This window comes from Bacillus sp. A01H (assembly GCF_045277205.1).
Lineage (GTDB): Bacteria > Bacillota > Bacilli > Bacillales > Bacillaceae_G > Bacillus_A > Bacillus_A paranthracis.
Genome location: NZ_CP117702.1, coordinates 832,501 through 946,980 on the forward strand (window position 1 = coordinate 832,501; position 114,480 = coordinate 946,980).

At 36.1% G+C, this 114,480-nt stretch carries 120 protein-coding genes, 20 tRNA genes, 2 rRNA genes, 4 pseudogenes and 4 riboswitches (1 of these 150 only partly in view); of the genes and pseudogenes, 108 read left to right on the forward strand and 38 right to left on the reverse strand.

Annotated elements, in window-relative coordinates:
- The 24 genes from PSR14_RS04365 to PSR14_RS04480 form a co-directional block, all read left to right on the forward strand.
- Window positions 1-2,210: ribosomal RNA gene (locus PSR14_RS04365) — 23S ribosomal RNA — on the forward strand (it extends 713 nt beyond the left edge of the window).
- 101 nt (window positions 2,211-2,311) lie between these two features.
- Window positions 2,312-2,427: ribosomal RNA gene (gene rrf, locus PSR14_RS04370) — 5S ribosomal RNA — on the forward strand.
- A gap of 5 nt (window positions 2,428-2,432) precedes the next feature.
- Window positions 2,433-2,508, forward strand: a tRNA-Val gene (locus tag PSR14_RS04375).
- A gap of 8 nt (window positions 2,509-2,516) precedes the next feature.
- Window positions 2,517-2,600, forward strand: a tRNA-Tyr gene (locus PSR14_RS04380).
- An 11-nt stretch (window positions 2,601-2,611) separates the two neighbouring features.
- Window positions 2,612-2,686, forward strand: a tRNA-Gln gene (locus PSR14_RS04385).
- Between the two features lie 4 nt (window positions 2,687-2,690).
- Window positions 2,691-2,766 (forward strand) — tRNA-Lys (locus PSR14_RS04390).
- 14 nt (window positions 2,767-2,780) lie between these two features.
- Window positions 2,781-2,861: transfer RNA gene (locus PSR14_RS04395), tRNA-Leu, on the forward strand.
- A gap of 29 nt (window positions 2,862-2,890) precedes the next feature.
- A tRNA-Gly gene (locus tag PSR14_RS04400) sits at window positions 2,891-2,965 on the forward strand.
- A 16-nt stretch (window positions 2,966-2,981) separates the two neighbouring features.
- Window positions 2,982-3,070, forward strand: a tRNA-Leu gene (locus tag PSR14_RS04405).
- Between the two features lie 3 nt (window positions 3,071-3,073).
- A tRNA-Arg gene (locus PSR14_RS04410) sits at window positions 3,074-3,147 on the forward strand.
- A 10-nt stretch (window positions 3,148-3,157) separates the two neighbouring features.
- Window positions 3,158-3,231, forward strand: a tRNA-Pro gene (locus tag PSR14_RS04415).
- 15 nt (window positions 3,232-3,246) lie between these two features.
- A tRNA-Ala gene (locus tag PSR14_RS04420) sits at window positions 3,247-3,319 on the forward strand.
- 20 nt (window positions 3,320-3,339) lie between these two features.
- Window positions 3,340-3,432 (forward strand) — tRNA-Ser (locus PSR14_RS04425).
- A 51-nt stretch (window positions 3,433-3,483) separates the two neighbouring features.
- Window positions 3,484-3,576, forward strand: a tRNA-Ser gene (locus PSR14_RS04430).
- Window positions 3,577-3,603: 27 nt separating this feature from the next.
- A tRNA-Met gene (locus tag PSR14_RS04435) sits at window positions 3,604-3,680 on the forward strand.
- Between the two features lie 3 nt (window positions 3,681-3,683).
- A tRNA-Asp gene (locus PSR14_RS04440) sits at window positions 3,684-3,759 on the forward strand.
- 9 nt (window positions 3,760-3,768) lie between these two features.
- Window positions 3,769-3,844, forward strand: a tRNA-Phe gene (locus PSR14_RS04445).
- Window positions 3,845-3,853: 9 nt separating this feature from the next.
- A tRNA-Thr gene (locus PSR14_RS04450) sits at window positions 3,854-3,926 on the forward strand.
- A gap of 6 nt (window positions 3,927-3,932) precedes the next feature.
- Window positions 3,933-4,003 (forward strand) — tRNA-Trp (locus PSR14_RS04455).
- Window positions 4,004-4,013: 10 nt separating this feature from the next.
- Window positions 4,014-4,090: transfer RNA gene (locus PSR14_RS04460), tRNA-Ile, on the forward strand.
- A gap of 8 nt (window positions 4,091-4,098) precedes the next feature.
- Window positions 4,099-4,173 (forward strand) — tRNA-Asn (locus tag PSR14_RS04465).
- 1 nt (window position 4,174) lies between these two features.
- Window positions 4,175-4,246 (forward strand) — tRNA-Glu (locus PSR14_RS04470).
- Between the two features lie 130 nt (window positions 4,247-4,376).
- Complete coding sequence (locus PSR14_RS04475; protein ID WP_000199015.1) at window positions 4,377-4,796, forward strand: CBS domain-containing protein; 420 nt, start codon at window positions 4,377-4,379, stop codon at window positions 4,794-4,796.
- 294 nt (window positions 4,797-5,090) lie between these two features.
- Entirely contained in the window at window positions 5,091-6,242 is a 1,152-nt protein-coding gene (locus tag PSR14_RS04480) for a DUF3965 domain-containing protein (RefSeq protein WP_000648924.1), read from the forward strand.
- A 224-nt stretch (window positions 6,243-6,466) separates the two neighbouring features.
- On the opposite strand, the gene PSR14_RS04485 is transcribed toward PSR14_RS04480, so the two are convergent.
- Both PSR14_RS04485 and PSR14_RS04490 read right to left on the reverse strand, forming a co-directional pair.
- Window positions 6,467-6,805 (reverse strand): hypothetical protein, encoded by a 339-nt coding sequence (locus tag PSR14_RS04485; protein WP_001137811.1) that lies wholly within the window; start codon window positions 6,803-6,805, stop codon window positions 6,467-6,469.
- Between the two features lie 5 nt (window positions 6,806-6,810).
- The gene (locus PSR14_RS04490; protein ID WP_001056065.1) at window positions 6,811-7,971 is read right to left on the reverse strand and encodes an SH3 domain-containing protein; all 1,161 of its coding nucleotides are present in this window, start codon (window positions 7,969-7,971) and stop codon (window positions 6,811-6,813) included.
- 269 nt (window positions 7,972-8,240) lie between these two features.
- Window positions 8,241-8,353, forward strand: a riboswitch (TPP riboswitch).
- A gap of 60 nt (window positions 8,354-8,413) precedes the next feature.
- Window positions 8,414-8,516: riboswitch (TPP riboswitch) on the forward strand.
- A gap of 82 nt (window positions 8,517-8,598) precedes the next feature.
- On the opposite strand from PSR14_RS04490, the gene tenA reads away from it, so the two are divergent.
- From tenA to kdpDN, 18 genes are all read left to right on the forward strand, one after another.
- On the forward strand, window positions 8,599-9,294 hold the full coding sequence (gene tenA / locus PSR14_RS04495) for a thiaminase II (protein WP_000666826.1): 696 nt from the start codon (window positions 8,599-8,601) through the stop codon (window positions 9,292-9,294).
- On the forward strand, window positions 9,263-10,012 hold the full coding sequence (locus tag PSR14_RS04500) for an ABC transporter ATP-binding protein (RefSeq protein WP_001256816.1): 750 nt from the start codon (window positions 9,263-9,265) through the stop codon (window positions 10,010-10,012). Before tenA ends, PSR14_RS04500 begins: the two co-directional genes overlap by 32 nt.
- Complete coding sequence (locus PSR14_RS04505) at window positions 10,012-10,764, forward strand: ABC transporter permease (RefSeq protein ID WP_098487576.1); 753 nt, start codon at window positions 10,012-10,014, stop codon at window positions 10,762-10,764. Before PSR14_RS04500 ends, PSR14_RS04505 begins: the two co-directional genes overlap by 1 nt.
- A complete protein-coding gene (locus PSR14_RS04510; protein ID WP_000667763.1) occupies window positions 10,761-11,762 on the forward strand; it encodes an ABC transporter substrate-binding protein in 1,002 nt (333 codons plus the stop codon). Before PSR14_RS04505 ends, PSR14_RS04510 begins: the two co-directional genes overlap by 4 nt.
- 10 nt (window positions 11,763-11,772) lie before the next feature.
- Window positions 11,773-12,393, forward strand: coding sequence for a thiazole tautomerase TenI (gene tenI, locus PSR14_RS04515; RefSeq protein ID WP_000787181.1), 621 nt, complete (start codon window positions 11,773-11,775; stop codon window positions 12,391-12,393).
- Window positions 12,386-13,495 (forward strand): glycine oxidase ThiO, encoded by a 1,110-nt coding sequence (gene thiO / locus PSR14_RS04520; protein ID WP_098487573.1) that lies wholly within the window; start codon window positions 12,386-12,388, stop codon window positions 13,493-13,495. The genes tenI and thiO overlap by 8 nt, the downstream gene beginning before the upstream one ends.
- A gap of 15 nt (window positions 13,496-13,510) precedes the next feature.
- Complete coding sequence (thiS, locus tag PSR14_RS04525) at window positions 13,511-13,714, forward strand: sulfur carrier protein ThiS (protein WP_001049505.1); 204 nt, start codon at window positions 13,511-13,513, stop codon at window positions 13,712-13,714.
- A 2-nt stretch (window positions 13,715-13,716) separates the two neighbouring features.
- Window positions 13,717-14,487 (forward strand): thiazole synthase, encoded by a 771-nt coding sequence (gene thiG / locus PSR14_RS04530; RefSeq protein WP_000931988.1) that lies wholly within the window; start codon window positions 13,717-13,719, stop codon window positions 14,485-14,487.
- A complete protein-coding gene (thiF, locus tag PSR14_RS04535) occupies window positions 14,480-15,499 on the forward strand; it encodes a thiazole biosynthesis adenylyltransferase ThiF (protein ID WP_098487574.1) in 1,020 nt (339 codons plus the stop codon). The genes thiG and thiF overlap by 8 nt, the downstream gene beginning before the upstream one ends.
- A 15-nt stretch (window positions 15,500-15,514) precedes the next feature.
- Complete coding sequence (gene thiD / locus PSR14_RS04540; protein ID WP_000867406.1) at window positions 15,515-16,327, forward strand: bifunctional hydroxymethylpyrimidine kinase/phosphomethylpyrimidine kinase; 813 nt, start codon at window positions 15,515-15,517, stop codon at window positions 16,325-16,327.
- A gap of 85 nt (window positions 16,328-16,412) precedes the next feature.
- A riboswitch (cyclic di-AMP (ydaO/yuaA leader) is annotated at window positions 16,413-16,560 on the forward strand.
- 93 nt (window positions 16,561-16,653) lie between these two features.
- Window positions 16,654-17,040 carry a hypothetical protein gene (locus tag PSR14_RS04545; protein WP_048558009.1) on the forward strand — a complete coding sequence of 129 codons (387 nt, stop codon included), beginning with the start codon at window positions 16,654-16,656 and terminating at the stop codon, window positions 17,038-17,040.
- A gap of 16 nt (window positions 17,041-17,056) precedes the next feature.
- The gene (locus PSR14_RS04550) at window positions 17,057-17,287 is read left to right on the forward strand and encodes a hypothetical protein (protein WP_048558010.1); all 231 of its coding nucleotides are present in this window, start codon (window positions 17,057-17,059) and stop codon (window positions 17,285-17,287) included.
- Between the two features lie 260 nt (window positions 17,288-17,547).
- Window positions 17,548-17,693, forward strand: a riboswitch (cyclic di-AMP (ydaO/yuaA leader).
- Window positions 17,694-17,792: 99 nt separating this feature from the next.
- Complete coding sequence (locus tag PSR14_RS04555) at window positions 17,793-17,897, forward strand: hypothetical protein (protein ID WP_000887891.1); 105 nt, start codon at window positions 17,793-17,795, stop codon at window positions 17,895-17,897.
- Window positions 17,897-17,974: a K(+)-transporting ATPase subunit F gene (gene kdpF / locus PSR14_RS04560; RefSeq protein ID WP_223153441.1), complete on the forward strand. Its 78-nt coding sequence runs from the start codon at window positions 17,897-17,899 to the stop codon at window positions 17,972-17,974. Before PSR14_RS04555 ends, kdpF begins: the two co-directional genes overlap by 1 nt.
- A gap of 19 nt (window positions 17,975-17,993) precedes the next feature.
- Window positions 17,994-19,661: a potassium-transporting ATPase subunit KdpA gene (kdpA, locus tag PSR14_RS04565; RefSeq protein WP_048558011.1), complete on the forward strand. Its 1,668-nt coding sequence runs from the start codon at window positions 17,994-17,996 to the stop codon at window positions 19,659-19,661.
- Between the two features lie 13 nt (window positions 19,662-19,674).
- Entirely contained in the window at window positions 19,675-21,765 is a 2,091-nt protein-coding gene (gene kdpB, locus PSR14_RS04570; protein ID WP_001248035.1) for a potassium-transporting ATPase subunit KdpB, read from the forward strand.
- Between the two features lie 16 nt (window positions 21,766-21,781).
- Entirely contained in the window at window positions 21,782-22,363 is a 582-nt protein-coding gene (gene kdpC, locus PSR14_RS04575) for a K(+)-transporting ATPase subunit C (RefSeq protein WP_001085545.1), read from the forward strand.
- A 56-nt stretch (window positions 22,364-22,419) separates the two neighbouring features.
- Window positions 22,420-23,574, forward strand: a complete 1,155-nt coding sequence (gene kdpDN / locus PSR14_RS04580; RefSeq protein WP_073535891.1) for a KdpD-like non-kinase potassium sensor — start codon at window positions 22,420-22,422, stop codon at window positions 23,572-23,574.
- A 22-nt stretch (window positions 23,575-23,596) separates the two neighbouring features.
- Here kdpDN and PSR14_RS04585 read toward each other — a convergent pair whose 3' ends face one another.
- Complete coding sequence (locus tag PSR14_RS04585) at window positions 23,597-24,778, reverse strand: MFS transporter (protein ID WP_074533043.1); 1,182 nt, start codon at window positions 24,776-24,778, stop codon at window positions 23,597-23,599.
- A 139-nt stretch (window positions 24,779-24,917) separates the two neighbouring features.
- Here PSR14_RS04585 and PSR14_RS04590 point away from each other — a divergent pair, with 139 nt between their 5' ends.
- On the forward strand, window positions 24,918-25,379 hold the full coding sequence (locus tag PSR14_RS04590; RefSeq protein ID WP_000384218.1) for a MarR family transcriptional regulator: 462 nt from the start codon (window positions 24,918-24,920) through the stop codon (window positions 25,377-25,379).
- Window positions 25,380-25,507: 128 nt separating this feature from the next.
- Entirely contained in the window at window positions 25,508-26,362 is an 855-nt protein-coding gene (locus PSR14_RS04595) for a patatin family protein (RefSeq protein ID WP_000892678.1), read from the forward strand.
- Window positions 26,363-26,621: 259 nt separating this feature from the next.
- On the opposite strand, the gene PSR14_RS04600 is transcribed toward PSR14_RS04595, so the two are convergent.
- Entirely contained in the window at window positions 26,622-27,851 is a 1,230-nt protein-coding gene (locus tag PSR14_RS04600; RefSeq protein ID WP_098487274.1) for an IS110 family transposase, read from the reverse strand.
- A gap of 371 nt (window positions 27,852-28,222) precedes the next feature.
- Between PSR14_RS04600 and PSR14_RS04605 the strand changes: the two genes are divergently transcribed.
- On the forward strand, window positions 28,223-28,426 hold the full coding sequence (locus tag PSR14_RS04605) for a hypothetical protein (protein ID WP_000432811.1): 204 nt from the start codon (window positions 28,223-28,225) through the stop codon (window positions 28,424-28,426).
- A 97-nt stretch (window positions 28,427-28,523) separates the two neighbouring features.
- Here the strand turns inward: PSR14_RS04605 and PSR14_RS04610 are convergent, their stop codons facing one another.
- The gene (locus PSR14_RS04610; protein WP_000482726.1) at window positions 28,524-29,825 is read right to left on the reverse strand and encodes an NCS2 family permease; all 1,302 of its coding nucleotides are present in this window, start codon (window positions 29,823-29,825) and stop codon (window positions 28,524-28,526) included.
- Between the two features lie 201 nt (window positions 29,826-30,026).
- Here PSR14_RS04610 and PSR14_RS04615 point away from each other — a divergent pair, with 201 nt between their 5' ends.
- The 3 genes from PSR14_RS04615 to PSR14_RS04625 all read left to right on the forward strand — a co-directional run bounded on the left by PSR14_RS04615 (window position 30,027) and on the right by PSR14_RS04625 (window position 32,077).
- Window positions 30,027-30,893 carry an SDR family oxidoreductase gene (locus tag PSR14_RS04615; protein WP_001136277.1) on the forward strand — a complete coding sequence of 289 codons (867 nt, stop codon included), beginning with the start codon at window positions 30,027-30,029 and terminating at the stop codon, window positions 30,891-30,893.
- A 66-nt stretch (window positions 30,894-30,959) separates the two neighbouring features.
- A complete protein-coding gene (locus PSR14_RS04620) occupies window positions 30,960-31,721 on the forward strand; it encodes a L,D-transpeptidase (protein WP_000732025.1) in 762 nt (253 codons plus the stop codon).
- Between the two features lie 104 nt (window positions 31,722-31,825).
- Window positions 31,826-32,077, forward strand: coding sequence for a hypothetical protein (locus tag PSR14_RS04625; RefSeq protein ID WP_000834195.1), 252 nt, complete (start codon window positions 31,826-31,828; stop codon window positions 32,075-32,077).
- Between the two features lie 33 nt (window positions 32,078-32,110).
- Here the strand turns inward: PSR14_RS04625 and PSR14_RS04630 are convergent, their stop codons facing one another.
- The 9 genes from PSR14_RS04630 to PSR14_RS04670 form a co-directional block, all read right to left on the reverse strand.
- On the reverse strand, window positions 32,111-32,326 hold the full coding sequence (locus tag PSR14_RS04630; protein ID WP_001115486.1) for a DUF1540 domain-containing protein: 216 nt from the start codon (window positions 32,324-32,326) through the stop codon (window positions 32,111-32,113).
- Window positions 32,327-32,398: 72 nt separating this feature from the next.
- Window positions 32,399-32,818: a thioredoxin family protein gene (locus PSR14_RS04635; protein ID WP_000738457.1), complete on the reverse strand. Its 420-nt coding sequence runs from the start codon at window positions 32,816-32,818 to the stop codon at window positions 32,399-32,401.
- A gap of 12 nt (window positions 32,819-32,830) precedes the next feature.
- A complete protein-coding gene (locus PSR14_RS04640) occupies window positions 32,831-33,250 on the reverse strand; it encodes a disulfide oxidoreductase (protein ID WP_000532258.1) in 420 nt (139 codons plus the stop codon).
- A gap of 165 nt (window positions 33,251-33,415) precedes the next feature.
- Window positions 33,416-33,664 (reverse strand): YhdB family protein, encoded by a 249-nt coding sequence (locus PSR14_RS04645; protein ID WP_001195458.1) that lies wholly within the window; start codon window positions 33,662-33,664, stop codon window positions 33,416-33,418.
- A gap of 115 nt (window positions 33,665-33,779) precedes the next feature.
- Window positions 33,780-34,292: a PCYCGC domain-containing protein gene (locus tag PSR14_RS04650; RefSeq protein ID WP_000761036.1), complete on the reverse strand. Its 513-nt coding sequence runs from the start codon at window positions 34,290-34,292 to the stop codon at window positions 33,780-33,782.
- Between the two features lie 45 nt (window positions 34,293-34,337).
- Window positions 34,338-35,447 (reverse strand): GerAB/ArcD/ProY family transporter, encoded by a 1,110-nt coding sequence (locus PSR14_RS04655; protein WP_001095022.1) that lies wholly within the window; start codon window positions 35,445-35,447, stop codon window positions 34,338-34,340.
- Between the two features lie 16 nt (window positions 35,448-35,463).
- Window positions 35,464-36,546: a Ger(x)C family spore germination protein gene (locus tag PSR14_RS04660; protein ID WP_000732619.1), complete on the reverse strand. Its 1,083-nt coding sequence runs from the start codon at window positions 36,544-36,546 to the stop codon at window positions 35,464-35,466.
- Window positions 36,543-38,060 (reverse strand): spore germination protein, encoded by a 1,518-nt coding sequence (locus tag PSR14_RS04665; RefSeq protein WP_098487029.1) that lies wholly within the window; start codon window positions 38,058-38,060, stop codon window positions 36,543-36,545. The genes PSR14_RS04660 and PSR14_RS04665 overlap by 4 nt, the downstream gene beginning before the upstream one ends.
- A 125-nt stretch (window positions 38,061-38,185) precedes the next feature.
- Window positions 38,186-38,782 carry a hypothetical protein gene (locus PSR14_RS04670; RefSeq protein WP_048558018.1) on the reverse strand — a complete coding sequence of 199 codons (597 nt, stop codon included), beginning with the start codon at window positions 38,780-38,782 and terminating at the stop codon, window positions 38,186-38,188.
- Window positions 38,783-39,014: 232 nt separating this feature from the next.
- Here PSR14_RS04670 and PSR14_RS04675 point away from each other — a divergent pair, with 232 nt between their 5' ends.
- Window positions 39,015-39,575 carry a nitroreductase gene (locus tag PSR14_RS04675; RefSeq protein WP_000214810.1) on the forward strand — a complete coding sequence of 187 codons (561 nt, stop codon included), beginning with the start codon at window positions 39,015-39,017 and terminating at the stop codon, window positions 39,573-39,575.
- A gap of 114 nt (window positions 39,576-39,689) precedes the next feature.
- On the forward strand, window positions 39,690-41,108 hold the full coding sequence (gene spoVR / locus PSR14_RS04680) for a stage V sporulation protein SpoVR (RefSeq protein WP_001202713.1): 1,419 nt from the start codon (window positions 39,690-39,692) through the stop codon (window positions 41,106-41,108).
- A 139-nt stretch (window positions 41,109-41,247) separates the two neighbouring features.
- Here the strand turns inward: spoVR and PSR14_RS04685 are convergent, their stop codons facing one another.
- A complete protein-coding gene (locus PSR14_RS04685; RefSeq protein WP_098487030.1) occupies window positions 41,248-41,961 on the reverse strand; it encodes a DUF4652 domain-containing protein in 714 nt (237 codons plus the stop codon).
- Between the two features lie 96 nt (window positions 41,962-42,057).
- Between PSR14_RS04685 and PSR14_RS04690 the strand changes: the two are divergent.
- From PSR14_RS04690 to PSR14_RS04740, 11 genes and pseudogenes are all read left to right on the forward strand, one after another.
- A pseudogene (locus PSR14_RS04690) lies at window positions 42,058-42,387 on the forward strand (alkaline ceramidase); the annotation flags it as partial.
- 139 nt (window positions 42,388-42,526) lie between these two features.
- Complete coding sequence (cdr, locus tag PSR14_RS04695; RefSeq protein WP_098487031.1) at window positions 42,527-44,191, forward strand: CoA-disulfide reductase; 1,665 nt, start codon at window positions 42,527-42,529, stop codon at window positions 44,189-44,191.
- A 185-nt stretch (window positions 44,192-44,376) separates the two neighbouring features.
- Window positions 44,377-44,640: a metal-sensitive transcriptional regulator gene (locus PSR14_RS04700; RefSeq protein ID WP_000456206.1), complete on the forward strand. Its 264-nt coding sequence runs from the start codon at window positions 44,377-44,379 to the stop codon at window positions 44,638-44,640.
- 87 nt (window positions 44,641-44,727) lie between these two features.
- Window positions 44,728-45,288 carry a sulfurtransferase TusA family protein gene (locus PSR14_RS04705; protein WP_061131355.1) on the forward strand — a complete coding sequence of 187 codons (561 nt, stop codon included), beginning with the start codon at window positions 44,728-44,730 and terminating at the stop codon, window positions 45,286-45,288.
- A gap of 38 nt (window positions 45,289-45,326) precedes the next feature.
- Complete coding sequence (locus PSR14_RS04710; protein WP_061185564.1) at window positions 45,327-46,457, forward strand: MBL fold metallo-hydrolase; 1,131 nt, start codon at window positions 45,327-45,329, stop codon at window positions 46,455-46,457.
- Between the two features lie 38 nt (window positions 46,458-46,495).
- The gene (locus tag PSR14_RS04715; protein WP_000992269.1) at window positions 46,496-46,723 is read left to right on the forward strand and encodes a sulfurtransferase TusA family protein; all 228 of its coding nucleotides are present in this window, start codon (window positions 46,496-46,498) and stop codon (window positions 46,721-46,723) included.
- A 66-nt stretch (window positions 46,724-46,789) separates the two neighbouring features.
- On the forward strand, window positions 46,790-47,134 hold the full coding sequence (locus PSR14_RS04720; RefSeq protein WP_000499413.1) for a hypothetical protein: 345 nt from the start codon (window positions 46,790-46,792) through the stop codon (window positions 47,132-47,134).
- A 19-nt stretch (window positions 47,135-47,153) separates the two neighbouring features.
- The gene (locus PSR14_RS04725) at window positions 47,154-47,519 is read left to right on the forward strand and encodes a rhodanese-like domain-containing protein (protein WP_000382692.1); all 366 of its coding nucleotides are present in this window, start codon (window positions 47,154-47,156) and stop codon (window positions 47,517-47,519) included.
- 14 nt (window positions 47,520-47,533) lie between these two features.
- Complete coding sequence (locus PSR14_RS04730) at window positions 47,534-47,830, forward strand: rhodanese-like domain-containing protein (protein ID WP_000661803.1); 297 nt, start codon at window positions 47,534-47,536, stop codon at window positions 47,828-47,830.
- A gap of 60 nt (window positions 47,831-47,890) precedes the next feature.
- Window positions 47,891-48,370: a DsrE/DsrF/DrsH-like family protein gene (locus PSR14_RS04735; protein WP_000437719.1), complete on the forward strand. Its 480-nt coding sequence runs from the start codon at window positions 47,891-47,893 to the stop codon at window positions 48,368-48,370.
- A 33-nt stretch (window positions 48,371-48,403) separates the two neighbouring features.
- Entirely contained in the window at window positions 48,404-49,168 is a 765-nt protein-coding gene (locus PSR14_RS04740; protein WP_073541790.1) for a sulfite exporter TauE/SafE family protein, read from the forward strand.
- Between the two features lie 33 nt (window positions 49,169-49,201).
- Here the strand turns inward: PSR14_RS04740 and PSR14_RS04745 are convergent, their stop codons facing one another.
- Complete coding sequence (locus PSR14_RS04745; protein ID WP_000642365.1) at window positions 49,202-49,642, reverse strand: YbjN domain-containing protein; 441 nt, start codon at window positions 49,640-49,642, stop codon at window positions 49,202-49,204.
- A 148-nt stretch (window positions 49,643-49,790) separates the two neighbouring features.
- Window positions 49,791-50,993 (reverse strand): LCP family protein, encoded by a 1,203-nt coding sequence (locus PSR14_RS04750; protein WP_098487032.1) that lies wholly within the window; start codon window positions 50,991-50,993, stop codon window positions 49,791-49,793.
- A 314-nt stretch (window positions 50,994-51,307) separates the two neighbouring features.
- Here PSR14_RS04750 and PSR14_RS04755 point away from each other — a divergent pair, with 314 nt between their 5' ends.
- Entirely contained in the window at window positions 51,308-52,306 is a 999-nt protein-coding gene (locus tag PSR14_RS04755; RefSeq protein ID WP_001016975.1) for a YhdH/YhfP family quinone oxidoreductase, read from the forward strand.
- Between the two features lie 34 nt (window positions 52,307-52,340).
- Here PSR14_RS04755 and PSR14_RS04760 read toward each other — a convergent pair whose 3' ends face one another.
- Window positions 52,341-53,996 carry a Na/Pi cotransporter family protein gene (locus tag PSR14_RS04760; protein WP_000456257.1) on the reverse strand — a complete coding sequence of 552 codons (1,656 nt, stop codon included), beginning with the start codon at window positions 53,994-53,996 and terminating at the stop codon, window positions 52,341-52,343.
- 331 nt (window positions 53,997-54,327) lie between these two features.
- Window positions 54,328-55,530: an MFS transporter gene (locus PSR14_RS04765; RefSeq protein WP_000503266.1), complete on the reverse strand. Its 1,203-nt coding sequence runs from the start codon at window positions 55,528-55,530 to the stop codon at window positions 54,328-54,330.
- Window positions 55,531-55,849: 319 nt separating this feature from the next.
- Here PSR14_RS04765 and PSR14_RS04770 point away from each other — a divergent pair, with 319 nt between their 5' ends.
- The 8 genes and pseudogenes from PSR14_RS04770 to PSR14_RS04805 all read left to right on the forward strand — a co-directional run.
- Window positions 55,850-56,938, forward strand: coding sequence for a DUF871 domain-containing protein (locus PSR14_RS04770; protein WP_001253343.1), 1,089 nt, complete (start codon window positions 55,850-55,852; stop codon window positions 56,936-56,938).
- 74 nt (window positions 56,939-57,012) lie between these two features.
- On the forward strand, window positions 57,013-58,953 hold the full coding sequence (locus PSR14_RS04775) for a BglG family transcription antiterminator (protein ID WP_000169841.1): 1,941 nt from the start codon (window positions 57,013-57,015) through the stop codon (window positions 58,951-58,953).
- 111 nt (window positions 58,954-59,064) lie between these two features.
- A complete protein-coding gene (locus PSR14_RS04780; protein ID WP_000131335.1) occupies window positions 59,065-59,385 on the forward strand; it encodes a PTS lactose/cellobiose transporter subunit IIA in 321 nt (106 codons plus the stop codon).
- 1 nt (window position 59,386) lies between these two features.
- Window positions 59,387-59,692 (forward strand): PTS sugar transporter subunit IIB, encoded by a 306-nt coding sequence (locus tag PSR14_RS04785; protein ID WP_000275647.1) that lies wholly within the window; start codon window positions 59,387-59,389, stop codon window positions 59,690-59,692.
- A gap of 82 nt (window positions 59,693-59,774) precedes the next feature.
- Window positions 59,775-61,085 carry a PTS sugar transporter subunit IIC gene (locus PSR14_RS04790; protein WP_001013054.1) on the forward strand — a complete coding sequence of 437 codons (1,311 nt, stop codon included), beginning with the start codon at window positions 59,775-59,777 and terminating at the stop codon, window positions 61,083-61,085.
- Window positions 61,061-61,339 (forward strand): hypothetical protein, encoded by a 279-nt coding sequence (locus PSR14_RS04795; RefSeq protein WP_000900037.1) that lies wholly within the window; start codon window positions 61,061-61,063, stop codon window positions 61,337-61,339. The genes PSR14_RS04790 and PSR14_RS04795 overlap by 25 nt, the downstream gene beginning before the upstream one ends.
- Window positions 61,329-62,414, forward strand: a complete 1,086-nt coding sequence (locus PSR14_RS04800; protein WP_000440031.1) for a DUF871 domain-containing protein — start codon at window positions 61,329-61,331, stop codon at window positions 62,412-62,414. Before PSR14_RS04795 ends, PSR14_RS04800 begins: the two co-directional genes overlap by 11 nt.
- A 218-nt stretch (window positions 62,415-62,632) precedes the next feature.
- Window positions 62,633-62,866: pseudogene (locus PSR14_RS04805) on the forward strand (hypothetical protein); the annotation flags it as partial.
- 21 nt (window positions 62,867-62,887) lie between these two features.
- On the opposite strand, the gene entC reads toward PSR14_RS04805, so the two are convergent.
- Together entC and PSR14_RS04815 are read right to left on the reverse strand one after the other, a co-directional pair.
- Window positions 62,888-64,261 (reverse strand): cell wall-binding protein EntC, encoded by a 1,374-nt coding sequence (gene entC / locus PSR14_RS04810; protein WP_113732707.1) that lies wholly within the window; start codon window positions 64,259-64,261, stop codon window positions 62,888-62,890.
- 916 nt (window positions 64,262-65,177) lie between these two features.
- Window positions 65,178-65,531: a helix-turn-helix domain-containing protein gene (locus PSR14_RS04815; protein WP_000402994.1), complete on the reverse strand. Its 354-nt coding sequence runs from the start codon at window positions 65,529-65,531 to the stop codon at window positions 65,178-65,180.
- A gap of 369 nt (window positions 65,532-65,900) precedes the next feature.
- Between PSR14_RS04815 and PSR14_RS04820 the strand changes: the two genes are divergently transcribed.
- The 5 genes from PSR14_RS04820 to PSR14_RS04840 all read left to right on the forward strand — a co-directional run bounded on the left by PSR14_RS04820 (window position 65,901) and on the right by PSR14_RS04840 (window position 71,300).
- A complete protein-coding gene (locus tag PSR14_RS04820; protein WP_000437483.1) occupies window positions 65,901-66,284 on the forward strand; it encodes an ArpU family phage packaging/lysis transcriptional regulator in 384 nt (127 codons plus the stop codon).
- Between the two features lie 764 nt (window positions 66,285-67,048).
- Complete coding sequence (locus tag PSR14_RS04825; protein ID WP_000930103.1) at window positions 67,049-67,468, forward strand: holin family protein; 420 nt, start codon at window positions 67,049-67,051, stop codon at window positions 67,466-67,468.
- 4 nt (window positions 67,469-67,472) lie between these two features.
- Window positions 67,473-68,456: a glycoside hydrolase family 25 protein gene (locus tag PSR14_RS04830; RefSeq protein ID WP_000509862.1), complete on the forward strand. Its 984-nt coding sequence runs from the start codon at window positions 67,473-67,475 to the stop codon at window positions 68,454-68,456.
- Between the two features lie 115 nt (window positions 68,457-68,571).
- Window positions 68,572-69,873, forward strand: coding sequence for a C40 family peptidase (locus PSR14_RS04835; RefSeq protein WP_095842583.1), 1,302 nt, complete (start codon window positions 68,572-68,574; stop codon window positions 69,871-69,873).
- A 203-nt stretch (window positions 69,874-70,076) separates the two neighbouring features.
- A complete protein-coding gene (locus tag PSR14_RS04840; protein WP_048520129.1) occupies window positions 70,077-71,300 on the forward strand; it encodes a 3D domain-containing protein in 1,224 nt (407 codons plus the stop codon).
- Window positions 71,301-71,411: 111 nt separating this feature from the next.
- On the opposite strand, the gene PSR14_RS04845 is transcribed toward PSR14_RS04840, so the two are convergent.
- The 3 genes from PSR14_RS04845 to PSR14_RS04855 are packed head-to-tail and all read right to left on the reverse strand — an operon-like array spanning window position 71,412 to window position 74,364.
- Complete coding sequence (locus tag PSR14_RS04845) at window positions 71,412-72,563, reverse strand: ABC transporter permease (RefSeq protein WP_404841371.1); 1,152 nt, start codon at window positions 72,561-72,563, stop codon at window positions 71,412-71,414.
- 26 nt (window positions 72,564-72,589) lie between these two features.
- Window positions 72,590-73,264, reverse strand: a complete 675-nt coding sequence (locus tag PSR14_RS04850) for an ABC transporter ATP-binding protein (RefSeq protein WP_000609100.1) — start codon at window positions 73,262-73,264, stop codon at window positions 72,590-72,592.
- Window positions 73,261-74,364 (reverse strand): efflux RND transporter periplasmic adaptor subunit, encoded by a 1,104-nt coding sequence (locus PSR14_RS04855; protein ID WP_000728818.1) that lies wholly within the window; start codon window positions 74,362-74,364, stop codon window positions 73,261-73,263. The genes PSR14_RS04850 and PSR14_RS04855 overlap by 4 nt, the downstream gene beginning before the upstream one ends.
- A gap of 211 nt (window positions 74,365-74,575) precedes the next feature.
- Between PSR14_RS04855 and PSR14_RS04860 the strand changes: the two genes are divergently transcribed.
- The 3 genes from PSR14_RS04860 to PSR14_RS04870 all read left to right on the forward strand — a co-directional run bounded on the left by PSR14_RS04860 (window position 74,576) and on the right by PSR14_RS04870 (window position 77,271).
- Window positions 74,576-75,310, forward strand: coding sequence for a TIGR02206 family membrane protein (locus PSR14_RS04860; protein WP_000388673.1), 735 nt, complete (start codon window positions 74,576-74,578; stop codon window positions 75,308-75,310).
- Window positions 75,311-75,398: 88 nt separating this feature from the next.
- Window positions 75,399-76,265, forward strand: a complete 867-nt coding sequence (locus PSR14_RS04865; protein WP_000239661.1) for an ABC transporter permease subunit — start codon at window positions 75,399-75,401, stop codon at window positions 76,263-76,265.
- Window position 76,266: 1 nt separating this feature from the next.
- Entirely contained in the window at window positions 76,267-77,271 is a 1,005-nt protein-coding gene (locus PSR14_RS04870) for an ABC transporter permease (protein ID WP_000269959.1), read from the forward strand.
- Window positions 77,272-77,315: 44 nt separating this feature from the next.
- Here PSR14_RS04870 and brnQ2 read toward each other — a convergent pair whose 3' ends face one another.
- The 4 genes from brnQ2 to PSR14_RS04890 form a co-directional block, all read right to left on the reverse strand.
- A complete protein-coding gene (gene brnQ2, locus PSR14_RS04875) occupies window positions 77,316-78,632 on the reverse strand; it encodes a branched-chain amino acid transport system II carrier protein BrnQ2 (protein ID WP_001260901.1) in 1,317 nt (438 codons plus the stop codon).
- Between the two features lie 217 nt (window positions 78,633-78,849).
- Entirely contained in the window at window positions 78,850-79,419 is a 570-nt protein-coding gene (gene cotJC, locus PSR14_RS04880) for a spore coat protein CotJC (RefSeq protein WP_000265273.1), read from the reverse strand.
- A gap of 12 nt (window positions 79,420-79,431) precedes the next feature.
- Entirely contained in the window at window positions 79,432-79,695 is a 264-nt protein-coding gene (locus PSR14_RS04885) for a spore coat protein CotJB (RefSeq protein WP_000194490.1), read from the reverse strand.
- Window positions 79,696-79,703: 8 nt separating this feature from the next.
- Window positions 79,704-79,919: a spore coat associated protein CotJA gene (locus PSR14_RS04890; RefSeq protein ID WP_001046258.1), complete on the reverse strand. Its 216-nt coding sequence runs from the start codon at window positions 79,917-79,919 to the stop codon at window positions 79,704-79,706.
- A gap of 48 nt (window positions 79,920-79,967) precedes the next feature.
- On the opposite strand from PSR14_RS04890, the gene PSR14_RS04895 reads away from it, so the two are divergent.
- Both PSR14_RS04895 and PSR14_RS04900 read left to right on the forward strand, forming a co-directional pair.
- Complete coding sequence (locus PSR14_RS04895; protein WP_113732862.1) at window positions 79,968-80,381, forward strand: VOC family protein; 414 nt, start codon at window positions 79,968-79,970, stop codon at window positions 80,379-80,381.
- Between the two features lie 14 nt (window positions 80,382-80,395).
- Window positions 80,396-81,175 (forward strand): DUF2935 domain-containing protein, encoded by a 780-nt coding sequence (locus tag PSR14_RS04900; RefSeq protein ID WP_000440969.1) that lies wholly within the window; start codon window positions 80,396-80,398, stop codon window positions 81,173-81,175.
- A 17-nt stretch (window positions 81,176-81,192) separates the two neighbouring features.
- On the opposite strand, the gene PSR14_RS04905 is transcribed toward PSR14_RS04900, so the two are convergent.
- Entirely contained in the window at window positions 81,193-82,005 is an 813-nt protein-coding gene (locus tag PSR14_RS04905) for a Ku protein (protein WP_000557757.1), read from the reverse strand.
- A gap of 352 nt (window positions 82,006-82,357) precedes the next feature.
- Here PSR14_RS04905 and PSR14_RS04910 point away from each other — a divergent pair, with 352 nt between their 5' ends.
- From PSR14_RS04910 to PSR14_RS04925, 4 genes are all read left to right on the forward strand, one after another.
- Window positions 82,358-82,639: a YkvA family protein gene (locus tag PSR14_RS04910; RefSeq protein WP_000733844.1), complete on the forward strand. Its 282-nt coding sequence runs from the start codon at window positions 82,358-82,360 to the stop codon at window positions 82,637-82,639.
- A gap of 10 nt (window positions 82,640-82,649) precedes the next feature.
- Window positions 82,650-83,255 (forward strand): DedA family protein, encoded by a 606-nt coding sequence (locus PSR14_RS04915; protein ID WP_000435019.1) that lies wholly within the window; start codon window positions 82,650-82,652, stop codon window positions 83,253-83,255.
- A gap of 98 nt (window positions 83,256-83,353) precedes the next feature.
- A complete protein-coding gene (locus PSR14_RS04920) occupies window positions 83,354-83,722 on the forward strand; it encodes a DUF3992 domain-containing protein (protein WP_001277521.1) in 369 nt (122 codons plus the stop codon).
- Window positions 83,723-83,742: 20 nt separating this feature from the next.
- Window positions 83,743-84,087: a DUF3992 domain-containing protein gene (locus PSR14_RS04925; protein ID WP_000525809.1), complete on the forward strand. Its 345-nt coding sequence runs from the start codon at window positions 83,743-83,745 to the stop codon at window positions 84,085-84,087.
- A gap of 56 nt (window positions 84,088-84,143) precedes the next feature.
- Here the strand turns inward: PSR14_RS04925 and PSR14_RS04930 are convergent, their stop codons facing one another.
- Complete coding sequence (locus tag PSR14_RS04930; RefSeq protein WP_000791313.1) at window positions 84,144-84,569, reverse strand: S-Ena type endospore appendage; 426 nt, start codon at window positions 84,567-84,569, stop codon at window positions 84,144-84,146.
- Window positions 84,570-84,924: 355 nt separating this feature from the next.
- Between PSR14_RS04930 and PSR14_RS04935 the strand changes: the two genes are divergently transcribed.
- The 3 genes from PSR14_RS04935 to PSR14_RS04945 all read left to right on the forward strand — a co-directional run bounded on the left by PSR14_RS04935 (window position 84,925) and on the right by PSR14_RS04945 (window position 87,850).
- On the forward strand, window positions 84,925-87,384 hold the full coding sequence (locus PSR14_RS04935; protein ID WP_130777594.1) for a LamG-like jellyroll fold domain-containing protein: 2,460 nt from the start codon (window positions 84,925-84,927) through the stop codon (window positions 87,382-87,384).
- Window positions 87,385-87,463: 79 nt separating this feature from the next.
- Window positions 87,464-87,667, forward strand: a complete 204-nt coding sequence (locus PSR14_RS04940) for a hypothetical protein (RefSeq protein ID WP_000391504.1) — start codon at window positions 87,464-87,466, stop codon at window positions 87,665-87,667.
- A gap of 12 nt (window positions 87,668-87,679) precedes the next feature.
- Window positions 87,680-87,850, forward strand: a complete 171-nt coding sequence (locus tag PSR14_RS04945; RefSeq protein ID WP_001174836.1) for a hypothetical protein — start codon at window positions 87,680-87,682, stop codon at window positions 87,848-87,850.
- Between the two features lie 28 nt (window positions 87,851-87,878).
- Here the strand turns inward: PSR14_RS04945 and PSR14_RS04950 are convergent, their stop codons facing one another.
- Window positions 87,879-89,282 carry an amino acid permease gene (locus PSR14_RS04950; RefSeq protein ID WP_000838731.1) on the reverse strand — a complete coding sequence of 468 codons (1,404 nt, stop codon included), beginning with the start codon at window positions 89,280-89,282 and terminating at the stop codon, window positions 87,879-87,881.
- A 278-nt stretch (window positions 89,283-89,560) separates the two neighbouring features.
- On the opposite strand from PSR14_RS04950, the gene PSR14_RS04955 reads away from it, so the two are divergent.
- From PSR14_RS04955 to PSR14_RS04995, 9 genes are all read left to right on the forward strand, one after another.
- Window positions 89,561-90,688 (forward strand): cation:proton antiporter, encoded by a 1,128-nt coding sequence (locus PSR14_RS04955; RefSeq protein ID WP_073541796.1) that lies wholly within the window; start codon window positions 89,561-89,563, stop codon window positions 90,686-90,688.
- Between the two features lie 125 nt (window positions 90,689-90,813).
- Entirely contained in the window at window positions 90,814-91,128 is a 315-nt protein-coding gene (locus tag PSR14_RS04960; RefSeq protein ID WP_001223240.1) for a hypothetical protein, read from the forward strand.
- Between the two features lie 29 nt (window positions 91,129-91,157).
- Entirely contained in the window at window positions 91,158-92,021 is an 864-nt protein-coding gene (locus tag PSR14_RS04965; protein ID WP_000648157.1) for a MurR/RpiR family transcriptional regulator, read from the forward strand.
- 153 nt (window positions 92,022-92,174) lie between these two features.
- A complete protein-coding gene (murQ, locus tag PSR14_RS04970) occupies window positions 92,175-93,059 on the forward strand; it encodes an N-acetylmuramic acid 6-phosphate etherase (RefSeq protein WP_000892365.1) in 885 nt (294 codons plus the stop codon).
- Window positions 93,060-93,083: 24 nt separating this feature from the next.
- The gene (locus PSR14_RS04975) at window positions 93,084-94,448 is read left to right on the forward strand and encodes a PTS transporter subunit EIIC (RefSeq protein WP_000711318.1); all 1,365 of its coding nucleotides are present in this window, start codon (window positions 93,084-93,086) and stop codon (window positions 94,446-94,448) included.
- Window positions 94,449-94,496: 48 nt separating this feature from the next.
- Window positions 94,497-95,561, forward strand: coding sequence for a DUF871 domain-containing protein (locus PSR14_RS04980; RefSeq protein ID WP_073541797.1), 1,065 nt, complete (start codon window positions 94,497-94,499; stop codon window positions 95,559-95,561).
- A gap of 160 nt (window positions 95,562-95,721) precedes the next feature.
- Complete coding sequence (locus PSR14_RS04985) at window positions 95,722-96,126, forward strand: DoxX family protein (protein WP_001077756.1); 405 nt, start codon at window positions 95,722-95,724, stop codon at window positions 96,124-96,126.
- A 154-nt stretch (window positions 96,127-96,280) separates the two neighbouring features.
- A complete protein-coding gene (locus tag PSR14_RS04990) occupies window positions 96,281-96,682 on the forward strand; it encodes a nuclear transport factor 2 family protein (protein ID WP_046198841.1) in 402 nt (133 codons plus the stop codon).
- Between the two features lie 87 nt (window positions 96,683-96,769).
- Window positions 96,770-97,252 carry a DUF6241 domain-containing protein gene (locus PSR14_RS04995; RefSeq protein ID WP_000758765.1) on the forward strand — a complete coding sequence of 161 codons (483 nt, stop codon included), beginning with the start codon at window positions 96,770-96,772 and terminating at the stop codon, window positions 97,250-97,252.
- A gap of 33 nt (window positions 97,253-97,285) precedes the next feature.
- On the opposite strand, the gene PSR14_RS05000 is transcribed toward PSR14_RS04995, so the two are convergent.
- Complete coding sequence (locus tag PSR14_RS05000) at window positions 97,286-98,197, reverse strand: DMT family transporter (protein ID WP_001146278.1); 912 nt, start codon at window positions 98,195-98,197, stop codon at window positions 97,286-97,288.
- Window positions 98,198-98,402: 205 nt separating this feature from the next.
- Between PSR14_RS05000 and PSR14_RS05005 the strand changes: the two genes are divergently transcribed.
- The 6 genes from PSR14_RS05005 (at window position 98,403) to PSR14_RS05030 (ending at window position 102,646) form a co-directional block, all read left to right on the forward strand.
- Window positions 98,403-98,897: an Lrp/AsnC family transcriptional regulator gene (locus tag PSR14_RS05005; RefSeq protein ID WP_000446092.1), complete on the forward strand. Its 495-nt coding sequence runs from the start codon at window positions 98,403-98,405 to the stop codon at window positions 98,895-98,897.
- 128 nt (window positions 98,898-99,025) lie between these two features.
- Entirely contained in the window at window positions 99,026-99,481 is a 456-nt protein-coding gene (locus PSR14_RS05010; protein WP_000686658.1) for an N-acetyltransferase, read from the forward strand.
- Window positions 99,482-99,838: 357 nt separating this feature from the next.
- Window positions 99,839-100,183, forward strand: coding sequence for a multidrug efflux SMR transporter (locus PSR14_RS05015; protein ID WP_000790625.1), 345 nt, complete (start codon window positions 99,839-99,841; stop codon window positions 100,181-100,183).
- Between the two features lie 2 nt (window positions 100,184-100,185).
- On the forward strand, window positions 100,186-100,500 hold the full coding sequence (locus PSR14_RS05020) for a multidrug efflux SMR transporter (protein WP_000539674.1): 315 nt from the start codon (window positions 100,186-100,188) through the stop codon (window positions 100,498-100,500).
- Window positions 100,501-100,652: 152 nt separating this feature from the next.
- Complete coding sequence (locus PSR14_RS05025) at window positions 100,653-101,231, forward strand: TetR family transcriptional regulator (RefSeq protein WP_002163739.1); 579 nt, start codon at window positions 100,653-100,655, stop codon at window positions 101,229-101,231.
- Between the two features lie 212 nt (window positions 101,232-101,443).
- Complete coding sequence (locus tag PSR14_RS05030) at window positions 101,444-102,646, forward strand: MFS transporter (RefSeq protein ID WP_000742938.1); 1,203 nt, start codon at window positions 101,444-101,446, stop codon at window positions 102,644-102,646.
- A gap of 33 nt (window positions 102,647-102,679) precedes the next feature.
- Here the strand turns inward: PSR14_RS05030 and PSR14_RS05035 are convergent.
- Together PSR14_RS05035 and PSR14_RS05040 are read right to left on the reverse strand one after the other, a co-directional pair.
- Window positions 102,680-103,019: pseudogene (locus tag PSR14_RS05035) on the reverse strand (winged helix-turn-helix transcriptional regulator).
- 159 nt (window positions 103,020-103,178) lie between these two features.
- A complete protein-coding gene (locus tag PSR14_RS05040) occupies window positions 103,179-103,682 on the reverse strand; it encodes a MarR family winged helix-turn-helix transcriptional regulator (RefSeq protein ID WP_000420689.1) in 504 nt (167 codons plus the stop codon).
- 159 nt (window positions 103,683-103,841) lie between these two features.
- Here PSR14_RS05040 and PSR14_RS05045 point away from each other — a divergent pair, with 159 nt between their 5' ends.
- Window positions 103,842-104,951: an FAD-dependent oxidoreductase gene (locus PSR14_RS05045; RefSeq protein WP_098487625.1), complete on the forward strand. Its 1,110-nt coding sequence runs from the start codon at window positions 103,842-103,844 to the stop codon at window positions 104,949-104,951.
- A gap of 52 nt (window positions 104,952-105,003) precedes the next feature.
- Complete coding sequence (locus tag PSR14_RS05050) at window positions 105,004-106,446, forward strand: DHA2 family efflux MFS transporter permease subunit (protein ID WP_000528112.1); 1,443 nt, start codon at window positions 105,004-105,006, stop codon at window positions 106,444-106,446.
- A gap of 128 nt (window positions 106,447-106,574) precedes the next feature.
- On the opposite strand, the gene PSR14_RS05055 is transcribed toward PSR14_RS05050, so the two are convergent.
- From PSR14_RS05055 to PSR14_RS05065, 3 genes are all read right to left on the reverse strand, one after another.
- On the reverse strand, window positions 106,575-107,528 hold the full coding sequence (locus PSR14_RS05055; RefSeq protein WP_098487623.1) for an alpha/beta hydrolase: 954 nt from the start codon (window positions 107,526-107,528) through the stop codon (window positions 106,575-106,577).
- Window positions 107,529-107,571: 43 nt separating this feature from the next.
- Window positions 107,572-108,513: an alpha/beta hydrolase gene (locus PSR14_RS05060; protein ID WP_000797646.1), complete on the reverse strand. Its 942-nt coding sequence runs from the start codon at window positions 108,511-108,513 to the stop codon at window positions 107,572-107,574.
- Between the two features lie 493 nt (window positions 108,514-109,006).
- A complete protein-coding gene (locus PSR14_RS05065) occupies window positions 109,007-109,591 on the reverse strand; it encodes a TetR/AcrR family transcriptional regulator (RefSeq protein WP_000549137.1) in 585 nt (194 codons plus the stop codon).
- 157 nt (window positions 109,592-109,748) lie between these two features.
- Between PSR14_RS05065 and PSR14_RS05070 the strand changes: the two genes are divergently transcribed.
- The 3 genes from PSR14_RS05070 (at window position 109,749) to PSR14_RS05080 (ending at window position 112,946) form a co-directional block, all read left to right on the forward strand.
- Window positions 109,749-110,975, forward strand: a complete 1,227-nt coding sequence (locus tag PSR14_RS05070) for a cytochrome P450 (protein ID WP_098487622.1) — start codon at window positions 109,749-109,751, stop codon at window positions 110,973-110,975.
- Between the two features lie 188 nt (window positions 110,976-111,163).
- The gene (locus PSR14_RS05075; protein ID WP_000064552.1) at window positions 111,164-111,718 is read left to right on the forward strand and encodes a TetR/AcrR family transcriptional regulator; all 555 of its coding nucleotides are present in this window, start codon (window positions 111,164-111,166) and stop codon (window positions 111,716-111,718) included.
- 205 nt (window positions 111,719-111,923) lie between these two features.
- Window positions 111,924-112,946, forward strand: coding sequence for a 2,3-butanediol dehydrogenase (locus PSR14_RS05080; RefSeq protein WP_000642451.1), 1,023 nt, complete (start codon window positions 111,924-111,926; stop codon window positions 112,944-112,946).
- A gap of 509 nt (window positions 112,947-113,455) precedes the next feature.
- Here the strand turns inward: PSR14_RS05080 and PSR14_RS05085 are convergent.
- A complete protein-coding gene (locus PSR14_RS05085; protein WP_098487621.1) occupies window positions 113,456-113,794 on the reverse strand; it encodes a helix-turn-helix domain-containing protein in 339 nt (112 codons plus the stop codon).
- 167 nt (window positions 113,795-113,961) lie between these two features.
- On the opposite strand from PSR14_RS05085, the pseudogene PSR14_RS05090 reads away from it, so the two are divergent.
- A pseudogene (locus PSR14_RS05090) lies at window positions 113,962-114,476 on the forward strand (ester cyclase).
- Window positions 114,477-114,480: the final 4 nt, after the last annotated feature.

The following is a 114,480-nucleotide window of genomic DNA, read 5'->3' on the forward strand; positions in this document are numbered from 1 at the left end:
AGACCCGAAACCAGGTGATCTACCCATGTCCAGGGTGAAGTTCAGGTAACACTGAATGGAGGCCCGAACCCACGCACGTTGAAAAGTGCGGGGATGAGGTGTGGGTAGCGGAGAAATTCCAATCGAACCTGGAGATAGCTGGTTCTCCCCGAAATAGCTTTAGGGCTAGCCTTAAGTGTAAGAGTCTTGGAGGTAGAGCACTGATTGGACTAGGGGTCCTCATCGGATTACCGAATTCAGTCAAACTCCGAATGCCAATGACTTATCCTTAGGAGTCAGACTGCGAGTGATAAGATCCGTAGTCAAAAGGGAAACAGCCCAGACCGCCAGCTAAGGTCCCAAAGTGTGTATTAAGTGGAAAAGGATGTGGAGTTGCTTAGACAACTAGGATGTTGGCTTAGAAGCAGCCACCATTTAAAGAGTGCGTAATAGCTCACTAGTCGAGTGACTCTGCGCCGAAAATGTACCGGGGCTAAATACACCACCGAAGCTGCGGATTGATACCGAATGGTATCAGTGGTAGGGGAGCGTTCTAAGGACAGTGAAGTCAGACCGGAAGGACTGGTGGAGTGCTTAGAAGTGAGAATGCCGGTATGAGTAGCGAAAGACGGGTGAGAATCCCGTCCACCGAATGCCTAAGGTTTCCTGAGGAAGGCTCGTCCGCTCAGGGTTAGTCAGGACCTAAGCCGAGGCCGACAGGCGTAGGCGATGGACAACAGGTTGATATTCCTGTACCACCTCTTTATCGTTTGAGCAATGGAGGGACGCAGAAGGATAGAAGAAGCGTGCGATTGGTTGTGCACGTCCAAGCAGTTAGGCTGATAAGTAGGCAAATCCGCTTATCGTAAAGGCTGAGCTGTGATGGGGAAGCTCCTTATGGAGCGAAGTCTTTGATTCCCCGCTGCCAAGAAAAGCTTCTAGCGAGATAAAAGGTGCCTGTACCGCAAACCGACACAGGTAGGCGAGGAGAGAATCCTAAGGTGTGCGAGAGAACTCTGGTTAAGGAACTCGGCAAAATGACCCCGTAACTTCGGGAGAAGGGGTGCTTTCTTAACGGAAAGCCGCAGTGAATAGGCCCAAGCGACTGTTTAGCAAAAACACAGCTCTCTGCGAAGCCGTAAGGCGAAGTATAGGGGGTGACACCTGCCCGGTGCTGGAAGGTTAAGGAGAGGGGTTAGCGTAAGCGAAGCTCTGAACTGAAGCCCCAGTAAACGGCGGCCGTAACTATAACGGTCCTAAGGTAGCGAAATTCCTTGTCGGGTAAGTTCCGACCCGCACGAAAGGTGTAACGATTTGGGCACTGTCTCAACCAGAGACTCGGTGAAATTATAGTACCTGTGAAGATGCAGGTTACCCGCGACAGGACGGAAAGACCCCGTGGAGCTTTACTGTAGCCTGATATTGAATTTTGGTACAGTTTGTACAGGATAGGCGGGAGCCTTTGAAACCGGAGCGCTAGCTTCGGTGGAGGCGCTGGTGGGATACCGCCCTGACTGTATTGAAATTCTAACCTACGGGTCTTATCGACCCGGGAGACAGTGTCAGGTGGGCAGTTTGACTGGGGCGGTCGCCTCCTAAAGTGTAACGGAGGCGCCCAAAGGTTCCCTCAGAATGGTTGGAAATCATTCGTAGAGTGCAAAGGCATAAGGGAGCTTGACTGCGAGACCTACAAGTCGAGCAGGGACGAAAGTCGGGCTTAGTGATCCGGTGGTTCCGCATGGAAGGGCCATCGCTCAACGGATAAAAGCTACCCCGGGGATAACAGGCTTATCTCCCCCAAGAGTCCACATCGACGGGGAGGTTTGGCACCTCGATGTCGGCTCATCGCATCCTGGGGCTGTAGTCGGTCCCAAGGGTTGGGCTGTTCGCCCATTAAAGCGGTACGCGAGCTGGGTTCAGAACGTCGTGAGACAGTTCGGTCCCTATCCGTCGTGGGCGTAGGAAATTTGAGAGGAGCTGTCCTTAGTACGAGAGGACCGGGATGGACGCACCGCTGGTGTACCAGTTGTTCTGCCAAGGGCATAGCTGGGTAGCTATGTGCGGAAGGGATAAGTGCTGAAAGCATCTAAGCATGAAGCCCCCCTCAAGATGAGATTTCCCATAGCGTAAGCTAGTAAGATCCCTGAAAGATGATCAGGTTGATAGGTTCGAGGTGGAAGCATGGTGACATGTGGAGCTGACGAATACTAATAGATCGAGGACTTAACCATATAATATGAAGCAATGTTATCTAGTTTTGAAAGAATATAAAAAACTTGTTGACTTTTAAAGTTAAATAAGTTATAATGATTCTTGTCTTAAATGAATACAGTCTGGTAATGATGGCAGAGAGGTCACACCCGTTCCCATACCGAACACGGAAGTTAAGCTCTCTAGCGCCGATGGTAGTTGGGACCTTGTCCCTGTGAGAGTAGGACGTTGCCAGGCAAAATGGAGGATTAGCTCAGCTGGGAGAGCACCTGCCTTACAAGCAGGGGGTCGGCGGTTCGATCCCGTCATCCTCCACCATATATGTCGGAGGGGTAGCGAAGTGGCTAAACGCGGCGGACTGTAAATCCGCTCCTTCGGGTTCGGCAGTTCGAATCTGCCCCCCTCCACCATTCTTAATTAATGGGCTATAGCCAAGCGGTAAGGCAACGGACTTTGACTCCGTCATGCGCTGGTTCGAATCCAGCTAGCCCAGCCATTAAGAGCCATTAGCTCAGTTGGTAGAGCATCTGACTTTTAATCAGAGGGTCGAAGGTTCGAGTCCTTCATGGCTCACCATTTTAACAAAATATGCGGGTGTGGCGGAATTGGCAGACGCACTAGACTTAGGATCTAGCGCCTTTGGCGTGGGGGTTCGACTCCCTTCACCCGCACTTTTAATAAAATAACTCATACATGTCTTGCGGAAGTAGTTCAGTGGTAGAATACAACCTTGCCAAGGTTGGGGTCGCGGGTTCGAATCCCGTCTTCCGCTCCAATTTTCAATATGACATGCCGGGGTGGCGGAACAGGCAGACGCACAGGACTTAAAATCCTGCGGTGGGTGACCACCGTGCGGGTTCGACCCCCGCCCTCGGCACCATATGCGCCCGTAGCTCAATTGGATAGAGCGTTTGACTACGGATCAAGAGGTTAGGGGTTCGACTCCTCTCGGGCGCGCTTTTAATAACGGGAAGTGGCTCAGCTTGGTAGAGCACCTGGTTTGGGACCAGGGGGTCGCAGGTTCAAATCCTGTCTTCCCGATATTCCCAAAAACATGGGGCCTTAGCTCAGCTGGGAGAGCGCCTGCCTTGCACGCAGGAGGTCAGCGGTTCGATCCCGCTAGGCTCCACTTTATTTATTATATGTCTCGGAGGTATACCCAAGTTCGGCTGAAGGGATCGGTCTTGAAAACCGACAGGCGGTGAGAATCGCGCGGGGGTTCGAATCCCTCTACCTCCTCCATTTTCTTTTAAAATGGTTTAGACATAAATAATAAAATATTTTTTCCTTCATGGAGGTATACCCAAGTTCGGCTGAAGGGATCGGTCTTGAAAACCGACAGGCGGCGAGAGTCGCGCGGGGGTTCGAATCCCTCTACCTCCTCCATTTTTTATAAAGTAAATATTTTATCATCGCGGGGTGGAGCAGCACGGTAGCTCGTCGGGCTCATAACCCGAAGGTCGCAGGTTCAAATCCTGTCCCCGCAACCAAATGGTCCCGTGGTGTAGTGGTTAACATGCCTGCCTGTCACGCAGGAGATCGCCGGTTCGACCCCGGTCGGGACCGCCATTTATGTTTGGCTCGGTAGCTCAGTCGGTAGAGCAGAGGACTGAAAATCCTCGTGTCGGCGGTTCGATTCCGTCCCGAGCCACCATTTTTTTATGCCGACTTAGCTCAATTGGTAGAGCAACTGACTTGTAATCAGTAGGTTGGGGGTTCAAGTCCTCTAGTCGGCATCCTTTAGGGGCATAGTTTAAAGGTAGAACTGAGGTCTCCAAAACCTCCAGTGTGGGTTCGATTCCTACTGCCCCTGTAAAGTATATGGGCCTATAGCTCAGCTGGTTAGAGCGCACGCCTGATAAGCGTGAGGTCGATGGTTCGAGTCCATTTAGGCCCACCATATATTATTCCGCAGTAGCTCAGTGGTAGAGCTATCGGCTGTTAACCGATCGGTCGTAGGTTCGAGTCCTACCTGCGGAGCCATGGCCCGTTGGTCAAGTGGTTAAGACACCGCCCTTTCACGGCGGTAACACGGGTTCGAATCCCGTACGGGTCATAAAAAAAGAGTCAGCAATATGCTGACTCTTTTTTATTGTGCGTTCATTCTCCTTTATCAACTGATTTTCCTGAAATAAATAAAGGGATTTAGGAAAAGCTATGGTATGTATAAAAAGGAGGAGATACAAATGACACGAGTGAGAGACTTGATGAGCACTCATATTGTACAGTGTACACCGTTAGACAATGTATATGAAGCTGCTGTAAAGATGAAAGAAGAATCGATTGGATTGATCCCGGTTGTTGAAAATGAACAAGTTGTTGGTCTTGTTACGGACCGAGATTTAGTTGTTCGAGGGATTGCTGAAAAACATCCTGGATCTAATAAAATTACAAATGTAATGACAAAAAACATTGTTTCAGTTTCTCCAGATGATCCTATTGAAAAGGCTACAGAGTTAATGGCACAGTATCAAATTAGACGATTGCCAGTAGTTGAGAGTGGTCAACTCGTTGGGATGTTAGCACTAGGAGATTTAGCTATAAAAGAATCGGCAGATGATCAAGCGGGATTTGCTTTAAGTGAAATATCAGAGCATACGGAATGAAGTGAGACTTTAATTAGTGTAATACGTTACGTATAAAAATCAGATACATTATTCTAGTATATAGGGTTAAGCTAATATGTTAGCATGATGTATCTGAGCCATTATATAATAAGTATACAGTTAGTAATTTCGACAGTTTATTTAAATTTGTCATTCCTAATTATAAATAAGAGAAAAAATGATATACTGATAGATATAAGTATTATGATTGATTTCGAATATAACAATATTTATTGTTAATGATGTGATAATGGATTAATATTTCCTATGTAGATAAAAGGGAAGGGGAATTATATGAAGGCTGTACAGCGCGATCCAAATTGGAATTTGGTTACAGATACATATATAGAACCAAATAATTTCGCTGAATTATTTTCTTTGCTTGTACCTTGTCATCCAAAAGGTGAAGGGAAAGAACGAACTATATTAGTGTGGAAAGAAAAAGAATTTTATAAAGAAGAAAATTTAGCGGCATTTATCGTATATGGAATGAATAAAGCAAAGAATTTACCGCAATTTCATAAAGACGAAATTCCAACTTTAGTACGTATTCTTCGCTTATGCCAAGAAATTGGTTGGTATGAAGAAGCGAATACTTTTATGGTAACTCAAGGGCTAGCTGAGTTTGTTCATACTTCATTGGAATATGAAACGTGGGATCTTTTGACGCAGGCGGTTGCTTTAAACTATTTAATAATTAAATATCGTATTGGTGAATTAACTGATGGAGATGTAGAAATTTGGGATAGAGTTAAATTTAATGAGAAATGTATAACAGACTGTAAACATTTATTATCCCATAAAGAAGTATTAGAATTTACATTTTTTTATATGTGTAAGAGAGCTAAGTCACTATCAAAAGAGCAATTAAATAGTGATATGATGAGTTTAGCGATGTATTGTAATACTTTTGTTTATGACTTATATACATATGATTTATTACGAAAGTATCGTAAGTGTACAGACTTTCTATCATATTATGGACCTAGTCAAGCGGTGTTAGCTTGCCAAAGAGCTGTACTTTCTCAAATTTCAGATCGATTAGACCCACTCAAGACTACTCATGTAGATGATTATTTATATGTAATGAAAGATATGATGGAGCATATGACGATAGGGATAATGGATCGATATGATCATTTTATTGGAAAGTTATTATCATATGTGCCATTTTTTGAAATGATCCAAGTTCCACAACATGCATATTATTGTGAAGAATTATTGTATATTTGTAAGGGCATTAAATATAAAGAAGAAATATTACGCAATTATATATTTATACAATTACATGACTGTTTACCATCTTTCTTTAAACTGTTTCTTAAAAATAAGCGTTATGCAACGATTCATGATATTCTGTTCTATTGGTGTGATGATGAACAAAGAATGAGCTTAGAGAAAAAATATAATCTTAGCTTTATTTATGAAAAATATGCTTGTGGATAAAGGGCACTTTCTATATAAATTAAAAAGGATCTCAATTGTGAGATCCTTTTTTTATTAGTAAAGCAAGGAGAATGTAATTAAGACGAGAAATAACATTCCATAAAGGAGAAATTGTGCCGTATAGCTTCCTTGTATACCAAAAAAAGTATTTGTTTTTTTGTATAAATTCAATATATATTTTATCGGATTATCTTTGAAAGATTGGTACACAGTGTCTCCTCTTTCTAAGCTTCTTGTTCGTGTTTTTTGTTATTAGGGACATGAATGTATCTAGCTATGAATAATAAAACAGCCATAAAAAATACGGGAAATACGGTAGATAAATAAAAACCATTACTAATAATATTTGTTATTAAAGCACTTAATAGAAAAATGGCATTATAAATATGGGCAATTTTTTGTTTTAGTTGAACTTGAAAAGCTTCCATCATAATTTCTAAAGCAACAAAAGCAATGATAATAGATAAAAATACAGTATTTGTATTATAAATTACTAAGCAACAGATTAAGCCTAAAAAGGCTAAGTATTCAATTAAGAGAGGTATATTGATATTGCGTGGCATACAATTTACCTAACTAAATATGGCAGTGGGTTTACTGCATTTGTTTTTTCAAAATTCCATTCTCCATTGTGTAATTCAAAATGAAGATGTTGCCCGTATGAATGACCTGTGTTTCCCATATGACCTACTAATTGTCCAGCTTGTACTTGATCACCAGCTTGTACAGTGCGATCTTTCATGTGAGCATAGACTGTTGTATATAATTTCCCGTTTATTTGATGGGCGATGAACACAACATTGCCATAGCTAGCTGAATAATATGATTTCACGACTTTACCTGCCGCAGCAGCCTGGATAGAGACATTACCCTGAGCTGCAATATCTATACCATAATGCATTTGTTCCCAGCGTATATCAAAGGTTGAGCTAATTCTTCCTTGAGTAGGGAATTTGAAAACTGCTGGAATGGAAGTAGGTTGAGTCGTTTGAGCTTGTGATTGCGTTTGATTTTGCACCACATAATGCTTTGCCACATATCCGTATCCTGTGCCAAAACGAATTTTATACCAAGTTCCTACAGTTTCCACTACTTGTAATTGTGTACCATTTTGCAATGAACCAAGTAGTGCGCTACTTGTACTAGCGTTGCTACGTACATTAAGCTTAGGTGTTGCAACTGTGTATTTCGTATTATTTTGAACTGTGATGCCTTTTACTAAAGGCTGTGAACCATTAGATACGAATGCTTTTTGTACGTAACCTGTTTTGCCATTATGTAAAATTTTATACCACTCGCCTTGTTCTTCTTGAATGGTAACGAATTTTCCATTTGGTAATACATCTAAAATTGAAGATTCTAAATCAGGTTCAGAACGAACGTTTAATGCATTGGCATTGACGATATATTGATTATTAGATTGAAGTTTGTTTTTTAGTAGAATAGAATCTTTTTGTACATAACCTACTTTATTATCAACAGATACTTTATACCAGTCATTAGTTGTTTCAAGTATATTCACTTTCGTATTAAAGCGAATTGTATCAATTGCTGAGCTATTTGTGTTATCTTTTGTATGTAAGGCTACTTGATCGACTTTGACATATCCAGTTTTCACATTAGATAATTGTTCAGCGTTGGCTGTTTGTACATTTGTTTCTCCCATAGAAGGAAGTAAAGAAGCAATTGCGACAGTAGTTGCTGTTAAAGCAGTAGCTTTCATATTCATATAATAGAGACCTCCTCTAGTTGTATAGTTGTAATTTTATTATAGTATAAAGATATAATATAGTGGGTGTATTCACATAAATGTAATATGAAATCAATATAAAAATAAATTTTTCGAGGATAATGATTCCTTTTTATCCAATTCATTAGGATAATAATTTCTAAGATAGAATATAAGTATTATATGGTTTTGTTATTTTGTTGACAATTGGGAAAATTAAAACAGTTGATGATGTCTTATTACGGTGTTATACTGACAGTGATAATTTTATAGTTTGCTAGGAGAGCTGGTGTTGCCAGCTGAGAGTAAGACCTTAAGTCTTTGATCCTTTTTATTACCTGATCTAGATTATGCTAGCGTAGGGAAGCAATTCGGACACTAATAATGAGTCCCCGTTTCTTTGCGTATAGAAACGGGGCTTTTTTATTTGAAAATTTCATATTGAAACCACTAGGGGTGCTTGTTGTGCTGAGAGAGGAATAATCCTTAACCCTTACAGACCTGATCTAGATAATACTAGCGAAGGGAAGTGGAGCAACGAATAAATTATAATTTTATTTGCTGTAACCACTTCTTATTTAGAAGTGGTTTTTTATTTAGATATATAAATTGAAAGGGGATAGAGAAATGAAATTTTGCGATAGATTATTAGAAACTGTACAACCAGTTTGGGAGATGAGTCATAATCATCCATTTGTTGTAGGTATGGGGGATGGTACGTTAGAAAAAGATAAGTTTCAGTATTATATTATTCAAGATTATTTATACTTGTTAGATTATGCAAAGTTATATGCGATCGGTGTTGTAAAGGCAACAAATCCACAAGTTATGGGGAAATTTGCTGAACAAATTGATGGGATATTAAATGGAGAAATGACAATTCATAAACAGTATGCAAAAAGACTTGGAATTTCTATAGAGGAGATAGAGTCTGCAAAGCCATCTGCTAAAAATTTAGCTTATACAAATTACATGATGTCTGTATCTCAAAATGGCACACTTGCAGAATTAATAGCAGCACTTCTTCCGTGTATGTGGAGCTACTGGGAAATTGGAAAGCGTTTAAATGATATTCCTGGAGCAAGGGACCATGAATTTTTTGGTGAGTGGATTCAAGGATATAGTTCTGAAGAGTACGGCAACCTCTGTATTTGGTTAATCGATTTATTAAATGAAATGGCAGTTGGAAAGTCTGAAAAAGAGCTAGACCGATTAGAGGAGATTTTCCTATATTCCAGTCGATTTGAATATTTATTCTGGGATATGTCCTATCGTAAGGAGATGTGGGGATTTGAGGAGCAAGAACATACTACAGTTTCATAATGTTTCTTTTCATTATGATGAGAAGCCAATCATTAATGAATTAAATGCTTCTATACAAGATAAAGAGTTTGTAAGCATTATCGGACCGAGTGGATGCGGGAAAAGTACTTTATTTCGCCTTATTACAGGTTTAGAAGAAGCGAGTACGGGACAGATAGAACTAACAGAAACAAAGAGCCATCCTGTAGGGTATATGCCCCAAAAAGATATGCTCCTGCCATGGAGAACGATTATTGAGAATGCGGCCCTGCCGCTAGAGTGCCAAGGTGTACAGAAGAAAGAAGCACAAATAAAGGCAAAGGAACTGTTACAGAAATTTGGTTTACAGGGATATGAGACAAAATATCCAAAAGATTTATCTGGTGGTATGAGGCAACGCGTATCTTTCATTCGAACTTTATTAACAGGCGGAGAGATATTGCTCTTAGATGAACCGTTTAGCGCGTTGGATGCTTTAACGAAGGCATCTTTGCAGGAATGGTTGTTTGAACAATGGAAAGAGTGGAAAAAAACAATTTTATTTATCACTCATGATGTGGAAGAAGCATTGTTTCTTTCTAATCGAATTTTAGTGGTAGAGCAGCAACCGATAACTACTTTAACCGAGAGGATTGTACCGCTTGATCATAATCGGACAAGAAAAGATTTATATAAACCGGAAGTATTAGCGCTGAAAGATGAGCTTCTTAGTATGTTGCAAAGGCAGGTACTCGTATGATGAACCGGTTGAAGGAGCTATTACCTGCTCTTACACTTTCTAGTATTTTACTTGCTCTTTGGGAAGTAGGCGCAAGAATTGTAGATGAAATGTACATTTTACCGTCACCGTCTGCAATTGTAATGAAGATATGGAAACTAAAAGACATATTATTTACGGTTCATTTGCCAGCAACATTATATGTCGTTTTAATAGGGGTGGCTATTTCTATCGTACTTGGGGTAGGGCTAGCGATGTTAATGAATGCGAGTGATTGGATGGAGAGAGCATTTTATCCATTATTAGTTGCCTCACAAACGATTCCTATTACAGCGCTTGCTCCGCTTTTCGTTTTATGGTTTGGATATACGATCTGGAGTAAGGTTGTTGTTACGGTTTTAATTACGTTTTTCCCAATTGCGGTTAATACGTATGATGGACTGCGCAGTACGAAAAAAGAATGGGAAGAGCTTTTAGTTACGTATGGGGCAACGAAAAAAGATGTTTTTTTTAAATTAAAATTGCCGTCTGCTCTTCCTTATTTTTTCTCAGCTTTAAAAATTGCAGTACCGCTTAGTGTAATTGGGGCGGCAATTGGTGAATGGCTAGGTGCACAAGCGGGGCTAGGATATTTCAGTAAGAGAATGATGACGCAATTAGACGGGGCAGGTGTATTTGCACCCGTTGTATTGTTATCATTATTAGCTATTTTCTTCGTCATACTTATTTCGGTATTAGAAAAGAAATTCATTAGTTGGAGGAAGCATTCATGAAATTTTTTAAACGCATCTTTGTGTTTACATTATTAATTGCAATAGTTGCTGGATGTTCTAGTAATTCAGCATCGGATAAGAGTAAAAAAGAAAAAGAAATAACGGTCATGCTTGATTGGTACCCAAATGCGGTACATAGCTTTATTTATGCGGCAATTGAAAAAGGTTACTTTAAAGAAGAAGGAGTAAAGGTAAATATTAAATTCCCTTCTAATCCGACTGACCCATTAACGTTAGCAGCTGCAGGAAAAGTAACAGTTGGCTTATATTATCAGCCAGATGTTGTCATGGCAAAAGCAAATGAACAAATTCCAGTGAAATCAATTGGAGCTGTCGTACGTTCACCATTAAATCATGTTGTATCGCTGAAGTCTGCAGGCATTCAATCGCCAAAAGATTTAGAGGGTAAAACAGTTGGGTATTCTGGAACACCTTTAAGTGAGATGTATTTAAAAACGATGGTAAAAGAAGCTGGTGGTAATCCAGATACAGTGAAAGTAGTCGATGTTGGTTTTGATTTAGTACCAGCATTAATTACGAAAAAAGTGGATGCGGTAACAGGAGCATATATTAACCACGAAGTACCTGTTATGCGTCATGAAGGTCATGAACCAGCATACTTTAATCCAGCAGATTATGGTGTACCGAATTATCATGAGCTCGTATTTGTAACAGGTGATAAAACATTGAAAAAAGATAAAGAAGCTTTGCAAGCTTTCTTGCGTGGTACGAAAAAAGGCTATGATTTTATGAAGAAAAACCCAGATGAAGCATTGAATATTTTATTAAATCATCAAGAAAAAGAAAACTTCCCACTTGTGCCAGAAGTTGAAAAGGAAAGTATGAAAATTTTATTAGAGAAGATGGAAACGAAAGATGAGCCATTTTTATCAGATTCAAAAGAGTCATGGGAGAAACAAAATAAATGGTTGAAAGATAAAGGAATGACGAAAGAAATCGTTCCGGCCGATGAGTTATTCGAAAACATTTTAAAGTAGGCGAATGAATATGAAAAATGAGCTTCATGTAATCTCAAATGGTCACATGTCATTCGAAGAGTTAGTGAATGTAGCGATGCAAATTGAAAGTGAAATTGATTATTTGCATATTCGTGAGCGTGAGAAAAGTACGAAGGAATTGTATGAAGGTGTGGAAAGTCTTTTGAAGAAGGGCTTTCCAGCATCGAAAATAGTGATAAATGATCGAATTGATATTGCTATTTTATTAAATATTCCGCGCGTGCAGCTAGGATATCGAAGCGCAGATGTAAGGTCAGTGAAAGAAAAGTTTTCTTATTTGCATGTCGGTTATTCTGTGCATTCTTTAGAAGAGGCGATTGATGCATTTAAGAATGGCGCGGATTCACTCGTCTATGGTCATGTATTTCCGACAGATTGTAAAAAAGGTGTGCCAGCGAGAGGGCTTGAAGAAATTTCAGACATTGCAAGGTGTTTATCCATACCGATTACAGCAATTGGAGGAATCACTCCGGAAAACACTGGAGATGTTCTTACTAACGGCGTCAGTGGTATTGCTGTTATGTCTGGGATTATAAGTAGTAGTAACCCGTATAGCAAAGCGAAATCTTATAAGGAATCAATAAGAAAGTGGGCGGAAAAACATGTGTAAGAAGTATGATGTAGCGATAATTGGCGGTGGTGTAATTGGTAGTTCAGTTGCACATTTTCTAGCAGAAAGAGGCCATAAAGTAGCGATTGTAGAGAAGCAACAGATTGCATCTGAAGCCTCGAAAGCAGCCGCTGGTTTACTTGGGGTACAGGCAGAATGGGATGAATATGACCCGCTATTTGAACTTGCGAGAGAAAGCCGTGCTATATTTCCACAACTTGCAGAAGTTTTACGCGAAAAAACAGGCATCGATATTGGGTATGAAGAGAAAGGCATTTATCGCATTGCTCAAAATGAAGATGAGAAGGAAAGAATTCTTCACATTATGGATTGGCAGCAGAAAACCGGTGAAGATTCTTATTTCCTAGCGGGAGATCGTTTGCGAGAGAAAGAGCCGTATCTATCTGAGTCAATTATAGGGGCTGTATATTATCCGAAAGATGGTCATGTTATTGCACCAGAGCTTACGAAAGCATTCGCACATTCCGCATCATTCTCGGGTGCTGATATATATGAGCAAACAGAAGTATTTGATATCCGTATTGAAAATAAGAAAGTGACTGGAATTGTGACAAGCGAAGGTATGATCGCTTGCGAAAAAGTTGTTATTGCGGGTGGCTCATGGAGCACGAAGTTACTAGGTTATTTTCACCGCGAATGGGGTACATATCCAGTTAAAGGAGAAGTAGTAGCGGTCAGAAGTAGAAAACCACTTTTAAAGGCGCCTATTTTCCAAGAAAGATTTTACATTGCACCAAAGCGTGGCGGACGTTACGTAATTGGAGCAACGATGAAGCCCCGTACATTCAATAAAACTGTGCAACCAGAGAGTATTACTTCTATATTAGAGCGCGCGTATACAATATTGCCAGCATTAAAAGAAGCGGAATGGGAAAGCGCATGGGCAGGATTAAGACCACAGTCGAATCATGAAGCTCCTTATATGGGAGAGCATGAAGAAATAAAAGGTTTATATGCTTGCACAGGCCATTATCGAAACGGCATTTTATTAAGTCCTGTTTCTGGTCAATATATGGCTGATTTAATAGAAGGAAAGCAGGAGAATCACTTGCTAGATTCATTGCTTTCTAAAACAGTTTAGAAAGGGGATGGAAGTTTGAATTTAAAAATTAATGGTAATCAAATTGAAGTGCCAGAGAGTGTGAAAACAGTAGCTGAGCTACTTACACATTTAGAGTTAGATAACAGAATTGTTGTAGTAGAGCGTAATAAAGATATTTTACAAAAAGATGATCATACAGATACATCTGTTTTTGATGGAGACCAAATTGAGATTGTAACTTTCGTAGGAGGCGGTTGATTATGTTAAACATTGGACCATTTTCATTTCATTCTAGACTTTTATTAGGAACAGGAAAATTCCCTGATTTTGATGTGCAGCAAAAGGCAATTGATGTATCTGAGGCAGAAATTTTAACGTTCGCAGTACGTCGTATGGATATATTTGATGCAAAGCAGCCTAATTTATTAGAGAGACTTGATGTAAAAAAATATACGTTATTACCGAATACAGCCGGAGCAAAAAATGCTGAAGAAGCTGTTCGTATTGCAAAATTAGCAAAAGCTTCAGGGCTTTGCGACATGATAAAGGTAGAAGTTATTGGTGATGATAGAACGTTATTACCTGATCCGGTAGAGACGTTAAAGGCATCTGAAATGTTACTAGAAGAAGGATTTATCGTACTTCCGTACACATCTGATGATGTTGTATTAGCACGTAAATTACAAGAACTTGGCGTGCATGCGATTATGCCAGGAGCATCTCCAATTGGATCAGGACTTGGTATTGTAAATCCATTGAATTTGAGCTTTATTATTGAACAAGCGACAGTACCAGTTATCGTTGATGCTGGTATCGGTAGCCCGGCTGATGCGGCATTTGCGATGGAATTAGGAGCAGATGGTGTGTTATTAAATACAGCTGTATCAGGAGCAAAAGATCCTATTAAAATGGCACAAGCAATGAAATTAAGTATTGAGGCAGGCCGTTTAGGCTTTGAAGCAGGTCGTATTGCACGTAAACGTTGTGCAACGGCAAGTAGTCCTTTAGAAGGAATGAGCGTAGTTGAATAATCGATATTCTCGCCAAGAACTATTTTCTCCAATTGGAGAAGAAGGACAGCAAAAGATAAGGGAAAAGCATGTGCTTATTATCGGTGCAGGCGCACTAGGTAGTGCAAATGCAGAAATGTTTGTAAGAGCTGGTGTTGGTACAGTAACGATTGTTGACCGGGATTATGTCGATTGGAGTAATTTACAAAGGCAGCAATTGTATGCAGAGAGTGATGTGAAAAATAATCTTCCGAAAGCTGTAGCAGCGAAGAAGCGTCTAGAAGAGATTAATAGTGAAGTAAGAGTAGAAGCGCTCGTTCAAGATGTAACAGCTGAGGAGTTAGAAGAACTCGTTACAAACGTTAATGTAATGATTGATGCAACTGATAATTTCGAAACGCGTTTCATTGTGAATGATATGGCACAAAAATATGCTATTCCATGGATTTACGGAGCATGTGTAGGAAGTTATGGTCTTTCTTACACAATCCTTCCTAGTAAAACGCCATGTTTATCTTGTTTATTACAATCGATTCCGCTTGGCGGATCGACATGTGATACAGCGGGGATTATATCACCTGCTGTATCTCTCGTCGTTTCTCATCAAGTAACGGAAGCTCTTAAACTGTTAGTGGAAGATTACGAATCACTTCGAGATGGACTTGTATCGTTTGATGTATGGAAGAATGAATATTCATGTATGAATGTGCAAAAGCTTCGTAAACATAATTGCCCTTCGTGCGGAGAGAATGCATTATATCCTTATTTAAACAAAGAAAATACATCGAAAACAGCAGTGTTATGCGGGAGAAATACAGTTCAAATTAGACCACCTCATAAAGAGGAAATGGATTTTGAACGATACAAAGAGCTGCTGCATGATCGTGTAAATGATTTAAATGTAAATCCATATTTATTATCATTTTCTGTGGAAGAAAAGAGATTAGTTGCTTTTAAAGATGGTCGTGTACTTGTACATGGAACGAAAGATATAAGTGAAGCAAAAACAGTTTATCATCGTTATTTTGGATAGAAAAGGATGAGTGGGATGAAAGTAAATAAAGCTTTAACAATTGCAGGATCTGATAGCGGTGGCGGTGCCGGCATTCAAGCAGATTTAAAAACATTCCAAGAGCTTGGTGTGTATGGGATGACGGCTATTACGGCAATTACTGCTCAAAACACGCTTGGCGTTCAAGGGGTATATCCAGTTTCGTTAGAAGGTATTACGGAACAGTTGAATTCAATTGGTACGGATTTAACACCAGATGCTGTGAAATTAGGAATGTTATTTAGCAGCGAAATTATTCAAATTGTAGCAGAACATATTAATAAATTTGGCTGGAATAATATTGTACTAGATCCTGTTATGATTGCTAAGGGCGGTGCATCATTATTACAGCAAGAAGCAGTACAAGCGTTAAAAGAATATTTATTGCCAGTAGCAACAGTTGTAACGCCGAATGTTCCTGAGGCAGAAGTGTTAACGGGGCTAGAAATTCATAACGTTGAAGATAGTAAAGAGGCTGCAAAAGTATTGCATGAATTAGGGGCGAAATATGTACTTATGAAGGGCGGACATGCAGAATATCAAGGTAATGAAGTAATTGATTTACTTTTTGATGGAGAAAAGTTTATTGAATTTAGAAGTGAACGAATTCCTTCAAAGCAAACGCATGGAAGCGGGTGTACATTTGCTTCAGCGGTTACAGCTGGACTTGCGAAAGGATACTCAATTGAAGAGGCAGTTCAAGAAGCAAAACAATTTATTAGTATAGCAATTGAAGAGCCGCTACATATTGGAAGTGGTCATGGACCGACGAATCATTTTGCATATAAATTGAATAAAGCACATGTATAAGTAGACAAAAGTCAGTTGTATAACTGGCTTTTTTTTCTGTTTACTTTTTCTAGATACAAGAGTAATATATCAGCCAGAATATATTTTTTGTAATACGCTGAGTCCAATTATATGGAGCGGAGGAACCAATTTGTGCAGTGTCACTAGGGGTGAATCTTTCAATTTTGAAATTAGGGCTACTCTCAAAGTCCGAATCCGACAGCTAACTTCGTAAGCGTCTTGAGAGAGGACGGTGCCATGATGGATACATCACTTCATCGATCTGATTAGTATAGGGGAATATCAATCTATGTTTGAGTTCTTTTATGCTAAGGAGGATGAGGTATATGGAACTAACACTTATTTGTGTTGGAGAAGAAAGCAAGGTAAATAGTTTAATAGATTTAGTAGCGTTTCAACATGAGTTAATTATTTTTACCGCAAATGAAGAGATAGCGGCTGAAGTGAGGAATTGTGGGTTTGATTGGACGTATAGCTGTAGTAAGGAGCAGGATTTTGCTAGTGTTTGTGAGTGTATTAAGAAGGTGATTTTACTAGGAGATGAGCTTCCAATTATTAGCTTCTTTACAGAACACATTCGCTTTTCTTTTCAAGCACCTATTACTGTTGTTACAAGGAATAAACGATACCCAGCGAGGCTCTATGAAACAATTGGAGCTACATTTGTCATGTTTACGAATTGTGATAATATTTCTTTTTTATTTTTTGAATAGGGCGGGGGAGAAGAAGATGAAGGTGTTGTTACTAGGAGATATAGCGAATCGTTGGGCGGTATCGATAGAGCGAGTTCAAGAATTGGTGGTGCTCGATCCTATTTTTCCAAGGCCTTATATCATATTGCCATCGAAAGACGCTTTATACTTAAAAACAGATGTGATCGAATATGAGCAACTACATGCAGAATTGTCACAAGTTTATATTCGCGGGAGAAATTTACGTACTTTTTTACGAGGAGAATAAATAGTGAATAAAAAAGAGCGAATGCTAAGTGCAACAAGCTATGCACTTCATGTCATTCGCTCTTTTTATTTCGTATTTAAAAGATCATTTATGTGAAAAAGAAAGAAAAGACGAGAAAACAGATGAAAAAATATTAATAACACTTAATGTAAGCGTTTAAATAGATGGATATTTTCTTATTTTCAGTAATTTAGCTCTTTACAAGTGAAAAATAGAGGAGTATATTTACTCTCATAAATCATTCATAAAATTTCCAAAAAAACCTAAAATCGCTGAGTTCCAGAAATGGAGCGGGGGAACCAATTTTGTGCATCGTCACTTGGGGTGAATCTTTCAGTTTTGAAAGTAGGGCTACTCTTTAGGCCCGAATCCGACAGCTAACCTCGTAAGCGTTTAGAGAGGAGGTTTACTTTTTGTTGTTCATTTTTTGAACACTGAGTAGAGCTCAGTGTTCTTTTTTAATATTTTAATGGTAAATTTTAACAATTAGAAATGAGGAATAGCCATGTTAGATGTTGTAATGATCGGGATTTTTGTTGTGTTAGTTGCATCGATGATAAGCCTTGCAAGTTGGTCAGATAAAGTTGTGAAAGAAGGGAAGCAATCATGATGATTGTTTTATCAGTTATTGTTGCAGCAATTACGGTGTACTTAGTGTATGCATTATTAAATCCGGAAAAGTTTTAATTAGGGGGAGTTATTCATTATGATCTGGGTTGCAGTCGTTATTACAATGCTATTGTTTATTCTTGTGGCAAAGCCAACGGGAATTTATTTAGAGAAAGCCTTTCAAGGTAGTAAAAAGCTAGATAAAGTATTCGGGCCTTTTGAAAAATTTATTTTTAAAATTACGGGTGTAAAAGCATACAATCAAACGTGGAAACAGTACGCATTATCATTAGTTTTATTAAATGGATTTATGATTGTTGTCGTATATTTCATTTTCAGACTACAAGGAGTATTGCCATTAAATCCAGCACACATTGAAGGAATGGAGCCTACGCTCGCTTTTAATACAGCAATTAGTTTTATGGCTGATACGAACTTACAGCATTATAGCGGTGAAAATGGTTTATCTTATTTATCACAATTAATCGGAATTACATTCTTAATGTTTGCAGCACCGGCAACGACGTTAGCGCTCGTTATGGCATTTATAAGAGGGCTTGCTGGAAAAGAACTCGGTAACTTTTTCGTTGATTTTACGAGAGCATTAACGAGAGTGTTTCTTCCTATCGCATTTATGGCGGCACTAGTCTTTGTCGCACTTGGTGTACCACAAACGTTAGACGGGGCAGTTACGGCGCAAACGATTGATGGCGCGAAACAAAGTATTTTACGCGGGCCACTTGCATCATTCGTGTCCATTAAGGAACTTGGAAATAACGGCGGTGGATTTTTCGGAGCTAACTCTACACATCCTTTCGAAAATCCAGGGCAAATGAGTAATATTTTGCAAATGATGCTTATGATGTTATTGCCAACAGCACTTCCATTTACGTACGGACGAATGGTAGGAAATAAAAAACAAGGTCGCATCCTTTTCGTTTCACTATTCATGGTGTTTTTACTAGGGTTTATAACAATTACGACATCTGAACTAAACGGGAATCCAGCACTAAATGAAATGGGTATTGAACATGTACAAGGAAGTACAGAAGGAAAAGAAGTAAGGTTCGGAACAGTATTTTCTTCACTATACGCAACAGTAACGACAGCTGCTGAAACCGGAGCGGTGAATACGATGCATGATACGTTAACACCAATTGGCGGTCTAGTCCCGCTCGTAAATATGATGTTAAATACAGTATACGGCGGCGTTGGAGCAGGCTTTGTGAACATTATTATGTATGCGATTATCGCAGTCTTTATATCTGGATTAATGGTCGGACGGACACCAGAGTTTTTAGGTAAGAAAATTGAAGGTAAGGAAATGAAATTAATTGCGGTAACGATACTATTTCATCCATTGCTCATTTTAGGATTTTCGGCATTAGCTCTTTCTACACATTTAGGAACAGAAGCGATTTCTAACTCGGGCTTCCACGGTTTAACACAAGTTGTTTATGAGTATACGTCATCAGCTGCGAATAACGGATCTGGATTTGAAGGGTTAGCAGATAATACACCGTTTTGGAATATTACAACTGGTTTAGTTATGTTTTTAGGACGCTATTTCAGTTTAATTACGATGCTAGCTGTTGCAGCTTCATTGAAAGAGAAGACGGTTGTGCCAGAAACAGTCGGAACGTTCCGTACGGATAATAGTTTATTTGGCGGCATTTTCATCGGAACAATTGTAATTGTCGGTGCATTAACATTCTTCCCAATGTTGGTACTCGGTCCAATTGCAGAATTTCTTACATTGAAGTAATGGAGGGTAAATGATGAGACCGGTAGTAGTAAAAGAAAAAAGAGTAAATGAGTCACAAATGCATGTTGTAGAAGATGAAGTTAGACAAGCGAAAACGATGGATCGTGATATCGTAACAAATGCGATGAAACAATCCTTTGCGAAATTGAATCCAAAAGTCATGATAAAGAATCCGATTATGTTTGTTGTAGAAATTGGATTTATCATTACGTTCATTTTATCGTTTCTTCCAAGTCATTCTAGTAGTGTACCAGGATGGTTTAATATAACAGTTTCTTTCATTCTCTTATTTACAGTTTTATTTGCTAATTTTGCAGAAGCATTAGCGGAAGGACGGGGGAAAGCGCAAGCCGATTCTTTAAAACAGTCGAAGAAAGATGTGTTTGCCAATGTTGTAAAAGAAAATGGGAACATTGTTCAAGTTTCAGCAACGGATCTAAGAAAAGGTGATGTTGTTATTGTAAAACAAGGAGAAATGATTCCAAGTGATGGGGAAGTCATAAAAGGATTAGCATCTGTTGATGAATCTGCGATTACAGGGGAATCAGCTCCTGTAATAAAAGAAGCTGGCGGTGATTTTTGTTCCGTAACAGGCGGTACGATGGTTGTAAGTGATGAGATTACGATTATCATTACGAGTAATCCTGGTGAATCATTTATTGATAAAATGATCTCTTTAGTAGAAGGGGCTGCTCGTCAAAAAACACCGAATGAAATTGCTTTAAATACAGTATTAACGAGTTTAACGCTTATTTTCTTAATCGTTGTTGTGACGCTGCCGATTTTCACAAATTATTTAGGGTTTCAAATTGATACAGCTGTACTTGTAGCATTGTTAGTTTGTTTAATTCCAACGACAATTGGTGGATTATTATCAGCGATTGGTATTGCCGGGATGGACCGTGTGACAAAGTTTAATGTGTTAGCAATGTCGGGTAAAGCAGTAGAAGCTGCGGGCGATATTAATACAATTATTTTAGATAAAACGGGTACGATTACTTTTGGGAACCGAATGGCTCATACATTATTACCTGTAGGAAATGAAACGATTGAGCAAGTTGGAAAGTGGGCTGCGATTAGCTCAGTTTTAGATGAAACACCAGAAGGTCGATCTGTTATCGAGTATGTGCAAGCGAAATCTATATCATATAATAGAGAACTTGCGGAACAAGGTGAGTTTGTTCCATTTAAAGCAGAAACGAGAATGAGTGGTGTTGATTTACAGGACGGAACGAAAGTGAGAAAAGGTGCTGTCGGTAGCGTGATTGAATGGGTTCAGTCACAAGGTGGAACAATTCCGAAAGATGTAAATCAAAAAGCAGATTTCATTTCAAAAGAGGGTGGAACACCACTTGTAGTTGCAGTGAATAATCGTATTTACGGTTTAATCTATTTAAAAGATACAGTAAAACCTGGTATGCGTGAACGTTTTGAACAGTTACGTCAAATGGGGATTAAAACGGTTATGTGTACAGGGGATAACCCATTAACAGCAGCAACCATTGCAAAAGAAGCAGGAGTAGATGAGTTTGTTGCTGAGTGCAAACCAGAAGATAAAATTGCAGTTATTAAAGCAGAGCAGGATAAAGGGAAACTTGTAGCGATGACAGGTGATGGTACAAATGATGCACCGGCATTAGCGCAGGCTGACGTTGGATTGGCGATGAATAGTGGTACGACAGCTGCGAAAGAAGCAGCGAATATGATTGATTTAGATTCGAATCCAACGAAGATTATTGAGGTAGTAGGAATCGGTAAGCAATTGTTAATGACACGCGGTGCGTTAACGACATTTAGTATTGCAAATGATATCGCAAAATATTTTGCAATCATTCCAGCAATGTTTACACTTGCGATTCCGCAAATGGAAGCATTGAACATTATGAAACTAACATCACCACTGTCAGCGATTTTATCAGCATTACTATTTAATGCAGTTATTATTCCATTACTCATTCCATTGGCGATGAAAGGTATCGCATATAAACCGATGAGTTCGAATGCACTACTGGGCCGAAACCTACTTATTTATGGGCTTGGTGGAGTGATTGTACCGTTCATTGGAATTAAAGTAATTGATATGATTGTCGGCTTGTTCATATAAGGAAGAGGGGAAAGAGATGGCGAAGAAACAAAGTATACTATCACCAATCATCCGGATTACTTTTACATTTTTAGTGTTGTGTGGACTTGTATATCCGCTTATTATTACTGGTATTGCACAAGCAGTAATGAAGGATAATGCGGATGGAAGTCTAATATATAATGATAAAAATGAAGTGATTGGTTCTAAATTAATCGGTCAAAATTTCACAGATCCACGTTATTTTCATGGGCGTGTTTCTAGTATTGAATATAAAGCAGAAGCGTCTGGTTCAAATAACTATGCACCGTCTAATCCAGATTTAGAGAAACGAGTAGAGAAAAGTATTGAAGAGTGGAAGAAACAAAATCCGAGCGTTCCAGTTACAGAAGTACCAATCGATTTAGTGACAAATTCAGGTTCAGGGCTTGATCCTGATATTAGTCCGAAGGCAGCTTCCGTACAGGTAGAGCGTATCTCAAAATTAACGAAAATTCCGAAAGAAACGCTAGAGCAATTGATTAAAGATCAAACAGAAGGTGCGGCACTTGGTTTATTTGGAGAGACCCGCGTAAACGTCTTAAAGTTAAATTTAGAATTACAGAAACTACTGAAATAGTAACAGTGCTACCTCAATCTAACGGATTGAGGTAGTGTTGTTTCGAAAGAAAGGTTGTGTGTGTTTTGTATGCAGATGACTATAAACCGACGTTTCAAAGGCGAACGCCAGAGGAATATTTAGAATATATTCGTCAGCAAAATCGTGGGAAGTTAAAGCTATATGTAGGGGCTGCTCCAGGAGTAGGGAAAAGTTATAAAATGCTCTATGATGCTAGAGAGATGAAAAAGGACGGTACGGATATTGTAATTGGTTTAATTGAAACGCACGGGAGAAAAGAGACGGAAGAAGCAATTGCTGATTTAGAAAAAGTTCCTTTGAAAGAAATACAGTATAAAGGAAAAGTATTTTATGAGCTTGATGTGGAAGGCATTATAAAACGTGCGCCGCAAGTAGTTGTAGTGGATGAACTTGCGCATAGTAATATTCCCAGCTCTAAAAATAAGAAGCGTTATATGGATGTACAAGAATTGTTAGAGGCTGGTATATCCGTATTGTCAGCGTTTAACATCCAACATTTAGAAAGCGTTCATGACATTGTAGCTCAAATTACAAATGTAAAAGTAAGAGAACGTATCCCAGATTTTATTTTGCAAAAGGCGAATGAAATTCAGCTAGTTGATGCAACGCCGGAAGTGTTAAGGAAAAGACTAATAGATGGAAAGATATATAAGGAAGAAAAAATACAGCAAAGCTTACAAAATTTCTTTACGCTTAATAATTTAGGAGCACTAAGAGAATTATCACTTCGGGAAGTCGCTGACGATATGGACGAAAAGATTAGTCAAACAGTGATAGAACCAATCGGAGTGAAAGAAAAAATTCTCGTTTGTGTACAGTACAGTTCAACAGCAGAGAAATTAATAAGACGGGGCTGGCGCATGGCTGATCGCTTAAACGCTGAATTGTATGTATTCAATGTTGAAAGAGAAAATATAGACTCTCTTTCAGCTAGTAAAAAACAAACAATTGAAGAGTGGAAGGCGCTCACGAATCAATTTGATGCAAGTTTTGTATTAGAAGAAGCAAAAGGAAGAAAGCCAGCGGATGTTATTATTGAAGTCGCGAAAAGATTGCAAGTAACACAAATTTTACTTGGGCAATCAGCGAGAACGCGGTGGGAAGAAATTCGAAAAGGTTCTATTGTAAATGAAATTATGAGACAGACGAAACATATTGATATTCATATTGTTGCGGATCAAAGAGTTTAAAATAGAGACCATCTGTAGGTCTCTATTTTGCTTTTTGTGTGGCAGGGAAGCGTAGCATTTTCATTGCATATAAGATTACAAGTAAAAATATAATTGCGCCTAGGAAGAAAATCCAAAAGTAATTTTGGTTAAATAAAAGAAATCCACCTATAAGTGGGCCTGTGCCCATACCAAGATAGCGGATGAAGTTGTACATACCGATAGCTGTTGCGCGTTCTTGTACGAATTCTTCCGTTAACAAAGTAGTGTGAGTTGGCATAGAAAGTCCCATACTAAAACCGTACAAAGATGTAACGATAATGATGAATGGGATATTAATGCTATATGTGAAAGAGAATAAAACGACACATATAATATTGAAGAAACTCGTAATAAATAAAGTTTGCTTTGTTGTGAGGCGTTTTTGCAAAAACTTGTAGCAAAAACTTCCCAGCATGATAGAAAGAGACATTGGTACAAACATAAGACCAATTTCCTTTACAGTTAAATGAAATGAATTTGTTAAAATACTCGGTAAAAAAACGAGAAAGCAAAAGTAAATACAAAATTGAATGAAGCCAATAAGAGTAATAGAAAATCCAGTTTTATTTTTTAAGATAAACCAGTAATTCTTTTTTGCTTGCGGTTGCTTCATTACAGTAGGTTTTGTTTCTGGAAGTAGTGAAAGGTTTATCATTAATAAAAGAATGCCAAGTATAGATAAAAATAGAAATACAGATAAGTGGCCATTTATACTGCCGAGATAACCACCAATGAGAGGACCAATCGCAGGTGCGAGGGCAAGTAACATTTGGTATAGGCTCATCGCTTCTCCGCGTTCTTTTCCTTCAAATAAATCGCCGATAATCGTTGCTGAAACTACAGGTATAGCCGCTATTCCTATGGCTTGAACAGCTCTAAAAAAGAGAAATAAATAAATGTTTGCCGAAAAAGCACATCCGATTGAACCAATTGTACTAATGACTAAACTAGGGATAAGGACAGATTTTCTCCCTTTTGTATCAATGAAAGGTCCATATACGAGCTGCATAATTGCAAGAATGAACGTGAAAAGTGAAACTGTTACATTTACAAGATAAAGAGAAGTATGAAAAGAACCTTGAATCATGGGCAAGATAGGTGTGTAAATATTTTGAGCGAAGGAACCAAGTAAGGCACTAATACAGACAACATATAAACTGAAATGTAGTTTGGATTTTTTCATTATGTTAACCTCCCCTTTTTTAGTTTCCTTGGAAACTAAATTTAGTTTAACATGTTTTTCTCACTTGTAAATATGAAAAAATGATTTTAAAATGGTATATAGCTAAATTGTTTCTTTGGAAACTTAGGGGGTGAACAGATTGGATTATGCAACGAAACAAATGGAAATACTTTCGGACATTCGTACACTTTTGCATAAAAGAGAAGAACATTTGAAAGGACAAAATGAGAAGTTTCTTCGTGAGACAGGTGTAAGTGGTATGTCTTTATCTGAGTTACATGTAATCGAGTGTATCGGGAAAAATGGTCTGATGAATGTAACGGCAATTACGATAGAAATGGGAATGACGAAGGGTGCGATTTCTAAAGTTTGTACAAAGTTGTTCCAAAAGAAATTCGTTGAGAAGATGCAAATGTTAGACAATCAAAAAGAAATTTTCTTTCGCTTAACGGAAAGCGGAAATGAAATATATAAAGCTCATGATAAATTGCATAAACAAGCTGAAGAAAAGTGGCTGTTACTCTTAGATAGATATACGAAAGAAGAACAAGATTTTATTCAGAGGTTTATAAAGGATGTCTCTGATCATTTGGAAATATAATTGGAAGAAAAAATTCCGTTTTCTCAAGTCTTTTAAATATAATTTCTGAAAGAACTCATATATAATAGAAACAGATACTTAACATGGTGAATAATTAAAGAGTCAATATATATAGAGGAGAGAGTAACATGCTTGAAAATACAGGGTTAGTATTAGAAGGCGGCGGTATGCGTGGTGTATATACGGGCGGGATATTAGAATACTTTATGGAACAAGATTTATATTTTCCATATGTAATCGGTGTATCAGCTGGTGCTTGTCATGCAGCGTCGTATCTTTCCAGACAAAGAAATAGAAATAAAACAGTAAATATTGATTATGCATCACATCCGAAATATTTATCGTATAAAAACTTATGGAGAAAACGTCAGCTATTTGATATGGATTTTATTTTTCATGAAATCCCAGAAAAGCATGTGCCGTTTGATTTTGAAACATACTTTAATAGCCCAGAGCGTTTCCTTGTAGGAACGACGGATTGTGAAACAGGACAGTCTGTTTATTTTGAAAAAGAGGGAACGAATGACGATGCACTAAATTTATTACAAGCTTCTAGTTCATTACCTTTCATTGCACCAGTAGTAAATTATCGTGGTAAGCAATTATTAGATGGCGGGATTTCAGATCCAATTCCAGTTCGTAAAGCACAGGAAGATGGATTTAAAAAATCAGTCGTAATTTTAACAAGAAATCACGGTTACGCAAAGAAAAAATCAAGATTTGGGTGGATTGCTGCGAAAGCTTATAAAAAATATCCGAATCTTGTTAACACGATGCTAAATCGCTATGAAGTGTATAATGAAACACTTCACTACATTGAAAAAGAAGAACAAGCGGGTAATTTATTTGTTATTCGTCCAGAAGTACCGCTTCAAGTAGATCGTATGGAAAAAGATACAGCAAAACTACAAAATCTATATGAGCAAGGCTATGAAGATGCAAAGAGACAGTTTGCAGATTTAAAAGCGTTCTTGCAAAAATAATAATTAGGCTGTGGAGATGGGATTCTCTGCAGTCTTTTTTATTATTGGTTTCGATACCGAATGTTGGTTATACACGTTTTTAGATTATGGTATAATATGGATAAAAGTATGTAGACCTGCGGTAGTATGTCAACTTAGAAATAACAAAGTTTAAAGTTGTCAAAGGTCAATTTGTTTAAAAAAGGCATCACAAAACTAAACCAGTAACGAATGTAATTTACTGGAAAATAATGAAAGGTAGCGATGACAAAATTTTATGTCATTCTTTCACACACCTTCCAGGCGTAAAAAGTTGGTGGCTACGTAGTAGCGCATCCACCAATCGCACAAATTTTCTTGCGGTTAGAACGAGTGCACGTTTGTGTTGATGTTTTGGTACTTCATTATATTTTTTCACGTAATACTCTTGATAATCTGATACATGCTTTCTTACTGAATTGGCGGCTTCAACTAAGTAATAACGCAAGTAATGATTACCTGTACGGGATAATGAAGTATCTTCGGCTGTAAAACGACCGGATTGGTGCTTTCGCCAGTATAATCCAGCGTATTTGGCTATTTTTGTTTCATCGTCAAATCTTTCGATTTGGCCAATTTCAGCAATGATACCGGCAGCGAAAACAGGGCCTACTCCAGGAATAGATTCAAGTGTTTGGGTCAAACCAGCCATGATTTTTTTAATAGACTTTTCTAATTCCTTGATTTGCTGTTGAAACGTACGAATGACTGCGATGGATGTACCTAAGATGACATCTATTGAATCTTCTACAACCTTATCCAAGCGATAAGAAACTTTCACAGCTTTGTGAATGGATGCTGCTACGCATTTTGGATCACCAAAACGGTTTCGACTTTTTTTCTGTAGGAACTCAGCGAGTTCTTCTAAAGGCATATTAGCGAGTTCCTCTAAGCTGAATTTTTCAAGAAATAGTTCTGTCATGGCGCTACCGAATACGGAAGTATCCACCTCTTGTGAAAATGTATTACATTTAAAACTTAGGTGTTGAAGAAAGTGTTGTTTTTCTTTCGTTAACATTTTGACAAGTTGGTATCGTGATCGAGTTAATTGCTGCAGTGCCACGTACTGGCTTTCTTTTACGATAGACATTTGATTACGGCCAAATCGTAAGTAATCAGCAATGACAAAGGCATCAATCTCATCGGTTTTATTCATGTCAGAATAACTTTTCTTAAAATTTGCGACTTGCTTTGGGTTTAGGAGAAATACTTTTGCTCCAAAACGCTGTAAATCTATATCATGGTGAAGAAACATAGAAGGATGAAAGCTGTAAACAGAGGTGGATTCTAGACCAATCTTAAGGATGTCGACCTCTTTACCTGCAACACACTGTAATAATTTTTCTTTGAGTGTAGTAGCTCCCGGTAGGTCATTACTGACCGAAAAAGAATCCAGTTTTTCTCCATCACCATTTAAAAAGCAAACTTTCATATCAAACGAACTTACATCTAAACCAACAAATAATCTCATGTAAGAGACCTCCCTTCTATATTAGAATCATTTCTTGGACGTCTCGAGATATCTCTAGTGTGTACGCCGACCAACAACCTCGTGTATGAGAGCTAGTCCTGAATCGAAAGCCGCCCTAGAGCTACTATCATCTAGGTTCGAGGGTCAGGCTGCTCAGCCTGCGAGTAGGGAGTCCCGCACGTTCACTGAGAAACACTCTTCAAATGTGGTAAATCCACAGGAGGTGAAAGAATTGTCCCAAATGATCCTAAAATCATTATCTAGAAATATCTTGGGACGTCCAAGTATTTTTATTTATAGGGCTCTTATTAAGAAGAAAATCTAAGCCTGTAATAGGGCTTAAATATTAATATACGAGAGAGGTGATACATATGGAAAATGTATATAAAGGGCTTAGACATACTGGATTTATTATGATGCTTATTTTTGGTGGGGTATTTTTACTGCGCTGGTTCATTCATGATGAAATGCTACTGGATCAGCTTATTGGATTTAGTGTAGGAATGGTAATGGTTGTTTCGTCAGTTTTCATTCAAAAGTATAGTAAAGAATTACAGGTAGAAGAGAAATATTAAAAGATTATAAGCTCCTTCATATTTTGGAGGGACCGTTATAGTTTGAATGATTGTTATAAAAGAAAAGTAGAGCATCGAAATCCGATGCTCTACTTTTTTAATGTGGTAAGAATATCAATTGATAAGCAAACAAAATTCCAAATACATATACAAGTGGGTGAACAGCACGGAATTTACCTTTTGCCACTTTCATAAGTGGATATGAAATAAATCCAAGTGCAATACCTGTTGCGATACTTGATGTAAGTGGCATGCTTAAGATTACTAAGAATGCTGGGAATGCTTCATCAAATGCGTCCCAATCGATGTGGCGAACTGAACCCATCATAAGACTACCAACGATAATTAATGATGGTGCAGTAATAGCTGATACACCAGAAACGGCACTTACTAATGGTCCGAAGAATGCTGCTAGTGCGAATAGAACAGCTACTGTAACAGTTGTTAAACCAGTACGACCACCAGCTGCAACACCAGCAGAAGATTCAATGTAAGCTGTTGATGGTGTTGTTCCGAACATAGAACCGATTGTTGCTGAGAATGAGTCAGATAGAAGAGCTCGTCCAGCTTTTGGAAGTTTTCCATCTTTCATAAATCCACCTTGTTGAGCAACGCCAAGTAATGTACCTGTTGTATCGAATAATGTAACAAGGAAGAATGAGAATACAACGCCGTATAATCCGTAGTTAATTACGTCAGATACAGCAGTAATTGGATTTGAAACGATAATTCCTTCTGGTAATCCAGGCATTGATGTAACACCGTTTGAGAATGATAATTGTCCCGTGAAGAAAGCGATAATACCAGTTAATAACATACCGATAAATAGTGCGCCATTTACATTTAAAGACATAAGAACAATCGTAATTCCAAGTCCAGCTAATGCTAGTAGTACTGGAGCAGAGTGAAGATCACCAAGTCCAACTAAGTTTGCTTCATTTTTTGTAACGATACCTGTTAAACGTAAACCGATAAAGGCGATGAAAAGACCGATACCAGCAGTAATTGCATGTTTTAAGTTTTCAGGAATTGCTTCCATTAATTTTGTACGGAAAGATGTGAATGATAACAAAATTAAAATCATACCTGCTACGAATACAGCAGAGAATGCAATTGCGAAAGTCATGCCTTCATGAGCCTTTACAACAGAGTAAGAGAAGTAAGCATTTAATCCCATACCTGGTGCAATTGCGATTGGTAAGTTTGTAAAGATCGCCATAAATAATGTTCCGACAACAGCAGCGATAATGGTTGCTGTAAATGCTTGTTCAAATGGAACACCTGCATCCCCAAGGATAACTGGGTTTACGACAATGATATATGCCATTGTTAAGAAGGTAATAATACCTGCCATAATTTCAGTTTTAATAGAAGTTTTATGTTTTGAAAGGTTAAACATATAAACATCCTTTCTGTTTACGAATAATTTTCACAACAGTTATATATAATATTCGTTTTTTATCTATTTTGCAATAGTTTTGCATAAAAAGTTTACAACAATTCATATTTTGTGTCTTAAATTCGAATATTAATCGTAATATGATGTGCGAATTTCAGTTTTTATTATGCACATTATAAGAAAAAGGAGTTGAAAGAAATTATGCCGCAGCAAAAAAACTTTGTAACAATGCCGGCGCAACATCAAAATAAACAGCCTGGCATTGAATCATTAATGAATCCTCTACCGCAGTTTGAAGATCCAAATTATAAAGGAAGCGAAAAGTTAAAAGGAAAGAATGTATTAATTACAGGTGGAGATAGCGGAATTGGACGAGCTGTTTCTATCGCTTTTGCGAAAGAGGGAGCAAATATTGCGATTGCGTATTTAGATGAGGAGGGGGATGCAAATGAGACGAAACAATATGTTGAGAAAGAAGGCGTAAAGTGCGTATTGTTGCCAGGTGATTTAAGTGATGAACAGCATTGTAAAGATATTGTACAAGAGACTGTCCGGCAGCTAGGTAGTTTGAATATTTTAGTAAATAATGTCGCACAGCAATATCCGCAGCAAGGACTAGAGTATATTACAGCAGAACAGCTAGAAAAGACTTTTCGTATTAATATTTTTTCTTATTTTCACGTTGCGAAAGCCGCACTTTCTCATTTAAAGCAAGGGGATGTCATTATAAATACCGCGTCTATCGTTGCATACGAAGGAAATGAAACGTTAATTGATTATTCTGCAACGAAAGGGGCAATCGTTGCTTTCACAAGATCACTTTCTCAGTCATTAGTGCAAAAAGGGATTCGTGTAAATGGTGTTGCGCCAGGACCAATTTGGACACCACTTATTCCATCGAGCTTTGATGAGAAAAAAGTATCACAGTTTGGAAGCAATGTTCCAATGCAAAGACCTGGACAACCATATGAATTAGCGCCAGCATATGTATATTTAGCGTCTGGTGATTCATCCTATATTACCGGGCAAATGATACATGTAAATGGGGGCGTTATTGTAAATGGATAGTTTTCATTTATAAGAGCAAAGTAAAGTTAATTCCACTTATTATAGTGAGCGCTAGGGGGGGTATAGATGAAAAAGCTATGTTTCGTCATACTATTATTTTTCATTCTACCGGTTAGTGCTTTTGCTAGTACAGATCATTTAATATTAGTGAATCTTACGACAAACCAGTTGTCTTTTTTTGAAAATGGAAATTATACAAAAACATTCCCCGTAACAACTGGAAGAGATCGTACACCTACGCCTGAAGGTAATTTTTGTATTATAACTAAATATAAAAATAAAGAATACCATCGAAAAAAAATAGCTGGTGGTGCACCAAATAACCCTCTTGGTACGAGATGGCTTGGACTAGATAAAAATGAATATGCGATTCATGGGACAAATCGGGAATGGACAATTGGAAGTAGGGAATCAAATGGCTGTATTCGTATGCATGACAGGGATATACAGTGGTTATATGACCGAGTTCAATTACAGACGAAAGTAATCATTTCTCGGTTTCATACGAGCCCGGAATATGAAGCGAATAAGCTTGGTTATCGTGTTGTGAGCTGGAATGGTCGTAAAGTAGAAGAAGAGCAAATTGGTATGCTTACGTTAGTAGATCGCGTGGATATATATTGGCAAGAACCGAATGGACAGCTAACGAAAGTGAAAATGGTATTGCCAAACGAAAGATATGCAGTGTACTCAAAACGAAAAGATGGAATATATTATATAGGAAACAATTTGTATATTGTGGATGAAACAGGAGAAAAAATTCGTTATGAGCAAATTCCTTCTTCGATTTTAAGTAATATATATAAACGAAAATATAATGTTCCGTAATAGGCTACCGTATTATAGACGGTAGCTTATTTCTACTTCCAGTTTAACTGCAACTATTGTACTTTGCTGAATATAATACAGTACAGATAGGGGGCGGTTACATTATGAAAAGTGAATTTGCGTTTAAAGTTTTCTTAGTAACGACCTGTTTATTTATCGTGTATTTGTATGCTTTTCTCGTCTTTTCGTTTTATGTTCCATACGTTGATTTAATATTGTTCTTCGGATTTATTTGGGCATTTGTTAAGGCAAGGGAAGGGGAGAAAAGTATATATCGGCGTATTACGTTATGCGGGACAGCCGTTCTCGTTATTTTGTACTTTTTTATTATGCATGATTTTTGGAGGGGAATGTAAAAAAGCATACGATTAGTCGTATGCTTTTTATGTTTAATATTTTGGCTTAAATGTATGACAACAAGTCTCTACACTTGTTGCTACAGAACTTTCTAGCGTCTCGTTCGTTAAAACTGCACTTGTATACGATTCATTTTCAGTTTGACCAGTTTCATCCGCATCTGGCTGAACGATAATCGCACTTGCTTGACAAAAGTTACCTTGTCCCCAAAATGAACAATTGGAAACAGAGCATCTTACTTCTGGCATAAAACCCCCTCCTTATACATTAGTTTGGAATTTTACGTCCATTTCATGTGTAGAAGGAGTTTCCTTTTCTCGTTATTTTTTCGTTTGTTCAAACCATTCTTTAAACTTTTCTTTTGATTGTTCTCCGCTAATACGGCTTACTTCTTTACCATCTTTAAAATGAATAATCGTTGGCGTTCCTTTAATATCGTACTTATCCCAAGGCTCGTTTAAATTTTCAATATCAATTACTTTCATATCAACATTTAAATCTTTCGCTAAAGGTACAACAATAGGAGAGACCTTTTGACAATGAACGCAAGAGGTTTGATAAAAGTAAATCGTTTGTTCTTTTTTATCTTCTATATTTTTATTGAGATCTTCAAGAGAAATTTTATTTGAGTAGTAACCTTTTTCATCTGTCGATGCGTTTTTCTTTTCCATTTGAGTTACAGCAAAGATTGCCGCAAATAAGACGATAATAATACCGCCAAATATAAGCATTTTTTTCATTCTTTCATCTCCTTATTTGTTTTTGATGACAATAAAGCTACAAACAGCGATTGTAATAAAGCCGATAAGTGCTAAAAACGGGATTGTCACAAAGCCGAACCAGTTTATGTATTCTCCCGTACATGGTACACGGCCGCAAGCTGCCCCTGCAGCCGAAAATGCTGCGACTTTTTGAATTGCATAGTGATATAAAGAAATACAAGCACCAATACTTGCGATCGGTAAAGAATAACTTGCGATGCGATAATCTTTTTTTACTACAGCGATACCGAGCCATAAAACGAATGGATACATGAAAATGCGTTGATACCAACAAAGGACACAAGGCTCAAATTTCATGATTTCGGAAAAGTATAGACTTCCTAGTGTAGCAATAAACGAAGCTCCCCACGCGGTAAATAAAGCATATTCTTGCTTTTTTTCTCGTCCCATATTTTATACCTCTCTTATAATAGTTACATACTAAATTATAGTATGAAGTGGTACAGAAAAGAAAGAAAAAATATGTTTATCAATAAAAGTTTTATACGGGGAAACTTTTATTGATATGAACATTTTAAAAAAGCGCTATTCTCCAGAAGAGAATAGCGCTATAGTTTACATTTGAATTTGCTCTACTTCTTCTATATGTGACTTTTGGGATGCATGGTCAATATATTGAAATAGGAGCTGCAATTGTTTATCAACTTCTGGCAGTTCTTTACTGTATTGATAAGCGTGTAAAAAATGCTCAATACGCTTAGAAAATAATTGATCGTTCGTTTGAACCATGAGAACGAGTAATTTATCCCAATTACAGCAATACGTGTAATAGAGAGCTTTATCATAGTCGTTATATGTTTGCACTGTGTACCCTCCTTACCGAGAGTTATATATAGTGTGTGATAAGTAAGGAGAAATACACTTGAAAGAATTTGTTAAGAAAAAAAGTGAATGAAAAAACGAGGTATGTCCTCGTTTTTTAAGCTTTTGGCATTGGCGTAGGTGTTGGTTTTCCGTATCCTTCTTTGTATTTATTATCGATATAGTTACGAATTTCAAGCGTTGATTTTCCTTTTTGTTTCATCGAAGCAGATTCAACTGCGATTTCTAGGCAATTGACGCAAGTCGTTGCATGAGAATCCCAAACAACTTCACCATTCTTTTTAATTTCACGAATAAAACAATTTTTATTATTTTTATGTCCTACACTTTCACCGCAACCGCAGTAACATGGAATCCAATCTAATAGTTCTGCATTTTGTCCAGCGACAGTATAGATATCTTTCATTTGTGGATCAAGCTTGTCTAGGAAGGTAGGAAGTGTGTCGACTCCTTTTGTTTTCTCTTGAATGTCAGCTTGCTGAGTGTGCGATGCGTGGTCATGTTCTTCTTTTTTTGATTCAGAAGATTTTTGGTCATTTGTACTAGTACTTCCGCATCCAGCAAGAATTAAACTCAGTACTGCAAGTAAAGAAAATACATACTTTTTCATTCGCTTGTCCCCTTTACAAATGTATTAATCAAATTGTATCAGAGATTACGGTGTGTCGGGTGAAGATTTTTTTGACCGATTTTTGAAATGCCATCGTAGTGAATGGAATAGAAATAAAATCGGGATATAAGCGTATACAATATATAAGCCAGCTTGAGATAGTACTGTATTTAATGTGTTGATACTTTCACGGTTTTTAAAAAATAAAGAAGCTGTAAAAACGATGAAAATAAAAAACGGTAATGTAAATTTAAATGAAATATGAAATGAACGCTTCATCGTTTGGCATGATGACCAAATAGTTAAACAAAGGTTTGGCAAAATAATCAGAAACCAAACAAAAATAATAATATATTCAAACCGTTGAATGAAAGGAACTTTAATTATTTTTAACATCGTTAAAGTAGGCCAAATAGTATGATTTAATTGTCCTTCACTATAATACATAAAAGATACAATAGCTAAAACTACATAAATCAAAGTGCTAAAAAAAATTCCTGCATGAGCCCATCTTTTTAAAGACTTACCTTTTTCAATAAATGGATAGAAGATAAGGATTGTTTCAAAGCCGAGAAACTCTAATGCAGATTGCTTTGCAGATATAAGCATGTCAAAAGGTGAATGTGTAAAAATAGGTAAAATATTACGGAAATGAGCGTATTTCATTGGATAAATTAAAAAGAATACAACGAAAATAGGAAGAACGACTCCCCAAAAACATATTCCGGTTACAGAGCGAAATCCACCCTTTATAATATAGCAAGTCACTAATAAAAACATAAAGGTTAGTTTCCATAATTTAATGGTAGGGAAAATCCAAACTTGTATCACTTCCATATATGTACGAAGAACAGTAAGGCAAAATAATAAGCAATAAAGAGTGAAAATCACGGAAAATATAGAACCAATCCATTTTCCAAAAGTTGTTGTATGAATGCTAATTAAATCTCCGTCTTTTTCTAACATTTTTAACATACAAAACAGCACAATATGGGTTGCAATCCCCGCAATAATAAGAGAAATCCAGGCATCATAACCAGCGTTTTTTAAAATTACACGTTGATACCCAAGAACTCCTATTCCAATTTGAAGCGAATGTAATAATATAAAGGCAAAGTATGGAGAGACTGTCTTTGCTTTATTCATTGTATTCATTGCTTATTTCACCTCACTATTCCCCGATTCCAGATTGTACAATATTAAGATCTAAATTTATATCTACGGCTACGTTTTTATACATATTTCGAATTTGTTTTATATTCCATTTTCTCGTATGACTTCTAATTTCATCGCGTATGCCTAAAGGATCAATTTCCTTTTTTTGAAATTGTTTTATTAAATCTTCACAGTCTTTTTCAACATTTCGTTCAATTTGTTTCTTTATATAGTTGATATTTGTTTCTTTTCTTAAATCAATCCAATTAGGAGAGTTTTTAATTAAACCATTTAATTTTAAATGGATTTTTACTTTTGGTATGTCGCCAGTTTGATCTATATCATATTTATTTTTCCCAGCTAAGTTTTGTATGACCACTATACCTTTATTTTTATTCTTTTTTATTGCTGCTTCGTAACGCCCATTTTTTGTAGGATTAATTAGTAATTTTGCTAAAACAGAATGTCTTTTATCCGTATACATGACGACTTTATCGCCTCTTAAAAAAGCAAGCCCTTTAACAGCGACGGAATGATTATCACCCATTTTTATATAAGGAACATAGGCATCACATACAGAAGAGTAGTAATTATATAAAAAGACGTTTAATTCAGTTTGTGGAATGTTCTCATTTCTTATATTTTGCTCGAGTAAATCAGCGATATATAACGAACCATTTTTTTTTCCGTAATTTAAAAGCTCTTCGGCCGTTCCATCTACAATTGCTAGTTGAACATCACGTCCGATATTTGGATCACGTTGTAAGTTAGTAATAATTTCTCCCATTCCGCGTTCTCCTAGAGCCTTTCCAAATAGGACGACACGCATTTGACCTACAACAACATTGTGAGGAGATTTAGCGTTCAATCGTGAAGCGATTGTTTCAAGTGAACGAGCAGATGTTGATTGCGTCTCTGGCTTAGACTTTACACCATGTGTGTATTCTGGGAATAAGATAGTTCCTTGGAATTGTTTATTTTTTGTGATGTCAAATCCAGCAATATGAATAATACGCTGTGTATCCACTATATACGTTTGTGTACAACCAGTTTGTAGAACAAAAAAGATTATAATAAGGAACAAGAAAAGTTTTTTCATTGATTATCACCATCACGTTTTTGCTTCACTTTGTTCGGGTTATAGCGCCATTTTGATGTGGGTCTAAGGAAGGAAGGCCTTTGTGCTGTTTGACTAAATGGTAGTCGAAGAAAACCTTCTGCTGTACCTAAACCACGAAATGGATATAAAGGTAATAAATAAGGTGATCCAAGTGATTTTAATTTAATTAAATGAGCTAAAATAAATACAAACCCGACAATAAGACCTAATCCACCAAATGCGCCGGCTAAAAGAATAAGTGGAAAGCGTAACAACCGGATAGTAGAAGACATCTTTACAGTCGGTGTTGTGAAAGATGCAAGAGCGGATAAAGCAACTGCAATTAATAAAATTGTACTTGTTAAAGCAGCTTCAACAGATGCTTGCCCAATTACAATCCCGCCAACAATACCAATTGTTTGTCCTACTTTCGTAGGTAAACGTGCTCCTGCTTCACGAAGCAATTCGATTGTAATTTCTAAAAAGAGTGCTTCTAAAATAGGTGGGAAAGGTACGTTCGCTCTTGAGAAAATAATAGGTCCTAGTAAATCAGCAGGAATCATTTGATAGTGATACGTTAAAGCCGCTGTATAAATAGCGGATGAAAAAAGAGAAAATATAGCTCCGAAAAAACGAATAATGCGAAAGAACGATCCAATCATCCACGGTAAATAATAATCTTCTGGAGAAATGAAAAAATCTAGTAACGTTGTCGGTCCTGATAAAGCATATGGAGAGCCATCTGTTAAAATTAAAACTTGTCCGTTAACCAATGCATATACAGCTCGATCTAATCGTTCTGTAGGCAATAAAACAGGAAACGGTGAATTGCTATTATCACTAATAAATTGCTCAATCATAGTTGCGTCAAATGGGACATCAAAGTCAATGTCTTCTAGCCGTTGTATGGCGGTGTTGATAAATTGTTCATTTGTAACGCCTTCTATATAAGCAACTGCTACTTTCGTTTTTGACATAGTTCCGACGGTCATTTCTTTAAATATGAGTTGCTCTGTTACAATATTTCGGCGTAATAAGTGTATATTTGTATCAAGGTTTTCAACGAAACCGATTTTAGGCCCGATTACGCTATATTCATTTTCTGTATCGTTATTTAATCGTATTCCTAAAACAGTACTTTCGGCACGAATTAAAGCATATTGATCGGGATTCGAATTGTTTTTTAAGCGTAATAAAATATATCCCCCTAATAATTTCTCACGAATATCATCAATAGAAGGGGAGGTAATAATATCTTCAATAGAGACGATATTACATAAATCAGAGATGTTTTGAATTCGATCCGATTCCTTTTTTAGAGGAGTTAAAATAAATTGTTTAATAATAAGTGCTTCCACGACAGATTTATAATAAAACAAACATAATGTTTCATTTTCAAGTACGTTATAAGAGACAAAATCGCTAGATTCTGTCATGCTTTTTATAAATTCTGGAATAGAACAAAGTGTTTTTGGATTAGTATTTTTGGATTTCTTAGATGATAAACCGAACATTTTCTCACCCCTAACATATATCATTTTCTTGTGTTAGTTTTTGGGAAATACGGGAATTTATACTTAAAAATTGAAAGTTCATAAAGAAAAGGAAGAGTATTGAAAAACTCTTCCTTTTTGGCATATTAATTTGTTTTCTTTTCCTTAATAGACTTCACTAATTTAATCATTTCTGCTCGTATATCTTCTTTTTTTACATTTAATTTTTCTGCAATTTGTTTCATATCCATTCCGTCTTTTTTCATTTTTAGTACATCATCAAGGGGAGTATTACTTTTTTGAGAGATGATTGTTAATACCGTGAGCTGACGTAATCCGATATTATATTCTTTCATTTTTTGTTTTAGCCCGTCTGGTGTAGATTTTTGCATATTTGCTAATTCTTGCAGTAGTGCCTTTTTCGTTTCTTTATTCATATGATGCTTTTTTAACTTACTTGGGTCTACCCCGAAATGCTCTGCTGTTTTCTCCCAAGAATTATTTTGCTTATAGTAAGCTAAAACGTCTTTAATTTCTTTTTTACTCATTTTTGCAATGTGGGCAGCTTTCCAAATTTCATGTTTGTTATAGCCGAGTTTTTCGAGCGACTGCATTTCTTCTTCTGAAATTGGTTTATGATGATGCAATGTGACTTCTTTTGGCGTAGCAGCGAAAGTGGGGAAGACGGTTGCACCGAATAATAATGCTGCCATAGTCATACTTACTGCGATTTTTTTGTACATGTAAACTCCTCCTAGATGGATAATGTGAAAAACTGTACACATATCATTTCCATAAAATGTGAAATACTTGTGAACAAATCAAGTTTTTTTATTCACAGTATGAACTGAAGTTTTTGGAAGTTTTCCAACATAAAACATTGATTAATAGTAAAAAACTAAGGTATAATCGAAATTGAAAATCAATATCAACAATAAACGTATACATATAGATAAAAATAAGGGAGAGAAAAATATGACTACATATACTTCCATCGCAAATGTGATTAAAGAAAGACGTTCTGTTCGTACATTTACAGATAAAGCAGTAGACAAAGAGTTATTAATTGAACTATTAAACGACGCAACGTGGGCACCGAATCATAAACATCGTGAACCATGGAATTGTAAATTATACATTGGAGAAGGTCGTCAGAAATTAGTAGACGCAGTATTAAACTCTTTCACAGAAGAAGAAAGAGCGAAACGCGGTAAAATTTTATCGGATCGTTTCTTAAGCACGCCAGCACAAATTGTTGTTTACATAAATGAAGATCCACGTCAAATTCAACGTGACGAAGATTACGCTGCAACATGTGCATTTATGCAAAACTTCCAACTTCTTGCTTGGGAACGCGGTTTAGGTTGTGTTTGGAAATCAGGTGGATTAAACTACAATCCATTATTTATAGAAGGACTTGGTTTAACTAGAGGTCAACGCATCGTTGGAATTCTTCACCTTGGCTATTTCGATAAAGCACCAGAAGGAAAAGCTCGTACACCGATTACGGAGAAGATGGAGATTATTGAAGGTTAATAGATGAGACATTCTCGTTTTTATGAGGGTGTCTTTTTATTATGCAATCAATCCTCATGAAAGCTTGTTCTCAATCATACACTTTCTTAAGGGAAAGTGTAAGGAGGGAAAATAATGAGAGCAAGTGACGATAAAGCACTGCAATATGCAATTGCGGAAATTACGGAAATTGCGACTGGATTTGGGCTTGATTTTTATCCGATGCGTTATGAAATATGTCCAGCGGAAATTATTTATACATTTGGTGCATATGGGATGCCGACGCGGTTTTCACATTGGAGTTTTGGAAAACAGTTTTTCAGAATGAAATTACAATACGATTTAGGTCTTAGTAAAATATACGAACTCGTTATTAACTCTGATCCATGTTATGCCTTTTTATTAGATACGAACTCGTTAATTCAAAATAAATTAATCGTAGCGCATGTGTTAGCGCACTGTGATTTCTTTAAAAATAATATTCGTTTTTCAAATACGAAGCGGGATATGGTAGAAAGTATGTCAGCGACAGCTGAACGGGTGAAAGCATATGAGCATAAGTACGGAAAAGAAGAGGTAGAAACATTTTTAGATGCCGTACTTGCCATTCAAGAGCATATTGATCCGTCGCTTATGCGTCCAAAACTTGCGTGGAGTATTGATGATTTAGAAGAGGAAGAAGTAGAAAAGAAAAAGGTATCGCAATACGATGATTTATGGAATTTAGATGATCGCAATAAAAAGAGGGAACGCTCCAATGTACGTAAAAAGAAGAAAATCCCACCACAACCAGAGAAAGACTTACTCCTCTTTATTGAAGAATATAGCCGTGAGCTAGAAGATTGGCAGCGGGACATATTAACGATGATGCGTGAGGAAATGTTATATTTCTGGCCACAGCTTGAAACGAAAATTATGAACGAAGGCTGGGCATCCTTCTGGCATCAACGCATACTTCGCGAAATGGACTTAACATCTGATGAAGCAATCGAATTTGCAAAATTAAATGCGGGCGTCGTTCAGCCATCAAAAACGAGTATTAACCCATACTACCTCGGTATTAAAATGTTTGAAGATATAGAGGAGCGCTACAATAACCCTACTGAAGAAATGAAACGACGCGGCGTAAAACCAGGATCTGGTCGAGATAAAATCTTTGAAGTACGCGAAATCGAATGGGACGTATCGTTTTTAAGAAACTACTTAAATAAAGATCTCGTAATGAGAGAAGATATGTATTTATTCCAGCGCCAAGGAAAAGAATATAAAGTAATAGATAAAGAGTGGGAACATGTACGTGATCAACTCGTAAATATGCGTACAAATGGCGGCTTCCCGTACTTAGTAGTAGAAGACGGAGACTACTTAAAAAACGGAGAATTGTACATTAAACATAGTTACGAAGGAATCGAGCTCGATTTAAAATACTTAGAAAAGGTATTACCATATCTTCATCAGCTGTGGGGAAGAACGGTGCATATGGAGTCGATTGTGGAGAGTAAGGGTGTTGTGTTTTCTTATGATGGGAAGATGGTGCATCGGAAGTATGTGTGATAAGGAAAGCCACTATGTATATAGTGGCTTTTTTTGATCTGTTTTTCATTATGTGTTTTTTATACCAATAACTAGAGTACTAGTAAATCTATAAACTTAAAAATCCTTACTCACACATTCAAGTTGTTGCACACATTTACTATAAAGAATTTTTGATTTCGTTTGTAGAAACGGTTTCAACATAACCAGTATATTTATTGTAATTGTCATCTGTGTATTGAATACCGATAAAATAGAAAGATTCCATATCCCCAACTACTTTTGTATAACTAATGTTTTTAGGACGTTTTTTAAAGAGTTTGAATTCCTTTGTTTGTACGTTATAAGTGTATAAATCCCCACCGTGGTTAGCACTTCCTGCAGCTCCACCTATTACAAGCAATAAGTGATTATTATCAATCCATGTAACGCTCTTACAAGTCTGTGAGTTATTTAATTTGGAATCTATTTTCACTACTGTCTGTTTGTCTGCCTTAAAATCATACAAGGATAACTTACCTGGCTCATCAGCCAATACGCGGCTATTCAAAATTATTTTATCTCCGCTAGGCGAAATTTCGTAGTCAAGTGTTGTGCCTAAATCTGATTTTCCTAGTGGTATAGTTTCTCCTTTTCCATTCTTAGTTAGTAAAGAAACCTTTGTTTCATCTATATCCAACTCATTGTTCTTTTTGGATTCTTGCTTTTCCTTGTTGGAATTTTGTTGATTCGTTTCTTTTGTTGTATTAATTTGTTTTGCAACAACAGACTTCTTTTGGGGTAAAGAAATGATATTAAAATAGCCTAAAACAAATATTGCGATGAGTACAGCAATAATCCCCAATAATAAAGTATTTAAATAGCGATTTTTCATAGTATCCTCCCGTTAATTTCAATAATATGGATTCATAATATCACAATGAAAATGCTTTCTCTATCTAAAATTGTAATATTTTGATGTTGAGTGAAACGAAAAGCTACATTTGATTTAGAAGTGCAACTGTTTCAAGTGAATGATGGTATGTTTTCAGGTATACCGATGGAACCTTTTTCGGAAACGGCATTAGAAGTGAAAGAGAATCTTCAAAATGAATTGGCTTTCTTTGGTGGATATATGAACGGATATATTGGTTACTTGCCGACAAAGGAAGAAATTTCATATGGTGGTTATGAAGTGGAATTAAGTCCTGTTGTGTATGGGCCGGTTACAAATTTATTGATGCCACCGGAGGAAAATACAGCAGATGTAATCGTACAGAAAGTTATAGAACTATACGTAAAAGAACTTGGAGATATCTAAGTTCTTTTTTATTTGTTTCAAATTTGTGAAAGAAAGACATATTGATTGAAATTAACTTTTTTATAATTTATTATATACCCATACAGGTATAGGTTTTGTGTGAAGTTTGAGAAAATTAAATACTATGGAGGTTTAAAATATGTCCAGAAAAATAGTTGTAGTAGGCGGAGTTGCTGGCGGGGCCTCAGTAGCTGCAAGGCTTCGTCGATTAAGTGAGGAAGATGAAATTATTATGGTTGAACGTGGTGAATACATTTCATTCGCAAACTGTGGATTGCCATATTATATTGGCGGTGTCATTACAGAAAGACAAAAATTATTAGTACAAACTGTTGAAAGAATGTCGAAGCGTTTTAATTTAGATATACGTGTATTGAGTGAAGTAGTACAGATTAATAAAGAAGAGAAAACAATTACGATAAAGAATGTAACGACAAATGAAACATATAACGAGAAATATGATGTGTTAATTCTTTCATCAGGGGCGAAACCAATTGTTCCATCTATCCCGGGTATTGAAGAAGCGAAGGCGTTGTTTACGTTACGGAATGTACCGGATACTGATCGTATTAAAGCGTATATTGATGAGAAGAAACCACGTCATGCGACGGTGATTGGTGGCGGATTTATTGGAGTGGAAATGGTTGAAAACTTAAGAGAACGAGGGATTGATGTTACTCTTGTAGAGATGGCAAATCAAGTGATGCCACCAATCGATTATGAAATGGCGGCATATGTGCATGAGCATTTGAACAAGCACAATGTTGAGCTTGTTTTTGAAGATGGTGTAGATGCATTAGAAGAGAACGGGACTGTTGTACGTTTAAAAAGTGGCTCAGTTATAAAAACAGATATGATTATTTTAGCAATTGGTGTACAACCAGAGAGTAGTTTAGCGAAGGATGCAGGATTAGCATTAGGAGTTAGAGGGACGATAAAAGTAAATGAGAAATTTCAAACGTCTGACCCACATATATATGCAATTGGTGATGCGATAGAAGTGAAAGATTTTGTTACAGAAATAGAAACGATGATTCCTTTAGCGTGGCCAGCTAATCGTCAAGGTCGTATGTTAGCAGATATTATTCATGGTCATACAGATTCTGTATATAAAGGTACACTCGGAACTTCTGTAGCTAAAGTTTTTGATTTAACAGTTGCTTCGACTGGAGTAAATGAGAAAATATTAAAACGATTAAATATACCCTATGAGGTAGTGCATGTACAGGCAAATTCGCATGCGGGATACTACCCGAATGCTACGCCAGTGCTAATAAAATTAATTTTTAATAAAGATAGTGGGAAAATTTACGGAGCACAGGCTCTAGGACGTGACGGTGTAGATAAGCGTATGGATGTTATCGCAACGGCAATAAAAGCAAATTTAACTGTACTTGATTTGCCAGATTTAGAATTATCATATGCCCCGCCATATTCTTCTGCAAAAGACCCTGTAAACATGGTAGGGTATGCAGCAAGTAATATAGTAGATGGTTTTGTGGAAACAGTCCAATGGCATGAAATAGATCATATTGTTGAAAATGGTGGATATCTTATTGATGTTCGAGAGCCTAATGAACTAAAACAAGGAATGATTAAAGGCTCTGTTAATATTCCGTTAGATGAATTACGTGATCGTTTGAATGAAGTGCCAGTGGATAAAGATATATATATTACGTGTCAACTCGGTATGAGAGGATATGTTGCAGCGCGCATGTTAATGGAAAAAGGATATAAGGTAAAGAATGTAGATGGTGGTTTTAAATTGTATGGAACAGTATTACCAGAACGTATTGTATATTGATATTTTTTCATCTTCCACTTCAAAATTTGGTGGAAGATGAAAGCCTATAGATGAAGGTTTCGCTTTGTATTTTGTGAATGTATAAGGTAAAAGTTTAAAATAGGGGTTTACAAAATACCCTACAGGGTATAATATATTGTCATAAGCTATAAATGGTGACATAATGGTAATGAGGTGATTATACAATGGAATATAATCAAGACATGAAAAATAGATTAAAACGTATTGAAGGGCAAGTTCGTGGTGTGCTTCGTATGATGGAAGAAGGAAAAGATTGCCGAGAGGTTATTACACAGTTAACGGCATCTCGTTCTGCACTTGATCGTACAATTGGACTTGTTGTTGGAACGAATTTAGAGCAATGCTTGCGTGAACAGTTTGAAAGTGGTAATGGTTCAAATGAAGAGTTAATTAAAGAAGCTGTTCAATTACTTGTAAAAAGCCGATAATCTGTCAAACGTAAGTGTTGACAGATTTTCAAAAACATTTTAATATACCCCTACAGGTATATGCATATAAGTTATGGAGGAATCACTATGAGTATAAAAGTGGATATGAGTTTAGATTGTAAAGGGTTAGCTTGTCCGATGCCGATTGTGAAAACGAAGAAGGCGATAGAAGGATTGGCATCAGGACAAGTGATTGAAATTAAGGCAACAGATAAAGGATCTACAGTAGATATACAAAGCTGGGCAAATAAAGTAGGGCATCAATATATCGGGACGAAACAAGAGGACGATGTTTTGATGCATTACATTAGGAAAGCACATGAGCATGAAGTGAACGAAGTAGCAAAGTATCCTCATACAATTACGAATACGGAGTTGGAAGAGATATTATTAAGCGATGAAGAGTGTATTGTATTAGATGTTCGAGAAGCAGCGGAATTCGCTTTTGGTCATATTCCATCGGCCATTTCGGTGCCGTTAGGAGAGTTAGACAGTGCAGTTTTAGATCAGACGAAACAAATTTATGTTGTTTGCCGAACTGGTAACCGTAGTGATGTAGCTTGCCATATGTTGAAAGAGAAAGGTTATGAAAATGTGAAAAATGTCATTCCAGGTATGTTAGAGTGGCAAGGGAATATAAAGAATTAAATTTTTTTAAATGTAAATATACCATAGGGGGTAAAAAGATGAGTGTTAAATCATTACAAGCAAAAGATGTTGCAGAGAAAGTTTTATTCGGAGAGTTGTTTATTTTAGATGTTCGTAATGAGACGGATTATGAAGATTGGAAAATTGAAGGGAAACAAATCTCATCTATAAATAAACCGTATTTTGATTTGTTAGATGGTGTAGATCATATTGTAAGTGAATTACCTAAAGATAAAGATGTTTTAGTAGTATGCGCAAAAGAAGGGTCTTCTATATTTGTGGCAGAGCAATTAACAGAGGCTGGATTAGAAAATATTTATTATTTAGCTGGTGGTATGAAGGCATGGAGTGAATATATAAAGCCTGTAAAAGTTGGAGATTTAAAAAATGGCGGAAGTATGTATCAGTTTAACCGTCTTGGAAAAGGCTGTTTATCTTATATGGTCGTTTCAAACGGTGAAGCAGCAGTTATTGATGCAGTAAGAACAGTTGAAGCGTATGAAGAATTTGCGAAAGAGCATGCTGTTACGATTACGAATGTAATGGATACACATTTACATGCAGACCATATTTCTGGAGGACGTAAGTTAGCGGAAAAAGTAGGTGGTACGTATTGGTTACCGCCAAAAGATGCGGAGGAAGTTGTTTTCTCATACGAACCGCTTGTTGAAGGATCTGTTATTACGGTGGGAGGTACTAAAATTGAAATTGACGCATTATACTCACCAGGGCATACGATTGGAAGTACGTCATTTATTGTAGATGATTCCTATTTATTATCAGGCGATATTTTATTTGTAGATTCAATCGGGCGTCCAGATCTTGCTGGGAAAGCTGAAGATTGGGTAAGTGATTTACGTAATACTTTGTATAGCCGATATAAAGAACTATCTCAAAGTTTAATTGTGTTACCGGCTCATTATTCAAAAATAAGTGAAATGGACGAAAGTGGTATTGTTAGTGCAAAATTAAAAGATTTATTTGAGCATAATGCAGGTTTAAATATTGAGGATGAGGGAGAGTTCCGTAAAGTTGTAACAGAGAATTTACCACCTCAACCGAATGCATATCAAGAAATTCGTCAAACAAATATGGGACAATTAAATCCAAATGAAGACGAAGAGCGTGAAATGGAGATTGGTCCAAACCGTTGTGCTGTTCATAATTAATTCGGTTTCAAATGAAATAAACACAGGAGGTATATGAAATGAATGCCAAGCAAGTATTAGATGTAAAAGGATTAGCGTGTCCAATGCCAATTGTAAAAACAAAGAAGGCAATGGAAGCATTACAATCAGGAGAAGTGTTAGAAGTACACGTAACAGATAAAGGTGCGATTAAAGATATTCCAGCATGGTCACAAACAGGCGGTCATGAAGTGTTAAAACACACGGAAGAAGATGGTGAATTAAAGTTCTGGATCAAGAAAGCATAGCATTTCAATAATAGGCGGAGGAGCAAATCATCTGCTTATTATTGAAAGTAAAGAGGATAATCATATATGTTCTATATAGTTATACCCCTAATAGTATTGGTGCTGGGAAGTTTAGTAAAACGTTACATTCCCGTTTTAAATGTTGCATATATTTCGTTAGAACAAGTAAGGAAAATTGAAAGTGTTATTGTAGATGTACGAAATTATACAGAGAGCGACAGTGATAACAATTCTAGAATTATGTGTATACCATATGCGTATTTAAAACGGTATTATCATGAAATACCAAATAAGCCTTTGCATCTTATTGTTCATAATAAAGTGGATCGGAATTTAAGTATACGCTTTTTAAGAAAGAAGGGGTTCCATATTCAAAGTTATAGTATGTATTTGGATAGGAAAAAAGTATAGAAGGAGTTTGAATAGCTTTATGGATGTGAAGACAATATTGAATATAATCTTAATTGTACTTGTATCGTGGTTTATTATTTCTCGATTCTTACCAGCTAGAGGAGTAAAAAACATTTCAGGAAAAGAATTAAAACGTATGATGGGACAAAATAATAAACAATTTATTGATGTGCGAACAGCTGGTGAGTATAGAGGGAACAATATTAAAGGGTTTCGGAATATTCCATTAAATGAACTAGCTAATAAGGCGCAACAATTAGATAAACAGAAAGAAGTTATTGTTCTTTGTCAAAGTGGAATGAGAAGTAAGCAGGCTGCAAAAGTATTAAAAAAATTAGGATTTCAGCACGTTATCAATGTTTCAGGCGGTATGAATGGTTTGTGAGGAGGAAATGTAAAATGAAAGAAATGACAGCAAAAGAATTAGAAGAAAAATTGGTACGTAAAGAAGCAGTAAATATCGTAGATGTACGTGAAGTAGAAGAAGTAGCTGAAGGGAAAATTCCAGAAGCGTGTAACATTCCACTAGGATTATTGGAGTTTCGTATGCATGAGTTGGATAAAAAGAAAGAGTATATTATCGTTTGTCGTTCTGGCGGAAGAAGTGCACGAGCTGTTCAATTTTTAGAGAGCTACGGTTTTCAAGCAATCAATATGGTAGGTGGTATGTTAGCGTGGGAAGGTAAAGTAGAATAGGGCGAAACAATTTTTTATAAAAATAAAAATACCCCTATAGGTAATTGGAGGGAAAACAACATGGAACAACAGAAGAAAACAACAATCGTTTTATTTAGCGGAGATTATGATAAAGCGATGGCTGCTTATATTATTGCAAATGGTGCAGCGGCGTATGATCAAGAGGTAACTATTTTTCATACTTTCTGGGGATTAAATGCTTTAAGGAAAGATGAACATGTAGAGGTAAAGAAAACTTTCATAGAAAAAATGTTTGGAAAGATGATGCCACGCGGCGCTGATAAGATGGGATTATCTAAAATGAATTTTGCTGGTATGGGACCAAAGATGATTAAAGGTATTATGAAAAAACATAATGCGATGCCGTTACCAGATTTAATTGATTTGGCGAAAGAACAGGGGATTAAACTTGTAGCTTGTCAAATGACAGTAGATTTATTAGGGTTAAAAGAGGAAGAGATTATGGAAGGGGTAGAGTTTGCAGGAGTAGGAGCTTATTTAGCAGATGCTTCGGATGGGAATGTAAACTTATTCATTTAAATCACCTTCTTTTTAGAAGGCGGGGGATATAAGGTGAGTTTAGTCGTATTACTTTTTATAATTGGGTTTATAGGATCGTTTATATCAGGAATGGTTGGAATTGGCGGTGCGATTATTAATTATCCGATGATCTTATACATTCCGGTATTGCTAGGATTTACTGGCTATACTGCACATGAAGTGAGTGGTATTACAGCGGTGCAAGTATTCTTTGCAACTTTTGCAGGGGCATGGGCTTATCGGAAAAGTAATGATATGGATAAAACGCTCGTTGTGTATATGGGAGCTAGTATATTAATAGGAAGTTTCATAGGTAGTTTTGGTGCTAATGCATTAGAGGAACATACGGTCAATGTTGTTTATGCAGCGTTAGCAACAATTGCTGCTATTATGATGTTCGTACCGAAACGAAATAATGGTGATGAACTGAAATATAATAAATGGTTAGCAAGCTTGTTAGCGTTTAGTGTAGGCGGAGCATCAGGCATTATAGGTGCTGGAGGCTCGTTCCTTTTAGTTCCGATTATGCTAGTTATTTTAAAATTGCCGATACGTACAACGATAGCAACATCTATCGCTATTACGTTTATTTCTTCAGTAGGGATTACAACTGGAAAAGTAATAACTGGACAAGTAGTTGTAATTCCAGCTCTTATTATTGCGATTGCAAGTATCTTTGCAGCGCCGCTTGGAGCGCGAGTAGGGAAAAAGATCAATCAAAAAGCACTGCAATATATGTTATCGATTTTGATTGTAGGTACAGCTATTAAGATGTGGATTGATATGATATTGAAATAAAAGGATGGCGCTGCTTGCAGCCCATCCTTTTATTTATGCCCAAATCACTTTCATTAAGTTTTTATATTCGTCATTTGCTAATTTATATAGCATTCTCGTATGTTCAAAGACAAGTGCTGGATTAAAGTTTGGCTCTGAGAATGCAAGAGATGTTGAAATATCAATTGCATTTTGCTTGTTTAATGTGAATTTTGCAAATCGATAAGATGTATTTAATTCATTAATGGTATGTAAAACATCATTTGTTGCTGCTTCATTAGGTACGTGAGCAACATTGAAGCAGTATATATCTACAGTAGGATGTTCGTTTTGGAAAGCAGCGATAAGTTGAATTTTTGCGCCAGCTTCTGTCTCTAATCCTACTGAAAAATGAACAGAACCATCATTTTCATCTATATTTTCTTCCATGTATATATCGTTTGACTTTAAGTAGTCTTTAAAATCTGAGATGTTATGTTTTACTGCAGCTTTCATATGTATGAGCCCCCTGATAATTGGAATAGATTGCTACTATTTATTATAATTTAAAAATATTAAAAAAGATAGTTAGAAAGTTCTGATTTTTAATTGTGACGGAATAAAAAGAAGCAGTACTCTACCTCCATAGAGAACTGCTTCTTTATTATTCATTGTCGTTAGACGATGTTTCTGTATCTTCATTGCTATTTTTATTTTTCATTTCATTGTTACTTGATTCGCGTTCACTTGTATTTTCAGACTTAGATTCTTTTGTTTTCTCTGTACTTGTTTTTTTCGAATCAGAGTCTGTTTTTGTATATGCAGGTAATCCAAGATGAGTACGAAGATCGTTTGTAACCTTTGCTAATTCTTTTTTATCTGGATTGTAGTAATACGTTCGGCCGCCACCAGCGGATTTGCTACATGTATCGTCTCCTTTTTCCATATAGCAGTCGTCACCTTGAATTTGTAATTTCTCGATTTCTGAATCCGATCCGTACTTATAGAATGAAAGCATATCATCAAATGTTAAGTTTGTAACGAATTGTCCGTTAATATCATCAATGATGTTGCCAACTTTTGTTACAGAACCAACACTTGTTAGTTTCTTTAAAATAGCCTCGATAACGAGTTGTTGACGTTGTCCACGCATTGCATCACTATCGATGTGTCTTGTCCTAGCAAGAGCAAGAGCTTCTTCGCCATTTAACTTTTGAACACCTTTTTCTAGGTGAATTGCCTCTGCATTATCATTGCTATCTTGCTCAGTAAATTCAACTGGTACATCAACTTCAATACCGCCCAAGTCATCGACGATTTTTATAAATGATTTAAAGTTAAATTTCACAAAATAATCGACAGGAACATTCATTAATTTTTCAACTGCATCAATGCTTGCTTGTGGTCCACCATTTTTTCTATTTTTAGCAGAACCGAATGCATGAGCGTGTGTAATTTTATCTTTTTTCTTTTCTATTGGAATATAAGTATATGTGTCACGTGGGATACTTAATAGTTTTACAGTTTTGCTATCTTTATTAAACGTTGCAAGCAACAGCGCATCTGTTCTAATAGCTTCACCATATTCTTTTCCTCGGACATCGCTTTCATCAACACCCATTACTAAGACAGAGACATTGTTTGTAATAGGTTTTACAGCTCTATCACGTAAATCAGATTTATCACCGCGTGCTAAATCATGTGCGGCATTTCGAACAGCAGAAGATGCTTTATTTACTAAAAACCAAGTATAACCGCCGCCTATTAATAAAACGAATAGTATAGCGCTTATAATAACTTTTATTTTTTTCTTATTTTTTTTCGGGTTACTGCGTGTATTTTCTTGCAAAGATGGGTTTTGCTCCATTTCCTGTACTCCTTCATTTGGATTGAAATACGACACTCATATCCACTTATTATAATGAAATTTAGCGAAAAAAAACATTACAAATCATTTACATTTCGTAAAAATTCAATTTATTTATAAAAAGTCAGATATTCTATATTTTATTTTTCAGATGTAGAATAAGTATAAGGTTTTTTAGTAGAAATGAAAATATGTATTGTGAGAAAGTAATAGAGAAGTAAGATTTGTTGAAATATAGCCAAGAAGAAATGAATAGGTCTACTTGTTTCTTCTATATAATAAAGAAGAATTTGACGGATAAAGGAGAGAACATAATGAATCATACATCATTCCGAGCAATCGTTGTGAACGAAACAGAAAATAAGCAGTTTGTAAGAAACGTTGTCGAGAGAGAAGTAAGTAGTTTACCTGAAGGGGACGTATTCATACAGGTTCATTATTCTTCACTAAATTATAAAGACGCTCTTTCAGCTACTGGTAATAAAGGTGTTACGAGAACATATCCTCATACGCCAGGAATTGATGCAGCAGGAGTGGTTGTGAGTAGTAAAGATGCTACCATTAAGGCAGGAGATCAAGTCATTGTAACGGGATATGATTTAGGGATGAATACTTCTGGTGGTTTCGGAGAATATATTCGCGTGCCAGCGTCTTGGGTTGTCCCTTTACCAGAGGGAATGTCATTAAAGGAAAGTATGATGTACGGGACAGCCGGTTTTACCGCCGCTTTATCAGTATATAAACTTATTAGAGCAGGAGTAATGCCTAGTATGGGAGATGTACTAGTAACGGGTGCTACAGGTGGCGTAGGAAGTGTAGCTGTTAGTATTTTAAGTAAGTTAGGGTTTAGCGTAGTAGGAGCGACAGGAAAAATGGAAGAGGAAGAGATGCTACTACGTCTAGGAGCGAAAAAGGTGATTCATCGCGCAGAATTGAATGATGAATCAGGAAGACCAATGCTTAAAGGAATATACGCCGGGGTTATCGATACTGTAGGTGGACATATGTTAGAAACAGCTTTAAAAACGGTAAAGTATGGCGGGTGCGTAACGACATGCGGTAATGTGGCAGGACAGGAATTACAAACAACGGTATATCCGTTTATTTTGCGAGGCATAAGCCTGTTAGGAGTAGATTCTGTACAGTGCCCAGTAGATGTGAGAAGAGATGTATGGACGCTCCTAGCAAATGAATGGGAAAACAAAGAGTTACTATCTTATACAGAAGAATGTACATTAGAAGAATTAGATGAGAAGTTTACACTTATATTGCAAGGAAAGTTAAAAGGTAGAACGGTTGTAAATATGAAATGAAAAAAGAGACGCTCATGTTAGCGTCTCTTTCCTATTATAATGATTGTTTTAAATGGACTTTACCTTGTTCACCTAAAACACCATCAGCGATATTTACAGCGTGATCGCCAATGCGCTCTAAGTTACTTACCATATCAACGAAGATGATACTTGCATCACCTGAACAGCTACGTTCATTCAGACGTAATACGTGACGTTTACGAAGAACACGTTCCATTTGATCGATTTTACGTTCTTTTGCAATAACTGTTTGAGCTAGTTCAGTATCGAAGTTTGTTAAAGCTTCAACTGCGTCTTGTAATGTTGAAATCGTTAACTCAAGCATTTCATTTAATTCAGCTAGTGCTTCGTTTGATAGGGAAACACGGTTTGAAATTTGGAAATCAACAAGTTCTACAAGGTTTTCTACATGATCACCGACACGTTCAATATCGCCAACGACACCTGCTAAAACGGAATGTTTTTCAGAATCTGTAGGTGAAAGCGGCTTTTCTGATAGTAAAACTAAATACTCGGTAATTTTTTTATCTAAGTTGTTAATAGCTCCTTCTAATTGAGTAGCCATGTCAGCGTGTTTTTTATCTTGTGTGTTTAAAAATTGGTTTGCTTCTTTTAATCCATGTAATGAAAACTCAGCCATACGAATAATCTCTTTTTGTGCTTCAGTTAAAGCAATAGCTGGAGATTGTTCAATAAAGATTGGATTTAAATGTTGCGGTTTGAAATCAATAGCAGCATCTTCCCCGCGAATAATTTTCGTTACAATCCATGCTAATACAGCGATGAATGGGAACTGAATAATTGTATTCGTTACGTTAAATGTTCCGTGTGCAAATGCAATTGTCATCTCTGGATTTAAGTTTAATGACGTTTGGAAGTATTGAATTAAATTTGTAAAAGGTATTAATAAAATTGTAAAGATGATTGTACCGACAATATTAAAGATAACGTGAACTAATGCTGCGCGTCTTGCAGCAATTGAAGTACCGATTGCTGCTAATACAGCTGTAATTGTTGTACCGATGTTATCACCAAACAATACAGGAAGGGCAGCTTGTAAATCGATTGCACCTTGACCGAATAGTTCTTGTAAAATACCGATTGTTGCACTTGAACTTTGTACAATTAAAGTGAAGACTGTACCAACAACAATACCTAAAATTGGATTATCACTCATGCTAACCGTTAATTCTTGGAATGATTCTAAAGAGCGAAGAGGCTTCATACCTGTGCTCATTAGTTCTAAACCGAAGAATAACATACCAAAACCGAATATAACTTGACCTAAAGAATGTACTTTTTTATTTTTAAAGAAGAATAGTAAGATAGCTCCAACTGCCATAATTGGAAGAGCATATTCTCCGATTTTAATTCCAATAATAAATGCAGTAACTGTCGTGCCGATGTTCGCACCCATAATAACACCGATTGCTTGTCTTAATGTCATAAACCCAGCACTTACAAGTCCGACTGTTAAAGCGGTTGTTCCTGAACTTGATTGGATTAATACGGTAACTAACATACCTGCTAGTACACCCATCAGTGGGTTTGTTGTAAAGCGATCTAGAATATCACGAAGACGATCTCCAGCAGCTTGTTGCAGTCCATCGCCCATGTATTTAATTCCGAATAAGAAAATACCTAATCCACCAATGAACTGGAAGATCATATCTTGAACATTATATTCCACGCATTCCACTCCTTAAATTTCATGTACGATGTAATTATTAACTGAACCGTGAGGCAGTGTAAACGGTTTGCTAGTAAAATTTACACTAAATTTACAAAGAGAAGAAAAGTTTACAATTACTTAAAGAAACAGCTGTATTTTATTGGTTTTCATCTTATATAAATCTTAATTTTGTAAAGAAATCACACTTTTTAGAATAGTATTGTTCGGTTGAATATCAAGGAAAGCGTCTGCGAGTTCATCGTATATTTTTTGATGAAAATTTAAAAAATATGTAGGAAAATGCATGTAGTTTTATAACATCAAAAATAAGATAAAAAAGCCACTGGAATTATCCAGCAGCTTTTTCTGTGTTTTTATTTCCATGCTTTTGTCTTCTTACACTTGTAATGTAAATGAACAGGAAAGCAATAAGTAGTAGAGAGGAATAACGATATACAGTTGCGTAGTTTGTAAAATGTGCAATGAATCCAAAAATAATCGCGCCAGCACCAATTCCAAGGTCAAATGCTGAGAAGAATGTAGCTGTTGCGACTCCTCGTCGGTGCGGTGCTACTCGGTCAATCATCCACGCTTGTAGTGCAGGTTGAATCGCTCCGAAACCACTTCCGTAGCATGCTGCTGCAATAATTAAGCTTGGAATGGTAGTTGTATACGACAATAAAATAATCCCTGTAAACGTAATAATAACTCCTGGAATAATTACGAAAGAATGACCTTTCGCATCATATAACTTTCCGGAAAATGGACGAGTAACAGCGATTGCAAGTGCATTAAATAAGAAGAAGAGGCTTATATCAGCAATGCCGACTTCCGTAGCAAATAACGTAATAAAGCTTCCGATTCCCCCGTACATTAATGTAATACATAATATTAATAATGAAGGAAGTAAAGCTTTGCGCTCAATAAATCCATCGAGAAAGGTACCAGATGTTTGCTGTGGTGATTGCGGCGATTTTTTGATTTGAAGTAGTTTCGTTAATATTAATGAAACAATTGTACAGGAAAGTGCACATAAAAAAAGAATCGTGAAGTTATATGTTTGCATAAGCCAAAGTCCGATAAGTGGACCGAGCGCCATTGCAATCGTTCCAGAAAGACCGAAATATCCCATGCCTTCACCGCGGCGAGCTTGCGGAATTAAATCGGAAACGACAGTTCCATATGTAGTCGTTGTAATACCAAAACCAGCTCCGTGTAAAATTCGAACGGCAAGCAATAGGAAAACAGTTGAAGCGAAAAGATAACTACCCATAGCGAGTAAACAAATAGCAGTACCGATCATTAAAATGATTTTTTTGCTGAATTTTTGCAAGGCATTTCCAGTTAGTGGTCTAACAAAAAGTGCCGCAACAGTAAACATACCGACAACAAATCCAATATTGGAACTTGTACCTCCAATTTCTTTCACATAAACAGGTAAAGTCGGAATTAACATTTGAAATCCTAAAAACATACATAAGTTTGCTAGAATTAGCGCGACAAATTCTTTCGTCCATAACGGTTCTCGTTTTACGAGTATTGCTTCTCCCATATATTCATCCCCTATATAAAAAATTTCTCTTTTCTTTCGAGTATATGTATTGGCCAATGTAACAGTCAAGGAAGGTGCCTTGAAAACGTACAACAATTTTCGAGGTAAAAAACTGACAAATTTGTGGAAAGACTACACAACTATGAAAAAAAGATGTAAAGTATAGATGTATAGACTGGTAGTTGTTATGAATGATAGAAATTGTTTTTTCTTTAAAGAAAGCGGATTCAAAAAGTAGTGAATGAGAAGGGGATATATACTTTTTCGCTACATATATTTGAAAAGGTTTACAATATGATGAAGAAAGAGGCGTGTACATATGAGACGATTAGGTATTTCTATTTATCCAGAACATTCAACAGTAGAGAAAGATAAAGAGTATTTAACATTAGCAAGTAAATACGGATTTACTCGTGTATTTACATGTTTATTATCTGTAGATGGTGAAAAAGAGAAAATTATAGAAGAGTTTAAAGAAACGATTTCTCATGCAAATGCATTAGGATTCCAAGTGTTAGTTGATATTAGTCCAGCTGTTTTTGAGCAATTAGGTATTTCATATAACGATTTATCGTTTTTCCATGAACTAGGTGCGTACGGTATTCGTTTAGATGTTGGTTTCTCAGGATTAGAAGAATCAATTATGACGTACAATCCGTATGGCTTAAAAATTGAGATCAATATGAGTAACGGTACGAAGTATGTAGATAACATTATGAGTCATAGACCAAATCGCGAAAATTTAATTGGTTGCCATAATTTTTATCCGCATCGTTATTCTGGATTATCATATGATCATTTTATGAAATGCTCGAAACAATTTAAAGATTACGGTATGAGAACGGCTGCTTTTATTTCATCATTTGATGCAACATATGGACCTTGGCCAGTAACAGAAGGATTATGTACGTTAGAGCAGCATCGTGAATTACCAATGACAACACAAGCGAAGCATTTATTTGCAACAGAATTAATTGATGATGTTATTATTGCGAATGCTTATGCATCAGAAGTAGAATTACAAGCACTAGGTGCATTAAATAAAGAGAAACAAACATTTGATATAGAGTTATATGATACAACGACAGAACTAGAAAAAATTATCGTATTAGACGAACCTCATTTTTATCGCGGGGATGTATCTGAATATATGATTCGCTCTACACAAAGCCGTGTGAAATATAAAAAGGAAGAGTTTAAACCTCATCATACACGTGAAATTAAGCGCGGCGATCTTCTAATTGATAATGAGCAATATGGCCAATATAAAGGTGAATTGCAAATTGCATTAAAAGATATGGTGAATACAGGAAAAACAAATGTAGTTGGTCGAATTGTAGAAGAAGAGATTTTCTTATTAGATTATTTGCAAGCATGGGATAAATTCGGATTTACATTAAAGAAATAGATAAAATAAAAGGGAAAAACTACTGATTTCAGCAGCTTTTTCCTTTTTATATATAAATTGCGAGAGGAAGAGCTATGACAAAGGTGCATCAGCGATTAGTTTCTATTTTAGAGGAGTTTTTAGAAGAGAAATCGATGTTAAATCGAGCTTTTTTAGCGAGCCGTTTACATGTATCAACGAAGACGATTCAAAAAGATATAAAATTATTAAATGATATATTGGAAGAAAATGGAGCGAAAATTGAATCGCAAAGAGGGACTGGATACGAACTAGAAATTATACAAGCGAAGAAGTTTGAAGAGTTTTGCGTGAGTCTATTTCAAAAACAGACGGAAAAGATCCCAACTTCTTACGAAGAAAGGATAGCTTACATTCTACAACGTATTTTAACGACAGATGGGTATGTGAAGCTTTCACAGTTAGCAGAGGAGATTTATGTAAGTAAATCGACTGTAAATTTAATTATGAAAGATGTGACAGATATATGTGGTCGCTATCAATTACAAATTGAAAAGAGACCGTATTATGGTATACGTATTGTCGGAGAGGAGTTTCATATTCGTTCTTGTTTATCACAATATGGTTTACCGCGTTATGACCATACTCCGTTTCATGAGCAATTTGAGCAGAATGATACATACTTATCGCTACCTCATATACCGCTTATCCGTTCGATTATATTAAAGTATATCGAAGGAGGAACGATATACTTATCAGATATAGAAATTGATAATTTAGTCATTCATATTGCAATTGCATTAAAGCGTTGTGAAGATCAACATTATATGAAAGGACTACATGTAGAGCAAGCTGAACTTATAATAAAGAAAGAATATACAATTGCGAAAGAGATTTTAGGGGATTTAGAGAAAGAGTTGCATCTTTCATTTCCAGAAGAAGAAGTTTTATATGTGACGATGCATTTATTAAGTACTGCTGTTACAGCGAAAGATCGTTATGAAAATGTGGAAGAACTATTAGGAAAAGATCTATATGCATTCATGCAACATATTCTTTTTAAAGTAGCGGAAGAACGGAATCTTATTTTTTATTATGATGAAGAATTATTATTTGGGTTTGGTGTTCATTTAAAAACGTTATTAAATCGTTTGAAGTATAAGTTAAATACGAGAAATCCTCTTTTGGCAGAAGTGAAAAAGAATTATCCGTATGCTTTTGAAATTGCGGTTCTCGTTGGAGATATAATTGGTGAATATACGGGAGAATCGATTCCGGAAAGTGAAATTGGTTATATTGCGATTCACTTCGGCGGAGCGATGAGCCGTTTACAGGAACAGAATCAAAAGAAAAGATGTTTATTAGTTTGTGCAACTGGTCAAGGAAGTGCCCAACTATTGAAATATAAAATTCTATCACAGTTCCGAGATAAATTAGAGATTGTGGGAATTACCGGTTATTATCAATTGAAAGTAGAAGATCTCTACAAAGAAAAGATAGATTGTATTATTAGTACGATTCATATACCAAGTGGTTTACCTGTGCCTGTTATAAAAGTAAACTCAATATTTGATGATAAAGAGATTAAGTCAATTGGTCAGCAGTTATTTACGCATGTGAATACTAGTGTACAGCAATATATGAAGGAAGATTTAATCTTTTTAAATCACAATGCTTCTACGAAGGAAGAGGTTATCCGATTTTTATGTGAGAAAGCTGCTGAGAAAAACTATGTACCAGAACACTTTTATGACTCTGTTATGGAAAGAGAGAATACATCTCCTACAGCGGTTGGAAATTTAGTTGCGATTCCACATCCGATGCAGTTATTAAGTGAGAAAACATTTTTGATGTTTTGTACACTTGAAAAAGCTGTTGATTGGGGAGATAAGAAAGTACAAGTTATTATTTTATTTAGTGTAAAGCGCAATAATAATGAAGATTTACAAAAGCTTTATGATTTTTTATATGATATTATGTCTAATCAAAATACGATAGAGAAATTAGCTCAGGCTGAAGTGGTTGAAGATTTTCAAGAGATATTATTAACGTTATAAGAAAAGTATATAAAAACTTCCGTTACACAACGGAAGTTTTTTATGTTTAATTGTATGCGTTTTCATAATAAGATAACAATATAGAAAAAAGATGGCTTGGGGGAATTTAAAATGACTGATATGCAAACTCCATTTGCGTTAATTTTACACGGTGGCAACGCGAGAAGCGCGTCACTTGAAGCAATTGCTTTTGCAAGACAGGGAGATTTTGAGAATGCGAGTGAAAAGATGAAACTTGCTAGGGAAGAAATTTCAGCAGCTCATCGTATTCAAACAGACTTAATTCAAGAAGAAGCAAGAGGAAATCATGCGGAAATCAGTTTACTGTTAGTGCATGCACAAGATCATTTAATGAATGCCATTACAGTGAAAGAACTTGCTGAAGAATTTATCACTCTTCATAAACGAATAGAAGAGAAAGTGACAGTATAAGATGTACATTTTATTATGTTGTGCAGCAGGCATGTCAACGAGTATGGTTGTAAGAAAAATGCAAGAAGAGGCAATGAAACAAGGGAAGGATTATAAAATTAAAGCAGTTGATTCAGAACTTGTGAAACTGGAAATAAAAAATGCTGATGTTGTTTTAATTGGTCCGCAAGTGAAATATTTATTTCCAGCCGTAGAGTTTCTTGCAAATTCATACAATATACCAGTTGCGATTATAGACCAACGAGATTATGGCATGTGTGATGGTTTGAAAGTATTGAAACAAGCAGAACAATTAGTTTTAGCATAATTATATTTTTTTAAATATAAACATTATAATGTTATAACTTTATTTCATTCTTTCATAGAAAAGAGAAAGAGGAGGGGTTTTGATGAATGGCTTTATGAGTTTTATGGAACAAAAGATTATGCCAACAACACAAAAGATTGCCGGACAGCGACATTTATTAGCAATTCGAAACGGGGTTATTTCTACATTACCGTTAACGATTGTCGGATCATTTTTCGTTATCTTTTTAAACTTACCAATTGATGCATATATGGAATGGATTGCACCGTTTCGCCATATTTTAGATATTCCATTCCGATTTACAGTAGGACTAATGGCGTTATACGCAGCATTTGGGGTAGGCGCTTCGCTCGCGAATTTTTATCAGCTCAATCAGTTAAGTGCAGGGTTATTATCTGTACTCGCCTTTTTACTAGCATCAGTTGAACCCATTCAAATTACGAAAGCCGTACCAGGTGTTATTGATGCAGGTAGATATATTTCAGTAGGAACATTAAGTGCAACATCTTTATTCGGCGCAATTGTTACAGCTTTAATTGCAGTAGAAATTTATCACTTTATGATTAAGCATAATATCTCAATTAAATTACCAGATAGTGTACCACCAGCAGTTTCAAATTCGTTTGCAGCATTAATTCCAACGTTAGCAGTTATTCTTTTATTCTGGGGCATTCGCTACGGTTTGAAATTTGATGTAAATACAACAATCACATATTTAATCGCACCACTAAAATCAGTATTAGTAGGAAATAATTTATTCGGCGGTTTATTAACAGTATTCTTAATCGTATTCTTCTGGTCATTCGGTATACATGGCCCTGCGATTTTAGGACCGATCATTCGTCCAATGTGGGATTCTGCAATTCTTGAAAATATGGAAGTATTCACAGCTACAGGAAATGCACATCAATTACCAAACTTATTTACAGAGCAATTTATTCAATGGTTCGTATGGATTGGTGGATCAGGCTCAACGTTAGCTTTAGTAATTATGTTTATGTTCTCTAAATCTAAGTTCTTAAAAGAGTTAGGTAGATTATCATTCGTGCCAGGCTTATTCAATATTAATGAACCAATTATTTTCGGGGCACCAATTGTAATGAACCCAATCTTAATTATCCCGTTCGTAATTACACCGTTAGTTACAACGACAGTATCATATTTCGCAGTTGTTTCAGGTATGATTCCGATGATGATGGCGAAATTGCCATTTACGATGTTAGCGCCAATTGCAGCGATTATTAGTACGGACTGGACAATTATGGCTGGTGTACTTGTACTTGTTAACTTTGTTATCTCATTCGTTATTTACTATCCGTTCTTCAAAATGTATGAGAAACAACAATTAGCAGGAGAGGAGAAAACAGAATGCTCGGAGCAATTATCATCTTAATTACATTTGTAGCGGGGCAGTGTATTGCACATTATTCAAAATGGGTACAAAGTAAATCTTTATTAGTTTTACTACTAGTATCAATTGTATTTATCGGTAGTTCAATGGGTGCCTATGTAATGCTAAGCTTACAATCACCGTACGTAATTATTGTACCAACGATTTTATGTGCAACATGTTTATCTGCAAAATATAGATTTACGAGCATGGCATTAATACAACGTGTGAAGGAGATGCAAAAGCATGGAGCGTAAATTAGGAATTTCACTTTATCCAGAGCATTCAACGAAAGAAAAAGATATGGCATACATTTCGGCAGCGGCACGCCACGGTTTTTCAAGAATATTCACATGTCTATTGTCTGTGAATCGTCCGAAAGAAGAAATTGTAGCTGAATTTAAAGAAATTATTCATCACGCAAAAGATAACAATATGGAAGTTATTTTAGATGTAGCTCCAGCTGTCTTTGATCAGCTCGGTATTAGTTATAGTGATCTATCATTCTTCGCAGAGTTAGGTGCAGACGGTATTCGATTAGATTTAGGGTTTGACGGATTAACTGAAGCGAAAATGACGAATAATCCGTACGGCTTAAAAATTGAGCTGAACGTAAGTAACGATATTGCTTACTTAGAAAATATTCTTTCGCATCAGGCAAATAAGTCAGCTTTAATCGGTTGTCATAACTTCTATCCGCAAAAATTTACTGGACTTCCGTACGACTATTTCATTCGCTGTAGTGAACGCTTTAAAAAACATGGTATTCGCACGGCAGCGTTTATTACGTCACATGCAGCTAACATCGGCCCATGGGATATTAACGACGGATTATGTACATTAGAACAGCATCGTAACTTACCGATTGAAGTACAAGCGAAACATTTATGGGCGACAGGGCTTATTGATGACGTTATTATCGGAAATGCTTATGCGAGTGAAGAAGAGTTAGAGAAACTAGGAAACTTAAATCGTTACATGTTACAGCTGAAAGTAAACTTTGTAGACGAGGCGACTGAAGTAGAGAAGAGAGCCACGCTGCAAGAATTACACGTAAGACGCGGTGACATAACAGAATATATGGTACGTTCTACAGAAGTACGTAAAAAGTACAAAGACTATGACTTCCCGGTGCGCGAAAGTGTACGACAGGAAAGAGGCCAAGTTGTAATTGGTAACAACTCATTTGGTAAGTATAAAGGCGAATTACAAATCATTCTAAAAGAAATGCCGATAGATGAACGAAAAAATATTGTCGGTACAATTGCAGAAGAAGAGTTATTCTTACTAGATTATGTAGGAGCTTGGACGCAGTTTACTTGTGTGGAATAGGGAAGTACAAGGAGAGGATGCCGTGGCATCCTCTTTTTTCTGGTGAAATAGTGGTTTATCGTATATAGAATGCAAAGAGATAGACTTAATTTGGACGGGAGAGAAGGAGATGGAAGAGTATATAGATGATTTATTAAGACGGATGGCTGACGAAGAAGCAGGAGTTCGGCAATGTGCGTATGAAGAAGCGAGGCAGTTAAATGATTTATCGCTTTGTTCTTGTTTCTAGGAGACGTAAAAATGAAGTAGAGTCTACAGATGAATCAGAGGTTATCATTGCACTTCATTTTTTACATAAGTTTGCTAATCATGAAGAAGTTTTACAGACGTTTGACAAAGTGCACAAAAAACGTGGGAACTTGTTTATGTTAGAGAGGAAGTGGCTTCGAGATAATATTGCTTACTTCCAAGAGAAAGAATGTAAGCATCAAAAAAAGAGTCAGCCTCAATGAGACTGACTCTTTTTTTACAAACTAGTTTAATACTTTAACTGTAACTGTTTTACGTCCCCAGTTACTAGATGTGCCTTTATCTGGCATTAAAACGTCGATTTTATTTCCTTTAATAGCTCCACCAGTATCACCAGCGATTGCTACTCCGTAACCTTCAACCCATACTTTTGAACCTAATGGAATGACACTTGGGTCAACTGCAATAAGTTTCATATTTGGATTAGCTGTTAAGTTGTGACCTAAAGCTGATTTTACTTGGTCGCCTGCTTTATAACCATTTTCAAGTGGATCTGCTGTGTAAGCTGTTGCTACAACGCGTAACTCACGAGAAGATGATGGTGCACTTGTTTCAGTTTCTTTTGCAACAGGTTGTTGTGTAGCTGGTTTTTGAGCTTTAGCTGCTTCTTGAGCCTCAGCTGCTTCACGAGCTTTAGTTGCTTCACGAGCTTCAGCTGCTGCTTGAGCTTTAGCTGCTTCACGAGCTTTAGCTGCCTCTTGAGCTTTAGCCGCTGCTTGAGCTTCAGCTGCTGCTTGAGCTTTAGCTGCTTCACGAGCTTTAGCTGCTTCTTGAGCCTTAGCTTCTGCTTGAGCTTCAGCTGCTGCTTGAGCTTTAGCTTCTGCCTGAGCTTTAGCTGTCTCTTGAGCCTTAGCTGCTTCACGAGCTTTAGCCGCTGCTTGAGCTTCAGCTGCTTCGCGAGCTTTAGTTGCTTCCTCCGCTTTAGCTTTTGCTTGCGTTTCAGCTACTTCACGAGCTTTAGTTGTTGCCACGGCTTTAGCTGTATCTTGAACTGTAATTGTTTTTTCAGCTTTAACTACTGGTTGAACTTTAACTGGAGCTTTACCTGTTAAGTAAGGAACGTGAACGTAAGCTGTTTTTCCGTTATATTCAAATTGGATCCAACCATTTTCAACTTGGTGTGTTGTTTCGATTACGTCATCTTGTTTCAATTTCCCAAGAATCTCTGAGTCTGTGTTTGCACCAGCACGTACGTTTAATACGTTAGCTGTTACGTAGTAAGTGTCTTTTGTGTAGTCAGCGCTAATGAAAGCCTCCTTACCGCTATTCAATTTCACTTTTGACCATCCGTTTTCTGTATGTAAAACGTTAACTTTATATCCATCTAATAATTTTCCTACAACTTTTGATTCAGTAGTTGGGTTTTCTCGTACATTTAGTACATCAGTCGTTACGATTGTTTCTGCTTTAGCAGATGTTGTGAAAATCCCAAGACCAAAAACCGCTGCTGTTGCTATACCCATAAATTTTTTCATAATAGCCTCCATTGCATTTGTTTTCGTTGACCTCATTATAGCAACCATTATTTTCTTATTTGCGAAAAACATAAAATTACAAAGCTTTCGTAACGGGTCATTAATATTTTGTAATAATTCCAGTAATATCCTAAAAGCGCTTTCTTATAGTTTTTAGGGGAGGTTAGAGCACATGATGCATAAAAAAGGTAGTATTTCAATTTCTGATAGGTTAATAGTATTTCTATAGTATTACGTAATTATTTCGTAATCATTACAAAAATGGCGTATTTTGCTGTCGGAACAGAAAATTAGTTATGTAAAAATAACTATTTTAGTTGTGGAGAAATAAAAATGAGGTGAAATTTAATAAAATATCGCTATAATTGTTACAAAATAAGTCGAGGTATGGAAAAAATTACGCCTTGATTTTAGGGTGTCACATATTATTTTTGCAATAATAGGATTGTAGGATAGTGGTAATGCGAAATGAAAGTTGCAAGGATAAAAAGATAATCGCAACATGAAACATATATAATAGAAGAAACATGATTTAAAGGGACGATATTGTTATGAATTGGTTCGTGAATTCCTGTAGATTCATATTTTTAATAAAACGTTGATAAAATTGAATTATTCTTCAATACAATAAAAAATAGTGGAGATTTGCTTCGAATTACAAATAATAGAATGATTATACGCTGTTTTTTAAAGAATTATAAACTAAATATAGAACAAAAGTTCGATTGGTGGTAAAATATTCATAAAGATATTTTGTAGTATTTTTTGGGAATTAGGTGCGTGGTTTAACATATACAAATAGTTATGAAAATGAGTATATATAGGAGGGAGATTAAATAAAGAAAATTTAGTAATGATAAGTTGGAAAGTAGTTCAGTAAGAAATCATTATCCTGTTAAAGGTGATGGAGGATTTTGGAGATGACAAAAGAGGAAATCGTTAAGCTATTTATAAATACGATAGTAAAGATAGCCCCAGAGAAATTAGATGAATACATAGAAAAAATTAAAAGAAATAGCCATTCTTCTAAATAAATAGGCTATTTCTTCTCAGGTTTCGTATGATTTTTATTTAGCGCCTGAGCGATAGAAAGCATTTGTTCTAATGCTATATCTTTTTCATCTTTTGGTAACGGTTCTAGCCATTCCATGATTTCTTTAAACTTTTTATATTTGTGTGCATTTAAATCTATTTCTTTACTTTCTCCATATAAGTAGTCAATAGTAACATTAAATCTTTTTGAAACTTTTTCTAATGTTTCTCGTCCAGGAAAGGCTTTCCCATTTTCAAATTTAGAAACAGTTCCTTTTGTTAAGCCAACCTCTTTCCCGAATTGTTCTTGGCTTAGCTTATTATGTATTCTAATTTGTTTTAATCTATCTTTTATTTCCATTATATATTGTCTCCCCTTTAAACGAGTTTCCAAAAATAACTCTTATTTTTATTATAAAGTTTTCAGATAGAAAACGTAAAGAGGAAAGGGTTGATATAATTTGAAGCTATGTAAAGAACTGTTTGATCCTTCAATTTGTGAAATACGTAAGGTTAAAGAAAGGGAATACAAAACTTTTCATAGCATAAAAAAATTTTTAAGTATTTGGTTTCACTGTATGAAACTAAGCTAGGAGAAATAGATTCTCATTAGAAAAATGCTTTTGTTTTAATAAGCAGATTGAATTATGTTCTCCAATAAATATAGATTGTTTTTTTAGTAAGAAGAATTTTATACAAAAATAAATTATATTCTTAGGAGGTTTTTAATTTGGAACAACCAATTTTATTATCAATTATGGATAAAGAAACAGAAAAGAAAATACAAAAAGTAGTTATAAGTATTTTGAAGGAACATCGTGCATTAAAGGTGCGTTTTGGAGATGATGTTGTGCAACAGCAGGGGGAAATTGATTTGTTTCCTGAAATTTGTAATACTAAGCAGATTAATCAAATGAAGTATAGACAGGTTGAAAAAGCTTTAAAGTATAGCTTAGATGAGGACGAGAGAAACATTATTGAGATGAAGTATTTAAGCGATCAAAAATTAAGAGATGATTATATTTATAATGAATTGTTAATAAAGAAAGACTCTTATTATGAAAAGAAGAAGAATGCTCTTCGCTTAATTGCTACGGCTTTAGGGGTGATTTGAGCATCATAAGTAAAGGTTTACTATATCCGAATGGGAAAATAGTGAGATATTTTCAATAGATTTACATAATCAATAAAGATAGTAGAAGGAGAAATTTCCGATGAAGAGAGGGATAATTAAGGGGAATTTATAAATATGGATGAATGATAATCTTAGTATCAGAAGGGGAAAACAAAATCCCTTCTGGTGAATAAGCGTTCCACCAGAATAGGACGCACTCGGGTTATCGTACAGTGATGCTTTCATAGGTCACCATGCACTTTGTTCGCGTAGATAACCAGCGGGGCCTTGGAGGTAAGAGTACTCCTGTGTGGTGTGTGTATTACTCAACTTTGTAGATATTATCTGAGCTAAATATACAAATGAATATTTTTTATTTCATGTATGTTTAACCTCCTACATTTAAGCAAGTTTAGGAATGAGAAGATAGTATTTTTAAGGGTTGAATAAGTTTATATACTCTCAAACTTAATACATTTAAAGTAGCGAAATAGCTTTTGGTGTATTAGGTAAAAGAGTAGTACAAGGAGGTATGATAAAGGAAGAAAATATGTATACACTTCTCCTGAATTAACAAATTTGGAAAAATATAGAATTAAGTAACTATAAAGGTGCAAAGCGTAGCCTAATTAAAAATTAATTAGTATGGAAAAGGTTATTAAAGATAAAAACTATCCCTCCTATACAAATAAATCTTAGTGATTTAATAAAAAGCGAAGAGAGACATTTGTCTTTCTTTTTTATTTGAAAAAAGAGAAAGGAACGTGGCTCATATTGCTAGTTTAATAAAGATATTTGGAGCGACATTCGGAGCTTTTTGTGGGTATTTTTTTGGAGGGTTTGATGTTGCATTGAAAGTATTGGTAATAATAGCAGTTATTGATTATCTGTCTGGAATGATTGCAGCAGGGTATAGCGGAGAATTGAAAAGTAAAGTTGGCTTTAAGGGCATTGCTAAAAAGGTGATGTTATTTTTATTAATTGGAGTTGCAGCACAGCTAGATTCATTATTTGGTAGTAATAGTGGAATTCGAGAAGCAACAATCTTTTTCTTTATAGGAAATGAAGCATTATCAGTTTTAGAAAATGCTGGTCGTATAGGGATTAAGATTCCGAAAATATTAATCAGTGCTGTTGAAGTTTTAAATAATGAACAAAAACAAGAACATAAAAAGGAGAAATGAAGGAATGGGACACATTGTAGATATTTCAAAATGGAACGGTAATATAGATTGGAGTGTAGCGGCTCCACAGCTTGATTTAGTTATTGCTAGGGTGCAAGATGGCTCAAATTACGTAGATCCTATGTATAAAGAATACGTTCAAGCTATGAAAAGTTATAAAGTACCGTATGGAAATTACGCATTTTGCCGCTTTACGTCTGTTGCGGATGCTAAGAAAGAAGCGCAAGATTTTTGGGCGCGAGGTGACAAAGGTGCATTATTTTGGGTTGCAGACGTTGAGGTTAAGACAATGGGTGATATGCAAAGTGGGACGCAAGCATTTATCGATGAATTACGCCGTTTAGGAGCAAAAAAAGTTGGTTTATACGTAGGGCATCATACTTATGAAGCGTTTGGTGCAGCAAATATTAAAGCTGATTTTACATGGATTCCACGTTATGGCGGGAATAAACCAGCTTATCCTTGTGACATTTGGCAGTATACTGAGACAGGAAATGTATCTGGTATTGGTAAATGTGATTTGAATTATTTAATTGGTAACAAGTCATTATCTTGGTTTCTTGATGGAAATGGTGATAACAATGGGCAACAAAGTCGACCGGTAGGTATTGGGATCGCTATCTCAAAATATCCTGTTGGATATGAGGTGAACTTAAATACAAATCCAACTGATTTTATATTTTCAGGTAATTCTATTAAAGATAAAAACCCATATTTAATTTATAAAGCTTGGTGGATCCCAGAATATATGATTAATTTCGGCGGGGATCAACAATGGGCAAAATTAGAGCATTTCGATGTTCAATGGTTTTATGCTTATTCAAAATATCCTTCTGGTTATCAAATTAGACATTACGATGGACCGAATGGAAAAGATACTGGTTTTGTCGATGGTAGCGAGCCGTATCGATTATTTGGGCGTCAAGATGGACATGTTGATATTGGTGGGAATCGTTGGATTCGTGAAGAACATGTAGTAATTAGATAATACAAAAGGCCAACTTATTTAAGTGGCCTTTTGTATTTTTTATTAAGTATTATTTGAAATTAATGGGATCGTTACTTTATATAAATTAAGTAGAAGAAAAGGAAAGGTGATATATATGTTAAAACATAGTGTAATGATGGATGTATTAGCGAATGCGGATACGAAGGAAAATGTAGAAAAGTCATTTTATGCATATAATGAAGCTTCTTTTACATCAGCTAAATCAAATGGAGGCGTGGAATATCCGCCTCAAACAATTCTTATAAGAGAAAAACGAAACAATGGTTGGTGGAAAATTCAAACTTGGGAAGGCGAGAAGTGGATCAATTTAAATGGTGAGAAAAAGTATGTAGAGAAACCATTCTATACGTATAATGAGCCATCATTTGTGTCTGCAAAAGGAGGAGGAGGCCAATCCTTTTTAGCACAAGAGGTACCTGTTATCGATGGGACGACAAGTGGCTGGTTAAAAATTATTTCTTATGAAGGAGAAAAATGGATCAATCCAAACGGTGAGAAAAAGTATGTAGAAAAATCATTCTATACGTACAATGAGCCATCTTTCGTATCTCCAAAAGGAGGAGGAGGTCAAGTCTTTACAGCGCAAGAGGTACCTGTTATTGATGGTACAACAAGTGGTTGGTTAAAGATTATTTCTTATGAAGGAGAAAAATGGATTAATCCAAATGGTGAGAAAAAGTATGTAGAAAAATCATTCTACACGTATAATGAGCCATCTTTCGTATCCCCAAAAGGAGGAGAAGGCCAAGTCTTTACAGCGCAAGAGGTACCTGTTATTGATGGTACAACAAGTGGTTGGTTAAAGATTATTTCTTACGAAGGAGAGAAATGGATCAATCCAAATGGTGAGAAAAAGTATATAGAAAAATCATTCTATACGTACAATGAACCATCATTTGTATCTGCAAAAGGAAATGGAGGCCAAGCTTTTTCAGCACAAGAGGTACTTGTTATTGATGGTACAACAAGTGGCTGGTTAAAGATTATTTCTTATGAAGGAGAAAAATGGATTAATCCAAATGCTTCTGAGGTCTCAGGAGTAATTGAATTAGCTCTAAAACAATTAGGGAAGCCATACGTCTTTGGAGCATCGGGGCCTAATTCCTTTGATTGTAGTGGTTTCATATACTATGTATATAAAAATAATGGGTATAGTATTTCAAGGAATAGTGTAGCAGGATATTGGCCGATGGTAATTAAAATTAATGATCCGCAGCCTGGAGATTTAGTCTTTTTACAAAACACATATACACCTGGCCCATCACATATGGGGATTTATCTTGGAAACGGTGAGTTCATTCATGCAGGAAGTGAACAGACGGGTGTTGTAAGAGGAAATGTGTTTAGTTCATATAATCAAAAACATTTCCTTGGTTATGGTAGATTTCAAAAATAAGTTAGCAACGTTAGCATATAAACATCTTTTAAGATGTTTATAAGGGTAATTAAATAAAGTGATTTAATAGATTATAAAACAGCTATCAATTTTGATAGCTGTTTTTGATAGTTATGAAAAACCACAATGAATTTTCTAAAATGAAATATTCATTGTTTCAGAGATTATTAATTGAAATATACGAAAGGATATAGGTGATATATATGTTAAAACATAGTGTAATGACGGGTGTATTAGCGAATGCGGATACGAAGGAAAATGTAGAAAAGTCATTTTATGCATATAATGAAGCTTCTTTTACATCAGTTAAATCAAATGGAGGCGTGGAATATCCGCCTCAAACCATTCTTATAAGGGAAAAACGAAACAATGGTTGGTGGAAAATTCAAACTTGGGAAGGCGAGAAGTGGATTAATTTAAATGGTGAGAAAAAGTATGTAGAAAAATCATTCTATACGTACAATGAGCCATCTTTCGTATCTCCAAAAGGAGGAGGAGGTCAAGTCTTTACAGCGCAAGAGGTACCTGTGATTGATGGTACAACAAGTGGTTGGTTAAAGATTATTTCTTATGAAGGAGAAAAATGGATCAATCCAAATGGTGAGAAAAAGTATGTAGAAAAATCATTCTACACGTACAATGAGCCATCTTTCGTATCTGCGAAAGGAGGAGGAGGCCAAGTCTTTACAGCGCAAGAGGTACCTGTGATTGATGGTACAACAAGTGGTTGGTTAAAGATTATTTCTTATGAAGGAGAAAAATGGATCAATCCAAATGGTGAGAAAAAGTATGTAGAAAAATCATTCTACACGTATAATGAGCCATCTTTCGTATCCCCAAAAGGAGGAGGAGGCCAAGTCTTTACAGCGCAAGAGGTACCTGTGATTGATGGCACAACAAGTGGTTGGTTAAAGATTATTTCTTATGAAGGAGAAAAATGGATCAATCCAAATGGTGAGAAAAAGTATGTAGAAAAATCATTCTACACGTACAATGAACCATCATTTGTATCCACAAAAGGAAATGGAGGCCAAGCTTTTTCAGCACAAGAGGTGCTTGTTATTGATGGTACAACAAGTGGCTGGTTAAAGATTATTTCTTATGAAGGGGAAAAATGGATTAATCCAAACGGTGGCATTGAAATGGTTTTCGAGTCTACAGCGTATAGTGTAGAGAACAGTCCTCCACATGAACGCATTACTGCATATGGTATTGATATAGGGAAAAACCCAAATATCAAGTTAATTGCTGTTGATCCTAAAGTAATTCCATTAGGAACGCAAGTAGATGTTGAGGGTTATGGTGTAGCCATTGCCGGTGATACGGGTGGTGCTATTAAAGGGAAAATAATTGATGTACTTTTCCCGACTGAAAGAGAAGCTATTAAGTGGGGACGCAAAAAGGTGAAAATAAGAATTCTTAATTAATCTTTTAATACACGAATATTGTTATTTGAGATTTGCTTAGATGATGCACATAATAAAGTTGTTCATTTCTTTTGGTATAGAAAAAGAGGTTGCACGTAGGCAACCTCTTTTTTACTCATATCGTAAACATTCAATTGGATCCAGTTTTGCAGCTTTGTTAGCTGGCAGTAAACCGAATATAATACCGATTAACATTGAGATACCTACTGCAAGAAGTCCAAGTTCTTTTGAGACAACGAGTGGCCATCCGGCAAAGATTGAGACAATCCAAGCGAAGAAGATACCGAGCATGAAACCGATGAAACCACCGAGTCCTGTTAAAATACAAGATTCAATTAAGAATTGTGTTAATACTTTACCACGGGTTGCACCAAGAGCTTTACGAATACCAATCTCACGTGTACGCTCTGTTACAGATACAAGCATAATGTTCATTACACCGATACCACCAACAAGTAAGGAAATAGCGGCAATACCACCGAATACCATTTTCATCATACCGATTGATTCATCTAATTGCTTCGTAAATTCACCTAAGTCTTGTGCTTCGAATTTGTGCTCAAATTTAGGAGCTTTCATTTCGTTTAAAACAGAAACGGCTTGTTTTTCTACACTTTTACGTTCGGCCGGAGAGGTCATTGTTAATCTTACAGAGTCATACTCAGTTACTCCTGAAATGACAGGGGCGTTTTCAAGTGATGTATAACCTTCTGACATAGCCATTCCAAATTCGTTTTTCGTTTCGTACACACCCACTACTTTATACGGCTTTCCTTTTATATCTGTGTATAAATTTGGTTCCCAACCATTAAACAATTTATTGAAAGCTTCTTCATTTAATATAACAGCAGGGATTGCTTGATTTAATTCGCTGTCATTTAATTCACGACCGTGAACTAATTTTATTTTCGAATCTGTCATAAAAGCGCCTGTTCCACCTTTTAAATCAAGATTTACATCTTTTGAACCGGCAGATGCTTTCACTTTCATACTTACATCTGGATACACATCTTTAACGCCTGACACAGTTTGAAGACGGTTTAGCATATCAGGTGTGATTTTTGCACTATCTGTTCCGTAATCAGGATTGTTGTAGTAAATCGTTACTTCATTATCTTTTCCTTGGCCTAACTCTTTTTTAAACTTTGCATTTGTACCATCACCCATTGAAATGATAGTAATAATGGCACTAATACCGATAATAATTCCTAGCATCGTTAAGATAGAACGCATCTTATGGGCAAAGATAGAGGAAAGGGCCATGCGTATATTTTCACTCGTGTTCAAAATTAACCTCTCCAATCTTGGACGATATTTCCGTCACGAATTACAATTTGACGTGCTGCAGCTTCCCCGATTTCACGATCATGGGTAATCATAATGATTGTTGAGCCTTGTTTGTTTAATTCGTAAAAGAGGTCCATAATTTGTGTACTTGTTTTCGTATCAAGTGCCCCCGTCGGTTCATCGGCTAAAATGAACTTTGGATTATTTACGATTGCACGTGCAACAGCGACACGCTGTTTTTGTCCACCTGATAATTCGTTCGGTAAGTGAGTAGCACGATCAGCTAGACCTACTTTTGTTAAAGCAGCTAATGAGCGCTCACGTCTTTCTTTTTTATCAACTCCAGCGTAAATAAGAGGTAGCTCTACATTTTGAAGTGCTGTAAGTCTCGGTAATAACATAAAGTTTTGGAATACGAATCCGATTTCTTTATTACGTACGTGTGCAAGTTCTGTTTCAGACATGTTTGAAATGTTTTGACCAGCTAGTTCGTACGTACCTGTCGTCGGTTTATCTAAACAACCAATAATGTTCATTAATGTTGATTTACCAGAACCAGAAGGTCCCATAATCGAAGTGAATTCTCCTTGGTTCAGTGTTACGTCAATTCCGTGTAATATTTGAACGGACTCTGCACCATTTTGGAAGGATTTCGTGATGCCTTTTAAGTTAATCACTGGGCGACAACCTCCATACCATCTTTTAAGTCTTTTTCAGGTTTAGAAATAATTTCCTCTCCTTTTTTCACTCCAGAAACTTTTGCTTCGCTATCAGTCTCGAATTCAACAGTAACTGTTTGTTCTTTCGCTTTACCGTCTTTTACAACAAACACAACATTTTTATCACCTTTTTTCACGATGCTGCTTTTCGGAACAATTGTACCAGTTGCTTCGCCAGATTTACTTGTTACGTAAACGTGGAAGCCGTTTTGTAATTCTTCACTATTATCTAAAGTGACAGTGAATTGATAGTTAGAAACTGTTTTGTTTTCGTCCATACTCTTTAATGGAGTAGAACCGATTTCTGTTACTTTTCCTGTCCAAGTCTTACCAGCAACGGTTTTTGATGAAACAGTAACTTCTTGCCCAACTTTCATACTAGCAAGCTCATATTCAGAAAGTTGACCTTTTACTTTAAATGGACCAGCATGACGAAGTGTAATACCGCTCATACCTGTTTTTTCGTCAGCGACTTTTACGATATCATCAATTACGCCATCAGCAGGACTCGTTACAGAAAGTGTGTTTACTTTCTCTTTTGCTGCTTTAATCATTTCATCAGCTTTTTCAACTTCAAACTTTTTCATTTCAAGCTGTGATTCTAATTGTTGTACCTCGATTTCTGATGCTTTTAATGCTTCAGCAGGAAGACCTGCATTTTTATCTTTTTGTAATTTTTGTTTCGCTGCATCAATTTGTTTTTGGAATAATGTTACTTCTTTTTGGGCGATTTTCTTTTGCATTTCTGCTTCAGTTACACCTTGTTTCGCAGTTGGGTCATTGTATTTAAATAGAAGCTGCCCTTTTTTTACTTCATCACCTTTTTTTACAGCTAATTCATACGTACCTTTTGTTGGATCAAATGAAATTGTTTCAATTCCGTTTGGAATGACTTCACCGCCAAATTTTTGCGCGTTTTCAATCTGTTTTTCTGTTACTTTATATCCGCTATATGCCATTGCTACTTCTGAACCGCCGCCAGCAAATGCAAAGTATGATCCAGCTGCAATTCCGATTGCTACTACACTAGTAATTAACACTTTATTTTTCTTCTTCATCTATTTATCACCTTTTCGTTCGTTTTAGTATCTACATTAAGTATAGAAGAGGGAAAGAATCTGACAAATCGTTTTAGCTTACAATAACCTTACAGTTTTGTAAGGTATGAATATGTAAATGTAAGGTAGAGCTTGTCCCAGTGTAAGCAAATGAATTGACGCGTGTTTTTTTTCTTACAATAATATTGTATGAAGGAGAGGAGGAAGGAAGATGGAAGCTTATTTTAGTGCGCATCCATTAAAACCGTTTATTCCCTACTCAAGGCAACATGCCATTATATTATTTATTCTGTTGGTGGGAATCGTTTTTTTATATCAATACCAAGATGTATTACGTCAAAATGAGTGGAATATAACGGTTCGATATGCGATTGCATTTCTATTTATAGGGAGTGAAATTGGACTTCATATGTGGGAGTGGAAAGCAGGGATTTTTGAGCTAGCCACTTCATTACCGTTTGAGTTATGTACGATTAGTTTGTTGTTAGCGTCAATTATGATCATAACGAAAAGTTACCGTATATATGAGATTGTATTTTTTACAGGAATTATTGGTGCATCACAAGCCATTTTAACGCCAAACTTGCAGTATGCTTTTCCGCATTTTCGGTTCATTGAATATTTTATCGCGCATATATTGCTCATTTGGGCACCGCTCTTTATGACTTGGGTGGAAGGATATCGTCCGACAGTACAATCTATTAAACGCACAATGATATTTTTAAACATATTGATTCCGATTGTTTCGTTTGTAAATTACAAAACAGGTGGTAATTATATGTTTTTAGCTCATAAGCCAGAAACAGCTTCATTACTTGATATGTTAGGACCACATCCTTACTATATTATTTCATTAGAAATAGCTGCGCTTATTGGATGTTTTATTTTGTATATGCCGTTTGCGAAAAGAGAAAAACAGTTACACAAAGAATCGTTAGGGTCATAACCTAGCGATTTTTTATATATTAAATATTTACAATTCAGAAAATTAAGAATAAAATTAAGAGGTAAATTATAGAGAGAGAAGGGCGAAAATGGTCAAAAAAGTATTTTTGAATGGGATGGAAGTGACGTTTCAATTTCTTATTTCGATTTTGGGTATTATTTGTTTAGGGACATTGCCGAAACTATTTTATGGATTTGAGCTGCATGCATCACAGTACATAAAGAGTTTACAAGAAGTGTTTGTGAATTTAATGGACATCTCCAATTTTAAATATGTGGGAGATAAATTTTTATTTCCACAGTTGTTTGTCCATTATAAAGAAACAATTATTATATTTTTAGCTGCTTTTTTCATTTCATTATTTGTAGCATTTTGTATTGTTTATGTAATTATGAGTAGTTCACCGCGTATACAACATCGAATTAAATCATTTCTTATCTTCCTAGAATCCATTCCAGATATCCTTCTTATTTTAGTATCACAAATTTTAGTTGTATGGTTTTTTAAACAAACAGGTTTTTTACCTTTTCAAATTGCTTCAATTGGAGGCGAGTCGATTAGGGGGTTGCCAATATTGTGTTTGAGCATCCCGACTACGATTATGTTTGTAAAAATGATCGTGCTTCGTTTTGAAAATGAACTAGAAAAAGATTATGTACTATTTGCTAAGGCGAAAGGGCTGGGGCGCTTTCATATTTTAAATCGCCATATTTTACGAAATGTGTTGCTTAGTACATTATTCTTTGCGAAAACGAATATCTTTTTTATGTTATCTAATTTATATATTATAGAATGGATTTTTAATACGAGTGGTATTTTTATGTTTTTGAAATCGTATTTCGGTATTAGAGTTGAGGTTTTCATTGTTAGTGTACTTCTTATATATATTCCGATTTTTATTTTATTTAAATTGTTTCATTATCTCATTCCGGCTGCGATGAAGGAGAGATTATAATATGTGGACGTATATAAAACGTGATAAAAGATTTTGGATAAGTATTGGGTTTCTTCTCCTATTAGTTCTTTTGAGCATCGGAAATACGTTATGGAATGATGGACATATTAGACAAGTTACATTGCAATATGATGCGGATGAAAATCCACAAGTGCCACCGTTTCCACCTTCATTACAATTTTTACTCGGGACAGACCGGAAAGGGTATGACCTGTTACATTTAGTCATTGAGGGCGCGAAGTGGACGATTGGTATATCTATTTTAATTGCGGCACTTAGAATGGTAATAGGTGTGTTTTTCGGTGTCGTACTCGGAACGTACATAAAAAGAGGATTTTCAAAAATTGAGGCTTTCTTTGATAGTTTTACAGTTATTCCGACAGTTATGATTGCGTATTTTTTTCTTCAATCTGCAAATACATTTGGAAGCGGAGAGGAGACAACAACCTTTTTTGAAAGGGCTTCGTTTCAAGTGGTATTACTTGTACTGCTTGTAATGCCAGTTATTGCACTGTATGTTGCGAAGGAAGTTCGTAAATTGCGAACGGAAGAATTTGTTGATGCCGCACGCATATTAGGTGGATCGAGAAGACATATTGTTATAAAACATCTTTTTCCGCACCTCTATATGACGTTTATACTCGTATTTCTTCAGCAGTTTACGCAGACTCTTACTATTTTACTGCACTTAGGATTACTTGAAGTGTTCTTTGGTGGGACTGTAATGTTTGGTGGACAAATAAAAGAGGTGGAATCTTATACGCATGAATGGTCAGGTTTAATTGGAGTATACTTTAGGTCATTAACAGTGAATCCGTGGATCCCTCTCGTTCCGATTACATTTTTTGGACTTACTATTTTTTCAGGAAATATGATTGTAAAAAGTATCGAAGAGGCGATGATGAAAGTAAGGTTGGGAGGAGAGATAAAGAAGGACGTTGCAGAAGAGGAACAATCTGCTGTGCAGTCGAAAGAAGAGTTATTTACTTTTAAGCATACGATGTGAAAATAAAAAGAAGCAAGCATGTATTTCATGCTTGCTTCTTTTCTTTATTTTGTAGAAACTTCGCCTTCAGCTTCTGTTTGCGGAATAAAGTATCCGATTATACCACCAATTATTGCTGGAACGATCCAACCGATTCCTAAGTTATAAAAAGGAATCGTGTGTACGATATTAGCGATAAAACTTGGTATCATTCCCACATTATCAAGTGCATGAATACAGCTAATAATGAATGCTGCGATCATTGCTCCGATGTAAACAGAAGGTTTACGTTTCGTATATTTATCGATAAATGATACGAAAATTAAAATGATTGTAATTGGATATAGAATAATTAATACAGGCAAAGTAATTTTAATTAGTAAACTTAATCCTAAGTTTGAAATAATGAAGCTAAAAATACAAACGTATAGTACGAGCTTTTTGTAAGAAACATTTGTTAATACTGTTGCGAAATAGTTTGCAAATGCACTTACAACACCAATTGCTGTCGTTAAACAAGCGAAGATAATGGCGATGCTTAATAAAACATTACCGCTTGTCCCAAAGAAGTGATACATAACAGTTGCTAATAGTTGACCACCGTTCTCGAATTGTCCTAAGTTGCCGTTTGAAGCACCGATATAACCGAGTAAGAAGTACACAATTGTTAAAAATAGAGCGGCAATGCTTCCGCAAATAATTGTATATTTCGCAATTGATTTCTTCTCTTGTATACCGTTTTGGCGAATTGCATTTACAACAATCGTTGATAATACAAGTGCACCGATTGCATCTAACGTTAAAAATCCTTCAAGAAATCCTTTGAAAAATGGAATTTCTTTATAGTCACCAACAGGTTCTGCAAACGTTCCTGGTGAAAGAATTGCTTTTGTTGCCATAATCGCAATAATTCCAAGTAAAATTGGTGTTAATATTTTTCCGATATGATCTACTAATTTTGATGGATTTAATGATAAGAAGTAGACGACTGTAAAGAAAATCGCACTAAAAACTAACATAGAGTACCATTGGTCTGGGAAAAGTGGTGCAATCCCAATTTCGTAAGATACAGATCCAGTTCGTGGAATAACAAATAGTGGGCCGATTGAAAGATAAATAATGATAGCAAATATTGCTGCGAATTTTGGGTGAACACGGCTTGCTAAAGTGTTAAAACTACCACCGGCAAGGGCAACAGCGACGATAGCTAGTAAAGATAAACCGACGTCTGTAATAATAAATCCTGTAATGGAAATCCACATATTTTCTCCGGAAGAAAGGCCGAGAAGGGGCGGGAAAATCATATTACCAGCACCGAAGAAAACTGCGAATAGTAGTAAACTAATCGAAAGTATTTGCGCTGGTTTTAAAGTTGTACGCATATAAAGAAAATCCTCCTAATGAGTGTTTTTGTCGAAAATTCAAATAATTTGTCGAGTAACTGTTATTATTTTAAAGGTCTGATGACTAGAAAGCAATAGGGAATTTTGAAAAAATTAAAAAATAATGCATTAAATCGAATAAATATACTATTTATATGTTTAATAGGAAGGATTTAACTTATAGCGTAAAAAAACACATATCACTAGGATACGTGTTTTAAAAAAATATTTTTTTATCACGTTCTTCTTTTAAAATTTCAACCGCTTCTCGGAAACGTTGTGAATGGACGATTTCTCGTTCACGTAAGAAGCGTAGGCTGTCATTTATATCTGGATCATCTGATAAGTTAATAAGCCATTGATATGTTGCGCGTGCTTTTTCTTCAGCCGCAATATCCTCGTATAGGTCGGCAATTGGATCACCTTTAGCTTGTATATAGGTTGCAGTAAATGGAACACCGGCAGCGTTATGGTAGTGGAGTGCACTATCATGATCAGCGTAATGAGGGTCAAGACCAGCAGCTTTCATTTGTTCAGGAGTCGCATCTTTCGTCAGCTTATAAACCATTGTAGCAATCATTTCAAGATGAGCAAATTCTTCTGTACCAATATCAGTAAGTAGGCCAATGACTTTGTCAGGAATTGTATAACGTTGATTTAAGTAACGGAGTGCAGCAGCTAATTCTCCATCTGCACCGCCGTATTGTTCAATTAATAATTTTGCAAGTGCTGGATTGCAAGTTCCTACTTTAACAGGGTATTGTAATTTTTTTTCATAAATCCACATAGTTTCTCTCCTTTATATTTGCCATGGCCAAGGACCTTTGCTCCATTCCCAAGGGGCATTAGAATAGCTGTTTCCAAACTGTTGGAGTGGCCCGTATTTTTCTTCCATCTTTTGTTTTAATACTCTTCGTTTATAGGAAAAGTCATTAAATTGATTAATCGCGGCAGTGTCATCTGGATGTGTATCTAAATAAAGAGTGAGTTCGACTAGTACAAAGTCTAGTTCTTGAAGCTCCAGTAACAGCTCATAATATTCTTCTGGTAGAGATTGAGTCACGTCAGTAGTCACCGCCCTTTTTTATAAGGATTTTCATAATAGTCATAAAAAACAGGCCATAAAGTCCCTTTTTGTAGCGCTTCTTTTGGCGTGAATTGTGGTAAGTTTGGCGGTTGAAAGCCTAAAAATAAATTAGGAGGAGTAGAGTAAAATTTTTTTCCGATAGGAGGGCAAGGATCTTGAGGACTATGATAGGGCACGAATGATCTCATATATTTATTCACGAATAAACCTCCTTACATGTTCATTACTACGTATTGTATTCAGACATAATGAGCATTTATGACACATATAAAAAAGTAATAGGTACGGGGGGAATGAATGTGGAGACTGTGAAACAATTCATTGTATTGGAAGTGAAAAACTTAAAGGAAACGTTATATTTTTACGAAGGGATTTTAGGAATTAAACCTAGTTTAGAAAGACCACAATTAGATGTAACGGGGGTTTGGTATGATGCCGATTCAACGAGAATTAGTTTTGTTATGAATCGCATGTTAGGCGGGCGGGAAAAAAGTGTTACAGATTCATGTGAGGATTTAACATTTACGATTTCTGACATAGAGAAATTGAAAAAGAAGCTAGCGTTTTATGAAATTTTATATACAGAAAATGAATATGCAAAGAGTATTGTAGTACAAGACCCAGATGGATATAAACTTCAAGTGGTAGAGAAGGATGAATAGACGGAGGGGATTTGGTGGAGAGAAATTATGAAGAAAGTGCGTTGTTTGAGCATCAATTTTGGCTAAAAGTGCTGAGTGATCATGCGCAATTTTTACTTGATGCGTTAGCTCCAAAGGAAAAAGAAGATATAAAGAAAGCTACTTATTTTGTTGAAACATTTACGAATCTGTTAAATAAAGTTCGTAATGTGAATCTCGTGGCATTTTCCAAAGAGGCGGAACAAGCAGCTAAGGAGATTCGGACGTTTAAATTAAATATTATACAGAAACAGTTGGAAGGGAAAATTACTATTCATTTTACGCCGACTTTTATTAATCATATGGTAAACGAAGTGGAAGAGTATATAACGGTTTTAGAGTTTTTGAAGAAGGGGGAAATTCCACCTGTTTTTCATGAACTTCATTATCATCTCGTTTGGTTAACAGATGCAGCTGGTCATGCAGGCTCTATTTCTGGTGGGTTAGATCTTGTTGAAAAAAGATTAAAAGAGAAAAGCGAAGAATTTACGAAGCATTTTGAACAATTTTACTTAAAGGCGGTTGAGATGACTGGATATTTACGAACGGAGCTTCATCATTTTCCAGCATTAAAGAAGTTTACAAAAGATGTTTCACTTGAATTGAAATTATTTTCACATTTTTTACATGAAGTGGAAGAACTCGAGTTGTCCAATGAAGTATTAAGTGTATTATCAGCGAGAATGGCAGATCATATGGCAAGGGAAGAATGTTATTATTTATTAAAATTAGCTCAATCATCTGGACTTGAAATGCCGAAATGTAATCCGCTTTAAAGAAAAAGAGGTCAATTTTATTTGGCCTCTTTTTCTGTTTTATTGTCTCTTTTTATTTTTGCTTGTTCAATACTTGCCTGTAATGTCTCCATAATATTGATGATGTTTGGAGCAGGAGAGATGGTTTCCGTTTTTTCCTGTTCTTCAATTTTATTTTCTATTAATTCGGTAAGGGCTTCTTTATATTCATCTGTATATAACTCTTGTTCGAAAGGGTTTGTAAGGTGGTGAATTAAGTTGATTGCTGCGGTGAGTTCTTGTTTTTGAATCGGATAATTTTCGTTACTTGGTAAGTTAGGTATATTTGTTATATCGCGAATTTCATTAGGGTAGTGAATGGTTTGCAACATAAGTCCATCTTCAAAGTTACGGATAATAGCTAAATGTTGTTTTTTTCTAATGGAAATATGGATAAGACCAAGTTTATTCGTACGTTCAAGAGCTTCTTTTAATAATAGATACGATTTTTCGTGTCCTGGAGTAGGGCCTATAAAATAAGAACGATCATAGAGAACAGAATCAATTTCGTTATTTTGGATAAAAGATATAATACGAATAGATCGTGGTTCGTGAGCTTTTTGCAACGCAGATAATTCTTTTTCATCCATAATAATGTACTTATGAGGTGCGTATTCATAGGCTTTTACAATATCTTTATCATCGACTTCTTCATCTGTACAATCGGGAGCGAATTTTTTATATTTAATAGGTGTTAAGCATTCTTTATGGAGGCTTAAAAATTTTATGTCGTTTTCTTCTACGGCGCTATATAGTTTAATTCCTATATTTAATAGTCCAAGTGAAAGTGCACCTTTCCATACGGTATGCAAATGAAATCTCTCCTTTCATTCAAAAATGATTATGTATATTATGAGATAGTAAGAAATTTCCTATACGTTTTTTGTTTTTTATGGAAGGGTAAGCAAAAGGGATTGGAATATAAAATATATTGACAAGCCCTCTAAAATATTTTAATGTGATTGTATAAAATTGTGTATATAAAGGGGAGTAACTTATTACAGTAAAGTCGTCATTACAGGGAGAAACCCTCGGCTTTATTGGCAACGTTTCGTTGTTAGTGAGACCTTTACCAGCAATGGTAAAGGCCCCTTATTGTCTTTTTTAGGACCCTTACCATATTTGGTAGGGGCCTTTTTGTATACAAGGAGAGGAGATATAAAAATGAAAAAACTTATTAGTAGATTAAGAGTTGTATTTCATGTTCGCCGATTTGTTCCATTCCTATTTGACTTTTTTACTTCAAAAGAGGTTTCAATAAAGAAGAAAATCTTATCCATTGCTTTTTTAGTTGGTTATGTAGCGATGCCGCTCGATTTAATTCCAGACTTCTTACCGTTCATCGGTATTTTAGATGATATTGGAATTGTGTTATTTATTTTGAACCGAATTGTAAAAATGGCTCCAGTTCAATTACAAGAAAAGCATAACGTAAACGTAGGATAGGAGTTAAAATATGGAGCAAATTATTTTAGATATAATTGAGTTTTTAAAGCAGTTTTCTTATTTTGGAGTTGTATTGGCTTTAACGTTTGAATTTATTCCGGCAGAAGTCGTTTTGCCTATGGTTGGGTATTGGGTATACGAGGGTGATATGAATTTTTGGCTAGCTGTATTAGCTGGAACACTTGGCGGAACGACAGGACCGTTAACGTTATACGCACTCGGTTATTACGGTGGTCGTCCTCTATTAATAAAGTACGGGAAATACTTCTTTATTAAAGAAGAACAAATTCAAAAAGCAGATGATTTCTTTGAGAAATATGGACCAGTTGTAGCATTTGTTGGACGCTTTGTACCTGGCGTTCGAACGCTTATTTCTGTTCCATGTGGTATGGCGAAAATGAACATATGGAAATTTAGTATATATACATTTGTAGCAATGTTCCCGTTAACGACTTTATATGTCTATTTTGGAATGAAATTAGGTCCACATTGGGAAAAGGCTGCGGATGTTGTGGGGCAATATATGCTACCGATATTACTAGTCGTAGTTATCGTTGTCGGTGGTATTTTAATCTATAAATTTATGAAGAAAAGGAACAGAACGGAATCTATTTAGTCATTTGAATATTTTTTGAAAATAAATGAATAGTACAGGCAAAAGACTCTGAGGGACATACACATATAGGGAATATAAAAGAGAGAGGGGAAACAACTATGTCTTGTGATTGCTCAGGGTCAGCTTTAACTTGTTGTCCAGATAAAAATTATGTGCAAGATAAAGTGTGTAGTCCGTGGTCTGCTACTGTAGTTGCAACAGCAATTGATAATGTTCTCTATACAAATAATATTAACCAAAACGTAGTGGGGACTGGTTTTGTTAAATATGATGTTGGACCAGGACCAATTACTGTAGAGGCGCTTGATTCTGCTGGTACTGTAATAGATACACAAACATTAAACCCAGGAACGAGTATCGGGTTTACGTATCGGCGTTTTGACATTATACAAGTTGTGTTACCTGCAACACCTGCTGGAACGTATCAGGGAGAATTTTGTATTACAACACGTTATCCACTTTCATAGCAGAATAGGAGAGGATTAAAATGGGAATGAGAAGTTCCAGTTTGTCTTGTTGTTCTAATAAAACGCTTGTACAAGATCAAGTATGTACAGACTGGTCTATTACAGGTGCTGGTACTCAAATTGTATATACAAATAATATCACGCAAGAAGTATATGGTTCAGGTTACGTGAAATATGATGTAGGTGCGGCTCCAATTACAGTTGATTTTTTAGTAGGTGCTACAGTAATTGATACAATTACCGTACAACCACAAAGTAGTGGTACTTTCACTGTACGATATTTTACGACTGTTCGAATTACTACAACAGGAACAACTGTTAATCAAGGTGAGTTTTGTATTACAGTACGTTATCCGATTTCATAAAAAGCATACCGCAAATGGTATGCTTTTTTAATTGAGGAAGTAATAAGATTGGTATTTTATAAACAACATGTAAATTGGCAACAGTACTTGCCTTCTAAATATAGTGAAGGATTATGTTGGATATTAGCAATATTAACTGACTGTAAGTCTTTTCCTGTGTACGATATTGTATTACCAGGAAACACAGTGAAAATATTGGTTACTGCTCCAACGATTTCAATGGTAATTGCTTCTGTGCTGCTAGTACTATTGTAAACCGAGACAGTGCCTGATATAGGCAGCATTCCATCACTTTGCCACAGTATCATCGATTGTGATTCATCTTTGGCGGAGGGAATGTTGTTATTCGTTATAAGGAAATTTCCTGCAAATTCATTTGTTACTCGCTCGCAATCTGGATCTGGAGGAGGGGGAGGTGGACAAGGATCTGGGCAAATGATAGACAAAGGAGCAAAACAGCCAATGTTTTTTTTATTCTTCAATACAACCCCCTCCTTTTTAAGTAGTCTTTTACTACTATTAAATGTGGAAGCATGGCCGATGTGTTAAAAAAAAGAAGAAATTGTTAAAAATTAAGATTGTCTAATAGGCTGAAACCTTAAATTATTATTCATGTTATAGAAAAGATTATATGTGGATAGACATGGGAAAAGAATGCTCAGACTCTTTTAGACAAAAAGTGGTTGTATACAATAGTAAGAAGAAAGTTGAACTTAACCTTTAATTAACTGTATATTTACAAAAATCTAATAAAATTCATTTGTTATTTAAACGACATTAATATGCTTTAGATAAAATATCCCTTGTAATGAATCGATTATTATGAGGAGGATTCACGTGGACAGAATGGTTTTGCGAAAAGTAAAAGGTCTTATTGGATTATTAATGGTTTTTGTATTAGCATTTGTATCATTTCCGTGGAGTACATCAGTTAAAGCGGAAGAGAAGAAGCAAGAAAAGGCACCGAGTGAGAAGAAGATCGTTTTTCCGGTTGTAAGTGATGTACATATTAAGAATAGTGGAACAGATGATACGTTTCGCTGGAAACGAGCAATCGAGCAACTGAATACACTTGCACCTAAACAAGATGCGTTTGTAATTGTGGGAGATTTTACTGATTCAGGATCACTGCAACAATATGATCGTTTCATGCAAGTGTATAATGAAAATGCAAATAAAGATGCAGTGCGAATGAATTCTCTAGGAAATCATGATTATTGGAACGGTTTATCTGTAGAGGGCGCACAGAAGCGTTTCTTAGAAAAGACAGGAATGGAATCAATTTATTATCATAAAGTGGTAAAAGGGTATCACTTCCTTGTTATGTCTCCAGAGGACGGGACAACTCATGGATATTATTCGGACAAGCAAATTAATTGGTTAAAAGAAGAAATGGCAAAGGCACAAAAAGATGATCCAGAAAAACCAATTTTCGTATTTTTACACCAACACATTAAAGAGACAGTTTACGGTAGTCATGAATGGGGAACAAAAGATAGCGCAAAAATTAATACGGTATTAAAAGAATATCCGCAGGCTATTACGTTTTCAGGTCATTCACATTATCCGTTAGATGATCCAAGATCGATTCATCAAAAAGACTTTACATCAGTTGGTACATCTTCTATAAGTTACATGGAAGTTGAAGGTGGTAAAGTACAAGGGAATATCCCGCCAGGAGCTAGCACATTAAGCCAAGGCTTATTAGTAGAAGTAGACGATAAAGAAGTAACGATCAATCGCCGTGATTTCCATACAAATTCTTGGACAGGCGAGCCTTGGAAAATTAAATTACCAGCAAAGAAAGACACATTTACACATATAGAAGATCGTGATAAAGAAAAGCCATACTTTGCTAAGGATGCAAAGCTTGCGGTATCAAATGTAACAGAAAATGCGGCAACAGTAACATTTCCACAAGCATTGGACAACCTTCTTGTACATTCTTATCGTGTACAAGCTAGAGATAAGCAAACGGGAGAAATAAAGAATAAATTGTTAGCATTCTCAGAGTTTTATCGTGATCCAGTGCCGAAAGATCTTACGTTTACGCTTGCAGGGTTAGATGGTGGAAAAACATATATGCTTGAAGTAGTTGCAATCGATTCGTTCGGTAATGAAAGTGCGCAGCCGTTAACGGCAGAAGTTACTACGAAAAAAGATAATATTGATCCGAATGTAAAAGTGCCAAAGGCTGATGTTTTCGATGTGAACTTTGCAGATGGTACATTTAAAGACAATTCACCATTTGCTACAAAAGGTGATGTGAAGGGCAATGTGACTATTGAATATGATAAAGCATTGAAAAAGAATGTTATGAAATTAAACGGAAAAGCAAACACATTTGGATACCTTCCATTTTCAGCAGCACAAAAAGAGAAAGTAGCAAATACGTTCACGCTAGAAACTGTATTTTCAATGAATGAAATTCGCGGACAAGGTATTTTGCAAAATACAGAGAGTGGCGGAATTGGTTTTGAATCTACAGGAAGTGGATATGTTGAATTATGGGCTCACATTGGCGGCAGTTATAAACGCGTTGGCGTTCAATTAGAAGCAAACAAAACATATCACTTAACAGGAACGTATAACGGAAGCGAAGTAGCTATTTATGTCGATGGTAAAAAAGTAAATAGCCAACCAGCTACAGGGAAAGTGTCTCATCCGAACGTACCATTTGCATTTGGAGCTGACCCTGATAGCAAAGGAAATGGTGGTATTCCGTTGAACGGACAAATTGCGCTTGCGAGATTATATAGTAAAGCGTTAAGTTCTTCAGAAGTATTAGCGGCGTACAATGAGTTTTCTAACCGCACAAAGTTAGAGCAAGTGAACGCGTTATATGAAGAGCTTGGAAAAGTGAAAGAAGTGTTAGCTGGTACGTATGAATTTGGTGATAAGCCAGGTCAATATTCAAAGGAAGCATTTCAAGAATTAGAGAAAAGCTATAATAATGCAAAGCAAGCATTTGAAAATGTAGGGAGTACGGGAGAGCAAATCGTTCAAACGTATAACGAATTAAAAACAGCTAATGTAACATTTGTACAATCTAAAGTAGTAGAACAACCGAAAACACCGAAAGAAAAATTACAAATCAATATTGAATCTGCAAAAGCAGTAGTGAAAAAAGCGCAAGATGCAAATGTAACGGACGGTTCAGTGAAAGCACTGAGTCAAAAAATTACAGTGGCCGAAGCTGTAGTGAAAGATGTAAAAGTAAAAGATACACAGGTAGAAACGATGAATCGTACATTAGAGTATACGATTTCACTTGTTGAAAAAAGCATAAACAAATAAGAGAGAAGAAAAGAAGCTTATCATGATAGGCTTCTTTTTTGTTATACTAAAAATAGCATAGAATGAAGGAGCGAATAATTTGGAAGAGAAAAAGCTAAAAAGAATTCTTGAATATGTATGGATCGCGGTTGTGCTCCTTGTAGGATATTATTTCTTAAAAGAAAAAAGTATATGGGTTCTATTTTTAATGACGTTTTTATTAGCGGGTTTAGGCACGTTATTTATTAATTTCTTCTTTGATAGTTTAAATGCATGGAAGAAGAAAAAGAAGGGAACGAAGTAAAGGAGGGAATATATGCAAAAGTGGAAGCTCATATATCAGGTGATTATTTTCCTATTACTTGTAGGTATTGGAATTGTGAAATACGCAACGCCAATAGGAAATTGGGCATCGTTTACAGCTTGCATCGGCATATTTTTCATTTTACAATCGTTAACGAAAAAATATAATAGTACAGAAAAATAGCTCGCCGCTAAAACGGCGAGCTATTTTGTTATGCTTTTTTCTTTTCATCATTCGTTTTTTCGGTAGCTAAGTGACTATGCTTTCTAGAGTAGAAGAAATAGAAGCATAAGCCGACTATAAGCCAAACGGCAAAGCTAATCCATGTCGTTTTAGACAAATTGATCATTAAATATAAGCAGCAAAGAATTGCGACAACTGGTAGTACAGGTACGAAAGGTGTGCGGAATCCGCGTTTTAAGTCAGGGTGTGTTTTTCGTAAAATAAGTACTGCGCAGCAAACGAATGTGAAGGCTGTTAATGTCCCGATGTTTACTAAATTCGCTAATACGTGCAGATCTAAAAGTCCTGCTAATAAAGCGGCAACAACACCAGTAATCCACGTGTTTAATAAAGGGATTTTCACTCTTTTATTTACACGTGCTAACGCTTTTGGAAGTAAACCGTCACGGCTCATCGCATACGAAACGCGAACTTGTCCATACATAACGACTAAGAGAACGGTCGTCATTCCAGTCATCGCTCCAACAGCGAGTAGTCCTGCAATTGTATCCTCGCCAACGAAATGTAAGGCAAATGCAACTGGATCAGAAACATCTAATTGTGTATAAGGAACCATACCTGTTAAAACGAAAGATACAATCATATATAAAACAGTACAAATAAGAAGGGAACCGATAATGCCAATTGGTAAATCGCGCTGTGGTTTTTTCGTTTCTTCCGCAGCGGTTGCGATTGCATCAAAGCCTAAGAAGGCGAAGAATACAGTAGCAGCTCCAGTAATAATACCGTCGTACCCGAATGGAATGAACGGCGTCCAATTTTCAGGCTTTACATATTTTGCACCTGCTACGATAAAGGCGATAATAACGGCTAACTTAATAAGAACCATAATATTATTAATGCGTGCGCTTTCGCGTATACCAAAACTTAAAAGCCCCGTAATGATGAGTAAAATACAAACAGCTGGTAAATCGATGAGACCACCTTTTCCTACGCCAGGTGCTGAGGCGACTATGGCGGGCAGATGGACGTTAAATCCTTGTAGTAAAGATTGTAAATAACCAGACCAACCGACAGCTACTGCTGCGACTGCAAGTAAATATTCGAGCATTAAACACCATCCGACGATGAAGGCGACGACTTCACCGACTGTCATGTATGCGTAAGTATACACACTTCCTGAGACAGGAATAGAAGAAGCAAATTCAGCATAACAAAAGGCTACACAAGCACAAGTAAATGCAGCAATAAGAAATGATAGCATAATACCAGGACCAGAATGTTTCGCTGCAACAATACCTGTTAATACAAATATACCTGTCCCAATTACGGCGCCAATTCCTAAAAACGTTAAATCAAGTGCGGTTAATGTTCTCTCTAACTGCCGTGGTGATTCAGTACTAAGCGCTTTTTTTCGTAATAATGACTTCACTTTGGACTCTCCCCCCGTTTTTTCATTTCCATAACTGTGAATGTAGTATGAGCCCACTAGAAAAGAGTATGTAAGGAAATGGAGGTACAGTTATGGTGCATAGTTTTTTAAAATTGCTGGATTAATCTTAATATAATTCAGAATATTTTGTCAAATAAAAATATGACAAATAAAATGCAGATGAATAGGAGAAACTACTTGCAGGAATGGACGAGGGTTATAAATTTACTTTGGATGGAGAAAACCCACTGATCAAAGTTAAAGTAGGAGAAGATGTTATGTTATTTTATTTTGAACTTGTCGTCATTTTACTTTGTACGAAATTAGCTGGTGATATTAGCGTGAGGCTTGGCCAGCCTTCTGTACTTGGTAAATTAATTATCGGTATTATTATCGGTCCAGCTGTACTTGGTATTATAAATAGTTCTGAATTAATCGATGAATTGAGTGAGATTGGTGTTTTACTACTTATGTTTATGGCTGGACTTGAAACAGATTTAGAAGAGTTAAATCGGAATTTGAAATCGTCATTTGCAGTAGCAGCTGGTGGAATTATTTTTCCTTTCATCGGTGGTTATATAACAGGATTGCTGTTTGGATTAATACAATCTCATGCCATTTTTTTAGGATTATTACTTTGCGCAACATCGGTTAGTATTACAGTGCAGACGCTAAGAGATTTAGGGAAAATGAATACGAGAGAAAGTACAACGATTTTAGGTGCTGCCGTATTTGATGACGTCATCGTCGTTATTTTATTAGCGTTTGTTATGAGCTTTTTAGGAACGCAAGATGTGAATATAACACTTGTTATCGTAAAGAAAATTATCTTCTTTGTTAGCATTGTTTTTATTGCATGGAAAGTTGTTCCTTGGATTATGAAAATGCTCGTGCCGCTTCGTGTAACAGAAGCGTTAATTAGCGCGGCTCTTATTATTTGCTTCTCTTTTTCTTATTACAGTGAAATGATGGGAATTGCAGGCATTATTGGAGCATTTGCAGCCGGAATTGCCATTTCTCAAACAGAGTATAAGCACGAAGTAGAACATAAAATTGAACCGATTGCGTATGCAATATTTGTACCGGTGTTCTTCGTAAGTATCGGAATGGAAATTACATTTCAAGGTATCGGAAGCCAACTTTGGTTCATTATCATCATGACGCTTATTGCGATTTTCACAAAGTTAATTGGATCCGGTTTAGGAGCAAGACTAACAGGATTCAATCTTCAATCTTCTATTAGTATTGGTGCGGGAATGGTATCGCGTGGTGAAGTAGCACTTATCATCGCAGCGAATGGACTTACGGCGAATTTATTAGCGAAAGAAAATTTCACAGCGATTGTTATTGTTGTTATATTGACAACGATTATTACCCCGCCGCTTTTGAAGAAGTATTTTGTATAGAGAGGAAGAGCTTATCTGATGTGGGTAAGCTCTTTTTTTATTGGAAAAGCAATAGTCATGTGGCATGAAAGGTTTGTAATTATGGTAAAATCTATGTATGTGATATGACAAGGAGAGGGATGTGTTTGAGGATTACGAAGGAAAAGATTATAGGTGTAATTATACTTCTTTTATTGTGCATACCATTTACTGCATGGAAAGAATCAAAAGTGAAAGATTTTCCGGTTTCTATTTTCTCGGAAGAAGCAGATGGTGAGTACGATCAGAAGCTGAAATATACTGCTTTTTTACCTGATGTTGCGATTTGGATGAACGGTTGGGAAAAGAAGTGGACAGAAGGGGAAAGAACTGTTTATCAAAAAGGGAATCGCATTGTAAATGTGTTTCATCCTCCTGGCGATGATGGTTTTTACCTTCTTGAAGCAAGAGAAAATAAGTGAACGCAACCGTAAGAAGTGGAGGTTAAATAGTGAAAGCTTCAACATTACTATTTAAAATTGAAAGTAATATGGATCAATTTTCACCAGCTGAAAAAAAGGTTGCCATGTACATAATGGAGAATGCAGAGATTGTTCCGAACTTAACGACGAAAGAAGTGTCAACGAATGCAGGTGCAAGTGAAGCGAGTGTTGTTCGTTTTTGTAAGTCGATTGGGATTGGGAGCTTTAAAGCATTTAAAATCGCGCTCGTTCGTGAATTAACGATTGCTGATTATAATATTAATGATTTTTCAGTGATGAATACGGAAGATGGCCCGTACGACTTGTTTAATAAAGTTACGTATGTGAATAAAGCTGCAATTGAGGCGAGCGTGACGGCGATAGATAAAAAAGAACTTGAAAAAGCTGCAGATCATATTGTAAATGCCGATAAAATTATCTTTTACGGAGTAGGCGGATCAGCTACTCCGGCGATGGACGGAGCTTATAAATTTACAAGGCTCGGATTTACAGCGATGATGCTATCTGATTTTCATATGATGTTGCCGCTTGTGACGAATTTAAAAGAAGGCGATATCTTTGTGGCGATTTCAACATCTGGTCGTACGAAAGATGTACTTGAAATGGCGCAATATGCGAAGAGACAGGGTGCAACAGTTATTGCGATTACAAAGCTTGATCAATCATCACCGTTATATAAAGAGGCGGATATTCGCCTTTGTATGCCAGATGTAGAACAAGATCATCGTATTGCAAGTATTGCTTCAAGAATGACGCAATTGAACATGATAGATGCTCTATATGTGATTACCTTTAATCGCATTGGTAATAAAGTGCTAGATCAATTTATGGAAACAAGAGAAGAAGCTTTGCGATTACGGAAGCTGAAATGAGAAGATGGGGAAACCCATCTTTTTTGCATACGGACGGACATAAATTCGTCATGAAAAGAAATTAAATTTCATAAAATAATAAAGTGATATTGATTTTAAATTTCTTAAAGTTATAATGAAAGTATGAAATTAAATTTCAAAGTAGGTGGGAATATGTTAGAAAATTTATCGACAGAACATCGCAATGAGAAGACGATGAATTTAGATGAGATGAGCATAAAAGAAGTTTTGCAAAGTATGAATGAAGAAGATCGAACTGTTGCATTAGCAGTTGAAAATGAAATAGAGCAGATTGAAAAAGTTGTGCAGACTGTTATTAAATCTTTCGAAGAAGAGGGCCGATTAATTTACATTGGGGCTGGTACGAGTGGCCGTTTAGGTATTTTGGACGCAGTGGAATGTCCGCCGACATTTGGCACAGACGATAAAATGGTGCAAGGATTTATAGCAGGTGGATTGAAAGCGTTTACTAAAGCGGTAGAAGGTGCAGAAGATCGCGAAGAATTAGCAGAAGAAGATTTGAAAAGTATTGGATTAAATGAGAAAGATACAGTGATTGGAATTGCAGCAAGTGGTCGAACTCCTTATGTTATTGGTGGCTTGAAGTACGCGAATAGCGTAGGAGCGAGTACAGCTAGTATCTCCTGTAATAAAAATGCTGAAATAAGTAAATATGCAAAACTAAACGTGGAAGTAGAAACAGGCGCAGAAATTTTAACAGGATCAACGCGTTTGAAAGCTGGTACAGCGCAAAAACTAGTGCTCAATATGATTTCAACAGCATCTATGATTGGTGTAGGGAAAGTATATAAAAACTTGATGGTAGATGTTCAATCTACAAATGAAAAGTTAATAGAACGATCAAAACGAATTATTGTGGAAGCAACAGGTGTTAGTTATGAAGTAGCAGCAGAGCATTATGAAAAAGCAGAACGTAACGTGAAAGCTGCGATTGTTATGGTGTTATTGCAGTGTGAGTATGGGGAAGCACTGGAGAAACTAAAAGAAGCGAAAGGGTTTGTGAAGAAGGCACTATAAAATAATAGGGAGGGGGATTCTATTATGAAGAAAGAAGAGAGAATGGCCAGAGAAATTTCAGAGCAACTTGGGGGAGTAAAAAATATTCGTGGCATTGCTCATTGTATGACGAGACTACGATTAACGCTTCATGATGAAAGTAAAGTGAACATGGACCTTTTGAAAAAGGTTGAAGGGGTTATGGGCGTTATTGAAGATGAGACGCTTCAAGTTGTCGTTGGTCCGGGAACGGTAAATAAAGTAGCAGCAGAGATGGAAGGTTTAACGGGACTGCGAATTGGTGAGGTGGCAGATCATCACCTTGAAGATCTTGGGCAAGAGATGAAGTCAGAGATTAAAAAGAAAAATAATACACCGGTGAAAAACTTTTTAAGAAAAATAGGAAGTATTTTCATTCCGTTAATTCCGGGTCTTGTTGCGTCAGGTATTATAAACGGGGTTGCTAACTTTGCGAAAAACGCAGGCGCTGATCCGAATGCAACATGGCTACAAATGTTACTACTTATTGGCGGCGGTATCTTTACATTCTTAGGCATTTTAGTCGGCTGGAATACAGCGAAAGAGTTTGGCGGGACACCAGTTCTTGGGGCAATTGCTGGTATTTTAATTTTCAATCCGGCGATGGCGAACGTAAAGTTATTTGGTGAAGCGCTCGTACCCGGACGGGGCGGATTGTTTGCAGTTATTTTTGCAGCGTGGCTTATGGTTGTAGTGGAAAGACAAGTTCGAAAAGCTGTACCAAATGCAGTTGATATTATCATAACGCCACTTATTACTGTGTTAGTCGTAAGTATCGTAACGATGTTAGCAATTCAGCCAGTAGCAGGTTTCTTATCTGAAGGAATTACGAGCGGAATTAATGGTATTTTAAGTATTGGCGGAGCGTTTGCTGGGGCAGTACTTGCTGGAACATTTTTACCGCTCGTTATGGTCGGATTACATCACGGTTTAACACCGATTCACATGGAGTTTATTAATCAAACGCACGTAACGCCTTTATTACCGGTACTTGCAATGGCTGGCGCTGGGCAAGTAGGAGCAGCGATTGCTATTTTTGTAAAAACAAAAAACAAACGACTGCGTAACGTAATTAAAGGGGCATTACCAGTTGGATTTTTAGGAATTGGTGAACCGTTATTATACGGGGTTACATTACCACTGGGAAAACCGTTTCTTACAGCTTGTTTAGGAGCAGCAGTTGGCGGTGCGTTCCAAGCAGTTATGAAAACAGCTGCACTCGGAATTGGTGTATCAGGATTATCATTAATTCCGTTAATTGCTGATAATAAATATTTATTATATTTCCTTGGATTAGTAGTGGCATATACGTTCGGATTCATCTTTACGTACTTCTTCGGATTTAAAGAAGAAATGGCAGAAAACATATAGAGAAAGGGATTCCTTTCTCTTTTTCTATTTATAGAAAGGGAGATTCATATGATTGGAGTTTCAATTTACCTTGCAAAAGAACGAGTAAAGAAGCAAGAAGAGTGGCTAAAAGTAGCGAAGGAAAACGGGTTTTCATCTATTTTTACATCATTGCACATTCCTGAAGATGACCCTGGTACGTATAAAGAGCTAATTCAAATACTTGGGAAACAAGCTCTTGAAAATAACATGGAATTAATGGTCGATGTTTCTCCAAAATCGTTACACCATTTAGGGATGACATATGAAAATGTGGAGGATCTACTGGACTGGGGCATTACAGGCTTAAGAATGGACTACGGCATTGCGCCAAAAGAAATCGCACGCGTATCTCATAAGATGAAAGTAGCTTTAAATGCGAGCACGATTACAGATTCATTTTGGAAAGAGTTAATTACTGAAAAGATACGGGTCGAGAATGTAGAAGCGTGGCATAATTTTTACCCGCGTCCAGAAACAGGACTAGCAAAGTCCTTTTTACAAAAACAAAACCAATACTTGCATGAGTGCGGAATAAAAACGATGGCATTTATTCCGGGAGATGGTGAAAAGCGTGGTCCACTATATGAAGGCTTACCGACGCTAGAAAAGCATCGTTATATGAGACCGCTCGAAGCGTACTTAGAACTTGTACAACATTGTGGTGTTGATAAAGTGTTAATCGGGGATATAAGCGGAAGTGTAGAAAGTGTACAAGAGATAGCGAGTGCGAGTAGAGGGATTATTCCGCTGCGGTACAAATCGTTTATAACTGATAAAGAAGTATTAAAAATAGTGGAACAAGTGCATACAAATAGACTAGATCCAGCTCGTGATGTCATTCGCTCAGTAGAATCGCGAGAAGAACATAAAGTGATTTTACAGCCAATGAATGCAATTGTAAGAAAGAAAGGCAGCATTACAATTGATAATGAATTGTACGGTAGATATGCAGGAGAGATGCAAGTTGCTATACATGATTTGCCTGTAGATGAGAAAGTGAACGTTGTTGGCATGGTTGTAGAAGAGGATATTTCTTTATTGCCGTATGTTGGCGCTGGAAAAATGTTTCAACTTTTTTGTGCGATAGAGTAAAAGCTTGAATTAACGCTACTTTGTAGGAAAACATTATCCGTAAAAGGGATAATGTTTTTTGTTTTCTTTAAAAAAGTATTTGACGAATGAAATGAAATACCGTATTGTTTTGACTTGTAAATAAAAGTTCACCATAACAAAACAAAAAGGAGAGAAAAAAATGAATCAATATATTGGGAATTTAATTATTCGTATCGTGTTAGGAGTAACGTTCTTTACACATGGTTTAGCGAAGTTTCAATCAGGTATCGATAACGTAGCAGGCTGGTTTACAAGCATTGGCTTACCGGGTGGTCTAGCGTATGGCGTAGCAACAGTTGAATTAGTTGGTGGTATATTATTAATTATCGGTTTAGGCGTAAAGTATGTAGGATTGTTATTCGCTCTTATTTTAGCTGGAGCTATCGTAAAGGTAAATGGAGCAGCAGGTTTATTAGGAGATGGAAAGAATCCAGGATATGAATTAGACCTTGCATTATTATCAATGGGTGCGTATTTATTCGTTGTAAAAGCAGAAGGATATGTAGACCGTTTCATAAAAGAGAAAGTAATGAAAACGAAGTAGATTTTATTTATAAATTGTTGACTTGAATAACGATTGTAACTATAATGATTACAACTTATAGATTAAGAATAAAACAATTTAATATTTTTTTACACAAGATGTAACTGCATGTGTTACATCTTGTGTAAAAATAAATAAAACGGGAGGAAGTAACATGTCTAAATCAAATTTAGAAATTATTCGAAGTACATATGAAGGATCAGCTTCTTCGAATGCAAAACATTTAGCAGAAGCCCTCTCTGAAAAAGTAGAATGGACAGAGGCAGAAGGATTCCCGTACGGGGGAACTTATATCGGTGTAGAAGCTATAATGGAAAATGTATTTAGCCAATTAGGATCAGAATGGGATGATTATAAAGCAAGTGTAAATACGTATCATGAAGTAAGTGAAAAAGATGTAATTATTGCTGAAGGTATGTATTCAGGAGTTTATAAAGAAACGGGAAAATCATTTGAAGCAGAATTTGTTCATATATGGCAACTTGAAAATGGAAAAATCATAAAATTCAAGCAATGTGTGGATAGTTATATTGTGCGAGAAGCGCTTAAGGTTTAAAATAAAATAAGGAAACAAATGGAATCGACTGTGTGCAGGCGATTCCATTTGTTTATGTGATTATTAGGGGAATGGGGAATACATAATATGAAAAAATGGATTATAGGGACAATTACAGTGATCGTAATTGCGATAGGAGCTGTATTCGGTGTTACTAAAGGTATTAATTATATAGAAGAAGAGGAGAAGAGTCTTAAAGCGCAAAAAGTAATGGGACAACAAGGAAAGAAAGCAGAGGAAGAGAAGCAACAAGTTAGTGAAGCTGAAATTATTTCTACAATGCATAGGATGGTACATCAAAAAGTGAAATCCTCTGAAAAATGGGGATTTATTGAAATGACAAATAAGGAAATTCGTGGTGCGAAGAACGCAGTAGAAAGCGGTACGAATTTTAAATATAAGTCAGAGTTACTTTCTACTTTGGAGCGCTGGGAGAAAGGGGATTTTTCACAAACGGTTGAGGAGCATAACTTTTTGTGGGAAATTCAAGGTGGTGATACTGGAAAGGCGACAGAACGTTTATCGCCAGAAGAAGAAAAGCAGTATGTGAAAGAAATGAAACGTAAATAAAAACATCGCCACTTCGCTGGCGATGTTTTTGGATTAAGAATGTTTTCGCATTAAAGCTCTAGTTGGCTGAACAGCAACTGTTTTGAAATGGGAAAATAAATAACATCCTGTCACAACGATCATTGTCCCTAAAATTTGAATCCACGTTAATTCTTCTCCGAGGAAAAGGAATGCTAAAATAGCTGTGAAAATGGGATTGAAGTTTAGAAAAATGCCGGATGTAGTTGCTCCTAATTTTTGTACGCCAACATTCCAAAATACCATACAAAGAACTGTGGAAATGAGTCCAGTATATAAAAGTGATGTTATAAAAGAAGTGTTGATATTTGTAACAGTGAAGCTTCCTATGTTAAATGGCAGTAATAAAATAACGCCGAAAATACCAGAGTAAAGCGTCGCCATAAGCGGTGTCGTTGTTTTTGTTGCCCATTTACTACAAACAGAATACATTCCCCAAATGCAAACAGCGGCAATCATCCATAAGTCACCACTATTAAAATGTAGTGAAAATAAAAGTGCAAAGTTACCTTTTAATAGGACAAGAATAACTCCAAAGAATGAAAGAATCATGGATAGAATTTGAAGTGTATTTACTTTTTCTTTTAGAAATAAGACAGAAAATAGTGCAATAGAAATCGCGTTTAATGTAGAAATAAGCCCTACATTTGTTGCGGATGTTTTTTCTAATGCTAAAAATTGAAAGATGTTAAAAAGAGCAACCCCTGAAATTCCCATCAATATTAACGGAAGTATCGCAGCGCGTGGTGGAATGATTTTCTTTTCTTTAAACCATACCATTGGTAATAAACAAACAATCGCAATCATCCATCTTAAACTTGTAAGTGTCATTGGAGATGCGTGATCAACAAGTGATTTTCCAACGACAAAGTTTCCTCCCCATAATAAGCTCGTTAGTAATAGTAAAAAGACATAAAAATAAGGCATATTAAAATCCCCTTTGTTGTAATCAATGTGAATTGTAAATAATTTTAGCATTTTTCTTTATTGTGTAATATATTCTTTTGTATAATGGATAAAAATCGATAAAATGTTTTGCTGTGAATGATATTTAAAGAAGGATGTTCAGTTTTATATAAGTTATAAGGTGTTTTTTCGAATAATCATCGGTAAGAAAAAAGGGGGAATTATAATGGAGTCGTCTGTTATTAAAGTGTTGGATGATCTAGATGTCCAAATTTTAGATATATTGCAGAAGGAGTCACAAGTAAGTAATGCAGAGCTTGCACGACGTGTTAATTTATCACCAGCTGCAATGCATGCAAGAATAAAAAGATTAGATGGAGAAGGATTCATTGATAAGCAAGTAGCTATTTTAAATCAAGAGAAGCTTGGTTTTGACTTGTTATGCTTCATTTTTATGAGTACGAATATTCATCAATTTGACAAGTTGGAAGTGTTGGAAAAAGAATTAGAAGCGATGCCTGAAGTGTTAGAATGTCACTGCTTAACAGGAGAATATGATTATTTATTAAAGGTCGCAAATCGTGATCGTAAAGAATTAGAGCAGTTTATTAGAAAGCTGAATAAGCTTGGTATTACAAAGATACAGACGAGTTTAGCACTTCGTGAAATTAAATATTCGACGGTATTACCGATACGAAATGAGGAACCGAGCATCGATTAGATTGCTTGGTTTTTTGTTTGTATAAAGTGATTGACGAGAAGAAAAGAGAGATGTATTATTATATAAAATTATGTATTAAAATTCATTTCGAGTTATAAATATTAATATCGGGGGCAAGGGGATAGCATATGAAAATCTGTAATGCGGTTACGAGTGATGTGAAAGAAATTTATAGTCTTATTGAGATTTATGCAAAAGAGGGAGTGGTTTTACCGCGTTCTCTTTTGTCTCTCTATCAATATTTACAATGTTTATATGTTATGAAAGAAGAGGGAGAAATCGTCGGAGTTGCTGGTTTACATGTGTTAGGAGAGGATCTTGCAGAAGTACGATCTTTAGTCGTTTCGCATACATATGCAGGAAAAGGGATCGGACGTATGTTAGTAAACCATGTAATAAATGAGGCGGCGAAAATAAAAGTGAGTAGAGTTATTTCTTTAACATATGAAACGGAATTTTTTCAAAAGTGCGGGTTTGTTTTTGTGAATAGAGATGCATTACCAGAAAAAGTATGGATTGATTGTAGACATTGTCCAAAGGTTGATTATTGTGATGAGGTGGCGATGATTCGGTATGTTAGGTGAAATAAATGTAAAGAAGAGCAGCTAGCAAAAGCTAACTGCTCTATTCAAGGGATCTCTCCAAGGGGGAGTGGAGAAAATATTATGTTACTAGCAGTATTGACAGATTATTAGGAAATATACAAATCGGATGAAAGAAATTTTAAATAAACTTTCGGCATTGACAGTTTTTAAAATATTCATGTACAATATATATGAATGACATTCAGTCATTTCTTCTTTGGAAGGATGTAGTTAGTTTGAAAACGGAATAAATATAAAAGTAAATGAGGATGATAGTTGTTTATATATAGTAGGGATGAAAGAGCATATTTTTTTAAAATAAAAATGACTGATAGTCAGTCATAAGAGGTGAGAGGTATGAAAAATAAAGCTTGGTTATATGTCATATTAACATGTATCTTTGAAATTTTTTGGGTGTTTGGTTTTAATACAGCGAATACTTGGTGGCATTGGATTATTATTTTAGGAGTTATCGCTGTTGATTTTCACTTCCTTTCTAAAGCGTGTGAACATCTTGCAACAGGGACTGTATATGCTGTTTTCGCCGGAGCTGGTACGGTAGGTACTTTCTTAATGGATGTATTCCTTTTCGGCGGGAGTTTCAGTGTAGGAAAATTATTCTTTATCGTGATGGTTGTAGCTGGCGTTATCGGTTTAAAGCTAGCTGATAATAAAGAAGATACTATGGAAGGAGCTGCTTAAAGATGGGTTGGTTTTTCGTATTTTGTGCTGCAATTAGTGAAATAGTCGGTGTAATCGGTCTTAAAATGTATAGTAAAGATAAAACATTAGCAAATGGGGCTCTTTATATAGGCGGGTTTGCTACATCCTTTGCATTCTTGTATACATCTTTCTTATTTTTACAAGTAAGTGTCGCGTATGCGGTTTGGATTGGTATTGGAACAGCAGGTGCCGTTTTATTAAACATGTTCCTGTTTGGTGAGTCGAAAAGTAAAGCACGTATCATTAGTGTAGCTCTTATTGTATGCGGCGTGACAGGGTTAAAGGCTCTTTCTTAAAGGTATTTGGCATTTTTATCTCCTAATTTTTTGTTAGGAGATTTTATTATGAAAAAAATGATTTCCTCGCAAAGTTCACTATCATTGACAGTACAATCGATTATCTTATAAAATGAGTGACAGTCATTCAATACGCGTGTGAAAGGGTTTAGATGATGAATAAAAAAGAGAAAATTGTCTATGCAGCGATTGAAGTGTTTCAGGAAAAGGGCGTTGAAAAAACGAAGATTTCTGATATCGTGAAATTAGCTGGCATTGCACAAGGAACTTTCTATTTATATTTTCCTTCTAAGTTATCTGTTATGCCTGCAATAGCAGAAGTGATGGTTGAAAAGATGATACTTGCAGTAAAAGAAAAAGTGCAAAACGATGCGCCTTTCTCAAGTAAAGTAACGCAAGTAATAGATGCGGTGTTTCACTTCATAGAGGAATATCGTGAAATACAAGCTTTAATGTATGCGGGTCTTGCATCTACAGAACATATAAAAGAATGGGAAGCTGTGTATGAGCCTCTTTATATGTGGCTAAGTGAATTTTTAAATGAGGCGAAAGAAGCGGGTGAAATTCGTGATTCGGTTCACGCAGAGCGAACAGCGAAGTTATTTATCGCTCTAGTTGAATCAGCAGCGGAGCAAGTGTATTTATATGATCATAAAGATGATGAGCAAGTCGAGTTACAAAAGGCAGAAGTACTAGATTTTTTAACACATGCATTACATATAAAGAAATAGTGAGATGAACCTGTCTGAGAAGGTAGGTTCATTTTTGAGGAAAACTGAATGATAGTCATTCACCTAATGCGTATGTATGTGTGGAAGGATACAGCGAAATTCTAACGAGTAGGGGCATCTCTACTCATGATTAGCCCACAAATAGCAGGATAAAGAAAAAGCTTCTTGGGCATTATTTTTTTGAGGGGAGCTTACGGGAAGAGGTGTTGAAAGTGAAGAAACCGATAAAAGAACAAAAGATGGTATTGGTCATTCTTTTGAGTAATATATTTATCGCTTTTTTAGGGATTGGATTAATCATTCCGGTTATGCCGTCCTTTATGAATGATATGGGTTTAACAGGTAAGACGATGGGATATCTCGTTGCAGTGTTTGCAATGGCTCAGCTTATTGCTTCACCTATTACAGGCCGGTGGGTCGACCTTTATGGTAGGAAGAAAATGATAATCATTGGATTATTTATTTTTGGTGTTTCAGAGCTTCTTTTTGGATTAGGAACAGATGTATGGATGCTCTATGCAGCGAGGGTGTTAGGCGGAATTAGTGCTGCGTTTATTATGCCTGGTGTTACGGCATATGTTGCGGATATTACATCTATACAGGAACGTCCAAAGGCGATGGGATATTTATCTGCTGCTATTAGTACCGGCTTTATTATAGGACCTGGAATCGGCGGATTTATTGCAGAATACGGTATACGTGTACCGTTTTTCGTTGCAGCTGCAATTGCTTTTATAGCATGTGTCATTTCGATCTTTATTTTAAAAGAACCGTTAACGAAAGAAGAGCTTGCAGAGATTTCTTCTAATACGAAAGAATCAAGCTTTATTGGTGATTTAAAGAAATCATTACATCCAATGTATGCAATTGCATTTATTATCGTATTTGTACTTGCGTTCGGTTTATCGGCGTATGAAACGGTGTTCAGTCTGTTTTCTGATCATAAGTTTGGATTCACACCGAAAGATATCGCGGCAATTATTACAATTAGTTCAATCTTTGGGGTAGTTGTGCAAGTATTTATGTTTGGAAAATTAGTTGATATGTTCGGTGAAAAAGTGTTAATTCAAATCTGTTTAATTGTAGGTGCAGTATTAGCGTTCATTTCAACTGTAGTCTTTAATTATTGGATTGTACTTCTCGTTACGTGCTTCATTTTCCTTGCATTTGATTTGCTTCGCCCAGCTTTAACGACGTTTTTATCAAAAGCAGCTGGAAAAGAGCAAGGATTCGTTGCTGGTATGAACTCGACTTATACGAGTTTAGGAAATATAGCAGGACCAGCGATGGGCGGAATATTATTTGATATGAATATTCATTATCCATATGCATTTTCAGGAGTTGTCTTAATAGTTGGTCTCGCTATTACATTTATGTGGAGAGAGAAACAGTTAGCTGAAAGTTTTGCGAAGTAATCAAACCCCTTACAACGGTAAGGGGTTTTTGTTTTATAAACTTAATCTAAATCGTTTTAATTCAATAAAAATCCTCTCTAATTGCTTTCCTTTATCCGTTAATGTGTACTCTACACGAGGCGGAACTTCTGGATATACTTTTCTCGTTATAATGTCTTGAGCTTCTAATTCTTTTAGTTGAAGCAATAATGTTTTCGGACTAATGCCGTCCATTGATTTTGTAAATCACTAAAGTGTAATGTTCCTTCGATAAGAAGGTCACGGATGATTAAAAACGTCCATTTTGTACGAATTACATCAATCGTTTTAGCGATAGGGCACAAGGTATGCCAGGTAAACCTTTCGTTAATTCAACTGGATTTATATCGTTCATGGAACTAGCCTCACCGCCATCAACCTAAGCAATACAAATACCCTCAAAATGAAAAAATGAATATTTTATTACAAGTTAGTACAAAATTTCGTTCTAGGGGTACTATATACTATAAAATTTCAGCTGAATAACGATGTGGCGGGACCAAAAAAATGCGTTTTAGTCTTTAAACACGCTCAGTTTTTCAAATAGATCTCCCAGGATATTGATAAACATTTCTTTTTCCTCATCGCTGTAGTTTTCCATTACCGCAGAGATTTTACTGAAATGACCGGGTAGAAATTGTTTCAGTTGTTCTTTTCCCTCTTTTGTCAGTTCAATGCTGATTTTTCGTTTATCCTTATTTTGATGCGTGCGGCTGACAAAACCGTCCCTCACCAGCCCGTCCAGCAAACCTGTAATCGTTGCTTTCGTAACGTTTGATTGCTTTGCAAGTTCTGTCGGACTTAACGAGTGGTCTTTTGCGTCGAAGAGTAGCATCAGGATTTTGAATTTTCCTTCAGACAGTCCTCTGCCTGCAAAGTAACGCTCCATCACATGATTCATTTTTTTTGATATATCAAATAGAGATAAAAACAATTCAAGAGAACTGGCATCTATATTGGAATACGTCTCGGTGTGTTCTGTTAAATATTTATATTTAGGTAAATGTTTTAATTCCATTAAAATAAGCTCCCGTTCGTTAGTTATGACACGATTATAAAGGAGTTAATATCATAATACAACCTGACTTAAAGATGATTGACAATTTTTCTGAGGATGTAGTAAAGTAATGTAGTTAGGCGCCTAACTATTTTCGAAGAACTAAAAGGGGTTATTTATATGAAACATATTTTGATAGCTGGTGGGGGAATTGGCGGATTGTCAGCGTCTATTTCCCTTAGTAAAGTAGGGTTTTCTGTTACCTTGTGCGAGGTGGCTTTAGAAAATCGCAAAACCGGTGCGGGGATTCTTATGCCGCAAAACGCACTGGCTGTCTTGAAAGAATTGGATGTATTTGAAGAGTGTTGTGAACATGGCTTTCAAACAAAATGGCTGAAAACATTTGATGCACAGGGGAATCTGCAGTTTCAAGTCAGTGAATCCTTTTTAGACGACACACTTCCAGGGCGCAATAATATCCCGCGAAAAACATTAAGTGATATTCTCATCAAGCATGCTGATGCAGCGGGTGTAGATATCAAGTGGGGGAAAAAGGTTGTTGCTTATGAAGAAAGGGCTGAATCGGTCTCTGCCATATTTGACGACGGAGAAAAGATAAAGGCTGATATTTTAGTAGGTTTTGACGGCATTCATTCAACTGTAAGGAATATGATGCTGCAAAAGGAAATAGAAAAAGAGCATCTCGGTATGGGAGCGTGGCGATTTTATTTCGAGCTTCCTGATTACAAATTTGAGGATTCGTCATTGATGTATATAAGCGGAGAAACGCAAATCGGCGTCGTACCATTAGCTGAACGCGCCGGCTATGTCTTTGTGCTCCAGCCTTGCGCCAGCGATTACTGGGATGAGGAAGATACCCGGTTTAATAGAGTCAAAGAGATTCTCTTAGGCTTTCCGGGACTTGATTTTATTACAAAGCATATGTCAAAAGATTACCCTGTTATTTTTAACAAATTGGAACAAGTCGCAGTGCAAGAGCCATGGTACAAAGGCCGCGTCGTCATTGGAGGAGACGCCGCCCACGTCGGAGCTCCGACTCTTGCGCAAGGAGGAGCCATGGCTATTGAGGATGCAATCGTTCTCGCCGAAGAGCTCAAAAACAATAATGACATTGAAGCAGCCTTTCAGGCATACTTCGAAAGAAGAGCACCAAGAGCGCTCAAAGTCCAGAATCTATCCTCAGAAATCGTTCGCCGTAGGCTGAAAGGCCAGACGGGAATAGAAGAGCTGATTTGGGAGTGCCACGAGGTGTTAAGGAAAGGTTATTAAAATCGAAAATTCAAATAAAAGAATTAGGTAAGAGAGAGGAAGACAATTTAATATGGGGAATCAACAAACAACAGCAGAGAACTCTAACATCAGAGCTCTGCCGATTATTACGTCATTTCTTATTGCTGGATTTATCGGCTTGTTTAGTGAAACAGCCTTAAATATGGCGTTAAAAGATTTAATTACAGGTTTTGATATTCTAGAGACAACAGCACAGTGGCTGACAACCGGCTACTTATTAACATTAGGAATTCTTGTGCCAATTTCAGGTTTAATTCTTCAATGGTTTACAACAAGACAGCTTTTTATCGCATCTCTTGTATTCTCCATTATCGGAACATTAATTGGAGCTATTGCACCAACATTTAGCGTATTAATGATTGCCCGCATTGTACAAGCAGTAGGAACAGCTTTACTTTTACCACTTATGTTTAACACCATTCTTGTTATTATTCCACCACATAAGCGTGGAAGAGCTATGGGAATTATCGGGCTTGTCATTATGTTTGCTCCAGCTGTTGGACCAACCGTCTCAGGGTTGATTCTAAAAACGTTAACGTGGCACTGGATTTTTTGGATTTCACTCCCATTATTAATTATCGCATTAGTATTTGGTACATTCTTCATGCAAAACGTAACAAAACTAACAAAGCCAAGAATCGATATTTTCTCAATCATTCTTTCAACAATTGGTTTTGGCGGTATCGTATTTGGTTTCAGTAGCGCTGGAGAAAGTGGAGGCTGGGGAAGCTCACACGTTATTCTTTCTCTTGTTATTGGAGTCGTTGGATTAATCGCATTTTCCCTTCGTCAAATGAAGATGGATGAGCCAATGTTAGACCTTAAGGCTTTTAAATATCCAATGTTCGTTATTGGACTTCTCTTAATTTTAGTATGCATGATGGTGCTGCTTTGTACGATGATGATTTTACCATTATACTTACAAACATCATTAGCGTTATCAACGTTTGCAGCGGGTCTTATGCTTCTACCGGGAGGAATTATTAATGGAATTCTTTCGCCTGTTATGGGGGGATTATTTGACCGTTTTGGTCCTAAATGGCTAGTTATTCCTGGACTTGTCATTGTAGCATGTGCACTGTATGGTTTCTCAACTTTAACATTGGAAACATCTACAGGATTTATTGTTGCACTACACATTGCACTTATGGTTGGAATTTCAATGATTATGATGCCAGCTCAAACAAACGGATTAAATCAGCTGCCACCTGAACTATACCCGCATGGAACAGCGATTATGAACACCTTACAACAAGTTGCTGGTGCTATTGGAACAGCTGTTGGAATTTCAATTCTTTCCTCAGGTTCAAGAAGCTTCCTTCAGACAGTATCTGATAAAGAAAATCCATTAAACCAAGTTCTGGCCTTTACAAACGGTGTTCAAAATACCTTTATTTTTGCTATCATTGTAGTAATTGTTGGATTAATAATCTCGTTCTTTATTAAAAGAGTCAATGTTGAACAGCGAGCATAATAATAAAAAAGTACTGGCATTGCCAGTACTTTTTTATCTCTATAAGACTTAGTGACAGAGGAGCTGCTCTCTTCATAGACTCTTTCTCTTATTTTTTACTATATGCTATATAAAATCCTCATATATATTTAAACTTCTGTTTTTTGTAATGCTCGCTTTAATGCACCGATATATTCTTCCTCAGCTCTTTGGCTAATTTCAGCATTGGGCACTATTAATTCGAATCCATGGTAGCCACCAGGATAAACATGAAATTCTGTTGGTACTCCAGCTTGCATTAATCTATTCGCATATTCAATTGTCTCGTCTCGGAATAAGTCTATTTCACCCACCATTGTATAAGTTGGTGGAAGTCCTGTAAGGTCAGTTGCACGAGCTGGAGCAGCGTATGGGGATACCTCTTCACCGTAAACTGAACCTAAATACATTTTCCACCCAGAGATATTAGCCTTTCTGTTCCATAATTTTGAATCCGTTATCTCAAAAGCAGAAGGTTTTATATTACGATCATCAATCATAGGGCATAGTGGCATTTGGAATATAATTGAAGGTCCCTTTCTATCCCTTGCTAAAAGGGCAAGGGCTGCTGTTAGTCCACCTCCCGCACTCATTCCGGCAATTGCAATTCGAGAAGAATCGACACCAAGATCTTCCGAATTATTAGAAACCCACTGTAAAGCTGCATAGCAGTCCTCAAGTGGTGCAGGGAATGGATTTTCCGGTGCTAATCGATAGTCAACCGAAACCACTATACAGTTGGCTTCCAATACGAACTTTTCACAAAGTTTGTCATCCATTTCGGGTGATCCCACTTGATATCCACCACCGTGTATCCAAAGGACCCCAGGTAAAGCTTTTGTTTTTTTAGTTGGCTCATAAATGCGAACTCTAACTTCAGGCGCTCTTTCAGGCCCAGGTATAAATCGATTAGATACAGTAACTTCATCATTCGATGATAGAACTGTTGCAGTAAAAGATTCTTTAGCCCATTTCCTATATTGTTGGAAATTTTCCGGACTATTATCTACTTCAGGTAATACAGAAAACATTTCTCTTAATTCTGGATGAACTCTATTCTTCATTAAAAATTCTCCTTTATTATGAAATTTTTTGTAGCTACCTTAGTTACTTTCTTGCGAAACCAGTTTTAACTGCTCGCACATAATCATTCCAAGCGTGAATAGATATATCAGTATCCGGATGCATCATTTCGAACCCATGATAAGCTCCAGGATATAAATGGAACTCGACATCAACACCAGCTTCTGCAAGTTTGGTTACATAGGTTAATGTTTCACTACGGAATGGGTCCAATTGACCAACGCATGTGTAGGTACGTGGTAAATTACGATAATCTTCTGCTCGAGCAGCGGCTGCATAAGCGGGAATATGATCCGTTCCATGTAATTCTCCTAAATACATTTTCCAGCCAGCTTCATTTGATTTTTGATTCCAAACAAACCCTTCTTTAATTTCATTGGCAGAAGGTGTGTTATTACGATCATCAATCATTGGATAAAGCGGCATTTGGAAACAAATAGAAGGATATTGGCGATCACGGGCTAATAATGTTAATGCAGCTGTTAGTCCGCCACCAGCGCTCACTCCTGCAACACCAATTCGATTCGAATCAATGTTCAATGTCTCCGCGTTATCAGCAATCCATTTTAATGCTGCATAACAATCTTCAATTGGAGCTGGATAAGGATGTTCAGGAGCTAAACGGTAATCTACAGAAACGACCATACAGTTAGCCTCTTTTGCAATTTTTACAGCAAGATCATCGTTATCATTTATAGATCCCAAGATATATCCGCCACCATGTATCCACAACAGAGCAGGTAAGGATTCATTATTTGATTTTGGACGATAAATTTTTAATCGTAATGGATTTGCATCAGGTCCCTCAATGACTTCATTTGTTACAGAAAGAGTTTCATCAACAATGGTAGGAGGGAAGACTTTTGATGCTTCTTCTCTCATTACTGGCAAACACTCTGGGCGTAAATCTTGATCTGGATACATTTCTAAGCCTGGTAATAATGCTGGGTTTACTCGGTTCTTCATTTTAAAAACTCCTTTTTATTTTTTATGAAAGGTGAAATGTTATTTTTAGAAATATAATTGTAAGCTAGCTATGTATAGCAATTTATCATAGGCATTAGAGGAAAACGATAATCAAAAATGTTTATGTGTTTCAAAATGCGACATATATCTCAAAGTGGTTCATTTTTTAATGGATTTTTAACGATATAAAGTATACCCAGTGCTAAAACTAGCCTGTATGAAATATTCATTTTCTTGATTTTTCATATGTATTTTGACTGTTATTCTCCTTTTCCGAGGGGATAGGAAAAATATCTAATGGGGAATTAACTATCTTGAAATGGATTGATGTGGGATTTATAAGTTGTATTGTAAAAAAAGAAAAAGCATGCCCTTCTCGCAGTATAAAGAAGGCATGCTTTTTCTTTTATTTCAGCTGCTTTAACACCTAGAAAAAATAAAACTGAATGAAATGTACAAAATGAAGCAACAAAGCGTAGGGCTTGATTAAAATTTAAGGCTTTAAAGATTTCAATGCTAAATTCATATAAGTATTCATTCTCTGTTCTAGTGAGTATTTTCCATCTAAAAGACACCAATCTAATATAAGTCCTCTAGCAATTGTAAAAAGATACGTTGTTATTTCTTCTACACTCATATCATTTGTTAATTCTTTTTCAAGTTGTCCTTTGTAAACAAAGCCATTTAGAGCTTCGTAAATGAGTGAAGGCTCATATATAAATGACCTTTTGTTGAAATCGTTAAGAAGATTTATATGTAACTCCAATTTAGTTGTATATTCAGCTATGCATTGGAAGAAAGTTAAAATAGTTGTTTGCATTGTTGTATGTTGATCTATATTTTCTAATTCAACATGTAGATTTTCTTCAATTTGTTGAAATAATTTTTTATAAATATCCTCTTTGGAAGTGAAATAATGATAAAAAGTTCCTACTGATACATTTGCTTTTTTACAAATATCTTCAATTGTTATATTTTCAAATTTCTTTTCTCTCATTAAATTTAAAAACACATGAAATATATTGTTCTGTGTTAGTAAAGCTTGTTGTTTTCTATTTGTCAGAGTTTTTTTGTGCAATGTCTATTCCCCCTTATTTATATATTAACGGATATTTTAAAACCGAAAAAGTAGTTTGAATATTTTGGTTCTTGTTGTATAATCCTCATTACACCGAATGACATTCGGTGAATATTATTCGGTGTAATGAAATTTTTTTGAGAGGAGATTGTTGTATATGAAAACACCTTATCAATCAGTTGTTATGATTCCTACAAATAAGTTGATGGGAAAAAAGGCTTTAGAAGATCCGTATAAACCATTTGCATGGTATAAAGAGATGCGAGAAAAGGAGCCTATTTGTTTTAATCATCAGGCAGACATGTGGAATGTTTTTTTGTACGAAGATGTAAAAACTGTCTTAGAGGATAAAGAGTACTTTTCTAGTATTATGCCTGAGAAGAAAAAGTCTCCATTTCCACAAAGTATTCTTGGGATGGATCCGCCAAAGCATACGCAAATTCGGTCTATTGTAAATCGGTCTTTCACTCCTAAAGCATTAAGGGAATGGGAACCTAGAATCCAGCAAATCACAAACGATATACTCAATCAATTATCTAATCGTGAAACTTTTGATATTGTTAGAGAGTTATTTTATCCGTTACCAGTTATAGTAATTGCTGAAATGTTAGGTGTTTCTGCTAAGGATATGGAAAGGTTTAAGAGATGGTCTGATATTATCGTAAGTTCACCGAGTCATGATGATTCGGATTATTTGGAGGAATTTTTTAATACACGTTTACAAGCAGAAAATGAATTAGGAGAGTTTTTTGAAGAAATTATACAATCCAATCGAGGGAAATCCAAAAAAGATTCAAATAACATTATTTCTTTATTAGTTCAAAGTGAAGCGGACAAAAATATTTCAGGAAAAGAAATAGTACCGTTTTGTAAACTACTTTTAGTAGCGGGAAATGAAACAACAACCAATTTGCTTGGAAACGCTTTATATTGCTTCATAGAACATCCAAATGTTTATGATCAATTACAACAGGATGCATCTCTTGTTCCGAAAGCAATTGAAGAAGTATTGCGGTATCGTTCACCAGTTCAAAGAATTGTACGCAGAGTAAAAAAAGAGATTCAATTAAAAGGACAAACTTTACAAGTAGACCAAATCATTTCAGCTTGGGTTGGATCAGCTAACCGTGACTCGCATCAATTCAAAGATGCCGATAGTTTTAACATATATCGTAGACGTAATCCTCATCTTACATTTGGACATGGCATCCATTTTTGTTTAGGTGCTCCTCTAGCTAGATTAGAAGCGAAAATTGTATTAACGGAATTAATAAAAAGATATAAATCATTTTCATTTATTGACCAGGATCTTCCTGTTCCTATCTCAAATAGTAGTTCTATATATGGATTACATTCTTTCCCTGTAAAAAGTGAACTAAATTAAATATTTTGGCTCTGGTATATTCGCTCCAGAGCCAAATTTATATGATCCATCTCAGTTTCATAAAAGGATTATATTCGTGGGGAAATGCCAGATTATCACTAATTTAGGCATACTAAAAGGAGATAAGGATTAGGAAAACAATTAAAAATTCATGCAGTACTTAGATTCAATATAGGAGGATACTAAAATTGAGTAATTTCACACGTTTACGCACACAAAACATAATAAAAGATGCGTTTATGGATTTATTAAAAGAAAAAACATTTTCATCCATCACAATCAATCATATTTGTGAAAAAGCAATGATTCATAGAAGCACATTTTACCGTCATTATGAGGATAAATATGAATTATTTAGCGATGTATCAAATTCCATCGCAATCAATCTTTTTGAACAAACAAAAGAAGGATTGGATTTAGAACATACATTGTTTGAGGAAATAATTGAATACATAGATGTTAATCGTGCATTGTTTTTTAATATTACTAGTAAAAATAATAGCCTTGAGTTATACGAAAAATTGATTCGATTTGGTGCAGAAAATTTATATGAAAACTCAATGGAATATAATGATCCGCTTTCGAAAAAAATCCAAAACTCAGATTATCCAATGGTACTGTGTGATTTTTACTGTAGTGGCTTTTTTGAGATTATAAAAAAATGGTTAAGCAATGAATATTCCTATACAAAAGAAGAGTTGATTCAGATTTCTAAGAACTTATTGATAAATGAACCAAATTAAAACAAATGTCTCAATTCGAGACGTATATTATTTTTTGCTCATCGTCTTCCTCAAAAACCTATGGTAGATTATTGAACATAGCAAAGGAGGAATGAGTAAGGTTAAAGAGCAAAAGAATTACCGTTATGCTTTAAAAAACGAATTACGATCTAATATTAAATGAAAATTATATATAATATTCCAATTATTTGAGGGAGGATTTTTTATGAAAGCCGCAGTGTGGTATGGTGAAAAAGATATTCGTATCGAGGAAAGAGAAACAAAAGAGTTACAACCCAATGATGTAAAAGTTAAAGTGGCATGGGCTGGTATTTGTGGTTCTGATTTACATGCATACTTGCATCCAGATTCAGTACCAATGAATAAGAATATGATAATCGGACATGAATTTTCTGGTGAAATTGCAGAGGTTGGTGCTCATGTAACAAAATTTAAAGAAGGGGACAGAGTATGTATTTATCCAATGATGCTTAAAGATCCTTCAAATGCTGAAACTGAACGTTTTATCACTTTAGACGCAGTAGGTGCACAAATCGACGGAGGGTTTGCTGAATACGTGATACTTCCACAAAAAACGATTTTTAAAATTCCAGATACTTTACCACTAGAAGTAGCAGCAATGGTAGAACCAGCAGCTGTATCATTCCAATCAATTAAGGATTCAAATGTAGGAGAAGGAGATACTGTTGTTGTTTATGGCGCAGGCCCTATTGGGCTATTTGCTGTTTTAGGTGCAAAAGCTGCAGGTGCTTCTAATATTATTGTTGTTGATTTATTTGATAGTCGGCTTGCCAAAGCAACCGAAGTGGGTGCGACGCATGTCTTTAATGCTAAAGAAGTAAACCCTGTAGAAGAAATTCGTAAATTATTCCCAGATGGAGCAGATGTGACAATTGAAGCTGCAGGTGTTGAGTCAACATTTAATCAAGCCATTCAATCAACTAAAGTTCGTGGCACAATGATGGTTATTAGCTTCCATACTCAAGATATCCAATTTAATGCTCCTGCTTCCTTACTCTTTAGTGGCGTAAAATTAATGGGATCTGTGGGATACAGTAATGAAACTTATAATGAGGTCATTCAATTACTCGCTAATGGAAGATTACCTGCACAATCCATTATTACAAGTAAAGTTGATATAGATAATATTGCTGAACAAGGTTTTGAAGCGTTAATTCATGATAAAGCGCAAGCAAAAATTTTAGTTAAATTAAGTGGCGCACATTAATCATATTTTAGATAAAATAACTTGAGAAGATTGAAAAAGAAATAATTAAAAATATAGAGAACTCTTAACTATTTACTCAAGAAATTCAATTCTTTTATCCTCTAATATTTTACGAGATCCTGCTAGAAATGTAGGGTTTGTGCAACGAACTAGTAAATAACAAGTCAAAGATTTAGTTGCTTTGCGTGTATACCCCTCACAAGAAAAAAATATAGATTTTATCTTGTGGGGGCATTATAAAATTTTTAAGTTGATGCACACATATGGAGACGTTTAATAGTGTGAAGATAAACTAATAAAATATAAATTTATACGCTACTTAGTGACAGAATAAAGGTGGACAAAGTTCCCCTCATATTCTAAATTCTTTTTGTATATATCTGCATAAGCAATCTTCAATTGCTCACGTAATTGTTTCTTCTCTTCTGCTAACTTCTTAATCTTACGTTTCAATGAGGCTATAATTACTTCTAATTATAGCCTGTTTAACAATGGTAAGTTTTTTTGGTTTATAAGCTTAATCCAAACCGTTTTAATTCAATAAATATCCCCTCTAATTGCTTTCCTTTATCCGTTAATGTGTACTCTACACGGGGCGGAACTTCTGGATATACGTTTCTCGTTATAATGCCTTGAGACTCTAATTCTTTTAGTCGAAGCGATAATGTTTTCGGGCTAATCCCGTCCATTGATTTTTGTAAATCACTAAAGCGTAATGTTCCTTCGATAAGAAGGTCGCGAATGATTAAAAACGTCCATTTCGTACGAATTACATCAAGCGTTTTAGCGATAGGACAAGGTATGCCAGGTAAACCTTTCGTTAATTCAACTGGATCTATATTGTTCATGGAACTAGCCTCCATAAAATTTTTTGAATGAATTTGCTTTATAGTATCACAAAACTATACTTTTGGTAACTATATGAAAAAAATATCACTACTTCCATAAAGGAAGTTAGTGTATATACAATAGCAATACGAAATATAAAGTTTTTTATGAGGGGGAGGTGATTTTCATGGGGGTAAAAAAGTTGTTTGGATTTCTTAGTTTGTTTGTTATTTGTATTGTGCTTGTAGCATGTGGCGTGGAGGGAAAAACTGAAGTACAGTTATTAAAAGAAATGCCAAAGGCAAAAAAAATGACAATCGATCCTTCACTAAGTAAAATGGAAGCGACCGAAATGGTTCATGCAGCGCAGCGTTTTTATGCATTTTGGGATACAGGTAAAGAGGAGCTTCTTTCGATAATACGTTGCCAAAAGAGCGACCACAAGGTGTTGAAGGGTTAAAGTTTGCAGCACAAAACTTTCGTAAAGTCGTTCCTAATATACATTGCGAGATTGAAGATTTATTAGTCGTCGGTGATAAAGTAACAGCTCGTCTTTCTTTTACAGGAACGCATAACGGTAAAAATATTAGCTTTTCTGCAATAGATATTTTGCATGTGAAAGACGGAAAGATTACGGAAGACTGGCATTTAGAAGATAATCTTACGTTGAAACAGCAACTTGGGTTAATAAGCGAGGAATAGAGTA

Excerpts from the sequence above, each read along its gene's own strand:
- PSR14_RS04490 (WP_001056065.1), bottom strand. The coding sequence starts at position 7,971 with ATGAATATGAAAGCTACTGCTTTAACAGCAACTACTGTCGCAATTGCT.
- PSR14_RS05000 (WP_001146278.1), bottom strand. The coding sequence starts at position 98,197 with ATGCCTTATTTTTATGTCTTTTTACTATTACTAACGAGCTTATTATGG.
- PSR14_RS04925 (WP_000525809.1), top strand. The coding sequence starts at position 83,743 with ATGGGAATGAGAAGTTCCAGTTTGTCTTGTTGTTCTAATAAAACGCTT.
- PSR14_RS04955 (WP_073541796.1), top strand. The coding sequence starts at position 89,561 with ATGTTATTTTATTTTGAACTTGTCGTCATTTTACTTTGTACGAAATTA.
- PSR14_RS04675 (WP_000214810.1), top strand. The coding sequence starts at position 39,015 with ATGACTACATATACTTCCATCGCAAATGTGATTAAAGAAAGACGTTCT.
- PSR14_RS04785 (WP_000275647.1), top strand. The coding sequence starts at position 59,387 with ATGTACATTTTATTATGTTGTGCAGCAGGCATGTCAACGAGTATGGTT.
- PSR14_RS04655 (WP_001095022.1), bottom strand. The coding sequence starts at position 35,447 with ATGAATACAATGAATAAAGCAAAGACAGTCTCTCCATACTTTGCCTTT.
- PSR14_RS04485 (WP_001137811.1), bottom strand. The coding sequence starts at position 6,805 with ATGCCACGCAATATCAATATACCTCTCTTAATTGAATACTTAGCCTTT.
- PSR14_RS04615 (WP_001136277.1), top strand. The coding sequence starts at position 30,027 with ATGCCGCAGCAAAAAAACTTTGTAACAATGCCGGCGCAACATCAAAAT.
- PSR14_RS05070 (WP_098487622.1), top strand. The coding sequence starts at position 109,749 with ATGAAAACACCTTATCAATCAGTTGTTATGATTCCTACAAATAAGTTG.
- PSR14_RS04700 (WP_000456206.1), top strand. The coding sequence starts at position 44,377 with ATGGAATATAATCAAGACATGAAAAATAGATTAAAACGTATTGAAGGG.
- PSR14_RS04735 (WP_000437719.1), top strand. The coding sequence starts at position 47,891 with ATGGAACAACAGAAGAAAACAACAATCGTTTTATTTAGCGGAGATTAT.
- PSR14_RS04830 (WP_000509862.1), top strand. The coding sequence starts at position 67,473 with ATGGGACACATTGTAGATATTTCAAAATGGAACGGTAATATAGATTGG.
- PSR14_RS05050 (WP_000528112.1), top strand. The coding sequence starts at position 105,004 with ATGGGGAATCAACAAACAACAGCAGAGAACTCTAACATCAGAGCTCTG.
- PSR14_RS04730 (WP_000661803.1), top strand. The coding sequence starts at position 47,534 with ATGAAAGAAATGACAGCAAAAGAATTAGAAGAAAAATTGGTACGTAAA.
- PSR14_RS04995 (WP_000758765.1), top strand. The coding sequence starts at position 96,770 with ATGAAAAAATGGATTATAGGGACAATTACAGTGATCGTAATTGCGATA.
- PSR14_RS04605 (WP_000432811.1), top strand. The coding sequence starts at position 28,223 with ATGGAAAATGTATATAAAGGGCTTAGACATACTGGATTTATTATGATG.
- PSR14_RS05060 (WP_000797646.1), bottom strand. The coding sequence starts at position 108,513 with ATGAAGAACCGAGTAAACCCAGCATTATTACCAGGCTTAGAAATGTAT.
- PSR14_RS05015 (WP_000790625.1), top strand. The coding sequence starts at position 99,839 with ATGAAAAATAAAGCTTGGTTATATGTCATATTAACATGTATCTTTGAA.
- PSR14_RS04640 (WP_000532258.1), bottom strand. The coding sequence starts at position 33,250 with ATGGGACGAGAAAAAAAGCAAGAATATGCTTTATTTACCGCGTGGGGA.
- brnQ2 (WP_001260901.1), bottom strand. The coding sequence starts at position 78,632 with ATGCGTACAACTTTAAAACCAGCGCAAATACTTTCGATTAGTTTACTA.
- kdpB (WP_001248035.1), top strand. The coding sequence starts at position 19,675 with ATGAGACCGGTAGTAGTAAAAGAAAAAAGAGTAAATGAGTCACAAATG.
- PSR14_RS04475 (WP_000199015.1), top strand. The coding sequence starts at position 4,377 with ATGACACGAGTGAGAGACTTGATGAGCACTCATATTGTACAGTGTACA.
- PSR14_RS04710 (WP_061185564.1), top strand. The coding sequence starts at position 45,327 with ATGAGTGTTAAATCATTACAAGCAAAAGATGTTGCAGAGAAAGTTTTA.
- PSR14_RS05005 (WP_000446092.1), top strand. The coding sequence starts at position 98,403 with ATGGAGTCGTCTGTTATTAAAGTGTTGGATGATCTAGATGTCCAAATT.
- PSR14_RS04855 (WP_000728818.1), bottom strand. The coding sequence starts at position 74,364 with ATGAAGAAGAAAAATAAAGTGTTAATTACTAGTGTAGTAGCAATCGGA.
- PSR14_RS04770 (WP_001253343.1), top strand. The coding sequence starts at position 55,850 with ATGAGACGATTAGGTATTTCTATTTATCCAGAACATTCAACAGTAGAG.
- PSR14_RS04670 (WP_048558018.1), bottom strand. The coding sequence starts at position 38,782 with ATGTACAAAAAAATCGCAGTAAGTATGACTATGGCAGCATTATTATTC.
- PSR14_RS04895 (WP_113732862.1), top strand. The coding sequence starts at position 79,968 with ATGAGCATTTATGACACATATAAAAAAGTAATAGGTACGGGGGGAATG.
- PSR14_RS04510 (WP_000667763.1), top strand. The coding sequence starts at position 10,761 with ATGAAATTTTTTAAACGCATCTTTGTGTTTACATTATTAATTGCAATA.
- PSR14_RS05040 (WP_000420689.1), bottom strand. The coding sequence starts at position 103,682 with ATGGAATTAAAACATTTACCTAAATATAAATATTTAACAGAACACACC.
- PSR14_RS04985 (WP_001077756.1), top strand. The coding sequence starts at position 95,722 with ATGAATCAATATATTGGGAATTTAATTATTCGTATCGTGTTAGGAGTA.
- PSR14_RS04765 (WP_000503266.1), bottom strand. The coding sequence starts at position 55,530 with ATGGGAGAAGCAATACTCGTAAAACGAGAACCGTTATGGACGAAAGAA.
- PSR14_RS04610 (WP_000482726.1), bottom strand. The coding sequence starts at position 29,825 with ATGTTTAACCTTTCAAAACATAAAACTTCTATTAAAACTGAAATTATG.
- thiO (WP_098487573.1), top strand. The coding sequence starts at position 12,386 with ATGTGTAAGAAGTATGATGTAGCGATAATTGGCGGTGGTGTAATTGGT.
- thiG (WP_000931988.1), top strand. The coding sequence starts at position 13,717 with ATGTTAAACATTGGACCATTTTCATTTCATTCTAGACTTTTATTAGGA.
- PSR14_RS04990 (WP_046198841.1), top strand. The coding sequence starts at position 96,281 with ATGTCTAAATCAAATTTAGAAATTATTCGAAGTACATATGAAGGATCA.
- PSR14_RS05045 (WP_098487625.1), top strand. The coding sequence starts at position 103,842 with ATGAAACATATTTTGATAGCTGGTGGGGGAATTGGCGGATTGTCAGCG.
- PSR14_RS05085 (WP_098487621.1), bottom strand. The coding sequence starts at position 113,794 with ATGAACAATATAGATCCAGTTGAATTAACGAAAGGTTTACCTGGCATA.
- PSR14_RS04755 (WP_001016975.1), top strand. The coding sequence starts at position 51,308 with ATGAATCATACATCATTCCGAGCAATCGTTGTGAACGAAACAGAAAAT.
- kdpF (WP_223153441.1), top strand. The coding sequence starts at position 17,897 with ATGATTGTTTTATCAGTTATTGTTGCAGCAATTACGGTGTACTTAGTG.
- PSR14_RS04920 (WP_001277521.1), top strand. The coding sequence starts at position 83,354 with ATGTCTTGTGATTGCTCAGGGTCAGCTTTAACTTGTTGTCCAGATAAA.
- PSR14_RS04625 (WP_000834195.1), top strand. The coding sequence starts at position 31,826 with ATGAAAAGTGAATTTGCGTTTAAAGTTTTCTTAGTAACGACCTGTTTA.
- PSR14_RS04550 (WP_048558010.1), top strand. The coding sequence starts at position 17,057 with ATGAAGGTGTTGTTACTAGGAGATATAGCGAATCGTTGGGCGGTATCG.
- PSR14_RS04975 (WP_000711318.1), top strand. The coding sequence starts at position 93,084 with ATGAAGAAAGAAGAGAGAATGGCCAGAGAAATTTCAGAGCAACTTGGG.
- PSR14_RS04585 (WP_074533043.1), bottom strand. The coding sequence starts at position 24,778 with ATGAAAAAATCCAAACTACATTTCAGTTTATATGTTGTCTGTATTAGT.
- PSR14_RS04725 (WP_000382692.1), top strand. The coding sequence starts at position 47,154 with ATGGATGTGAAGACAATATTGAATATAATCTTAATTGTACTTGTATCG.
- cotJC (WP_000265273.1), bottom strand. The coding sequence starts at position 79,419 with ATGTGGATTTATGAAAAAAAATTACAATACCCTGTTAAAGTAGGAACT.
- PSR14_RS04665 (WP_098487029.1), bottom strand. The coding sequence starts at position 38,060 with ATGTTCGGTTTATCATCTAAGAAATCCAAAAATACTAATCCAAAAACA.
- PSR14_RS04480 (WP_000648924.1), top strand. The coding sequence starts at position 5,091 with ATGAAGGCTGTACAGCGCGATCCAAATTGGAATTTGGTTACAGATACA.
- PSR14_RS04800 (WP_000440031.1), top strand. The coding sequence starts at position 61,329 with ATGGAGCGTAAATTAGGAATTTCACTTTATCCAGAGCATTCAACGAAA.
- PSR14_RS04815 (WP_000402994.1), bottom strand. The coding sequence starts at position 65,531 with ATGGAAATAAAAGATAGATTAAAACAAATTAGAATACATAATAAGCTA.
- PSR14_RS05055 (WP_098487623.1), bottom strand. The coding sequence starts at position 107,528 with ATGAAGAATAGAGTTCATCCAGAATTAAGAGAAATGTTTTCTGTATTA.
- cdr (WP_098487031.1), top strand. The coding sequence starts at position 42,527 with ATGTCCAGAAAAATAGTTGTAGTAGGCGGAGTTGCTGGCGGGGCCTCA.
- PSR14_RS04685 (WP_098487030.1), bottom strand. The coding sequence starts at position 41,961 with ATGAAAAATCGCTATTTAAATACTTTATTATTGGGGATTATTGCTGTA.
- PSR14_RS04860 (WP_000388673.1), top strand. The coding sequence starts at position 74,576 with ATGGAAGCTTATTTTAGTGCGCATCCATTAAAACCGTTTATTCCCTAC.
- PSR14_RS04845 (WP_404841371.1), bottom strand. The coding sequence starts at position 72,563 with ATGGCCCTTTCCTCTATCTTTGCCCATAAGATGCGTTCTATCTTAACG.
- PSR14_RS04745 (WP_000642365.1), bottom strand. The coding sequence starts at position 49,642 with ATGAAAGCTGCAGTAAAACATAACATCTCAGATTTTAAAGACTACTTA.
- spoVR (WP_001202713.1), top strand. The coding sequence starts at position 39,690 with ATGAGAGCAAGTGACGATAAAGCACTGCAATATGCAATTGCGGAAATT.
- PSR14_RS04750 (WP_098487032.1), bottom strand. The coding sequence starts at position 50,993 with ATGGAGCAAAACCCATCTTTGCAAGAAAATACACGCAGTAACCCGAAA.
- PSR14_RS04945 (WP_001174836.1), top strand. The coding sequence starts at position 87,680 with ATGCAAAAGTGGAAGCTCATATATCAGGTGATTATTTTCCTATTACTT.
- PSR14_RS04555 (WP_000887891.1), top strand. The coding sequence starts at position 17,793 with ATGTTAGATGTTGTAATGATCGGGATTTTTGTTGTGTTAGTTGCATCG.
- PSR14_RS04720 (WP_000499413.1), top strand. The coding sequence starts at position 46,790 with ATGTTCTATATAGTTATACCCCTAATAGTATTGGTGCTGGGAAGTTTA.
- PSR14_RS04980 (WP_073541797.1), top strand. The coding sequence starts at position 94,497 with ATGATTGGAGTTTCAATTTACCTTGCAAAAGAACGAGTAAAGAAGCAA.
- PSR14_RS04910 (WP_000733844.1), top strand. The coding sequence starts at position 82,358 with ATGAAAAAACTTATTAGTAGATTAAGAGTTGTATTTCATGTTCGCCGA.
- thiD (WP_000867406.1), top strand. The coding sequence starts at position 15,515 with ATGAAAGTAAATAAAGCTTTAACAATTGCAGGATCTGATAGCGGTGGC.
- PSR14_RS05025 (WP_002163739.1), top strand. The coding sequence starts at position 100,653 with ATGATGAATAAAAAAGAGAAAATTGTCTATGCAGCGATTGAAGTGTTT.
- PSR14_RS04795 (WP_000900037.1), top strand. The coding sequence starts at position 61,061 with ATGCTCGGAGCAATTATCATCTTAATTACATTTGTAGCGGGGCAGTGT.
- PSR14_RS04595 (WP_000892678.1), top strand. The coding sequence starts at position 25,508 with ATGCTTGAAAATACAGGGTTAGTATTAGAAGGCGGCGGTATGCGTGGT.
- PSR14_RS05020 (WP_000539674.1), top strand. The coding sequence starts at position 100,186 with ATGGGTTGGTTTTTCGTATTTTGTGCTGCAATTAGTGAAATAGTCGGT.
- PSR14_RS04780 (WP_000131335.1), top strand. The coding sequence starts at position 59,065 with ATGACTGATATGCAAACTCCATTTGCGTTAATTTTACACGGTGGCAAC.
- PSR14_RS04790 (WP_001013054.1), top strand. The coding sequence starts at position 59,775 with ATGAATGGCTTTATGAGTTTTATGGAACAAAAGATTATGCCAACAACA.
- PSR14_RS04600 (WP_098487274.1), bottom strand. The coding sequence starts at position 27,851 with ATGAGATTATTTGTTGGTTTAGATGTAAGTTCGTTTGATATGAAAGTT.
- tenI (WP_000787181.1), top strand. The coding sequence starts at position 11,773 with ATGAAAAATGAGCTTCATGTAATCTCAAATGGTCACATGTCATTCGAA.
- PSR14_RS04840 (WP_048520129.1), top strand. The coding sequence starts at position 70,077 with ATGTTAAAACATAGTGTAATGACGGGTGTATTAGCGAATGCGGATACG.
- PSR14_RS04620 (WP_000732025.1), top strand. The coding sequence starts at position 30,960 with ATGAAAAAGCTATGTTTCGTCATACTATTATTTTTCATTCTACCGGTT.
- tenA (WP_000666826.1), top strand. The coding sequence starts at position 8,599 with ATGAAATTTTGCGATAGATTATTAGAAACTGTACAACCAGTTTGGGAG.
- PSR14_RS04630 (WP_001115486.1), bottom strand. The coding sequence starts at position 32,326 with ATGCCAGAAGTAAGATGCTCTGTTTCCAATTGTTCATTTTGGGGACAA.
- PSR14_RS04715 (WP_000992269.1), top strand. The coding sequence starts at position 46,496 with ATGAATGCCAAGCAAGTATTAGATGTAAAAGGATTAGCGTGTCCAATG.
- PSR14_RS04775 (WP_000169841.1), top strand. The coding sequence starts at position 57,013 with ATGACAAAGGTGCATCAGCGATTAGTTTCTATTTTAGAGGAGTTTTTA.
- PSR14_RS05010 (WP_000686658.1), top strand. The coding sequence starts at position 99,026 with ATGAAAATCTGTAATGCGGTTACGAGTGATGTGAAAGAAATTTATAGT.
- PSR14_RS04650 (WP_000761036.1), bottom strand. The coding sequence starts at position 34,292 with ATGAAAAAGTATGTATTTTCTTTACTTGCAGTACTGAGTTTAATTCTT.
- PSR14_RS04865 (WP_000239661.1), top strand. The coding sequence starts at position 75,399 with ATGGTCAAAAAAGTATTTTTGAATGGGATGGAAGTGACGTTTCAATTT.
- murQ (WP_000892365.1), top strand. The coding sequence starts at position 92,175 with ATGTTAGAAAATTTATCGACAGAACATCGCAATGAGAAGACGATGAAT.
- PSR14_RS04915 (WP_000435019.1), top strand. The coding sequence starts at position 82,650 with ATGGAGCAAATTATTTTAGATATAATTGAGTTTTTAAAGCAGTTTTCT.
- PSR14_RS04505 (WP_098487576.1), top strand. The coding sequence starts at position 10,012 with ATGAACCGGTTGAAGGAGCTATTACCTGCTCTTACACTTTCTAGTATT.
- PSR14_RS04705 (WP_061131355.1), top strand. The coding sequence starts at position 44,728 with ATGAGTATAAAAGTGGATATGAGTTTAGATTGTAAAGGGTTAGCTTGT.
- PSR14_RS04835 (WP_095842583.1), top strand. The coding sequence starts at position 68,572 with ATGTTAAAACATAGTGTAATGATGGATGTATTAGCGAATGCGGATACG.
- kdpA (WP_048558011.1), top strand. The coding sequence starts at position 17,994 with ATGATCTGGGTTGCAGTCGTTATTACAATGCTATTGTTTATTCTTGTG.
- kdpC (WP_001085545.1), top strand. The coding sequence starts at position 21,782 with ATGGCGAAGAAACAAAGTATACTATCACCAATCATCCGGATTACTTTT.
- PSR14_RS04635 (WP_000738457.1), bottom strand. The coding sequence starts at position 32,818 with ATGAAAAAAATGCTTATATTTGGCGGTATTATTATCGTCTTATTTGCG.
- PSR14_RS04660 (WP_000732619.1), bottom strand. The coding sequence starts at position 36,546 with ATGAAAAAACTTTTCTTGTTCCTTATTATAATCTTTTTTGTTCTACAA.
- PSR14_RS04870 (WP_000269959.1), top strand. The coding sequence starts at position 76,267 with ATGTGGACGTATATAAAACGTGATAAAAGATTTTGGATAAGTATTGGG.
- PSR14_RS04545 (WP_048558009.1), top strand. The coding sequence starts at position 16,654 with ATGGAACTAACACTTATTTGTGTTGGAGAAGAAAGCAAGGTAAATAGT.
- PSR14_RS05080 (WP_000642451.1), top strand. The coding sequence starts at position 111,924 with ATGAAAGCCGCAGTGTGGTATGGTGAAAAAGATATTCGTATCGAGGAA.